The following is a 98927-nucleotide window of genomic DNA, read 5'->3' as shown; positions in this document are numbered from 1 at the left end:
TGCCCATGTGGCACTTACGCCTGCCGGTAATCCATTGGCTCCCGATACTCCAGCATTGGAGATTCCAGTGGCTCCAGTTGTTGCGTGGGTAATAGCCGTCAAGGGGGTATTGATACACAAGGTTGGTGTGCTTGATGCTGCCCCAGCTGTATTTGCTGCTACTATTGTTACAGTTGCAGTATTGTTACTTGCTATGGCACTACTACAATTATCTGGCGCAGTTCCACTTGATAAGTTTGTTATTGTAATTGTTGTGGTACCTGCATTTGTAAGAGAGGAAGTAGTAAATGTTCCGGTGCCAGGAGCTCCTGCTGTAAAGACCATAGTGGCCGTGTTTCCTACTACAAGGTTTGGTGCTGATAGATTGTAAGTGACGGTATAAGTCCCCGAAGCCATTGATGCGGATGTTAGCGTAACTACAGAGGTTGACGCTCCACAAAAAGGACCTGTTGCAGTGGCTGCGGTTAGGGCATAAGCAGCTGGACACGTCCAAGTAATGATGACTTGGCCATTTCCTCCTGATTGTGATGTTCCTCCATTGTTCCCACGACCCCCGCCACCAGCTCCTACACCTGTTCCGGCTGTAGCGTTTGGAGTTCCATCGGACGCAGATCCGTCACCTCCAGTAGCATAACCCGTTCCTCCAGCGGTGTTTGTGTTTTGGGAAGTACCTCCATTGGCACCATTGGTTATTCCAACTCCGGTGGAAGTAGCGGATCCACCACCACCACCACCAGCACGATTACCAGTAGCATTATGACCAGTTCCTCCATTGCCACCAGCAAAAGATGAAGTGACAAAACCGCCTAATACTGATGCAGCTCCTGCGTTTCCACCAGTTCTGCTATTTGTGCTTGATCCTCCGTTTGCCGTAACGCTTCCACCGCTTGAGGCACTTGAAGGTCCTCCTGAATTACCTACCGTCCCACCAGTACCAACAGTTACTGTGACTGTTGACCCTCCCGAAAGACCCGTGATATTTCCCCCAGTGAAAGCACCACCACCACCACCACCAGCACCATTAGTACCACCACCAAGTGATGATCCTCCACCACCAGCGCCCCAAGCTTGAACTTGTACGCTAGTTACCCCAGCCGGGACCGTAAATGATCCAGAGGAGGAATAGGTTTTTGGTGATTGTGAGTAACCTAAAATGGTGAACAAAAGTAGTCCAAGGATTAGGTTTATTTTATTGCTGGTTGAAGTAGTTTTTTTCATGTTTTTTTCCCCAAAAAAAGATGCATTAGTAAATAGTTTCCCCTTGTCGTTTCAAATATATACAAGAATGTTTAATTAACAAATTTTTTCAACGACAAGATACCTAAAAAAGGGGTGAATTGTGCGAATATTTTTTTTTTGTAAGTAAATTAATATGGATAATAATTTGTTAATATTTTTTTTGTCAAATAGTTGGTTGGAATTATCAATCTATTTTTTTTAAGGATAGTATTGGTAAAAGTAACTCAGGTTCAGTTTGTTGTAGCTATTTTTTTTGGTATTATAAATGGGGGGAATTGTTTTTTTGTGGTTTATTTTAATATTGTGTTTTTAGAGAATTAATATTGGTTTTTATCCTTAAAAAAGAGCTCTTGAAATTGCGAGCAAATGGCGTTTTTTTTTGTGCTTTTTGCCAATATTATTAGTCATATTTTTTTTGATTTTAAGGATATTTATTGTGCGTTTTTGAAGAGTATATTTTAGGAAATCGAAGCTAAAAAAAACGAGTTATTGCTTTAATTTTCATTGTTTTCATATAATTTTTAAAGCAATTTATTAGAGCTGTTTATTACCTTTTTTTGGTTTAAAAAAGGAGTGTTTTTTTTAATTAAATGTAGAGGATTCAAGGACGTTTTTTTTAGTTAATTTTTTCAAAAAAAAACAGATGTTTTTAATTAATATTATTTGAAGATTTTTTTGATTTTAGTCTAAATTTTTATAGGTTTTTTAATATGATTTACGGTGTTCGGATATTTTGTAAATTAATAATTTTTTTCTTGTTAAATTTAATAGTTTTGTAAAAATAAATGTCTTTTATCGAGAAATCAAAATATATTATAACCCGTTGGGTGAAATTGATGAAAATTTCAATTATAGAATAAATAAAAAATTGAACCACATAGAATCATAAAAAAAAAGAGTTGGATAGCCCAATACTTGGGTTCACATGGCTATGTTTTACTCAAATAAAGTGAAACGCCTTTCAAAATTCATAAAATCTATGTTTCTATGTGGCTAAAAATTAAACAATTTAGAATTACACCCAACGGGTTTTTCATATAATTTTAAAGCAATTTATTAGAGCTGTTTATTACCTTTTTTTGGTTTAAAAAAGGAATGTTTTTTTAATTAAATGAAGAGGATTCAAGGACGTTTTTTTTAGTTAATTTTTTCAAAAAAAACAGATGTTTTTAATTAATATTATTTGAAGATTTTTTTGATTTTAGTCTAAGTTTTTATAGGTTTTTTAATACGATTTATGGTGTTCGTATATTTTATAAATTAATAATTTTTTTCTTGTTAAATTTAATAGTTTTGTAAAAATAAATGTCTTTTATCGAGAAATCAAAATATATTATAACCCGTTGGGTGAAATTGATGAAAATTTCAATTATAGAATAAATAAAAAATTGAACCACATAGAAACATAGAAAAAAAGAGTTGGATAGCCCAATACTTGGGTTCACATGGCTATGTTTTTCTCAAATAAAGTGAAACGCCTTTCAAAATTCATAAAATCTATGTTTCTATGTGGCTAAAAATTAAACAATTTTGAATTACACCCAACGGGTTATTATAGGTAAAAAAAGTGGATTTACACACAAGTAAAAAAACTACTCATTTGCCGAAAAAATAATAATGAATATACACTGAAATTAATTATGAGTCAGTTTTTCATATACAAATTGAAACGTATTAGGGATTTTAATTATTAATAGAACATGAATGACAGAAGGAAATTTTAGGTTTATGCAAAATCAAAATTGCTAACCCCGGATGTCATGTCTTTAATAACTCAATTGAACGAATTTCTCTTTGAAAAATCGATCATAAATTTTTCGAATCTTTTTCATATGCTGATATTATTTGTTTTTTATTGAAATATGGTATTGCTATTCTTTATCAGTGTTTATGAATGGGAATCATGGTGATTTATATATGTAAATTCTATTTGTTAGGGGTCACATATTTTATGCTACTCCAGTTCTCAAGCTCGGGTCACCTTTTTACTTATTGGTGTTTGTTTGCAACAAACTAGTTGTTAATGGCGATTTCATAAATTAAAATTTTTATTCTTAACTTTTATTATGGGTAAAGTTAGCAAATCCAATAATTGCAGTTAAAGTATAAATGCATATATAATAAGAATGCTGCCCATTGGACAGCATCTTTTTAAATTTAATGTAAAGGGGGAATCTTTATTTTATAATTATTCTTTTGCTGATGTATCCTTTTGTGGTTTGTACTTTTACAATATAGGTCCCAGAGCTTACATTGGTAACGGGAATTTGAATTTTGATAGGAGATTCATTTTTAAAGTCCCATGTACTTAAGGATTGGCCAAGAATATTAAATAGGCTAACTGATTTTATTGTTGTATCTAATAAATTGTTTGTTATATTAATAGTATTGTCATTGTTGGTGAATGCTATTGTTACATTGTCTTTCAAATCAAAATCGGTATGGGCTAAAGCTGCATTTTCGAATCTTAAAGAAAAACGATCAGATACAGTTCCTATAGGCAGGTTAATTTCAAATGCTTCGTTGCGAATATCATGATACAAATTGGTGATATTGTCATATATATAGATCTTTTGGTTTGCATCGAATTTTTCTATGGCATCCAAAGTAAATTTTACAATCCCAACCGTAGCTGTTTTAATTTCAAGAGGATAAATGTTAGATGGATTATAATAGCCCTCGCCTTGAATCACTAATTTTGAACCGCTGTTAATAAAATACATGTCGTTAGGTTGGTTGTCAATTTGGACGGCATCATATCCTGCATCAATGCGACTGGTTGCAAGGTCGTTCATGAAACCCAGAAGGATTTGTCTGTGAAAATTACTGGCAGAATTAAACCCCAATCGAATCATTGCGAATCCATTATCTTCGGGAAGAATGTCTTCACTATTATTGAATTGACTATTGATTATTGGGCTTGCATTTGAATTTTGTCTAAACATGAAGTTAGAGAGTGTATTATCTTCTTTTACAAATGCTCTTTGACTATTATTAAAAATAATTGTTCCTCCTGTTGCGCTTCCACTTACAAAAAATCCTTGCCCTACGGGAATGTATCTTCCAGGGATTCTTGTGCTAGAGCCCAAACCACTAATTCCCGCAGGAGCCACTGGAGGAGTACCGCCAACAAGTGTTCTTGTAGCATAACCTCCTTGGTAATCACTTAAAACGTGTGTTGCGTTGGTGCAAAAATGCTCCCAGAAATATAATGCTCCCGTTGTAGAAATAGTGTTGTCAGTAATAAACGCATTGGCATCTAAAGCGGAAGGATAGGGGTTGCCGCTTAAATTAGAATTATTGGCAGCAATGGGACTTGAAATGGCTCCATTGTTTGGTTTTCCTACAAAAGTGTAGTTTTGGGTTGCGGTTATTGCATCGCTTCCTTTTAGGGTAAATCCTTGGCTCGCAAGAAAAGTTCCAGTTTGTGACACTCTTGCCCAATTGGCATAAATAGGGCTTACGTTTTGGAATTTATAAATCCAATATGAACTTAACGTAATAGGACACGTAGCGATACCGTTGTATCCTGAAGTCCAAGCGATATTTTGGATGTTTTCCGGATCGGTTCCGTCCTTCATCACACCGTCCACCGTAAAGGGATTGTTGTTGGTTGTTGTGCTTAACGCACCCACTGGTGACGACCAATAATTGTAATTGAATTTGTTGGATTGTCCTTGTTGATCCCTTTCTATAGAACCAGCACTGGTTACGTCCAAATCGCTGTTTGTGGTTTGTACTAATTGTGATTTTCCTTGCAAGTCTATTTTTCCGTCTAGTTTTAGATACCAATCGTTCTGTATTTTATTGTCATTGTTCATTATGATATTGATTCCGGGGTCAACAAACATTCCAAGATCGACATTGTTAGAACTTTCGGTGATGTCGTGCATCACCTGAACAATTGACCAGTCCTGATCCAAGATGTCCAGTCCTCTAATTTCTTTTGTAGGACTATTTACTGCCGTGGCAAAATCTCCGGTTCGTTCCGTTAGAAAAGGCATGGGTGCTTGTTGCACATAAATGTTTTTATTGTTGTAGATTTTCATTCCAGTTCCAACGTCAATACCTGCTGTTGTTAAATCATCGATGATGTCGTCTTTGTAAGCGTCCATTCTATAGTATCGCAATACGTTTGCAAAGGGCAATGCGCCAATATCTTTAGGAACAATCGCACCTCTTACTTGGGAGCTTGTGTTTTGAATTTCTTGGTACACCATTCTTTGAAATTGAGAGTCGGTTAAAGCAACGTTGAACACACGAACTTCATCAATTTTACCTTTAAAATATTTTGTGTTGGTGCTTGGGTCTTTACCTATGGTTAGTAATGAGGGATCGGCAGGAATATTTCCAGACAAAGCCATACTGTTAACCAATGCCCCGTTTAAATATAGTTTCAGAAATCCTCCTCCATAAACTGCACCAACGTGAGTCCATTGTGAGGTATTTAATGCAACAGTATTATACGTTAATGTGGTTCCGTTTACAACGGCTTCCAGTTTTTTGGCACTGGTAATTCGCAATTGGAATTTATTCTGACCAACAACAATTCCATCGGTAGAGAATGCGTTGTTTAAATCAATCCAAGCCATTAAGGACGCATTGGCTAAACCTCCCAATACACTGGTGCCTTGACCGTAATCATTTCTGCCGTCAAATTCTAATTGTAATTTTCGGTTCAAATCTCTAGGAGAACCAAGAGCGGCGGTATTAGTGTCAAAAGCATCAGTTATACCATCTTTGTCAACATCCGTAGCACCATCAATTACTCCATCATCATTTGCATCAAGGGCACTGTATAAAGTTTCTGCAATATCTTTTATTCCATCATTATTAGAATCCACTTGCATATAATCGGGGTTTCCTATTCCATCGGTATTTTGTGTATAGGGTTTAGTAAGCGTGCCAAAACTAACGGAGCTATCATAAATGTCCAATATACCATCACCATCAGTATCAACCCCATCTCCTTTTCCGTCTCCGTTAATATCCCCATCTCCCATATTAGAGATTGCTTCATCCACATCAAAAAGACTGTCATTATCACTGTCTAAATCCAATACATTACTTTGACCGTCTCCATCTGTATCGGGAATAGAATTATTTACGGCTGTATAAATTGGATCTATGACATCGTTCATTCCGTTTGAATTGGCGTCTGTCCAAGTTGTTGTGCTACTGGTGTCCATTTTAGATAAACCGCTACTATACTGTTTAAATCCTCCTTCCTCAATATCCGGGATTCCATCATTGTCAGAATCCAAATCAAATAAATTGGCTACGCCATCACTATCCCAATCACAATAGGTTTGTGCAATTACAATATCATCCATTGCAAAATCATTTCCACCACCACCCGGAGCATTATTTTTAATTTTCACCATAAAATCAGTGACATTTCCCAGATTTACAGTTGTAGAATATTGCAACCAATTGGATAGTGATGGACCACAAGTATTGTCTAAAGGGTTTGCTGCTGAACATCTACCAATATTTCCCGTGTTGTAACTGGCAAATAATGTAACACCGGTTACATCTCTAAATTCTACCGTAATATTTGGTAATATACTAGCGCCGAGATTACCTTGTCTCATAATATTCATTACCCAGAAACCAAAGGAAACTGGGGCATTTGGAATAACGCCATTAATAATTGCTTGATAAAAATAAGTTCCAGCGGTATTGTCGGCATTAAATATAGCCATTCTTCCATAGGTATCAATAGTATGATCCAGTTGATCTGTCCAAGCTAAGTCATGATGAATGTTTTCTAGATCAGCCGCGTTTGTTGCATGTGAGATTTTATAATTTACGCAATATTCGCCGTCGTCCAGAACCCCTGAAGCATTTGTACCACAATTGTTTGGGTTCGTGGTGATGTTATCCTCATAACAAGAGGTGGTTGTTGCGCCTGGAATATTAATGTTGATTAAACCTTTAGTTGTTCCTGTCCCGAAAGTTTCATTTAGAAAAGTGTGCACTACAGAACTTGCGAATGGAGAGGTAAGACAACTCGATTGTTCTAAAGTATCAACAATACCATCATTATCATCATCAAGGTCAAGATTGTCGGTTACACCATCACCATCAGTATCTACATAAGTTCTAACTCCTAAACCAGTTATGCAGAAATTATAAGGATTCTCATTAATGTCATTATTAGCAATGGAGATTGTTGCATTTTTCACTCCTAAAATAGTAGGATTAAAAGACAGTTGAAAGGTTGTGGAGGCTCCAGATGCAACTGAAGCGCTGGGAGCCGTGGAGATAGAAAAATCACTAGCATCAATGCCTCCTATTGTAATTGCGCCAATTACCAAAGAACCTGTGCCAGAATTCTTAATGGTGTAATTAACCAATACAGAACCATTTTCAATTGAAACGGATCCGAAATCTGTTTGGTCTGTTCCTGAAGGAGTGCAGTCGCCATCAACGATAGATACATTAAGTCCAACGACGTCCATTTCGCTTGACGATGTTGCGCTAATTGTAAATGTATACGGATTTTCACCGCCAGTGGCATCATTATTTGAGATTGAGATGGTTGCAGTTCTTGTACCAGCAGCACTAGGCGTAAATGTTACCACAAAAGAGGTGCTTGTTGTGCCCGCAACTGTAGAGTCAGGCAAAGTGGTTACACTAAAATCGCTGGGATTTGCTCCTCCAATAGTAATGGCGCCAATCGTTAAATCTACTGTTCCATTGTTTTGTATGGTAAAGATACGGGTTACGGCCACGGAACTAAAATCTGTCCAGTCTGTAGTTGATGGTGTCATGTCTCCACTAACAATGGGTATAGCATTTCCCAGTACGTCTATTTCTTGAACTATTCCTGTTCCTTGAATTGAAAAACTATAAGCGTTTTCATTACTGTCATTATTCATGATTTGAATAGTCGCTGTTCTGGTTCCAATGGCACTGGGTAAGAATCTAACACTAAGAGTAGTGCTTCCGAAACCAGGTATTGTAGTGCTTGGAGCAGTAATTACAGTGAAATCGGAAGCGTTAGCCCCAGTGAAATCGATAGTTCCTAATGTCAATGGCATGCTCCCCGTATTTAGAATAGTAAAAGTTCGGGTAGTTGCTACAGTACTAAAATCAGTCCAATCGGTAGTTGTTGGAGAACTATCCCCATCAACAATTGAAGTTGCGTTTCCCTGAATGTCTATTTCTTGGTTAGCCCCATTTCCCTGAATAGTAAAATCATAAGGACTTTCACTACTGTCATTATTTGCGATTGAAATGGAGGCAGTCCTTATTCCAGTTCCACTTGGATTAAAGGTGACCGTGAAAGTAGTGCTAGTCCCTGCAATAACGATGCTGCTTGGAGCGTTGGTTACAGAAAAATCACTTGCATTAGTTCCGAAAAATGTTATTGCACCAACGTTTAGTGGTGATGTTCCCGTATTTAGTATGGTAAAAGTTCGTGTCGTTGTTAGGTTACTAAAATCAGTCCAATCGGTAGTTGATGGAGTACTATCTCCATCAACAATAGAAGTTGCATTTCCCTGAATGTCTATTTCTTGGTTGGTTCCCATTCCTTGAAGAGAAAAGTTATAGGGATTTTCGTTACTGTCATCGTTAACTATAGAAATTGTTGCAGTTCTTATTCCGGGAGCACTAGGAATGAAGGTAACGCTAAAGATTGTCCCAGCTCCAAAAACGGTGGGAGGTGTACTAAGCGAAAAATCACTCGCGTTGGCACCGCTGAAAGTTATGGCACCCAAAGTTAATGAAGAAGTTCCAGTATTTTGAATGGTGAAAGTTTTAATAATAGATCCTGTATTGACATCTGTTGAACCAAAATCAGTCCAATCCGTAACTGACGGAGTAGTGTCGCCATCAATAATAGTGGTTCCATTTCCTAATATGTCAATTTCGGGCTCAGTACCTATACCTTTAATGGTAAAATCATAGGGATTTTCGTTACCGTCATTATTAACTATTGATAGGATAGCTGTTCTTGTTCCCGAAACACTCGGATTAAAAGTGATTACAAAAGTGGTACTTCCTAAACCGGAAACTGTGGCATTGGGTAAAGTAGTAACTGAAAAGTCACTTGCATTTGCCCCCGAAAATGTTATTGCTCCAACGGTCAGATTCACAGAGCCTAAGTTTTGAATGGTAAACGTTCTTGTAATGATGCCAGAATTAATATTGGTTGACCCAAAATCAGTCCAATCCGTTATAGATGGTGTGTTATCACCATCAACAATAGAAGCGCCATTTCCTTGAATATTAATTTCTTGGGCAACCCCCATCCCCATAATGGTAAAATCATAAGGATTTTCATTACTGTCATTGTTAACTATATACATTGTAGCGGTTCTTATTCCGGGAGTACTTGGTGTAAACGTAACAGTAAATGTAGTGCTAGATCCTGCTGATACAGGAGAACTTGGATTAGTCGTCACTGAAAAATCACCTGCATTAGTTCCAGAAAATGTTATTGCTCCAATTGTTAGAGGAGAAGTTCCCGTATTTTGAATTGTATAAGTTCTTGTAGTTGCAATTGTGCTAAAATCAGTCCAATCGGTAGTTGTTGACGTTATGTCGCCATCAACAATAGACGTTGCATTTCCTTGAATATTAATTTCTTGTTCCGTAGCGGTTCCTTGAATTGAAAAATTATAGGGATTTTCATTGCTGTCATTGTTAACCATCGACATCGTGGCGGTTCTTGTTCCAACAGCACCCGGATTGAATGTTATTACAAAAGTGGTGCTTCCCAAACCAACAACTGTGGCACTAGGTAAAGCGGTTGCGCTAAAATCTCCGGCATTTACCCCTGAGAATGTAATTGCCCCAATGGTCAAGTTCATGGAGCCCGAATTTTGAATGGTAAATGTTTTGGTAATAGTTCCTGTATTGATATCGGTTGAACCAAAATCAGTCCAGTCGGTGACAGATGGAGTTACATCTCCGTCAACAATAGACGTTGCATTTCCTTGAACATTAATTTCTTGGGTAACACCCGTTCCTTGAATATTAAAATTATAAGGATTTTCATTGTTGTCATTGTTAGCTATATTTATTGTTGCAGTTCTTGCCCCAGTGGCACTTGGAGTAAATGTAACGACAAAAGAAGTGCTAGAGCCTGATGCAACAGGAGAACTTGGATTGGTAGTAACCGAAAAATCGGCAGCATTAGTTCCAGAGAATGTTATTGCCCCAATGGTTAAAGAGGTTGTTCCCGTATTGAAAATGGTGAATGTTCTTGTCATTGTTAGGGTACTAAAATCAGTCCAATCTGCTGTTGCTGGGGTGATGTCTCCGTCAACAATGGAGGTTGTATTACCTTGAATGTCTATTTCTTGTTCGGTACCTGTTCCCTGTATAGAAAAATCATAAGGATTTTCGTTACTGTCATTGTTCACTATCGATATGGTAGCGGTTCTTATTCCGGCAGCACTAGGATTGAAAGTAACAACAAAAGTGGTACTTCCTAAACCGGCAACTATCGCACTAGGGGCTGTAGTAACCGAAAAATCTCCGGCATTTGTTCCAGAGAATGTGATGGCACCAACAGTCAAATTCATGGAACCTGTATTTTGAATGGTAAAAGTTCTGGTAACGGTTCCCGTATTAATATCGGTTGAACCAAAATCGGTCCAATCGGTTACAGATGGAGTTACATCTCCGTCAACAATGGAAGTCGCATTTCCCTGTGCATTAATTTCTTGGGCAACGCCAGTTCCTTTAATAGAAAAATCATAAGGATTTTCATTGCTGTCATTGTTAACTATATTCATCGTTGCTGTTCTTATTGCAGCAGCGCCTGGAGTAAATTTAATAACAAAAGTGGTACTAGAGCCAGCTGCAACAGGAGAACTTGGATTAGTTGTAACTGAAAAATCAGCTGCATTAGCTCCAGAAAATGTTATTGCACCAATGGTTAAAGGAGAAGTTCCTGTGTTAAAAATAGTAAAAGTTCTTGTAGTGGTTACGGTACTAAAATCAGTCCAGTCTGCCGTTGTTGGCGTTATGTCTCCGTCAACGATGGAAGTTGCATTCCCTTGAACGTCTATTTCCTGTTCGGTACCCGTTCCCTGAATGGAGAAATTATAAGGATTTTCGTTGCTGTCGTTGTTCACTATTGACATGGAGGCGGTTCTTAAACCCGAGGCACTCGGATTGAAGGTCACTACAAATGTGGTGCTGGAACCCGCAACAACGGATGCGGCGGGAGTCGTAGTAACCGAAAAATCACCTGCGTTAGCTCCGCCAAAAGTGATGGCTCCAACAGTCAACGAAGAAGTTCCGGTATTTTGAATGGTAAATGTTTTGGTAATAGTCCCAGAATTAATATCACTTGAGCCAAAATCAGTCCAGTCTGTTACAGATGGAGTTACATCTCCATCAACGATTGAAGTTGAATTCCCTTGAACGTCTATTTCCTGTTCGGTACCCGTTCCTTGAATAGAAAAATTATATGGGTTTTCATTACCGTCGTTGTTTACCATCGACATGGAGGCGGTTCTTAAACCTGCGGCACTTGGATTAAAGGTTACCACAAATGTGGTGCTGGACCCCGCAACAACGGATGCGGCGGGAGTCGTAGTAACCGAAAAATCACCTGCGTTAGCTCCGCCAAAAGTGATGGCTCCAACAGTCAACGAAGAAGTTCCGGTATTTTGAATGGTAAATGTTTTGGTAATAGTCCCAGAATTAATATCACTTGAGCCAAAATCAGTCCAGTCTGTTACAGATGGAGTTACATCTCCATCAACGATTGAAGTTGAATTCCCTTGAACGTCTATTTCCTGTTCGGTACCCGTTCCTTGAATAGAAAAATTATATGGGTTTTCATTACCGTCGTTGTTTACCATCGACATGGAGGCGGTTCTTAAACCCGCGGCACTCGGATTAAAGGTTACCACAAATGTGGTGCTTGAACCAGCAGCAACGGAAGTAGCTGGAGCCGTAGTAACCGAAAAATCACCAGCGTTGGCTCCGCTAAAAGTGATGGCTCCAACAGTCAACAAAGCAGTCCCTGTGTTCTTAATGGTGAAAGTTCTTGTTATAGTCCCAGAGTTAATGTCGGTTGAACCAAAATCAGTCCAGTCAGTAACAGACGGAGTTACATCACCATCAACAATAGAAGTTGCATTTCCCTGAACGTCTATTTCGGGTTGCGGTGCCAATTTTTCAAATGCTGGCGCAATTGTATTGAATCGGCTGTTTGAAATTTTTCTTCTCGGTAATTCGTTTTTATCAGTTGAGATGAGGACATGATTTCTACCTGTAGAAAAAGTTAGAGAATGGGAGTAACTTAAAACAGCACTCAATAGAATTCCTATTATAAAGATTATTTTTTTGTCTAATGAAGTAATTTTTTTCATGATTTTTCTGTCTTTAAAGTATACTGTAATTGAGTGAATCCGAATTTATTAACTCAAAAATATAACGGTATATCTTACGGAAAAAAATATTTCGTCAACTCACCTAAAATGACGATACACTACACAAAAACATGATTTGTAAACAGTTTAGCAGATTAAATCACGACAGAATTCTATTTTTTTTGATGTTTTTAATATCCGTAAAGCAGAAATATTTTGGATGCATTTCTTCATTTTGTGTGATAATAACAAAACAAATTAAGGCAAGATGTTGATTTCCTTTTTGAAACTTGGATATGCAAACATTAATTCCAGTTTAAGTAAAGTGACATTAATTTAACCCGTTGGGTGTAATTGATGAAAATTTAAATTATAGAATAAATAAAAAATTGAACCACATAGAAACATAGAAAAAAAGAGTTGGATAGCCCAATATTTGGGTTCACATGGCTATGTTTTTCTCAAATAAAGTGAAACGCCTTTCAAAATTCATAAAATCTATGTTTCTATGTGGCTAAAAATTAAACAATTTTGAATTACACCCAACGGGTTAATTTAATATTCTGCATTCTGTTTTTTGATGAATAATATTGAGATATAATTTAAATTTTTTTATTTAAGTTTTTTTATTCTGATTTGTTGTTTTTCATCGTTTATTATAGCTGTTCAACAGAAATATTTTTTTGACAAACTATTCTGGATTTTCTTTATAACAGATTCCCTAAAAAACCACACGGATTTAAGCTTTGTATTTTCATGACAATCAGTTGCATAGTGCAGCTGATTTTATTTTAATAGTAACCCAAATCAATGTTTATGAAAACAATTTTAACCCAAAAAAGATTGAATATTAGGTTTGTCTTTTTTAATTTAAATGCCTTTCTGGCGGATCAAATTAGACTTAAAGTTTTTAATATTTTAGAGAGACACTCTATTTTGTTAAAGCCTATTAAAGAGAGTTCCGGTGGTAATTCTAATAAGTCAAAATTCATAGTACACTACTCAAAAACAACAGCAATTTTTGCTTTTATTGGTCTTTTATCTATTAATATGGGGTATTCTCAAATTACCAAAACTGCAAAGAGTGGTTTTTGGGGAACTGCTTCCACATGGAGTCCCAGCGGAGTTCCAGCTAGTGGTGATATAGTTGTTATTCCTAATGGTGTGACACTTACGGGCGATATTTCTACAACATGTTCCTCAATGACTTTTAATGGGGCTGCTGCTACACTTACGGTAAATGCAGGTAATACGGTTATGGTTACTGGTGCTGTAACATTAAATAACGCAGCAAATTCAGCTTCTGCCGCCGCACTATCAGGTTTAGGGACATTGTCTTGCGGGTCTTTTTTTGTGGGGGGGTCGTCAATTATTACCGGATCTGGAACAGTAACATTGACATCGTCAATTTCAAACCTTAACATTTCAGGGAATCTAACTCTTACCGGCCAGGACATTGGTGGTGGGAAAAAAAGCACTCCTAATTTTAGTTTAAGTACAGGCACGGTTTCAGTAGGAGGTATTATAAAATCTGTTGGCCAAAAAAATTCTGCGTCAACTTTTACAATGGCAACAGGACTTAATAACGGAACACTCAATTTAGGAGGAACCACATTTTTTGACCTTGCCAATGTCGATAATTCTGGCACTATAACATTTTCTGTAACTTTAACCACGGTTAATTTTAATGGTTCAGCAAATGCTCAAACCATCCCTTTTGTTTACCCTTCAAGTAAAGATAAAGTGTTAGGACTTTCCACTTCACCCCTTCTTTATAAAAATTTAAATGTAAATAACACTAACGCTGGTGGGGCAACATTAGGCGCAGCCGTTACGGCTACTAATGTTACAGGAAGTATAGCTGTAGGGAATGTAAATACGGGTAGTTTATTGAATACCAATAATAATGCCATTACTTTGGGCAATTCAGATAGGCTAACTGTTGGTGTCAACTCTACTATGAATGCAGGAACAAGTGTAATTTCTTTTGGTACTTCCGGTACCGTTACAATTGATGGTTTGTTTCAAACAGCGAATACAGCCGGGTTTTCCGGAAGTTCAACCACGGCTATAAAAAACACTAATAATCCAACAATAACTTTAGGTGGAAGTTCTATAATTGAGTATAATTCAGTCGGTAATCAGCTGGTTACAAATGGAAAGACCTATAACGATCTTACTCTTAGCGGTTCTGGAACTAAGACTTTTGCAGGCGTGATGACCATCAGTTCGACTCTTTCAATTGGAGGATCAGCAATTGCAAGCTTAGTGGCCGGGACTACTTCAACGGCAAATTCATTAACATTAGGTGGAGTAAATAAAATTGGTGGGTCATGGGGGTCAAGTTCATCAGGGGCAACTAATAAAAATAACACCTTTTTTGCTGCTACTACTGGTGTGGTGAATGTAGCAAGTGACAGTAGATTAACTGCTGTTTTTTCGAATTTAACTGCTAGTCAGACAGTTATTTATGGAGTTGCTTCAATTGCCCTTAGCGGAACGGTTGGTGCAGGTATTGTGCACCCGGCAGATGCGGAAATAGTTAGTATTACAATAAATGGAGTTAGTAAAAACGCTACAATATTGGGTGGGGCAGGAGGATTTACACTTAATTTTCCAACAGCTACAATCCCTTATTCATCTGGTGGATATACTATAACTTATAGTTACGTTGGTAATGTTGATTTAATTGCTGTCAGTGATTCAGCTACAACATTAATGGTGAATAAAAAGGGATTAAGTATTATAGCAAATGGTCAAGCTAAGATTTATGGGGTTTCATTTACTTTTTCCGGGAGCGAGTTTACAACGTCAGGTTTGATAAATAGCGATACGCTGAGTTCGATAACACTAACTAGTGGAGGAACTCTGACTACTGCAACAGTCGGTTATTACGCCATTGTACCAAGTGCAGCAACAGGAACAGGTTTGTCAAATTACACGATTACCTATACTAATGCAACTTTAACAGTAAATGCAAAAGCGCTGACCATAACCGCAAATAACGCGAATAAGATTTATGGTACTTTATTTACGTTTTCCGGTAGTGAGTTTGTAGCATCTGGATTGGAAAATAGTGATGTAGTAAGCACCGTAACGCTAACAAGTGCTGGTGCTTCAGTTGTGTCAGCTGTCAATTTGTATGCAATTATTCCTATTGCCGCAATAGGAACGGGTTTGTCAAATTATACGATTACCTATGCTTCTGGGACGTTAACAGTAAATGCAAAAGCATTAACCATTACCGCAAACAATCAAGCTAAATGTGCAGGAACTAACTTTAGTTTTGCAGGAACAGAGTTTACATTCGGAATATTAATGAACGGTGATAGTATTAGCGGAGTTAGCTTGTCAAGCATAGGAGCTGCCCCATCAGCATTATCAGGTTCTTATGATATTGTAATTTCAAATGCTACGGGTACGGGTCTTACTAATTATAATATAACCTATGTTAAAGGATTCTTATTAGTTAATCAGACTCCAACGGTAGCAACCAATGGTTCAACCCAAACGATATGTGCTTTGGGAACTGCAACCCTTGTAGGGAATATACCCGCAGTAGGAATTGGAGCCTGGAGCGTAGCAAGTGGCCCAAGTACCTTGTCAAGCCAGTTTAGTAATACAACTTTAGCCGGATCTATATTTACTCCAATTGGTGGAGCAGGAGATTATGTGGTAAGATGGAGTATTAGTAATGGATCGTGTTTGGTTTCTTATGCTGATGCTACAATCACGGTTGGCTCTATTACAATATGGAATGGAACTGCCTGGAGTAAGGATATACCAACCAGTACAAGCGCAGCTGTGATATCTGGAAATTATAATTCACTTACAAACGGAGGAAGTATCATGGCTTGTACTTTAACTATAAATTCAAATGCTATTGTTGTTATTTCATCGGGATATAAAGTTACTTTAAATGGTGCTTTGTCCGTCGACAATGGAAGTAGCATAACTTTTGAAAATAATTCGGGTTTAATTCAAGGAGGTACAACAAATACTAATTCAGGAAATATTATCATAAAACGCAACAGTTCGTCATTGTACTTGCTGGATTACACGTTGTGGTCCTCTCCAGTTGAAGGTCAAAATTTATATAATTTCTCTCCAAATACCGTGGCCAATCGTTTTTACTATTATGATAGCACAACGGATTTCTATACTCCTATTTCAGTGGCAAATAATTTCAATGTCGGGCAAGGTTACTTAATCAGGGTGCCCAGAACATTCTCTGCAACTGTACCTGCCATTTTTAATGGTGTATTTACAGGAAAACCAAATAGCGGGAACATTAACTATGCCATGAATTTGGGGTACAATGCAGTTGGGAATCCTTATCCTTCACAAATCAATTTTTCAGAATTTGTAGCCGCAAATGAAACAATTACGGGGACTCTTTATTTTTGGAGAAAAACAAATTCCCCAAATGCCTCGAGCTATGCTACCTTAACAACATTGGGTTTTACAGCGAACGGGGCTGCTGGAGGAGATACCGGAAGTTCTTATTATGATACTGAAACGTGTCCAGTGGGAAATTGGGTAATAAACGTAGGGCAAGGATTTATAGTTAAGGCTACAAGCGCATCGAATTTGGTTTTTAATAATGCCATGAGAAGAGAACTTGATAATGGGAACCAGTTCTTCAGGAATTCTCAAGTATCTCTCTCGGATGTTAGCCTTTATTGGTTGAATTTGACAAATGCCAGCGGAATTTTCAACCAAATGGCAGTTGGGTACACGGCAGACGCTACATTAGGCGTTGATAGGGGGATTGATGGTTTAAACATTAATAGTGCCAATTATTTATGTAGTATCATTGAAAGTGCTCCTTATGCTATTCAAGGCCGTCCAGAATATTCTGCTGATGACATTGTACCCTTAGAGTTTAATATAACAACAGCAGGGGAGTATTCAATTGGTATCGACCACCTAAATGGGTTGTTTCAAAATCAAGATGTTTTCTTGAAAGACAAGTTGGTCAATACTATTTATGATTTGAAAGTAGGCTCTTATACTTTTGCAACAGAAGCGGGAAAGTTTAACAGTCGTTTTGAAATTGTGTATAAAAATACCCTAGCTGCAAATCAATCTACATTCAATGAAAATAATGTGGTAGCTTACAAACAAAATCAGGAAATCATCATTAATACAGGGCACATGACGATGACTAATGTGAAAGTCTATGACATAAGGGGTAGGCTGTTAAAGGAGAAATACAACTTAAATGCTGCCCAAGCTAAATTCTATACAGGAAATACAAATGAAATCCTTATTGTAAAAATCACTTTAGACAATCTCGAAACGATCACCAAGAAGGTTGTAAATTAAAAAATAATGATAGTTGGTGTAATAAAAAACCCTAACTACTTCAGTAATTAGGGTTTGATTTTGTAGCGAAGACGGGAGTTGAACCCGTGACCTCAGGGTTATGAATCCTGCGCTCTAACCGACTGAGCTACCTCGCCATTTCTGGAGTCGTTCATATCCTGAACGCGGGTGCAAATATAAAATTTTAATCATACGGAACAAATATAAAACGAAAAAAAATATTTTTTAAAAAAGCATTTTTTCGATATAATATTTATATATTTCACAAAAATTACAGACAGACAATGGACTTAAAATCACGATACGAATTAGAATTCCCTATTAACTCTTCCCCACAATTGTTATATCAGTATATATCAACACCTTCGGGTTTGTCGGAGTGGTTTGCAGACAATGTGAATTCAAGAGGGGAATACTTTACTTTTATCTGGAATGATTCAGAAGAAAATGCAAGGCTTTCATCAAAAAAGACCGGAGAGAAAATTAAATTTAGATGGATTGATGAAAATAAAAAGGATACTGACTATTTTTTTGAATTGCGTATACTTGAAGATGAGATAACAAAAGACGTCTCGCTAATGATTATCGATTTTGCGGAAGACAGTGAACTAGATGAAGCCAAACTTCTATGGGGAAATCAGATTTCAGATCTTAAACATGTAATTGGGTCTGTATAAAATTTGCTTTTAAGGCTTATATTTGCCTCAAATTTAATTCAGGGCTTTTCTTATGATAAATTTTAACGGTGAAATTCTTCCGGTTGCAACTAATTTATTGCAAAACAACCGCGCTTTCCTTTATGGAGATGGTGTTTTTGAAACGGTAAAAATCCGGGACAATAAAATTCTTTTTTTAGAAGATCATTATTTTAGATTGATGTCGGCGATGCGGATTCTCAGGATGGAGATTCCCATGAATTTTACCATGGAATTCCTTGAACAACAGATTTTGTCTATAGCTAATGCCAATCGGTGTTCCGTTTCTGCCAGAGCAAGAATAACCGTTTATAGAAACTCAGGTGGCAACTATTTGCCAGAGACAAATACAGTATCCTATTTGATTCATTCTTTTGCATTGGACGATAAGGTTTATTATATTGATAAAAAGCCTTATGAGATCGATTTATATAAAGATTATTATGTCACAAAACAATTGTTGTCCACTATAAAAACAACAAATAAGGCCATAAATATTGTAGGGAGTATTTTTGCAAAAGAGAATGATTTGGATAATTGCTTGCTGCTCAATGAAAGTAAAAATATAGTTGAAGCGCTTCAGGGAAATATTTTTATGCTGGTGGCAAATAAATTAATCACGCCACCCATTTCTGAAGGTTGTCTGAATGGTATTATGCGAAAGCAAATTTTAGCATTGGCAAAAAAAATGGGAAACATGGAAGTTGTCGAAGAGCCAATTTCTCCATTTGATCTTCAAAAAGCAGATGAATTATTTATTACTAATGTAATCAAAGGGATACAGCCTATAACTAAGTATAGAAAAAAGGAATATAAAACGGATTTAGCAAATCAATTACTGGCGCAATTGAACGCTTTGGTGCAGTTGTGTTAATTCAGTAACGGATTTTCGGGTGCATTAGACCATATGATGTAATCGCCACCTAATTCCAATATTTTTTCTCTCCAAAAATCCGTAGCCGATTTTCCAATAATTTTGTTCTGATATAGGTTTTCAGCAATTATCCAGGAATTCGACTGCATTTCATTTTCTAGTTGCTGTGCTTCCCAACCTGTGTATCCTAAAAAGAAGCGAATGTTATCTTTCTTTATTTTTCCTTCGTTGATGAGATTTTTTGTCAACTCAAAATCACCTCCCCAAAAGATTCCACTAGAAATTTCAATACTATCCGTAATTAATTCGGGTACATTGTGTATGAAGTACAGATTATCCTGCTCTACGGGACCTCCATTGTAAATTTTAAAATTTGCTTCAATATCAGGAACTAAATCATTGATAGTATATTTCAACGGTTTGTTAACGATGAAGCCTACAGAACCATCTTCATTATGCTCAGCTAATAGAATAACCGAACGGTTAAATGATAAATCACCAATTATAGAAGGTTCTGCTATGAGTAGTTGTCCTTTTTTTAATTTTTCTGAGGTCATTTTATTGTAATTTTTATTAAATTTAACACTATTTTTTTTAATTACACAAATAATTAGAAAAAAAATCAAAAAAAAAGTCCTCCGTTTGGAAGACTTTATTTATGGGAGATAAACTTAAACTAGTTTACTGAACCTTCTAATTCAGCACCTGCTTTAAATTTTACTACATTTTTTGCAGCAATTTGGATTGTATTTCCTGTTTGAGGATTTCTTCCGTCTCTGGCAGCTCTGTTAGAAACTGACCAAGAACCGAAACCTACTAAAGATACTCTACCACCTTTTTTCAAAGTACCACTTACATTACCTAAAAATGATTCTAAAGCTAATTTTGCAGCAGCTTTTGTAATTCCAGCGTCAGCAGCGATAGCATCGATTAATTCTGATTTATTCATAATAATAGTTATTAATTGTTGATTAAATATTATTTTACTCATAACAAATTTAATAGGAATTCCTTACTACACAACTGTTTTCGGGTGTTTTTAATCATTTTGTTAATAACTCCAATTATTTGTTAATAAAACGACTTGTTTTCATTGGAGATTTGTTCGTTTCAGTGTTTTAGCAACCTAACAAACATTCGCGTTTTCTGAAAAAAACATTCCATTTAGTAATTCTTGCGTTGTCATTTTCTTTTTTCCAGGGAATTGAAGACTCATTATTTGGAGTATTCCTCCTCTCACCCAAACTTTTAATTCCTTTTTATTTGAAACTACTTTGCCAATATTTTCTTGATGTTCCTCTTTATTGTATTGTGCTTCATAAATTTTCACATTCCATTCCTGATTGTTGTCTCTAAAAATACACCAAGCGGTTGGATAAGGAGAAAGTCCTCTAATAAGGTTGTGGATTTCATCCCCCGATTTCGACCAGTCAATTTTACAATTGTCCTTATCTAATTTATATGCGGTCTTAATTTCATGATCTTCTTTCTGAATAGTTGTAGTTACATTTCCGCTTTCAATTAAAGATAGCGTTTCAATGACTGTTTTGCTACCCAGATCCATTAATCTATCATGTAAATGTCCTGCATTTTCATTTTCAGAAATAGGAATTTCTGAACTCAAGATCATAGCTCCCGTATCAATTTTATCGTCAATAAAAAAAGTGGTGACACCAGTTTTGGTTTCTCCGTTTATGATAGCCCAATTTATGGGTGCTGCACCACGATAATTGGGCAGTAGCGAGGCATGAAGGTTGAATGTTCCTAATTTGGGCATTTCCCATACCACTTTTGGTAACATTCTAAAGGCAACCACAACTTGTAAATTCGCATTTAAGGTCTTTAATTCCTGTATGAAATTCTCGTCTTTTAAATTTGTGGGTTGCAATAAATGCAAGTTATTTGCTAATGCAAATTCTTTTACCGCTGAGTATTTTATTTTTTGTCCACGTCCCGCAGGTTTGTCAGCTGCAGTAATTACTCCAACGACTTCATAGTTATTTTTGATTATAGTGTCAAGAATGCCTACCGCAAATTCAGGAGTTCCCATAAATACAATTCGTAATTTCCTCATTATGATTTTATCGTATATTTATTATTTGTCATGACCATTATGGTATCGTTTTCCAATAATTTTTGCAATGTAAAGAGAATATCTGTGGGGTCATTTTTTGTTTTCGTTTGAATTTCTCTGGAGTTTAAATCAGTTATTTTTAAATGTTCCAGAATTTTTTCAGAAAGTGTTTTGGGATTGGTTTTTTTGTCTTTTTTGCCAATACAATTGGAGCAAATGCCACAATCAGTCTTAGTTACTTCTCCAAAATAATTCAAAATCAATTTGCTTCTGCAAACTTTTTTCTCCTGGATGTAATGTAAAACGGTCTTGAGTTGTTCTTTTTTTAAATTGTTTTGGTTTTCTAAATATTTAGAAACCCTATTTATGGTTCGCTCATCCTCACGAACTTCATTAAAAATCAATGTGGCATCATTGTTTTTAGACTGGTATTCAATAATTCCTTTTTCTTTTAATTTTTGTAAAATAGTCTGTATTTCAGTTACTTCATGATTTGATTTTTTTGCAATCAGTTGTAAATTGAAAGCCGTTTGTGTTTCATAAACCCCAGGATACGTTCTTAAAATGGCTAGAAGGATTTCTTCGTCATTGGGATTTAAACTGATGTAGCGAATGACCTCTTTGGACGGAATAAGGAATTGTATCGCTATTTTTTCTGAAAATTCCGGAGATAAATTCAGGATTCCCTGCCGATCCAGAAATTGCATGGCATTGTATGTTTTTAGTGTGGGAAAACCGTATTTCAAGCAAAAATGATTCAAATTAAAAGTGAATTGTTCATTGATTCCTTCTCCATAGGCAATTTGAAAATAATTACAAAGTTTGATATACATTTCATTCAAAAACTTCTTGTCTGGAAGAACGTTGATAAACTGATTTTCGGCTTGAATGCTGTCTGATGGACTGGTTAATACTACCGAAAATGCTTTTTCTCCATTTCGACCGCATCGACCGGCTTCTTGGTAGTAATTTTCAAGATTTTCGGGAAGTTGAATGTGAATTACCGTTTTTACATTGGCCTTGTCTATTCCCATCCCGAAAGCATTTGTTGCAATAATCACCTGAGCTTGTTCTGACATCCACAACTGCATGTTTTTATCTTTCTCTTTTGGCGTAAGTCCACCATGATAATAAGTTGCATTAAAGCCTAAGGACTTAAGTTGCTCGGCAACATCCAGGCATGATTTCCTATTGCGGACGTAAATGATAGACGGTTGCGGATTTTTTTTCAGGATTTGTTCGATTCGAAAGAGTTTGTCTTCGACCTCAAATACCATATAGGCAATATTGTCTCGAGCAAATGATTTCTGGAAAAAATCCGGATGATGCAAACCTAATTCAGCAATGATGTCGTCCTTAACTTTTGGAGTTGCGGTTGCTGTCAAAGCCAAAAAAGGTACTTTAGGAAAGTGATTTTTTAAACTTGAAATTTTTAAATAGGCAGGACGAAAATCATGTCCCCATTGGGATACACAATGTGCCTCATCAATGGCAATTAGGTTTAGGGGAAGGTTTTTTATTCGTTCTAAAATCCAATCAGATTGAAGGCGTTCTGGAGATAAATACAGAAATTTATAATTTCCGAACTCACAATTGTCTAAAAGATCAATCATTTCCTCCGATTTTATCCCTCCAGTTAAGGCAATGGCCTTAATGTCTCGTTTTTGTAAGTTGGCAACCTGATCTTTCATCAACGCTACTAAAGGAGAAATGACTAGGCAAATGCCATCCTTCATCATTGCAGGAACTTGAAAGCAAATTGATTTTCCACCGCCAGTTGGCATCAAAGCAAATGTATCTTTACCGTTCAAAACGGAATCAATAATTTCATTTTGCATCGACCTAAAGACGTCGTGTTTCCAGTATTTTTGAAGAATTTGTAACGCTGTCTGCATTATTTTTGTTTAAAGTTTGAGGATTATCAACTTTGATCCTTAAACTAAATTTGCTCTAAGATAAAAAGAATTCTCTTATCTACACTATCTTTTGGAACTTCAATGAGTTCGTAACCATAATTTTGATACGTTTCGGTAAGATGATAATAAATGAGTTTGGCTTGCTCATAATTTTCATATCGGGCGTCGTCACTTACATAAATTTCTTCCCAAGGCGGAAGAATAAAGATTTTTGAATAAATATGCTCTTTGCAAGCAGCATCAAAAAAAGCAGGGTAACTGTCTCCAATATAATGCATGTAGGCTAAAATATCGGGAATCCCTCTGTCGAGAAATACAATTTCGTGAGGTTCGTTTTGTGCGTTTTTAAACTGTTTTTTTCGACCTTCTAAAAGCAATTCGCTAAACAATAAAGGGTTTTCGAGAAAAAGCTGTTCAATACCTTGCTTTTTAGCCTCTAGAGTGACTTCACGAGAAATTTCAGGATAGCAACAATAGCCACTAGCTATCAATGTATCTATGATGGTTGTCTTACCTGTTCCTGGACCGCCAATAATAACAATAATTTCTTTCCGCACTTTTTACAAATAAGGAGCAAACTTACTCAAACTAATTGGGATTTGAAAAGATGTTTGAAGTTAAAAATTTAGAATTTGCCAAAAATTCATAATTCATAATTCATAATTCACATTTGAAACTGTATATTTGCTTTTATTTTAATTTAAGCATGGATAACAATAAAGAAAAAGAAACAGCTGAATTTTACGAAAGATTAAAAGTTGAGTTGGATATGAGCAATACTTGGCCAGCGGAATATCTGTTTAAGTTTATCGTGCCATCAGTTGATGATAACGTAATGCGAGTTGAAGAAGCCTTTGATTGCATGGGCGCAGTCATCAAAACAACCAAGTCTAAAACAGGAAAATTTACAAGCATATCCGTTGATGTGACCGTAAAAGATGCTCAAGAAATAATTGATAAGTATCAAGAAGTGTCCGTAATAAAAGGTATAGTTTCCCTATAAATATGAATTCAAAATATATAAAAGAAAATTCAAATGATGTTGTTTTTAATTTAGAATACAATTCTGAAAGACAACACCTAATCATTCCGGAATATGGTCGTCATTTGCAAAAATTGATAGACCAGGCTACCGCAATAGAAGATGACGTAGAGCGCAATAAAGTAGCTAAATATATCATTCAGGTTATGGGAAGTTTAAATCCCCATCTTCGTGACGTGCCTGATTTTCAGCATAAATTATGGGATCAACTCTTTATCATGTCTGATTTTAGATTGGTAGCCAATTCGCCTTATCCCATTCCATCACGGGAAGTTTTACAACTGAAACCCGATATTTTAAAATATCCGCAAAATTTTCCTAAATACAGGTATTATGGCAATAATATCAAATATATGATCGATGTTGCCAACAAGTGGGAAGAAGGCGAAATGAAAAATGCGCTGGTTAAAGTTATTGCCAATCACATGAAAAAATCATATCTAAGTTGGAACAAAGACACCGTAAAAGATGATGTCATTTTCGAACATTTACTGGAATTATCAGATGGCAAAATTAATTTGACCCAAAGTTCCGAAGAGCTTTTGAATACCACTGATTTGATGCGAACCAACAAACGCGTGTCTAATAAAATCATGCCAGCGGGACAACCAAAGATTGCTCCAAACAAACCGCTGAAAAAGAAGCCTTTTATAAAAAATAACAATCAGAAATAAAGTTCAATAGGTTCTTGCGATACGGTTTAAATAATTTTAAATCGTAAGTCGTATATCATAAATCGTATATTAAATAATGGGAACATTCAAAATCGAAGGCGGGATACGTCTAAAAGGTGAGATTACACCACAAGGCGCAAAAAATGAAGCATTACAAATCCTATGTGCCGTTCTTTTGACTTCAGAAAAAGTGACAATCAATAACATTCCTGACATTATTGATGTCAATAAATTGATTACCTTGTTAGGGAATTTAGGAGTAAAAATCCAAAAAAACGGGGAAAGCTCCATTACTTTTCAGGCAGATGACGTTAACGTTGGCTACCTCGAAACCGAAGCCTTTAAAAAAGAAGGCGGTTCTTTAAGAGGCTCCATTATGATTGTTGGACCGCTTTTGGCACGTTTCGGAAAAGGATATATTCCAAAACCAGGAGGGGATAAAATAGGAAGAAGAAGATTAGATACCCATTTTGAAGGATTCATAAATCTTGGAGCCAAATTTAGATACAATCGAGAAGATCATTTTTACGGAGTGGAAGCGCCAAAAGGCCTTACAGGAACTGACATGTTGCTAGACGAAGCTTCAGTAACCGGGACGGCAAACATTGTCATGGCAGCCGTTTTGGCAAAAGGAAAAACGACAGTCTATAATGCCGCTTGCGAACCCTATTTACAACAATTATGCAAGATGTTAAACTCCATGGGAGCAAAAATATCGGGAGTGGGTTCTAATTTATTGACCATTGAAGGAGTCGAAAAACTGGGAAGTTGTCAACATACAATTCTTCCGGATATGGTTGAAATAGGTTCTTGGATTGGATTGGCAGCCATGACAAAATCTGAAATAACCATTAAAAACGTAAGCTGGGAAAATCTCGGCCTTATCCCCAATACATTCAGAAAATTAGGGATAACGCTCGAAAAAAGAGGTGACGATATTTACATTCCGGCTCACGAAAATGGCTATGAAATTAAAACCGACATTGATGGTTCTATCCTTACCATTGCCGATGCGCCTTGGCCAGGATTTACCCCTGATTTATTGAGTATTGTTTTGGTAGTAGCTACCCAAGCAAAGGGTGACGTTTTGATACATCAAAAAATGTTTGAAAGCCGTTTGTTCTTTGTTGATAAGCTAATTGATATGGGTGCAAAAATTATGTTATGTGACCCGCACCGAGCGGTAGTTATGGGGCATGATTTTAAATCACAATTAAAAGCAACAACCATGTCATCACCAGATATCCGTGCGGGAATCTCGCTGCTTATTGCAGCACTTTCCGCAAAAGGAACAAGCACAATCCAAAATATAGAACAAATTGACAGAGGATATGAGCGAATTGATGAACGATTGAGAGCCATTGGAGCAAACATTGTCCGGGTATAATTAAGTCCTAATTTCACTATATTTACGCCCTAATGACGAACGAAGAAACTGCCGTAAAAGCAACCTATTTCAGTATTGTTGGCAATACAAGTCTTGCTATTATAAAGGGACTGGCAGGTATTTTTGGAAATTCGTATGCACTGATAGCCGATGCAATCGAGTCCACTACGGATATTTTTGCTTCTTTTTTAGTCTTGTTTGGAATTAAATATTCGAATAGGCCAGCAGATCAAAACCACCCCTACGGACACGGTCGAGCCGAGCCATTAATCACTTTTTTGGTAGTGGGTTTTTTAATTACTTCAGCCACGATTATTGGATATGAAAGTATTACTAACATTGGTACGTCTCATGAACTGCCAAAATCCTGGACACTTTATGTCCTTGGAGCTATAATCATCTGGAAAGAATATTCTTTTCGTTTGGTTATGAAGCGAAGTGTTGAAAGCAACAGTTCGTCTCTTAAAGCCGACGCTTGGCACCATAGAAGTGATGCTATAACCTCCGTTGCGGCATTTATAGGGATTTCAATTGCTTTAATTTTAGGAAAAGGGTACGAATCGGCGGATGATTGGGCAGCACTTTTTGCTGCGGGATTCATACTTTATAACAGTTATTTGATTTTTAGACCTGCCCTTGGGGAAATAATGGACGAACATTTATATGATGATTTGGTTATTGAAATCAGAAAGATATCCCATCAGGTTGAAGGCATAGTAGATACCGAAAAATGTTTTATCCGAAAAGCAGGAATGAAATATCATGTAGATCTTCATGCCATTGTTGACGGTAAAATTTCAGTAAAAGAAGGTCACGATTTGTCTCATAAACTCAAGGATACGTTGAGAGACGAAATTCCCGAATTGGGACATGTATTAATTCACATTGAACCCAGTAGATCTTAATCATAAATTTCATGATTGATTTTTTCTATACTTACCCTAATACATTCAAGAATTTCAATTCAAAAATTATTCTGTCACTTTGAAATCCATTTTGATTGTAACGAATATAATCCACTCGGAAGAATTTGAATTTTTCAAATTCCAGATTGTTTAAGCCAATAGTAGATTCATAATAGATTTTTGCATTTGGAATGCACAAATTATGGAATCTCAGGACTAAGTTGCTTTTAAGAAGGTTTAACATTTAATTCATATTGTCTTTTCTCATTAGTTGAGTTTCCTGTTAGAGGTATTTTCACAAGGATAGAAACTCCGGGAATTGGCATTCCTTAATTTCGTCAGTTACAATTCCTTTAATTTGTGTGAAGCTGGAAAATGAAATGAAAAGATATAAGAGCAAATAGAAATTATTCGTAGCCATTTTTTTGCACAAATATACATGGCTCAAAAAAGAAATCACAAATTTTTGTTATTTTACCTAATCAATCAAATAAGATATAATAGTTGATAAACTATAAAAAGGACAATAATGCCAATTCATAACTTTTTAATCCAAAGCCGAGTATAACGCCCTTGGCATTGCCGGAAATATAGGACTGATGTCTAAAGGATTCCCGAGAAAAGGTATTGGATATATGTACTTCGATTACTGGAGTTGTAATGGCCTTAATGACATCGCCAATCCCAACAGATGTGTGGGTATAAGCTCCGGCATTTAAAATAATTCCATCAAATGAAAAACCCACATCTTGTATTTTTGTAATTAATTCTCCTTCGATGTTACTTTGAAAATAAAGCAATTCCATTTGAGGGAATTTAATTTTTAAGGTTTCAAAATAGTCTTCAAAAGTTTGGCTGCCATAAACTTCCGGTTCGCGTTTTCCTAATAAGTTGAGGTTGGGGCCATTAATGATGATAATTTTCATTGCGTGTGTTTTTGTAAAAATAATAAAAAACAATATAGATTGATCAATAAATTTTTTAATTTTCTTACAAAATAAAATTGCCAAGTAAGAAATCGAGGCGGCTAGTGACGAAAAAGTATTCATTATTTAAATGAATACTCTAAGGACAATTGGATTACTCTGTTTGTTATATCGGAATCTTTTATCATATCGCTCAATCCTAAAACATAACGTCCTTGTATGAATACTGATTGGAAAAACGGATTCCTATAACCTCCAGTTGTACCAAAGTCAAATGATGATTGGGACATTTGATGAAACATTGTCATTTAGTAAAAAGACAAATTGCGAACCAACTCCATATGCATAATACTTTCGGAATCACATAAAATTTCATCAGAACAGGTGCCATAAAAAAATTATTATCGATGTATAAAACAGTGGAAATATCTGATTTTTCCATGATCAGAATACAAGAATTGGGGTTGAATGGACAAATTTGGGAATGCTTTAATTTCAACCAACATGACAAAGGACAAAGAGGCAACTGGTTTTTGTCATAATGTTTAGAGCTCCATCTAGGTCTGAGAAATTGATATTTGCCTTAAAATCGAATTTTACAACTTTAGGGAAAGTTCTATAAAAGCTCATTAAAAACTGAGTTGCGAAAATGATTGTTTTTTTCATAATAAATAATATATTTTATTACAGTTGCTGATTTGCTAATTTTAGTATTAAAATTCTTTTTTTTCGTAATTATTGTAAATTTAATCGCGATTCTTTTTGTTGATAAATGTGTTAATAAGTCTATTTTTTCGCATAAAAGAAAGTGTTAAAATTAATATATTTGACCATAACATTTAACAAAAAAACTTATGAAAAAAATTATTTTAACAGTAGCAGCAATATTCGCTTTCGGATTTGCAAATGCTCAAGACAAAGGGGGTTCTGACAAGAGTATGTCATTTGGAGCCAAAGCAGGTTTAAACATCGCCTCAATTACAAATTCTGATGGATCAAGTTCTTTAGTAGGATTTCATGTAGGTGGTTTTGCCGAATTTAAAGTAAGCGACAAATTTGCAGTACAGCCAGAATTATTGTATTCTGCCCAAGGTGCTAAATTTGATGGAGGGAAAATGAATTTAAGCTATATCAATATCCCAGTTATGGCTAAATATTATGTTGCCGATGCTTTTAGTTTAGAAGCAGGTCCTCAAATTGGTTTTTTAATGTCTGCTAAAGTAAAAGCAGATGGTGGTGGTAGTGCAGATGTTAAAGAATTTTTTAAATCAACTGATTTCGGAGTAAATTTCGGAGCGGGTTATGAATTTACAGAAAATCTTTCTGCAGGACTTAGATACAATTTAGGTTTAGCTCAAGTTCAAAAAGAGTTGGCTACAGGAGAATCTGCGTCTCACAATTCAGTTATCCAAATATCTTTAGGTTACAAATTCTAATCTAAAATTTATTTTGCAACATTCAAAACCTTCCCTTGCGGGAAGGTTTTTTTTTGATAGTTATGGTTTTGTTGGATGAAATGTTTTTTAGGCTTATTCTTTTTAGGTTTATTTTTATTGAATTAAATTTTTTATTCGCTTTTAATCTTGGAATATTTTAATAGTTCAAACTTATTTTGTAGGTTATTAATTGTTAAAAATAGGTTCACTAAAAAAAGAAAATACATCACTAAATTTAGTGATAAAAAAAATAGTAGTCAATTGTAAGTCAGGTGTTTGTTGTTTGTTCTGTTGTTTTTTGTCAAAAATGACTTTTTATTTTTGTGTTGATTTTTTTGATTTTTAATTAATATATATTTAGGTTTGAAATATAAATTTTAACAAAATAGAATTAATTATGAAACAAATTATTTTATCCGTAGTAGCATTATTGGCTTTTGGAATGGCAAATGCTCAGGACAAAAAAGAAACAAGAGAAGGTTTCGGTAAAGGAGACTTATTTATTTCAGGAGGGGTATCGTATGGTTCCTCGAATGACAAAAGTGCAGAAGTCAAAACATCTGGATTCGAAATCGCTCCCAAAGTTGGTTTCTTCGTAACAGAAAAGATTGCTATTGGTGCTAGACTTGGTTTTACTACAAATAAAGTAGAAGATCATAATGTTACCACAGTTGATGGGAATACATTTGCTATGGGCGTTTTTGGTAGATACTATTGTACTCCGGCAGATAAATTTTCCGTGTTTACTAATTTAGGATTTGATTACAGTTCTTCAAAAAACAAATTAGCCCCTAGTAGTAGTGATAAACTAAATGGTTTTGAAATTGGTTTACAACCTGGGGTTAGTTATTTTCTTTCTAAATGTTTTGCAATGGAAGCAACTTATGGTAATTTAGGATATCAAACTGAAAAATCGAATGCAAGTGGAGCTAAGTCTACGGGCACTTTCGGTATAGATTTAGACTTAAGAAGCATTAGTTTCGGTTTGGTTTACAAATTGTAATACTATAAAATAATTATTATAAACCTTCCCGTTTCGGAAGGTTTTTTTATGCCCAAAAATGTCTTTACTTTGTAAAATGAACTGGAAAACTTACATCAAGAGTTATCAATCCTATTTGAAGATTGAACGCGGTTTGTCTAAAAATACTATCGAGAATTATTCTTTCGATGTGGAGCGATTGTGCTTTTTTTTAGAGGAAAACCAAATAGTGATTTCTCCAATTAAAATTTCGGAAGAAACGCTGCAACAATTCATTTATAGTGTTTCTAAAGAAGTGAATGCCCGTTCCCAATCAAGAATTATTTCTGGGTTGAAAAGTTTTTTTTCCTATATGATTTTTGAAGATTACAGGGCCGATAATCCTTTAGAATTAATTGAAGCACCAAGGATTGGTAGAAAACTTCCAGACACATTATCGGTTCAGGAAATAGACCAACTCATAGCCGCCATTGATTTGAGTTCTCCTGAAGGGGAGCGCAATCGTGCCATTCTGGAAACACTTTACGGTTGTGGGCTTCGGGTTTCAGAACTGGTTTCCTTAAAAATATCGGATTTGTATTTTAAGGAAGGCTTTATCAAGATTACGGGAAAAGGAAACAAACAGCGTTTTGTTCCAATAGGTAAAGTAACCCAAAAGTATATCGAAATATATAAAGATTCCATTCGTTTAAATCTTCATATTCAAAAAGGGCATGAAGATACGGTGTTCTTGAATAGGAGAGGAAGGCAGTTGACAAGAGCAATGATTTTTACGATTATCAAGGAGCTGGCTTTTAAAATAAATTTGAATAAAGCCATTAGCCCTCATACCTTTAGGCATTCCTTTGCAACTCATCTTCTGGAGAACGGTGCCGACCTACGATCCATACAATTGATGCTCGGGCATGAATCCATTACTACTACAGAAATCTATGTGCATTTAGACAGGCGACATTTAACTCAAATAATGAATACCTTTCATCCGAGAAAATAGAATTATTGAAGGAGAGGTCAAAAAAAAATGATTAGCTAAGGGGCTAATCATTTTTTTTAACAAATATAAGATTTCTTCCTCTTTTGGAAGACAAGAATGGATTACTTGGCTATATTTACCGCCCTAGTTTCTCTTATTACAGTTACTTTCACTTGTCCGGGATACGTCATTTCGGTTTGAATTTTTTGTGAAATTTCAAATGATAGACTGGCGGCATTATCATCAGATACTTTTTCGCTTTCTACAATGACACGTAATTCTCTACCGGCCTGAATAGCGTAAGCATTTTTAACGCCTGTAAAACCATAAGCGACTTCTTCTAAGTCTTTTAAACGTTGAATATACGAATCTAACACTTGACGTCTCGCGCCCGGTCTCGCGCCAGATATGGCATCACAAACCTGAACTATTGGAGATAATAACGATTTCATTTCAATTTCGTCGTGGTGGGCTCCAATGGCATTGCAAACCTCTTCTTTCTCGCCATATTTTTCTGCCCATTGCATTCCTAACAATGCGTGTGGTAAGTCGCTTTCGGTATCTGGGACTTTACCAATATCGTGAAGTAAACCAGCTCTTTTTGCCAGTTTAACGTTCAATCCCAATTCAGCAGCCATAATCCCACACAATTTAGAAACTTCACGCGAGTGTTGCAATAAGTTTTGACCGTATGAAGAACGGTATTTCATTCTTCCTACTACTTTTATCAATTCGGGATGTAAAGCGTGAATTCCTAAATCGATAACGGTACGTTTACCCACTTCAATAATTTCATCGTCAATTTGTTTGGCAGTTTTGGCAACCACTTCTTCAATTCGCGCAGGGTGAATTCTTCCGTCAGTAACCAATTTGTGTAAAGATAATCGAGCAATTTCTCTACGAACTGGATCAAAACAAGAAAGGATAATGGCTTCAGGAGTGTCGTCAACAATAATCTCTACACCAGTCGCTGCTTCAAGCGCACGAATGTTTCGTCCTTCACGTCCTATGATTCGTCCTTTTACATCGTCTGATTCAATGTTAAATACCGAAACGCAGTTTTCAACCGCTTCCTCGGTTCCAATTCTTTGAATGGTATTGATAATGATTTTCTTAGCTTCTTGTTGGGCCGTAAGTTTGGCTTCCTCAATAGTATCTTGAATATGAGCCATTGCCTTTGTTTTGGCTTCAGCTTTTAAACCTTCCATGAGTTGTTCTTTGGCATCCTCGGCAGATAAACCAGAGAGCACTTCCAACTGATTTAATTGGCTTTTGTGCATTTTCTCTACCTCGTGTTGTTTCTTTTCTAAAAGTTCTATTTTAGAATTGTATTCCTTAGTTTTTGCTTCAAAATCATCGTTGACCTTTTTTGCTTTTGCCAATTCATTGGAAACCAAAGATTCTTTGTCTCTAGTCCTTTTTTCAACTTCGGCCACTTTTTTGTCTCGGGAAAGAATAACTTGTTCGTGCTCCGCTTTTAGTTCAATAAATTTTTCTTTTGCTTGAAGAATTTTATCTTTTTTAGTGTTTTCGGCCTGGAAATTGGCTTCTTTTAAAATTGATACCGCTTCTTTTTTAGCGTTTTTAATCAAATTGGAAACGTTGCGTTTTTCAATGAATTTCGAGATGGCAAAACCACCTGCAACGCCAACGATTCCTGTAATAAATATTAATAATGTACTGTCCATTGTTTGTTAAAATTTGTGTATAAAAAAACCTACATTAGTGGATTGAATAAACTCGATAGGACAAGTTTTGAGCTAACTCACTGTTCAAGTTTCCTCGCCGGAGCGTGGCATGCTTTAGTAGTGATGATTTGCTCATTCTAAATTGTTAGTGTTGAGTTTACCAAATATGAACTAATGTAGGCAGTATTTTAGTTTATGTATAAGAACGTAATTACTTGTCGAGATAACGACTCAATAAATCATTAATTTTTTTAATTCTCTCAATGGTTTCTTTTCCGTCGATTGAATTGTCAATTTGTTTTTGTTCCAATTGTGAAGCAAATTGCAAAGCACACATGGCCAATACATCTTGTTTGTCACGAACAGCATAATTTTCTTCAAATTGCTTAATCATCACATCAATTTTTTTGGAAGCGCTTCGCAGTCCTTCCTCCTGAGACAATTCTACCGTTAACGGATAAACTCTGTCTGCAATTGATAATTTAATTTTAAGCTTTTCGTCCATATGTTTTACTAATCAGATAGCTGTGCTATACAGTAATCAATTTCACGAATTAATGAATTTATTTTAAGCTTGGTATCTCTTTTATTTTCTTCACTGCCGAGTAATGAATTGGCTATTTTGAGTGTTTCATAATCCTTTTTAAGAGCATCAATTTCGTTGGATTGATTTTGTATGACGGTAGTAGATTTTTGTAATTCTTGACTTAACTCTAAATTTTTTTGCTCTAAATCATCTATTTTATTCAATAGTTTTTTAAGCTTACTTTCTAGAGTATCAATAATTTCTACAATTTCACTCATTATAATCTAAGTTCATTACTTAATTGCAACAAAGTTAGCATTCCTATTCAATTAAACCAATACTTTAACTATAATTTTCTTTTTAACAAAATTTTTATTTCCAATTATTTGATAAATAGTATGTTATAAGTCCTAAAATTTTATAGAAATAGGAATGTTTTTTTTATATTAGCCAAAAGCTTTTAGATGAAATTGACATGTCTTTTTTTATTTTTCTATGTGGGAATTGTGGCACAAACGGACTATCCAAAAGGGTATTTTAGGTCTCCATTAGACATTTCGATGCAATTATCGGGTAATTTTGGGGAGTTGAGACCAAATCATTTTCATGCCGGGTTCGATTTCAGAACTATGCAAAAGGAAGGTTTAAATGTTTATGCTGTAGCCGATGGGTATGTTTCCCGAATAAAAATTTCTACTTTCGGCAACGGGAAAGCCATTTATATTACCCATCCCAATGGATACACTTCGGTTTACGGCCATCTTCAAAAAGGAGTGGATAAAATTGAAGCGTATATCAAAAAACAGCATTACAAAGATCAGGCGTATGAAATTGAAATGTTTCCTAATCCTAACGAACTCCTCGTAAAAAAAGGAGAAATTATTGCACTTTCGGGTAATACGGGCGGTTCTGAGGGGCCCCATTTGCACTTCGAATTTCGGGACAGTCAAACAGAAAAAGTGATTAATCCCTATTTCTTCGGTTTTGATAGCTTAATGAAAGATACTAAAAAACCCCAAATTGCATCGGTTTTGGTTTATCCCATGGATGACAGCAGTGTGGTAAATCAATCTAGGCGGCCTATGACCGTTAATTTATCATTACAAAATGATGGAAGTTACCTTTCTCAAACGGTTTTGGCCAAAGGAAAAATTGGCTTCGGGATTCAGGCGTATGACCTATTCGATTATTCCTATGATAAATATGGAATTTTCAAAGTTCAAACTTTTTTAAACGGAAGTCCGTCTTTTGGTTATCAGTTTGATACCTTTTCATTTGACGAAACAAAATATATTAATGCCTTTATAGATTATTATAAATACAAAAAAACAAAGCAAAGAATTCAGAAATTGTTTATGAAGAATCCTTTCCCGTTAAGCATTATCCATACCAATAACGATAATGGGATTGTGACTGTTTCCTCTAATTTCACAGATCTCTATCGCATTGAAATTGCGGATTATTATGGTAATTCAACCGTCGTTTCTATACCCATTCAATTTTCTGCAAATGAACCAATAATAGAGGAGGAAATAATTAAAACGAAATATTTTGTTAGGGCAAAAACCGATTCTAATTTTGAAAAAGAAAATTGCTCCGTTTTTTTTCCGGCAGGAACTTTTTACGATGATTTCTACATGAATTTTGAAGTGAAAGACAAAGTCATGACCGTTCATAATAATCTGGTTCCCGTAAACAATTCATTTTTAGTTACAATCATTGACAGTACGGCAACAAATGACGAAAAGACTTTTATTGCATCTGTTAATGAAAAAAAAATGTCTTACAACGCCACTAAAAAGAAAGAAAACACGTTTACAGCATATACTAAAAATCTAGGACAATTTACTTTAGCAAAAGATACCGTTGCTCCAAAAATAACGATGGACAAACCAATTGAAGGGAAATGGATTACAAACCAAAAAACGATTCAGTTGACTATCAGTGATTTTTTATCCGGAATAAAATCCTATAACGGCTATCTTAACGGAAAGTGGATTTTATTCGAATATGAAAATAAAACAAAAACGATCACTCATTATTTTGATGATGGCATCGTTGCTGAAGGCGAAAATGATTTAAAGGTTGTGGTTACAGATAATGTAGGAAATTCTACTATCTTTGAAACGCATTTTTTTAGAAGTCAAAAAAAATAAAAATAGACCACTTGAAAACAAAATTCAATTTTATTACGCTCCTTTTTTTCTTCATAGTAATGTCTAATTATGCCCAAACGGCTAGAGTAAAAGGGATTATTCTAGATGAGAATAGTGTACCTGTAGATAATGTAAATATCAGTTATCAAAATAAATTGACCCATACAAATGCGAATGGTTTTTATGAATTGACGGTTCCGGCCAATCAGAAAATAACAATTATATTTAGTCATGTTTCTCTTAAAAAAACCACGGCAACATTGCAATTAAAGCCCAATGAAGATTATGAATTCAATGTGGTAATGAATAATAAAGCCGAGCAAATGGGGGAGGTAGTCATTGTAAATAACCGAAAAAGGGTTCAGGGAATTACAAATTTAGAACCCGAGGTAATCCGAAAAATTCCAGGAGCAAATCCAGGAATCGAAAATATTCTGAAGACCCTTCCTGGTGTGTATTCCAATAACGAATTGAGTACCCAATACGCTGTTCGAGGCGGGAATTATGACGAGAATTTGGTTTATGTGAATGAAATTGAAGTCTATCGCCCTTTTTTAGTGCGCTCCGGACAACAGGAAGGTTTGAGTTTTACGAATACGGATTTGGTTCAAAATGTTGATTTTTCCGGAGGTGGATTTCAGGCTAAATTTGGAGATAAATTGTCATCGGTTTTGGATATTACTTACAGGCGACCAACTAAATTTGGCGCTGCAGCCGATGTCAATTTTCTAGGCGCCAGTTTTGCCGTTGATGCGGTTTCTAAAAATCAAAAATGGACAGCTCTAACGGGTTTTCGCTATAGGAATAATAGTTTTTTAGTTAAAAGTCAACAAACGGAAACCAATTACAAACCTTCATTTGCAGATGTCCAAACCAATATTAGCTACACCGCATCAACCAAATGGCAATGGAGTTTTTTAGGTAATATTTCGCAAAACAAGTACAATTACCAGCCCCTTTCCAGTCAAACCAATTTCGGAACCATAAGCGAACCTATTGCTTTGCAAGTATTTTATCAAGGACAAGAAAAAGACAAATATGACACTTATTTTGGAGCCCTGAAATCAACATTTGATGTCAATGAAAATTTCATTTTGAAATTTATTGGTTCCGCTTACCATACCCTAGAACAGGAATATTTTGATATTGATGCCGCTTATTCCTTAGGGGAAGTAGACAGCAATATTGGTTCGGAAACATTTGGTAATGTCACTTTTAGTCGAGCCATAGGAAGCCAGTTGAATCACGCCAGAAACGATTTGGATGCATTGATTGTAAATGCGGAAGTGAAAGGATTTCATAATTTGAAAAAACATCAAATAGAATGGGGGCTTAAATATACGCGGGAAGACATTCGTGACAGAATTATAGAATGGGAAGTGATTGATTCTGCTGGATTTTCTTTGAATAACCCTAAAATTTTGCCCATTAAAGATCAACCGTATGACCCTGTTTATGTTGGTCCATTAGTACCTTATCAAAACGTTAGAGCAACAAATTTTGTAACCATAAATCGTTTTTCGGGCTATGCACAATGGAGTTTGAAAGACAAAATAGGAACCAGCGATGTTTGGTATAATGCGGGTGTTAGAATGCACCAATGGCAAGTTTCAGGTGATGGTTTAGATGGCAATAATCAGACGGTCATTAGCCCAAGAGCCCAATTTGCCATAAAACCCGATTGGGATAAAGATATGGTTTTCCGTATTTCGGGTGGCTTTTACCATCAACCGCCATTTTATAGGGAATTGAGGGATTCTTCGGGAAATGTCAATCCCAATGTTAAAGCGCAACAATCAGTACATTTTGTTTTAAGCAATGACTTTAGTTTCAAAATGTGGAACCGTCCTTTCAAGATGGTGACAGAAGCGTACTATAAAACATTAACAGATGTAAATCCCTATACGCTTGAAAATGTCCGAATCCGATATGCCGCAACTAATAATGCTACAGCTTTTGCCCAAGGATTTGATATGAGATTAAATGGAGAATTTGTTCCCGGAACAGAATCTTGGTTCAGTTTTGGGTACTTAAAAACCAAAGAAAATATCGACAACAGAGGAGATATTGCCAGACCAACAGATCAACGGTTAAAATTTGGAATCCTATTTCAGGATTATATGCCCAATATTCCGAGTGTTAAAGTATATTTGAATTTGGTTTACAACACCGGATTGCCAGGAGGCTCTCCTTCCTATGCCGATCCGTATTTGTATCAAAACCGTTTGCGGGATTATCGAAGAGCCGATGTTGGTTTTTCGTATGTTTTAACAGAAAAAAATGCGTCACGGCCAGAAGGGCATTGGTTAAAAAATTTCAAAGAATTGTCCGCCGGATTTGAAATTTTTAATATGTTCAACAACCAGAATGCCATAACCAATACTTGGGTTCGGGATGCTTATACTAAAAGTCAATATGCAATTCCCAATTATTTGACTTCCCGTGTTTTCAATATTAAATTATCCATGAGATTGTAATTAATTGTTGTTTAAATTATTTAATTTTTTCAAAATGAAAAATATAGCAAAATATTCCGTTGTTTTCTTTCTTGCGCTTTTAGTTAGTTGTAAAGAAGAGATAGAAAATCCAAAAGTGATTTATGAAAATTCGTCTAAACCCAAAGAGCAACCTAAATTAGATACTGACCAAGTGGAAATTGCGGATTTGCCTATACAAATGCAAGGAACCAATTATTTGATCCATCCAGTTGGAGGTTTAAATATTTACGGAGGAAATGCTAAGTTGAAATATGATTCTTCATCCAATGTAAATGATATTAGTTTTAAGATATCCAATTACAGCGAATATGAAATTACCGGATATTTGCAAAATTTAAAATTCCAGGAAATAGGTTCTGATTCCATAAAAGCGTTGACCGACAAGCCCATCTTGATTCAAACCGCTACTTATTTAAAGTCGGTTTCCGATAAAACAAAACAGCAGGTTCTGGTTTATGCCTTGGCCGATATGGACACCAATAAAGATGATAAATTGGATGTAAATGATATCAAAACACTCTACATCAGCGAAATTTCAGGGAAAAGATTTACGAAAATTTCTGCCGATTTGCAAGAATTGATTGATTGGAATTTGATGGAATCTAAAAGCCGCTTGTATTTTAGAACCATCGAAGACACCAACAAAAACGGACAATTTGACAAGGACGATGTCGTGCATTACCATTATCTGGATTTGTCTAACAAGGATTGGAAAGTTATGGATTATAACCCTATTTAGGGATTAAATTTCTAGAATTTTATTTTATTCTGGATGTTTTCAAGTAGAAATTTAGGCGAAAAATCAGTGCCATTTCCCGTCTAATGAATGCCCAAGAATTGAGTTTGAATTTCTTAAATTTATCATCGAGAACTTCGGGGAGCTTTTAAATTATTTATTAAACTTCGTTAATATTTTTGTTTTACCTATTTTGGGCATGATGGTGCACTTTGTCAGTTTGGTTGTTAGTTAAAGTTACTAAAAAACTTCTTTGCAAATCTAAAGGTGGACACGGAATGCAATTCAGGCTATCTGGTTTGTAAATCCGATAGCAACGTGGCGACATATCCGCGCGGTCGGACTTATTTAATTTATATCTTCCCAATTATCCAAATCTTTTTTTTCTTTTTTTTCAATTATTTCAATTTCCTGATTAAGTTTTACTGAAAATAATTTTTCAATTCTTTTAAGAATCATGAATAAAACAATAAATGTGTTTATCAATGAGAAATATAATAGAACATAGAGTAAAGATTGAATTATTTTATCAATGTCAATTTCAAATAGTAAGATTAAAAAATCATTAAATGAAGTTGAAAACTTAAACACATCAATTAAAAATAAAAAGATTAGAGAGAACACACTTATTACTACTGAGAATGATACATTGTAAAATGTTTCGTTTAATAGTAAGACTCTTTTTTTAAATCACTATTGTTATGGTTAATAAATTTTTCAGTGTCAATATTTGTTATTACCAAGATTAATAAATTAAATAAAAGACCTATTAAAATTGATAAACAAACAGAAATAATATTTTTTAAATTATCACTAAAATGACAAATAATTCCCAAGAAAGCACTAGTTATTAATGGTAAATAGATATAACTAATTTTATCTTTCAAAATCAATTTTCCATTTTTCCCGTGAAATGATTTGAAGTGTTCAAGAATAATTTTTTTTATATTTAATTCCTTATACATTTTATATTATGTCTAAATCAAAACTTTTAACAAGTTCGATTGCTTTTTTATTAATATGGTCAAAATCTGAAAATCCGGTATCATCAATATTGACTTCAACTTGATAATATGGTCTTATTTGCATTGTGTCTCCCAAATCAATGGTTTTTTTATTACCATCTAATTCAGATACAATTTTAAGTTTTGCATTTTCATCAAAGCCTAATTTTTTAAATTCGTCACCAGTAAAAAAACCTTTATATGTTTCTAAATTTCTTAAAATTTTATCTTTCGTAACTTTAGTAAAATCAGCTCCTTTTTTAGTTAAAATACCCGTTGGGTGTAATTCAAAATTGTTTAATTTTTAGCCACATAGAAACATAGATTTTATGAATTTTGAAAGGCGTTTCACTTTATTTGAGAAAAACATAGCCATGTGAACCCAAATATTGGGCTATCCAACTCTTTTTTTCTATGTTTCTATGTGGTTCAATTTTTTATTTATTCTATAATTTAAATTTTCATCAATTACACCCAACGGGTTTAAAATATTTAATTCTATTTGATATTCTCCATCTTCTTCATAGTCTCCCAAATATAAATCACACAAATCTTTGGGTAATTTGCTTCTTGTTAAACTTATTTTATCGTAGTTGCCATTAGAAATATAGTTTTTTATAATATCGTCTTCAATAAATTTTTCTTCTCTTAACAAAAGAGAAGATAATTTTTGTTTAACAAAAATTTGCAAAGCTTTTATAAATGTTTTTTTACATGAATGAACACCTTCTTTTTCTAAAATAATAAAACCAACTTTTTTGTTTTTCGGTGCAATAATCATAAAGTAAAAAGGACGTCTAGCATAGGTTCCTTTTTTCTTAGTGTAAACTACTTCTTTCATTTTTCCTCCATTTGTAAAATCTTGTTCTTTGCCATCATCATCACCAACTTTGATTTTTCCGGATATAATTCTTAAAGTATTATTTGACTTTAAAACTGATTTTCCTTCAACACTATCAATGTTTATGGTTTTTCCAAATACTTGATTTGGACCTAAATCATCTAAAAATTTAATTAAATCTGATTTTAATATGTCATAAATATCTTTTCCGTAAATATTTGAATAATCTACTTTTGTTTTTAAGTCATCGGTCGAATAAAGACTAAAATGATATACTTCTAAATTTCTATTTTCCATTTTTTAATTTTTTTTTATTTCTTTAAACGGTTTCTAAGAGTTTGGACATGCTAACTTAGCAATCACAGAAAGTTAAGAAATAATTTTAATTTATAAGGTGAATTTTTTTATTTATCGAAGATTAATTTACCTAGTTCAATGACAAAAAGACCTACTTCTGAAAGGCTTCCTGCCATATGAGATAATGCGGTAAAAGAATATTTTGGCTTTTTTCCAGCATCAATATTTGTTTCTATTTCATCTACACATTCTAACATTTCTTGTTTTTTATCTAAATCAATTTCTTCATGATTAGAAATTGAATTTCTTAAATTTTCAATTGTTCTTTTAATCTCTCCATAATTTGTGATTTTTATTGTTACATTGGAGGACTTAGAAACAATATTTGCATTTGGGCTATTTGTAATATTCATATGATAATTATTAGTTATTAATGACTTACCGATATATGTATATGAATTACCTTCACAGTAGTCAATACCAATAGATGTCAAGGTTGCGGAGGCATCATTTCTAGAGAAAATGGTTTTTATTAATCCGTCATCTTCTAGTCTTTTAGCCAACATTCGTAATTCAATAAATGGATCAAATTCAATGTTTAAATTCTCTAATATTGCTCCAATAGAATAATATCTCCCATCAAATCTGGATCCATATAATGCTTTTAAGATAATATCTAATTTTTCTGATTGTTTCATTTTGTAGTTTTAGTCAATTTACCTACTCTTCACTCCAGTTTTCGGCTTCCTGTTTTTTATAAAACACCCTGATGGGGCTAAATCCCTAATTTACCCACCAAACACCATTTCTATAATGTCGCTGGCTTGCCCTATTTCGGCATCGTCTATCACGCCATAGGCGCGGTATTCCCAATGTTCGGGTTGGCCTGCGGTTTCAAGCGTTATGTGGTCGTCATATGGACTTTTAGTGTCGCGGGCTAAAAACTGCCATGCCACTTCGCCTTTTTTGCGGTGGTATAGGTTAATGCCGTCGGTACCGTTTTTTGTAAACTTAATGCGAATGTATCCTGCAAACCGTTCTGCCGTGATAGTGGCTTTGTAGTTTAGCGCATCAAAGAGGACAACACCGCCCACTATGCCTAGGCTTTTCCCAATAGCCTCTGTATAACCCGAATTGGTTTTAATTTTTGCCACCGTGTCACGCAGGGTTTTAAGCTCATTTTTTTTCACCGTTTCCTTTTGGGTAGTAGCCTGATTATAAGCCACCCGTTTGGTCTCGACATCGTTTAGCGCAACAATAATATTGTTGGCTGATGTGGTTGTGGTGGTAATTTGAGCTGCAACAAGTCCCACGGCGGCGCCTTGTGTAGCCAAGTTGGTTTTAAAACTGGTAAGCCAAATCGCTTGTTCGGCTTCTGAATGCGGAAGATAATCCTGTGATTTCATAAATGTGCTTGTTTATAATTGGTTACTAATTAAGTGTGAATCCCCTTGTTTACGGGGGTAATCTAAATTTTAGTGTTTACGCACTGGTTTGTAGCCTCGCTAGTCAAATCCCCAATCCGTCCAGTCAAACCCACAGACGCTCCAGTCAAACCCCCAGAGTGTCTGGTCAAGCCCACAGTCGTTTCAGTCAAGTTCACAGTCCGGCTGGTCAAACCTCCAGAGCATCGGGTCAAGCCCACAGACCGTCCAGTCAAGTCCCTAGAGTGTCTGGTCAAACCCACAGCACTTCTGTAAAATAAAATCAGCCCAATTTTCTCTTTAGTTGGTCGCGCTAAGGTTCGTTAATTCATTTTGAATTATATTACGGTTTTTCGGCAAATTTTTTACGGTGTTTTTTAATTTATAGAGACTTGTTTTTGTTATAGTAAATAGTTTATAAAACAAAAAACTACACCATTACTGATGTAGTTTTTTGATAATTACTCTATTTCTAGAAATTGATTTTTCTAAACTATATAAAACCAAATGTTTTCAAAATTTCTAACATTTTTAGGTCAGTACCAGTGCCAAAAACGAGTTGTTTTTTGATATTGGCTTTTCTTTTTTCGATGGCACTCAAAGAAAGAGGAATATATTTGGGCAGGTTTATGGTTTTTATACCTTGGGAAATTAACAGCACAATTTTACTGTCGTGTTCGTCCCACTTGAAGTCTTTTTGAATAAAATGTTTTTGTGATTTAATGATTGAAGGACTAAAATAAAAATCATTGTCCATTATCTTTTTGTAAACTTCCGGAAAAAATCGATAATTAACATCCCCTTTAGAAATAAATCCTTCTGGTTTTATGCTTTTAAAAATTTTGTTGACCAAAATGGGTTCCTCGTGATAAGATAAAATAACTATTTTGGAGGCGGGAGACGTTTTTCTTAGTAAGACCGCTAAATCAGTGCCGGACATTATCTTTTTTTCGTCATAAGGAGGCATGTTTATATCAAAAAAGGCGATGTCTATTGCCGTGTTATTGGTTTCCAATTCTTTTAATAGATTGTAGGCTTCCTTGCAATTATATGCCAAATGATATTTCGCATTTTTGTTTATTTCTATTGAAGACAACAGCATTACGTAACCATCAACGGACATTGGATGATCATCAACAATTAAAATATTTTTTTTTGCAGGCATTTGTGTCATCGGTCAAAATTTACATTAGTACATTAACGACGCTATTCAAATTATAGTATAGTAGAAATATAGTTTTGCCGTAAAATTAGCAGTATTGGGACTGTTAAATTGCAAATAAAAATGCTGTTTTCTTTTATTATTATTGATACTACATCCTTAAAAAAGATATAGTACTTTTATATTCAGTCCTTTGTAGATATAGTTTGTGTTGCCATTCACAAAAACACATACTCTAATACACTAAAACCAAAAAACCGTAATATTTTCATCAAAAAACCGTAAAATGAAATAAAAAAGAGCAATTAATTTAGCTAAAAATTATCTTAATTCGTTTTTAAATTAAACCAAGTGCACATGGTGGATTGATAAAATGATAATTAGGAAATTTTTTTAGAAAAATGTTTAACAAAAAAATTTTAAAATTATGAAAAAAATTAGTTTAAAAGACGTTAAAAACGGTCTTAAAAGAGACGAAATGAGAATGATTTCAGGTGGTTGTGATTACTCTTCTGGTACTAAATGGTGTACAATGGATTCTGAATGTGGACATTGTGAAGTGTGCTCTCCCACTATCGGAGGAGCAAAATCTTGCCATCATATAACAGGTTGCATCTAATAAATCTAATCTAAATTAGGCAACTGATAAGTACGAATTCTAAAATGAAATATACAAAGAGACTATCAGTTGTCTAATTTATTAAACAAAATATATAATGAAACTTTTAAACAATATCCAGAAAATTATTTTGATTTTATCAATGTTTTCGTTTTTAATTTTTCTGACCGGTTTCGATAAAAATAATAATGAAGGTTTTATTCTTAATGGAAACATTAAAGGTGAATATACAGGTTATATTTATTTATTTTATAACAATATAAAAGATAGCTGTCTTGTTAAGGAGAATAAATTTCATTTTAAAGGAAAAGTGCCTTTTCCTTGTGCAGCAACGTTGGGAACAATCACAGGTCCTTTAGATGATGCTGTTTATATAGAAAACGTATCGATTACAATAAATATTACTATTAGAAAAAATACAATTAATGGCGTTACAGAGTACGATTCAGTTTTGAATTCAGTATTGGGAACAAAAACCGCTTTAATTCAGAAAGATTTTGAAAAGTATAAATTGACATATGAAAAAAAAATTGATTGGAATGAAAAATTGTATAAGAAATTGATTAATATATTGACAAAAAATCCAAAGAACAGTTATACTGGAATTCTATTAGATCAAATGTCGTCGGATTCAATATTAAATAAAGAACAACTAAAACAGATTTATAAAAAATTGAATTTAGATTATCAAAATAAATATGCGATTGTAAATCTTAGAAAGAAGATTTTTGATGAGGGAAACATAAATACAGGTGGTAAAATAACTAATTTTAAATTATATGACACTAAAGGGGTGTTAATAGATACTAGAAATTATAGAGGAGCCTATTTATTAATTGATTTTTGGGCTAGTTGGTGTGGGCCTTGTAGAAGGGAGTTTCCTGAACTAATTAGAGTTTATAACAAATTTAAAAATAAAAAGTTTGTAATAGAAACTAAAGGGTTCCAAATTCTTGGGGTTTCAATAGATGACAGTAAAGATAAATGGCTAAAAGCCGTTCAAAAAGATAATTTAATGTGGGATAATGTAAATGATAAGGGTGGTTTTTTGTCTAAAACGGCAATAAAATACGGAATTATGGCAGTGCCAAATAATTTTTTAGTTGACGGATTCGGTAACGTCATTGCTAAAAATGTTAGTCCTCAAGAATTAGAAAAAATACTTGAAGGTAATCTAAAAAAATAATCCCAAACACTATGAACGAAAATTTTAATTACCTTTTCTATTATTTGGAAAAGGAAAACATCGCTATTGACAAATTTGAATTTTTATTCCAGATACAATCACATCCGGATTATCCGTCTATATTATCAATATCGGATTCATTGAACTTTTTTAATATTGAAAACGGAGCCATTCATATTTCAGTTTCTGAAATAGAGTTATTACCCGACCGTTTTGTAGCACTTCTAAAAGAAGATAATGATAAACCTCGACTTTATTTTGTTGATAGAAAGTCAGATAAATACTTTTTTACTAAAGATAAGAAAACTTCAGAAATATCAAAAGTGTCATTAGAATCAAGATGGCAGGGTATAGTGCTTTTAGTAGAAAAATCGGTACTTGAGGAAGCTAAATCGAAGATAAATAAATTGTCTTGGGTTTTGCCTTTGTTGTGCTTGGGAATTTTTTTAGTAATGCTATTTCAATTTGAAACGAGTTTACTAACGAAATTATTTTTTGTGTTTCCAGTTGTTGGCTTTTTATTCTCGTTCGCTGCCCTAAAGGATTTGTTTGGAGCCAAAAGCGAGTTGATAAACAACTTTTGTAATATAACGGCTTCTACAAGTTGTACTACTATAGTTGACTCGGACAAATGGAAAATTTTTAAGTTTGTCAATTTTAGTGATTTAAGTATTGTTTTTTTTGCTTCCCAATTTTTTACATTATTACTATTTATTGTTTCGGGAGATTCAGCCATGTTTTTTTGTATTCAAGAAATATTAATTTTTTGTGCCCTTCCTATTATATTCCTTTCATTGTATTTTCAGAAATTTGTAGAAAAAAAATGGTGTCCAATTTGTTTGGTAATCATTACTGTTCTACTGTTAGAGATAGTCTATTTGGTTTTATCAATAAATTTAAATTTTGATATTTCGTTTAAACCAGTGGTCTTATATGGATTTGTATTTTTGTTTACAGCGTTAGTTTGGTCATTACTGAAAAATACTCTTACCGAACAAAAAGATTTGAAAGAATTTCAATTGAAAGCCAATAGATTTGTTCGAAATTATGAAATTTTTAAAAATACTTTGCTGTCAAAAGAAAAAATAGAATTACCAATTGTCTCAATTGTTTTAGGAAATCCCGAAAGCAAAACAGTATTGACTTTAATAACAAATCCATTTTGTGGACATTGCAAAAATATTGATGAAATAATTGAGAAAATCTTAGAAAAATACAATCAAGATATACAAGTAAAAATAGTAATAAAGGCGGATTTAGATTTTGAAAATGAAGAAAGAAAAGCTTTTTTTAGAAACTTAATGAGTATCTATTTTGAAAAAGGGGAATCTGTTTTTAAAGAAGCTTTAAAAGATTGGTTTAATAATAAAGATGTTGCAAATTGGTTGCAAAAATATCAAACTACTAACTTAAACAATATGAAAATTGATGCCGTATACAGCAATCATAATAATTGGTGTACAACTAATGATTTTAATTATACTCCCGCTGTTTTTATAAATGGTTATGAATATCCAAAAAATTATGAAAGGGAAAATTTGGAATTTTTTGTAAATGAACTGATTGAGGATAATAATTTTTAGAATGAAAATAATACAAAGCTTTTGGTCGGGCAATCAAAAAGAATTTACTAACAGTTATGGATGGTATTCCTATAAACACAATTGGATAAGCTGGATATTGAGTTGCCATCAATTGGTAAAATACCATGATGAAGTAGAGTTATATACGGATAGTTTTGGTTATGAAATACTTATAGAAAAGTTAAAATTGCCTTATACAAAAGTTCACGTTGTTTTAGATGAATTAAATCATCATAACAAAAACCTTTGGGCTATAGCTAAAGTAAGAACATTTCAATTACAGACAGCCCCTTTTATTCATGTGGATGGTGATGTTTTTGTTTGGGAATCATTAACAGATAAATTTATTAATTCTAATCTAGTTACACAAAATTTGGAAATTGCTACAGATTATTATCGTAAACGATGGGATGTTATTTATCCTCAACTTACTTTTTTACCTGATGAAATGGGTGATTATCATGATGGCAGGAGTAATTTTGCTTGTAATATGGGAATTATAGGCGGTACAAATCTTGATTTCTTTAAAGATTACACAAGGAAGAGTATTGAATTTGTGGAAAAAAATAAATTTAATTCTGACGGTATTGATGCTTTAAACTTCAATATTTTCTTTGAGCAAGTACTTTTTAAAGAATTCGCTAATGTAACAAACCAAAACATAGATTATCTGTTTTCAGAAGTTTCCTTAGATAATGATTATAAAGGATTCGGGGATTTTGATAAAGTGCCACTTAAAACCTATCTGCATTTATTGGGAGTTTATAAAAGAAGCCCGACCGTTTGTAAAGCAATGGAAGTTTATGTCATGAAATATTATCCTGAGCAGTATTCAATGTTAGCCAAAGTTATAAATGAAGAGAATAAAGACTTTCAGGAAATAGATTTTTTAGATACCAAAAAAGTTGCGGAATTAGTCACGAAATTTGAATTAGAACTAAAATCATTAAATTTTAAACCCAAACATTTTTTATTGAAACGTGATTTGTACAATGAAAATCTTCCAAATAAATTGGACACTTTTTTATCTAAAAATCAGGATTTTTGGATTGCAAAATTGACTGGTTTTGAAAAAAAGGATATTAATATAGATAATGAATCTTTTGAAAGTTTAGAGATTTCAGAAATAAATCATATTCCGAGAATGTACGATTTAGACGAGATTGATGAAATAATAGTATCTGAGCTATCAAAACCAATTCGATATTTTAATTTCATTGAAAAAATCGCAACCTATTTTGACGATGAAGAGGACGAAGAATCAAAATCAGAGTTTTTATCATTGATAAACAATAGGTTGAGAAATTATCTTATTATAAAAATAATCAGTATTTATTCCATATAATTGAAAAAGTTTCCCCATTATAAACAAGCTGACAATAAAGACTGTGGTGCAACCTGCTTAAAAATTATAAGTAAGCATTACGGCAAAATAATAAATATCCAAGAGTTACGTGATTACAGCGAAACCAATCGTGATGGGAGTAATTTATTGTTGTTAAGCGATGCGGCCGAAAAAATTGGATTTAGAACGTTAGGCGTAAAAATTAATGTTGAAAAGTTACAAGAAGTGCCATTGCCTTGTGTTTTGCATTGGAATAAACAACATTTTGTGGTGCTTTATAAAATAAAGAAAGGCATTTATTTTATTTCTGATCCTGCCATTGGATTAATTGAATACCATCAACAGGAATTCATTAAGTTTTGGATAGGCAATAATGCCACTGAAACTACAGAAGAAGGCATCGCTCTTTTAGTGGAGCCTACACCAAAGTTTTATCAGACTGAATTTGACCACGAGGATAAAAACAAGTTTGGGTTTTCGCTTTTGGCAAAATATATTATCCCTTATAAATCGTTCGTAATCCAGTTAATCATTGGTTTATTGGCTGGGAGTTTGTTGCAACTTATTTTTCCTTTCCTGACGCAAAGTATTGTAGATGTCGGAATACAAAACCAGAATATTCATTTCATTTATTTGATTCTGTTTGCGCAGTTGTTTTTGTTTTTTGGAAAAACAGCATTGGAACTGATACGAAGCTGGATATTATTGCATCTGTCCACTCGAATTAATATTTCACTTATTTCGGATTTCTTCATAAAATTGATGAATTTGCCTATCTCATTTTTTGATGTCAGGATGACGGGCGATATTATGCAACGCATTAATGATCATCATAGAATTGAAAGAATTCTTACCACTTCATCACTTGACGTATTGTTTTCGCTGATAAATATGGTAATTATGGGAGGCATTTTAGCCTATTATAATTTAAAAATATTTGCAGTTTTCTTTACAGGTAGTTTACTTTATTTTGTCTGGGTTGTTCTTTTTCTGAAACGCAGGGAACTATTGGATTACAAACGATTTTCCGAAATGAGTCAGGAACAAAGTAAGGTAATAGAACTTATTAGCGGGATGCAGGAAATTAAGCTGTATAATGCCGAGAAGCAAAAACGTTGGGGTTGGGAATACGTTCAGGCGAGATTGTTTAAAGTCTCCATGAAAGGGTTGGTTTTGGAGCAAACGCAAAACATAGGTTCTAATTTCATTAATGAATTAAAGAATATTATCATTATTTTTCTTTCGGCAAAACTGGTCATTGACGGACAAATCACCTTAGGTATGATGATGGCGATAAGCAGTATTGTAGGGAGTTTGAATGGCCCGATTGTGCAATTGATAAATTTTATTAGAGAGGTACAAGATGCCAAAATTTCCCTTGCTCGATTATCAGAAATTCATGATAAAGAGGATGAATCCCAACAAGAAGAACATCAAATTCATGATTTCCCCAAAGATTGCAGTATTGAAATCAAGGATTTGTCTTTTAGGTATATTGGTTCGGATAGCAACGTGTTAGAAAATCTAAACCTTACCATTCCAGCACATAAAATAACGGCTATCGTAGGCACTAGCGGAAGCGGAAAAACCACTTTGATGAAGTTGTTGTTGAAGTTTTATGAGCCTAATAGTGGTAATATTAGGCTCGCAACAAAAAAAGATGAGATTGCTTTGCTTCGTGCCTCGCAACCCCTCGCAATGACTGACTTGAAAAATTTAGCGCAACGAACATGGCGTGCCAATATTGGAGCGGTTATGCAGGAAGGCTATATTTTTAATGATACGATTGCCAATAATATCGCTATTGGAGTTGATAGTATTGATAAGAAACGGTTGGTTTATGCTTCGGATGTGGCAAATATTAAAGAATATATTTCGGGTTTGCCGTTGGGTTATAATACCAAAATAGGGATGGAGGGCGTGGGGATGAGTACTGGGCAAAAACAACGATTACTCATCGCCAGAGCGGTGTATAAAAATCCGGAAATGCTGTTTTTTGATGAAGCTACATCAGCACTCGATGCTAATAACGAAAAAGAAATTATGCGAAAATTGGATATTTTCTTTAAAAACAAAACGGTTGTGGTTATTGCCCATAGGTTGAGTACAGTTATGAATGCTGACCAAATTGTGGTTTTAGAAAAAGGAAAGATAATTGAAATGGGAAATCATGAATCATTGGTTAAATTGAAAGGCAGTTATTTTGAATTGGTACGGAATCAATTGCAATTGGGAACCTAAGATTTTAGAATGATGAGTAACGATTTTTGATTTCAGATATAAAAAGAGAAATAATGACCGAGAATACAGCCTTAGATTTACGAAGCGAAGAAGTACAAGAAATCCTTACACGAGTACCACATTGGATGATTCGTTGGGGAACGATTGTTGTTTTTTGTATTATCTTGATGTTGCTTTTTACATCATGGTTTATTGAATACCCCGATGTTGTCACAACTGAAATTACAATTACCACCAATATTCCTCCCGGAAAATTAATTGCAAAAACATCAGGTAGGATTGAAGCTGTTTTAGTAACCGATAAAAAAATAATCAAAAAAAATACGCCTCTTGCCGTTATTGAAAATGCGGCCAATTATCAGGATGTGTTTTTATTAAAAAACATTGTAGATACTATAAATATTGATAAAAGTAAATTCCCTTTTGACTTATTAAAATCGACTCAACTTGGCGAAGTGGAAAGTGCTTTTGCGGTATTTCAAAAAGAAAGTATTGCAGACGAATTGAATGCAAAATTGCAACCCTATCAAGTAGAAGGTACAGCGCAAAACTATGAAGCTATGCAACTTAAAGAACGATTGAGTTTATTAGAATCCCAAAAAAGCATTAATCAAAATGAATTGGTTTTAGAAAAAAGTGACTTAAATAGATATGATGGATTATTCAACAAAGGAATAATAGCTACACAGGAACTCGAAAAACACAAACTTACTTATCTTCAAGTTGATAGAAATTATAAGAGTTTGTTAAGTACTATTTCGCAATTGAAATCGTCATTGAACGAACTTAATAAAAATAGTAAAACCACTCAGATTAATGAAAGTAAGGAGAATGTGAACTTGGAACGCAATGTAATTCAAGCCTTTTACCAATTAAAAAAAACTATTAAAGATTGGGAATTAAATTATGTTTTGCGTTCCTCAATTGATGGGAAAGTTACTTTTTTGCAAATTTGGACAGCAAACCAAACCGTAAATGCTGGTGACAATGTATTTGCCATTATTCCAACAAATGAAAATGGATATATTGGAAAAGTAAAAGCTCCTGCACAGAATTCGGGTAAAATAAAAGTGGGTCAAACGGTTAATATTCGATTGGCAAATTATCCGGATAGCCAATTTGGAATACTGAAAGGAAAAGTGAAAGCAATCTCACTAACTCCTGATAAAGACGGTAATTTGTTATTGAATGTTTCATTGCCAAAAGGATTGGAAACTTCATATAAAAAACAGATCACTTTTCAGCAAGAAATGTCTGGTACTGCCGATATTGTTACCGAAGATTTACGATTGATAGAGCGATTGTTATATCAGTTTCGGGATATTTTTACAAGATAGAACCTAAATCAAAATATCGCTTTCCAAATCTGATTTTTCAATCTCGAAATCAAAACCCAATCGTTTTACCAATTCTATCACCAAATTTTTATACCAGTTTTCTGATTTGGGATGAATGTAAATTTTTTCAATGATTTGGTTGATGTCCACGTCAATTTTCAATCCATTGTCAATGGTTAGGTTATGGGAAGTCACATCGGAGATGATCCGAATCTCTCGTTCGTACTGGAAACTTTTCCGCTTGAACAAAAACGGAAAAAAAGTATTATCAAACGGAATGTATTCCTTTTTGTAATCAATATAATTGACTTCCCCAATGTATTGTTCGTAGTGAATTTCAGGAACCAAAGCTTTCTGCAATCTTCCCAAAGTCGATTGGATGGCCAAACCTTCGCTTTTCTGGGTAAAAATTTGCCACATCGCGAAGGATTCATATTCATTAATGTGCCAACTGCTAATAACCACATTTTTACGGTGGGTTTTGTAATAATCTAAAAAGTCAGGATTGTTGGTGGAAAGTTTCTTGATTTCCTCATACGTGGGCTCACTAAAAGTACCTTCATATTGATCCTCAAACTTGTCCGATCTGGACATAAACAATTTTCTGTACAACAACAAATCGACAAATTTGGACAAGTCTAGATATTTCCAAACGATAGTGTTTGGGTCTTCTGGTTGATTGATGTTGTTGTCGTTAATATACATTTAGCCTATTCTTTAGGATATTTATTCGAGTATTGTCCCAAATAAAAGCCCGTTAAAATCCAGATAATCAATAATCTTGCTGACCAATAAGATACTTTTTCTTCACCAATAAAATAATTTAAGCTTAATATTATTCCTCCAGATAGTATAATAAATAGGATTGCAAAATAACGTTGTGTCATAAATTATTTATTTTTTATTCAAATGACTGCATCGAAACCAATTTGTTATACGTTCCATTTAAAGCAATTAATGTTTCATGATTGCCTTGTTCCACGATTTTGCCTTTTTGCATGACTACAATCACATCTGCTTTTTGAATAGTCGAAAGTCGGTGGGCGATAACAATCGAGGTTCTGTTCTGCATCATGTTTTCAAGCGCAATTTGAACCAGTTTTTCGCTTTCAGTATCCAAGGCCGACGTGGCTTCGTCCAAAATCATGATGGGTGGATTTTTTAAAACCGCACGCGCTATACTTAAGCGTTGTTTTTGTCCGCCAGATAATTTGTTTCCGCTGTCGCCAATGTTGGTGTAAATCCCGTCTGGTAAATCTTGGACAAATTCATAAGCATTGGCAATTTTCAAGGCCTCAATAATTTCTGCATCGGAGGCGTCTAGTTTTCCTAAGGAAATGTTGGCTTTTATGGTGTCATTAAACAAGATGCTGTCTTGTGTTACCAATCCCATCAATCCACGCAGCGATTTTAAGTTTAAATCTTTAATACCGATTCCGTCAATAGAAATTTCTCCGTCATTAACATCATAAAAGCGAGTGAGCAAATTGGCAATGGTACTTTTTCCACTACCGGATTGGCCAACAAGAGCAACGGTTTGTCCTTTCTTAACATCCAAAGAGAAATCCTTTAAAACCGTTTCTTTTTCATATTTGAAATTGATGTTCCGAATGGTGATTTTGTCGTTGAAAACATCTTTCTTTATCGCATTAACTTTACTGGTAATAGGGTTTTCTTGTTCTAAAATTTCCAAAACCCGTTCTGCAGCAGCATTCCCTCTTTTGATGCTGTATGATGCTTTTGAAATTGATTTTGCAGGTGTCAAAATGTTATAAGCTAATCCCATGTAGGCAATAAAAGAGGCGCCATTGAGTGACTTTTCAATCAAAACCATATGTCCGCCATACCAAAGTAAAATGGCAATAACCATAATCCCCATAAATTCACTTACGGGAGAAGCCAAATTTTGACGGTTTCCAATGTTATTGGATAAATCGAAAAAGCGCTGAGTAGATTCTTGAAAAATTCTGTTGAAATAATTTTCAGAATTGTATCCTTTTACCACCTTCAAGCCACCTAAAGTTTCTTCAATAGTGGATAAAAAGGTACCTTGTTCCTGTTGTGCTCGGGTAGATTGTTTTTTTAATTGTTTCCCAATCAGGGAAATCACATAGCCCGAAAGCGGAATGAAAATGAATACAAAAATCGTAAGTTTTGTGCTGATGGCAAACATCATAATGATGGTGAAAACAATCGTCAAGGGCTCTTTAACCACCATTTCGAGAATGGATAAGAAAGAAGATTGAACTTCGCTGACATCGCCTGCAATTCTGGAAATGGTGTCGCCTTTTCTTTTTTCAGAGAAAAAGGACAGTGGCAAATCGATGGTTTTTTTGTACATCGCATTTCGCATATCCCTCAAAATCCCGTTCCGCAAAAAAGTGATAAAAAACAAGGCAAAATAGTCGCATAAATTCTTGAGCAAAAAAATGGAAATAATAACAAAAACCATGATGGACAATGTGTATCCAACCCCATAATTGTCCGTTGAAGTGGTGATGAAATAGCTTAAATAATTTTCAAAAAAACCTTTCACATGAACAATTCCATGCCAAACAGGCATGGAGGTGTTTCTTTTAGTTTGGTCAAATAGCACTTGCATCATGGGGATTAACGCCATGAAGGAAAGTGTGCTGAACAAAGCATATAAAATATTAAAAAAAATATTTAGATAAGCATACTTTTTATAAGGTAATATAAAAGGAAATATTTTTTTGAAATTGTTCATTAAATGATTTTTAAATCCAGCAAAATGTTTTTGATTTTCGCGTCTAAATTTGCTTCCACTTCGGGTGCATTTTCAACTGAATCCAATTTGGCATTTACGCTAACATAAAACTTGATTTTTGGTTCTGTTCCGCTTGGTCGTGCCGCAATTTTAGCGCCATCTTCCGTATAATAAATCAACACATCCGATTTTGGCACATTCATTGTCTCTTCTTCTCCTGTTAATAAATTTTTAGCAACAGAAATTTTGTAATCTTCTAACATAATTACTCTTTGATCATTGATTTCTTTTACGGGATTGGTACGCATTTCAACCATCATTTTATTGATTTCGGACAGTCCTTCAATTCCTTTTTTTGTTAATGAAACTAAATGTTCCTTGTAAAAACCGAAATCGACATATAATTTTAGTAATTCTTTGTATACGGAACTTCCTTTGGCTTTTGCCTGAGCTGCAATTTCGCACATTAGTAAAGTAGCTGCAACAGCGTCTTTATCACGAACGGCATCGCCTACCATGAATCCAAAACTTTCTTCGCCACCACCAATGAATTTTAGCTCCGGAAAATCCTTAATCATTTTGGCAATCCATTTAAAACCAGTTAACCCAATTTTGCATTCCACGTTATAAGCGGTTGCTAGTTCCATCATCATTGGTGTGGAAACGATGGTGGAGCCAATAAATTGTTTTCCGTCTATTTTTCCTGCTTTTTTCCATTGTTCCAATAAAAAGGCAGTCATCATCACCATAGTTTGATTTCCGTTCAGTAATATCATTTTGTCGTCATTATTTCTAACGGCAACGCCTAATCTGTCACAATCAGGATCGGTTCCTACAACAATGTCGGCACCTAATTTTTCTGCTAGGGATAAAGCCATAGTCAATGCCTCCGGCTCTTCCGGATTTGGAGATTTCACTGTAGGGAAATCACCGTTTGGTTCCGCTTGTTCAGGGACAATATTTACATTAGTGTACCCTGCTTTCGCTAAAGTTTGTGGCACTGCTTTTATGGAAGTCCCGTGCAATGAAGTAAATACAATTTTTAGATTTTCTTTTGCGGTAGCAGCAGTGTCAAAACTGGCGTTTGCTATCGAAGATTTTATAAAAGCGTCATCGATTTCGGTGTCAATAAATTGTATTAAATCTTCATTTGCCTGAAATTTAATTTCGTCGTATTTTAAATTTTCAATAACATTAATAATTTCAGCATCTTGAGGCGGAACAAGTTGTCCACCATCTTCCCAATATACTTTATATCCATTATATTCGGGTGGATTGTGTGAAGCAGTAAGCACAATTCCGGCTTGACAACCTAAATATTTCAAAGCAAAACTCAATTCAGGAGTTGGACGCATATCAGAGAATAAGTACACTTTTATACCATTCGCCGAAAAAACATCAGCAACCACTTTTGCTAATGATTGACTATTATGGCGACAGTCAAATGCAATTGCGACTTTTAATTCTCTACCGGGAAAAACCTGGTGCATGTAATTTGAAAGACCCTGCGTGTTTTTTCCTAAGGTATATTTGTTAATTCGATTGGTTCCAGGTCCCATCACACCGCGCATTCCCCCAGTACCGAATTCCAGATTTTTATAAAAACTTTCTTCTAATTCCTTTGGGGAAGAAGTCATCATTTTTTTAATGGACTCTTGCGTTTCAGTATCAAATACTGGAGTTAGCCATTCATTTACTGCAGTTAAAATGTTTTGTTCTATCTTCATGTTTTTTCTTTTTTTGTAGCTTTTCCAGCTGTTCGCTGTATCTTTTCCTTTTTAAAGAAAAAAGAAAAAGGATGCCGCTTCCATCAGGGCTAGTTGCTACGATGTTATTATTTTAATTGTTTAAATTTACTTCATTAGAAATTTTGTACCGTTCCTCATTATTTTTTGTTCTTAAAATGATTTCACCTAGAAATCCGGCCAAAAACAATTGCGTTCCAATAACCATAGTGGCAAGCGAAATGTAAAACCAAGGATTGTTGGTCACTAAATCATAGGGTAAACCGTGGTATAACTTATAGAGTTTCATAAACCCAATAAATCCCGCCGAAAGAAATCCAATGATAAACATTATTGATCCCAAAGCACCAAACAAGTGCATGGGTCTTTTTCCAAATCTGGAAAGGAACCAAATGGTAATTAAATCTAAAAAACCGTTTACAAAACGATCCATTCCAAATTTAGTTTCACCATATTTTCGAGCCTGGTGTTTTACTACTTTTTCGCCAATTTTTCCAAAACCGGAATTTTTCGCTAAAACCGGAATGTAACGGTGCATTTCTCCAGAAACTTCTATGTTTTTTACTACCGCATTCTTATAGGCTTTCAACCCGCAATTGAAATCATTAAGCTGTACTCCCGAAGTTTTTCTTGCTGCCCAATTGAATAATTTGGAAGGTAAGTTTTTTGCAAAAACCGAATCGTATCGTTTCTTTTTCCAACCTGAAACCAAATCGAAATTTTGATTGATAATCATGGTGTACAAATCCGGAATTTCTTCTGGGTTGTCCTGTAAGTCGGCATCCATCGTAATCACGACATCGCCCAGCGCTTTTGCAAAACCAGCGTGCAATGCCTGTGATTTTCCAAAATTTCTCAGAAATCGAATGCCTTTTACATTTAGGTTTTCAGCAGACAGTTGCTCGATTATTGACCAAGAACTATCGGTACTTCCGTCATCAATAAAGATCACTTCGTAGCTGTAGTTATTGGCTTTCATCACGGCAACAATCCATTTATGGAGTTCCTGTAAGGATTCTTCTTCGTTAAGAAGCGGAATTATAATGGATAAATTCATTAATTAAATACTTTGAGGTCGGTCTCTTTTAATGATTAAAGAGATAATTAAACCTATTATGCTATAAACAATCAAATTAAACGCAAAACCTTTTACTTGTCCCATGGTTCCAAAAGGGTCTGATTTTTGCATTTCTTCAATCATTTTGTTGATGTCGGCAGCTTTAGTTCCAAATTTTTCCATCATAGTAACCGAATATTTGATGATGTTTTCCGTGATAATAGTCTTGGCTTCGGGATCGATAAGATTAAAAAGTAGAATGCTAAATGCGGTAGAAATAAAAAAGCCCAGCGCTACCGTTATAAAATAACTTGAAAAGGTTTCTTTATAAGTAATAAATCCTCCGATACTTTTTTTGTATTTCATTGCTGCAAATGCACCGAACCCTGTAATGATGATTACGTTTACAATACCTATCCATGAACTTGTAAATAAACTGATGTCTATAGCATAAATCAGCGTGGTCATAACTACCAAAAACACTCCCAAAAACAAACCGAAATTCAATGAATTTTTTCTCAAGGCTACCATAAAACAGATGTTGTTTAAAATTAATCTACAAATATAACAATTCCCATTATTATGCGGTCAAAAAACCTTTTAGATATTCACGAAAAAAAAACAAGTAAAGATTTGATTATTGAAAAATAATTGTAAATTTGCACACTCAAAATAATAAAGTAAAAACAAAAAATTATAATGTGTTTATACCTTTTCTGTTAAAAGAAAAGCTTCAAAACAAGTTATAATCAATCAAATAAAAAGATTCACAAGATGAAAAAAGGAGTTCACCCAGAAAATTACAGATTAGTTGCTTTTAAAGACATGTCAAATGAAGATGTTTTTATCACTAAATCTACTGCAGATACTAGAGAAACAATTACAGTTGACGGTGTTGAATACCCAGTTGTAAAAATGGAAATTTCCAGAACTTCTCATCCTTTTTATACTGGTAAATCTAAACTTATTGATACAGCAGGTCGTATTGATAAATTTAAAACCAAATACGCTAAACACGCTAAATAATATTTATCGATTTTTAAATAGCATTAAGCCTCGCAATTTGCGAGGCTTTTTTATTTTATATTGATTATTTTATTCTTTAACTTCGTAACTTTGATACCTGTATAAAGTACTGGCGATGCAATGCATCGTCTCTAACAATAAATATTATGAACTATATCCTTTTTGACGGAACGGTTAGAACTGCATTACTCCCTTTTACTTTCACGCGTCCAGTAGCAGACATTCGCATCGGGATTTTAACTATTCGTGAAAAATGGGAAAGACATTTAGGGTCTACTACCACAACATTAACGGAAGAATATTTGTCCGAAAAATATCCAATGGTCGAAATGGAAGAAAACGTAATGATTAATGCTTCCTTTTTACCCAATGAGATTTTGTCAGAAATGGTTTCTAATCTTGAGCCCAATCAAGCTATTTTCAAAGGGGATGAGGTCATTGCTTTTTTTACGCAAGAATCTCAGGAAGAAGTCGATTTTAACGAGTATGAAATTATTGAATACAATGAGGACTGTCTTTTTGTTGCCAATCCTTGGGATATATTTGCCAAAAATGATGCTGCAATCCGAGAAGATTTTGAACTTTTAACGGAAGACCGGAAATCACAACCCATTCCTAAAAGTGTCAACGTGATTTCTCCTGAAAATATTTTTATTGAAGAAGGGGCAAAACTGGAATTTGTTACTTTAAATGCATCCACTGGGCCTATCTATATTGGAAAAAACTCCGAAATCATGGAAGGTTCCGTAATTCGTGGGCCATTTGCCTTATGTGAAGAAGCCCAAGTAAAACTAGCTACCAAAGTATATGGCGCCACTACGGTTGGGCCGCATTGCCGCATTGGAGGAGAAGTAAATAATTCAGTCCTTTTTGGATATTCGAACAAAGGGCATGACGGATTTTTAGGAAATTCGGTTTTGGGGGAATGGTGCAATATTGGAGCAGACAGCAACAATTCAAACCTAAAGAACAATTATGAAGAAGTGAAGTTGTGGAGTTATGAAACCGAAGGTTTCAAGAAAACAGGACTTCAGTTTTGCGGATTAATGATGGGGGACCATAGTAAATGCGGTATAAATACGATGTTCAACACAGGAACCGTAGTGGGAGTGAGTACCAATATTTTTGGTAGCGGATTCCCTCGTAATTTCATCCCGAGTTTCTCTTGGGGTGGCGCATCTGGTTTTACCACTTATATTACCAAAAAAGCGTTTGAAACCGCAAGAATTGTAATGTCACGCCGTCACGTCGATTTTGACGAAAAAGAAGCTCGGATTTTAGAATACGTTTTTGAGGAAACTAAAAAGTGGAGAAAAGAGTAAATAATTAGAAAATTAATTTTCACAGCTTTTCCTTCAAATATTTACCAGTAATTGAGTCTTGGTTTTTGATGATTTCTTCAGGAGTTCCAATAGCAAGAATTTGACCGCCGTTTTCTCCGCCTTCTGGGCCAATATCAATAATCCAATCGGCGCATTTTATCAAATCCAGGTTGTGTTCTATCACGATAATGGAATGTCCTTTATCAATTAAGGCATCAAAAGAAGTCAATAGTTTTTTGATGTCGTGAAAATGCAATCCCGTTGTGGGTTCGTCAAATACAAATAACGCTTTTTCTTTCGTGCTTCCTTTTACCAGAAACGAAGCCAATTTGATACGTTGGGCTTCACCGCCGGAAAGCGTAGAAGACGATTGCCCCAATTGTACATAACCCAAGCCAACATCTTGTAAAGGTTGCAGTTTTTGTGAGATTTTGGTTTGCTTTGTTTCTGTAAAAAAAGTAACCGCATCATCAATAGTCATGGTCAAAATATCGTCAATATTCTTGCCTTCAAAATAGATTTCGAGCACTTCCTTTTTAAAACGTTTTCCGTTGCAGGTATCGCAAGGCAAGGAGACATCGGCCATAAAAACCATTTCTACATTGATGGAACCTTCGCCTTTGCAGGTTTCACAACGCCCGCCATCGACATTAAAAGAGAAATGTTTGGGCTGATAGCCTCTAATTTTAGCTAGCTTTTCCTTGGCATACAAATCCCGAATGTCATCATAAGCTTTAATATAAGTTACAGGATTAGAACGGGAACTTCTTCCAATTGGGTTTTGATCAACGTATTCGATATGTTGGATTTTGTGGTAATAGCCACGCATCTCCGTGAATTGTCCTGCTTTTTCACCAACTCCATCTAATTTTTTTTGCATGGCCGGAAACAGGATTTTCTTGACCAAGGTGCTTTTTCCGCTTCCCGAAACTCCTGTAATTACGGTCAGCACTTCCAAAGGAAATTTGACATCCACATTTTGCAAATTGTTCTCTCGAGCACCAATAATTTCGATGTACGTTCCCCATTTTCGTCTGATTCGAGGCACTTCAATTTTTAAATCGCCATTCAAATATTTTGAAGTTAAAGAAGTCGATTTCAAGATTTCAGCAAATGTTCCTTGCGCAACCAATTCGCCACCATGAGTTCCCGCTTCAGGACCAATATCTATAATCATGTCGGCGGCTTTCATGATATCCTCATCGTGTTCTACCACAATTACGGTATTGCCCAAATCGCGAAGTGAAAGCAAGACTTTTATCAAGCGTTCGGTATCTTTTGGGTGTAAGCCTATGCTGGGTTCATCCAGAATGTACATGGATCCTACCAAACTGCTTCCTAACGAAGTTGCCAAATTGATGCGTTGGGATTCTCCACCGGAAAGCGTCGCTGAATTTCTGTTTAAGGTCAAATAATCCAACCCGACTTCCACTAAAAAGCGTAAACGGTTGTTGATTTCTATGAGAAGACGTTTGGCTACTTTTTGGTCAAAATCATTCAGTTGCAATCCGTCAAAAAATGAAACCAGTTTTTTGATGGGTAAATCCACCAAATCAGAAACGGTTTTTCCGTCAATTTTTACATAAGAAGCCTCAATTCGTAAGCGCTTGCCTTTGCAGGAATAGCATTTGGTTTTTCCCCGATAACGCGAAAGCATAACCCGATTTTGAATTTTGTAATTTTTCTCTTCCAGTTCCTTGAAGAAATCATTCAGTCCCATAAAATAGCTGTTTCCATTCCAGAGAATTTCTTTTTGCTCTTCCGTAAATTGATAGTAGGGCTTATGGATAGGAAAATCAAATTTGTAGGCGTTGTTTATCAATTCGTCGCGATACCAACTCATGCTATCTCCGCGCCACGCATAAATGGCATTTTCATATATGGACAATGCGGTGTTTGGAATCACTAATTCTTCATCAATCCCAATGATATTGCCATAACCCTCGCAAACGGGACAAGCTCCATACGGATTATTGAAACTGAAAAGGTGCACATTCGGTTCCAAAAATGTAATGCTATCGAGTTCAAAATTATTGCTGAATGTAAATCGTTTGTCCGAATTTAATTCTTGCAAGTAGCAAATTCCCTTTCCTTCAAAAAATGCGGTCTGTACGGCATCAGACAATCGATTGTAAAATTCATCCTCTTCTTTTACTACGATTCTGTCAATGATGAGTACTATGTCTTTGTTGTCTAATGAATGTTGGTCTATTTCATCTAAACGCACCATCTCATTATTTACTAGTATACGAGCAAATCCTTGCTGGAGTAACACTTTTAGTTTGTCTTCCAGTTTTCTGCCCTCTTCCAGATGAATAGGGGACAGGAGCAACCATTTGCTTTCCAATTCAAATGATTTTACGGCATTGATGACGTCGGTAACGGTATTTTTCTTGACTTCATGGCCAGAAATTGGCGAATAGGTTTTGCCGATTCTCGCAAAAAGTAATTTTAAATAATCGTAGATTTCTGTGGATGTTCCAACGGTGGAACGGGCATTGGTCGTATTTACTTTTTGTTCAATGGCAATAGCAGGTGCAATCCCTTTGATGTATTCTACTTTTGGTTTGTCTAATCGTCCAAGAAATTGTCGGGCATAAGAAGACAAACTCTCTACATATCTTCGTTGTCCTTCAGCATATAAAGTGTCAAAAGCCAAACTCGATTTTCCGGAACCTGAAAGTCCGGTAATAACCACTAATTTGTTTCTAGGAATAGCTACATCGAGATTTTTCAAGTTGTGAACTTGAGCGCCTTTAATGATAATGTTTTTTTTGGGGTCGAGTGTTGTAATGTCCTTTGTAAGCATAGGTAAAAAGAGAATATTCGCAAAGATAATTAATTATAAAGTGATAAAGTAATACTGTAAAACTAATTATTTGGTACAACAGAAAAAGGAGATATTCTGCTTTGAATTCTGCAACTATTGAAGGATTTAACAATCAAAATTAATTACAAAAATGTTGCTTAACTTAATATGCAGTTTTTATTTGCATATCCTACGTAAGGTCAGTAAATGTAAGCTTTTTTATTTTTTTATTGTGTATCAACTGTTAATTTTAAAGTTAATGTTTGCTTAATGAAATTTTTTTATGCTATATTTGGTTATTATTTAATTCAACTTTAACATTCGCCTATAATAAAAACTACTTTTTAGAGAGACTTCTCGAAATTTTTTTAATGAAAAATTAAAAGGTAATTTTATGGTTAACGTACAAATTCCAGATGCATTATTAGTTAAAAATTATATGGCTGGCGACGAAAGCGCTTTGTCAACATTAATTAATAGGCACCAATCAAAAATTTTCGGCTTCATCTATTCTAAAATTTCGGATCGGGATATTTCGGACGATATTTTTCAGGATACTTTTATAAAAGTCATTAAAACCTTAAAATCTAATTCCTATAACGAAGAAGGTAAGTTTTTACCTTGGGTGATGCGAATTGCCCATAATTTGATCATTGACCATTTTAGGAGAAATAAAAAGATGCCTCTATTTAGAGAAACGGAGGAGTTTTCTATCTTTTCTATCATGACCGATCATTCCATGACCATTGAGAACCAAATGATTTCCGATCAAGTCGAAAAAGATTTAAGGAAAATTATTGAAGAGTTACCAGACGATCAAAAAGAAGTATTAGTGATGCGCATTTATCAAGACTTAAGTTTTAAAGAAATATCAGAATTGACGGGAGTCAGTATCAATACAGCTTTAGGTAGAATGCGTTATGCTTTAATGAATTTGAGAAAAGTAATTGATAAACATCAAATTATTTTAACGAATTAACAATATTTGATACAATGTCACGTTGTAGTAGTAACAAATTTATAAACTACAATATGGCAAAAATTTACTCTAAAAAAACATTAGTTACAAAAACTATGAAACCTAAAAAAGAAACTATTTCTTTTTTACTAAATTATTCAAAAGCATTGCGCTTTATTAAAGTGGGTAAGATGAATATAGAAACGATAGCTAATTAAAAAAAACATCCCGGTAATTACCGGGATATTTTTTTATTATAGGTTTCCAGAACTGTTTTTCTTCCTATCGTTTTGGTAATAATGTCTTTTTCTAAATCCCAACCTCTTGCGGGCGAATATTCCCGTCCGTACCAAATAATTTGCAAATGCAGTTCATTCCAAAGGGCTTCTGGAAATATCCTTTTCGCATCTTTTTCAGTTTGAATTACATTTTTTCCATTTGTCAAATTCCATCGATACATCAATCGGTGAATGTGGGTATCAACAGGAAACGCGGGAACGCCAAATGCCTGAGACATGACAACACTTGCTGTTTTATGGCCTACGGCAGGCAATTCCTCTAAACCTTCATAACTTTGGGGTACTTTTCCGTCGTATTTTTCAATGATAATTTTCGATAAACCGTGAATGCCTTTAGACTTCATTGGTGATAAACCACAAGGGCGAATGATTTCCTTAATTTCCTCAACGCTCATTTTAACCATATCAAACGGGTTGTCTGCTTTTGCAAAAAGCAGGGGAGTAATTTTATTCACCCGAACATCCGTACATTGTGCTGACAACAAAACCGCAATCAACAACGTATAGGGATCTTTATGATCCAGAGGAATAGGAATGGTGGGGTACAATTCTTTTAACGTATTTATAACAAATGTTACACGTTCTCGTTTGGTCATTTTAGTTTAATTTTGAACTGTAAAATAAGGTAATTTTAGTGGCAATTGCAAAAAATCAATAGTAAAGACAAATATGATAAATTTAAAAATCTAAATAATGACAACACTAAAAAAAGGAGACAAAGCACCTGATTTTTCAGGACTGGATCAAGACGGAAATTCACATTCGTTATCAGACTATAAAGGGAAAAAACTAGTGGTTTTCTTTTATCCAAAAGCCAATACGCCTGGTTGTACGGCTGAAGCTTGTGATTTACGCGATAATTATGAACGCTTCCAAGCAAATAATTATGCGCTTCTCGGCGTAAGTGCCGACAATGCAAAATCACAATCCAATTTCAAAAACAAATACGAATTCCCTTTCCCATTATTAGCTGATGAAGATAAATCGGTCATTCAATCCTTTGGAGTTTGGGGGCCAAAAAAATTCATGGGTAAAGAATACGACGGCATTCACCGAACAACTTTTGTAATTGATGAAAACGGAATTATTGAAAATGTAATTTCAGACGTAAAAACTAAAGCGCACGCAGCACAGATATTGGACTAAAATTTCAGATAAAAATAAGAGCTAAGAGGAAAGACTATTCGTGACATCTTTCCTCTTAGCTCTTTTTTCTCTTTTTCTACAATCTTCCTTACTTCATATTCTCTAAAACCTTATTTGGATCGTACCCAAAAAGGCGATCTTTTTTTATCAATTCGGCTATTCCTTCAGGCAACATCTTTTCCCATCCCGGCTTTCCATGACTAATCATTTTGAGTACTTCGCGTGAGAATACTTCCAGATTGTCTGGGTTATAGTCAACTATATCAACCACTTTTCCGTTAAATTTAAAGAATTTAAATAACTCTTTCATTCGTGGATGCACTTTTAGGTTTTCAGAAGTAATAATATTGCCGTTTTCGTCAATCATTGGATACAAGAAAACTTTCAAATCCCGGTAGAATAATTTTCCAAATGCTTCAAGGATTCCACCACTCAAATGGCGGTAATATTTTTCGTCAAAAATATCGACTAAATTACTTACACCCATCGCCAATCCCATTCGAGCTTTGGTATAATTAGAGAAGTATTCTACCACTTTATAGTATTCCTGAAAATTAGAAATCATAACCGTTTGGCCTAATGCACAAAGCAATTCTGCCCGATCCATAAAATCTCTTTCATCAATTTCACCTTCAGAACGAAGATTAGATAACGTGATTTCAAAAACTACCAAAGTGTTGTCTTTTTGTACTTTGCTTTCTGCTAAAAACATTTTTAGGGAGCGTTCATACATGTCCATATTTACACTGGTAACCGGACGAAAACTTCCTCTTAAAGCCAAAATGTTTTTTTTGTAAAGAATGGTTGCTGGAAGAATATTTTTTCCTTCGGGATTAAACATTACCGCATCGGTCATGCCATTTTTCACCAATTGTAAACTCATTAAACGATTGTCTACATGGGCAAAACGTGGACCCGAGAAATTAATGGTGTCTATCTCTAATTGGTCTTTGTCGAGATGGTCGTATAGATAACGCAACAATTTTTTTGGATCTTCATATTTATAATAAGCCCCATAAATTAAATTCACTCCTAATATCCCTAAAGTTTCCTGCTGTAATTTAGCATCGGTTTCCTTAAATCGAATATGAATAATGATGTCGTTAAAATCCTCATCGGGTTCAATTTGATACCGAATCCCAACCCAGCCATGGCCTTTAAATTGTTTTGCAAAATCGATAGTGGCAACGGTATTGGCATAGCAAAAAAACATTTTGTTGGGATGCTTGTCCCTGCTCAAACGTTTTTCAATCAAGGTGCTTTCAAGGGAAAGCATTTTTTTTAGACGACTTTCGGTTACATAACGACCATCTTCTTCAATCCCATATATTGCGTCACTGAAATCTTTATCGTAAGCCGACATCGCTTTTGCAATGGTTCCAGAAGAACCTCCAGATCTAAAAAAATGTCTTACCGTTTCTTGTCCTGCACCAATTTCAGCAAAAGTCCCATAGATATTATCGTTCAAGTTAATTCGAAGCGCTTTATCTTTTATAGAAGGAACCTGTTCGATGACCTTGTCGCCTTTTAGTTTTATTTCTTTATCCATTTCTTTGCTTTTCCTAAAAAATACATTACAAAGTTAATTAAATAAGGGCTTTAAGAAATGAGAATTAATGCTATTTTTGTAAAAAAAATAACATAGTTGAAAGTATATTTTTTAGGGACAGGAACATCTCAAGGAATTCCAGTTATTGGGAGTCACCATTCTGTTTGCAAAAGCCAAGACCTAAGAGATAAAAGACTAAGGGTTTCTGTTTGGGTTTCTTGGGGAAATCATTCTTTTGTGATTGATTGCGGACCGGATTTTAGACAGCAAATGTTAGCATCGAATTGTCAAAAAGTGGACGGAATTCTCTATACACACGAGCATTCCGATCATACGGCTGGATTGGACGATATCCGACCTTTTTATTTCAAACAAGGCGAAATTCCAATTTATGCCCACCAAAGAGTGATTGATAATCTTAGAAGGCGGTTTGATTATATTTTTGAAACCGTAAATAAATATCCGGGTGCACCAAGTGTAGTGCCTATTGAAGTAGTCAATGATTTGCCTTTTGCAATTGGAAATAAAAAGGCAATTCCAATCAATGCTTATCACGGAAGTCTTCAAATTTTTGGTTACAGGATTGATGATTTTGCTTATTTGACAGATGTCAAAACGATTGATCAAACCGAAATCGATAAGTTGCGAGGATTGAAAGTCTTGGTGGTAAATGCACTTCGGGAAGAACATCATAATACTCATTTTAATTTGGTAGAAGCGTTAGATTTTATTGCTTTAATCCAACCAGAAAAAGCATATTTAACCCATATTAGCCATATTTTTGGATTCCATGAGGACATTCAAAAAAAATTACCCAAAAATGTTTTTGTAGCCTACGATAATTTAGAAATTAATATTTAAAAAATGAAAAAGTCATTATTCCTTTACCTCTTAATTTTAGCTGTTTTAATGAACGTTTTTACATACATGTATTACAGTAAACGTGCGACTTTTGAGGAAACACAATTCAAGAAAACGAATACGAAGTTTAAAGATAGCATCAACTCCATAACAGCAAAATTGGCTGATGCTAACTATTTTTCGTTAGAAAATAATGAGAATGCTCAAAATTACTTTGATTCTGAAAATTCAAAAAAAACAATTGCCTACGAAAAATTGATTCCGTATGTGAAAGAGAAATTGATGGATTTAAATGACAATCTAAAAGGAAATCCCTACACAGGACAAGATCAAATAGGGGAGCAAAAATTCATCATCAACAAAATTAAAATCCTGAATCACCGATGGATTATTGCTGATTACAGCGATGGCGTTTATTGGGGAGAGGTTTTAATTAAGTATTTTATAAACGATGACGAAACGGTTTCCTTTGAAACTTTTCAGTCGTTATTATACCAGAAATAATAAATAAGGGTTCTGAAATTTCAGAACCCTTACTTTTATTTTTCTAACCAATTCTTAAAATCATAGAAGTTTTGTGGTGAAATGCCGTGTCCAATAGGGTATTCTTTATATACAGTTTCAATACCCAATTTATCTAAAATAGGTTTTGATTTTCTAGCCCATTCTACCGGAATTACTTGGTCTACGGTGCCGTGAGAAGCAAATATTTTCAGGTTCGATAGATTGTTTTTTAGGTAATCGTCAGTCAAAATATCTAAATTCAAATATCCGCTCATGGCAACCAATCGTTGAGCTTTTTCAGGGTATGATAAGGCTACGGCATAACTCAAAATGGCTCCTTGGCTGAAACCAATTAATGAAATTTTGTTGGTGTCAATTGGGTAATTGGCCACCAATTCGTCAATAAAAGTGGCAATAAAATCTCGGGAAGTTCTTGCCTGATTATTATCGGAAAATTTGTTTTCATCGGCATCAAAATTGATCGCATACCAAGCATAACTGCCGTATTGTAAAGTATAAGGTGCTCTTACTGAAATCACGTAATATTCGCTCGGCAATTCATTGGCAAACGAAAATAAGTCTTCTTCATTACTTCCGTAACCATGGAGTAAAAGCAATAACGGATTTTTATCTAGTTTTATTTTCGGTTCTCTAACGAGGTGATGTAGGGATAAATTCATGCTAAATTTAGGATATACTTTTAAATGCTTTTTGGAATAATTCGCCCAATAAAGGCAATGGTTTTGTCTCTCCTTTTATGGCGCTAAAAATACCGTAAGTCCACAAAACGGAAACAAAAATCCACATCGTGATGGAAATCATCGCACTGTCAAAATTGCTGATAATAAGTCCAAGTGAGATGAATGTAATTGACAATCCCAAGGCTTGACGAATATGAAATGAAGCAAAAGGACTTTTGTTTTCTGAATTCATAGACATCGCAATCAATACGCCAACTATTAAGATATAACTGGTTATGGCTGCCGTTTTTCCTTCTTCAATTGAATTGTTCATTTTTGTTTATGCTAAAATTAATTTTCCTTTGTTAAAAATTCCATAGGCTTTCCCTTTTACTTTTCTTCCTAGGAAAGCAGCATTTTTAGATTTTGACAGGATATTTTCTTTTTCAAAAGTCCAATTTGCATCGGGATTAAATAGCGTTAGATTGGCGATTTCCCCTTCATCTATAATAAAATACTCGATGTTAAATCTCGATTTTCCTTTTGTCAGTTTTTCAATAATGGTACCTAATGGTAAAACAGTATTCAAGGCTCCAAAGGCACTTTCTAAACCAATTGTTCCGTTTTTAGCCAAATCAAATTCCATTTTTTTATGTTCAATATCAATGGGATTATGGTCGGAAGTAATCATATCAATAGTTCCATCAATTACACCTTCAATTAATGCTATTCTATCATTTTCTGTTCTCAACGGCGGAGCTACTTTGAAACGGGTGTCAAATTCCTCTAAGGTTTCATCCGTAAGCACCAAATGGTGAACCGATACGCTACAGGTAACATCCAATCCTTTAGCTTTAGCTTCTTTTATAAGTTGTACCGATTTTGCTGAAGAAATCGTAGGGATATGCAATTTTCCTCCTGTATATTCTAATAAAAACAAGTTTCTTGCTACTTGCAATTCTTCTGCTAGAGCAGGAATTCCTTTCAATCCCAATCGGGTAGAAACAATGCCTTCATTGGCAACTCCATTTCCTTTTATGGCAGTATCTTCAGAAAAAGCAACTACTAAACCATCAAAATCTTGGGTATATTGTAAGGCAATTTTAAGCAAATTCGGATTGTCTAAATTTTTGTTATAGTCACCAAAAGCAACTGCTCCGGCATTTTTCATGTCAAACAATTCGGCCATATCGGTGCCTGAACTTTCTTTAGTTAAAGCGCCGATAGGAAATAATTGTGTCGCAAAATCTTTCGCCTTCGATTTTACAAAATTAATTTGCGACTGATTATCGATAATCGGGTAGGAGTTGGGTTGTAAGGCAATGGCTGTAAACCCGCTTTTTGAAGCTACATTCAAACCATTGGCTATCGTTTCTCGGTCTTCAAAACCAGGCTCTCCAAGAGAAACGCTTGAGTCAAACCATCCTTGAGAAACATGTAGATTTTCTAGTTTTACTTCTTCAAAATTGGCTGTATTTGAAAGTGAAGAACCAATTTTGGTAATGATTCCACTTTCAATCTGCAAATCGACAATTTGATTGTGAAATGGACTTTTTGGGTCAATAATTTTAGCAGCTCTAATAATTAGCTTCATTTTACAAATTTTTGAATGAATAGTTCCGTGACTAAAAATAATAAGGTCAAAATAACGAACCATTTCCATATTTCAGTATTGGAACGGTCGGTTTGTAAGGTGTCGAAAGTGGTCTCTACAGAATTCATAATTTTATAATCAGATAATAAATTTTCATTCGCTGCAGCCAAATCACTTTCGGTTCTGTTATAATTAAAACTGATATTTTTTAGTAATTCGTCTTTTTTGTATACCCCATAATTCCCGGCTTGTTGCGGATAATCATTACAGGTAATTTTGACTTTATTATTCAGAATTTGTTGTATCGGAATAAATTTTTCGTCTTTGTTTTTTACGTTTACAATTTCGTCTTTAGCCAATAAAGCATCAATCAAAAGCGGATTTTTTTCTCCAATGACTAAAGCTGAAACGCCAGTTTTTGTTGTGCTTTGAGCCATATTGTAAAAGGTTGGTACAATTAGCGGAGAATTCTGAAAATTGGAATTTGTTTTATTGATGGCTCCTGTAAAAACATAAACCGAAGACAATGGATTGGATAATGCCGTTAGGAAAACGCTTTGATCTTCATAGCTTAAAACAGCAGGATTAGAACTACTAATCGCAAACGAAGATTTGGTTTTTGGATACTGAAAATTAGCCACTTGTTTTTCGAAAACACTGTGATATAAAGGATTGTTAAAGGCTATTTTAGTAACTGATTTTTCTACTTTTTGATTTGATTTAAATTGAATATTTCCAAAATTAGACAAGAAACCATTTATGTTTAAAAGGGTACTTTCTTCTGAAGGAATAACTACCAGATTACCTCCTTTTTCTACAAATGATTTTAAGGTTGTTTGTAAGGCTTGCGGAATTTCTTTCAGTTCATTTAGCACAATGGCGTCTTGTTTTTCCAATAAATTATAGTCTAAAACGCCTAAATTATAATTGCTGTAATTAAATTCGTCTTTGGTATAAATTCGGGTTAAGAAAGTGCTTTTTTCGGTTTCACCAATGCTTAAAACATTGATTTTTTCGGGTTTTGAAATGCTGAAAAATAAAGTATTATCATATTCTAAACCATTATCAGTAATTGAAACATAACCATGAAAATCTTCTTTTGGAATTGTAAAACGAATCGTTTTTTGCTTGGATTCGACTGTGATTAAAGTCTTGGCAATGAGTTTTTCTTTGTTATATAAAGCTATCGGAATGGCCGCGAAATCTTTACCATAACTCGATAAATTGATGCCAATTTCATAAAAATTATCTAAGGTTTGATTGATGAAAACACTATCAACAGCGACATTATTTTTTTGTTCCGCTTTTGGAATGATGAAAAGAGTATTGAAATTTTTATCGATACTTTTTAGTTGTTTCGGTTCTAGACCCACAGCATCAGAAATCACAATTACATCCTTGTTAAAGGCAGATTTATGGGATTTTATTTTTGCCATGGCACTTTCTAACTGAAAAGGCAACGGACTGTATTTTAGGTTTTGTAAAGTAGTCCGAATGGATTTGATATCGGTATTCCAGTAGGTTTCAGAATTAGTAATCAACGAAAAATTCTGACTTTCGGGTGTATGTTCCAGTAAATCTTCGACAGCTCTTTTCAACAATTCGCCTTTTTGTCCTTTGGCTTGCATGCTGAACGAATTGTCTAAAACAATATACATTTCATTCGTGCTATTATTGCTGTCTTTGGCTTTAAAAAAAGGTTGGGCAAAGGCCAATACGATACAGGCTAAAATCAGTAACCGTGTCGCTAACAACAACCATTTTTTGATTTTGGAACTTTTACGGGTTTGAATTGAAAGTTCTTTTAAGAGCTTCACATTAGTGAAATATTCTTTTTTGAAACGACGCAATTGAAATAAATGAACCAGAATTGGAATTATCAACAAAAAAAGGAAGTAGAGAATTTCTGGGTGTTTAAATTGCATTCTGAATCAAGTTTACTTCACGAGACCATATTTAAAGCGGAGTTCAGTGAATTGAATTTGTCAAAAATACTACTTTTTATTATTTTGTTTGTGCAATTTTGAAGAATAAAAATAAAATAAATGACATTCTAGGAATAATTCAAAAGGATGGATTTTAATATGTAATATTTGAATTGCTTAAACTAGGCGGATTGCCTATTAAAAACCTATTTTTGCGATTCATCTAAAAGCTTAAAATGAAAATGTATCCTTTGGTTCTATTGGCCGTTTTGTTCTCTTTTCAATCTCGTGCCCAACAAAATAATTTCAATTTAATTGTTGGGACTTACACCAATTCTTGCGAAAGCAAAGGAATTTATGTCTACGATTTCAACGCTCAAACTGCCGATTTTAAATTGAAATCCACTTCCGAAAAAGTGATTAATCCAAGTTATTTGACGGTTTCTGCAGATAATAAACAGGTTTATAGCGTTAACGAAAATGGCGCCCAAAGTGGTGTGAGTGCTTTCGCTTTTAATTCTAAAAGTGGCTCGTTGCAATTGATAAACCAGCAAAGTTCTAAAGGAGCCGATCCGTGTTATATCATCAATGATTCTAAAAACGTGATTGTTGCGACTTATTCTGGTGGAAGCATTTCGGTTTTTGGCAAAAATAAAAACGGAAGTTTATCCGATTTCAAGCAAGTGATTCGGCATCACGGGAAAAGCGTCAACGCTCAACGGCAAGAAAGTCCTCACGTTCATATGGTGCAATTTACGCCCGACAAAAAGTTTGTTTTGGCTAATGATTTGGGAACCGATAAGATTTATGTGTACCAATACAACCCGAATGCAAAGGCTAAAATCTTAGAAATTAAAGACAGTGTTGCTGTTAAATCGGGAAGTGGACCGAGGCATTTGACTTTTAGTCGCAATGGGAAATTTACCTATTTGTTGCAGGAATTGGATGGGTCTCTAACCGTTTTTAGTTACAAGAACGGAGGGCTAAAAATGGTTCAGGAAACCCAAGTTGTTTCGGTTGATTTTAAAGGAGACATTGGGGCAGCAGATATTCATGTTTCACCAAATGGCAAATTTTTATATGCCACCAATCGTGGCACGGCGAATACCATTTCATGTTTTGAAATTCTAAAAAATGGTCATTTGAAATCAATAGAAACAATAGCCACTTTAGGAAAAGGCCCAAGAAATTTCACGATTGACCCAACAGGTAAATTTCTTTTGGTGGCACATCAATACTCCAATGATGTGGTGGTTTTCCATATCAATGCAGTCACGGGAAAATTGACCGATACGGGCAAGCGAATCGAGTTGTGTGCTCCGGTTTGTTTGGTTTTTGGGAAATAGGGGTCAGAAGGCCATATTCAGTAAATAGGATTGTTGAAGAGCAAGCGATACATTTCAAAACAAGGAGCACCTACTAAAACCATAGGAGCACCTACTAAAATCATAGGAGGACCTACCAAAACTGTAGGAGCTCCTATTAAAAGTAATAGGAACACCTACCAAAATCATAGGAACACCTACTAAAACCATAGGAGCACCTACCAAAACTGTAGGAGCTCCTATTAAAAATATAGGAAGGTCAATGAGTTTATCCTTGTCGAGTTTTTTAAGTTCTTTTTTTAAATCAGTTAATCCCGTATTTTGTTAGTTGTTCCTGAATTATTTAGTATTGCTTCGAGGTCGGGAGACCATCGAAGAGCGAGCTACACACTTCGGATAGCTGCGGTCGGGAGACCATCGAAGAGCAAGCTACATACTTCGGATAACGGGTTAAGGTCAATTATGTTGATATCCGCAGCCTATTGCAAAATTTGAGTTGAAAGACAAGGTTTAAAAAACTATTCTAAAAAAGACACCCCCTGTAATGCGTAGGGAGTGTATGCTCTCTCCGTTAGATAATTACGGACAACCACTTGTTGTGCCGTAATTTATATTGCCATTAGTACCACCATTATTGCCCGAAACTGTCCTTACCGCCTCATTACTAATTGTAGTTATACCACATCCATTTGTGATATTACCATAATTAATGCAGTTTTTTACTGAGCTTTCACGTCCCATTATTCCTCCTGTATAATCGCTATATGCATTCGAACAACCAAAATTGTCGTGTGGTGGCTCATCACCATTTACATTTGCATAATTTTTACAATTTTCTATGTAACCACCCCATCCTACAAATGCCCCAGTCATACTATTATGCCCATATGTTGAAATAGCTGTAATACTACCTGAACGAATTATTAAATTTTTTAATGAACCAACGCTGGCAAAAAGCCCTGTTAAGTACGATCTATTGCTATACGTGTGAGAGCCATTAGCATCTGTATATGTACACTGATTCGTAAAGAAAATAGTCGCCGTGCTTATTTTTAAATTACTGATTTCATGATTTTGTCCGTCAAAATTTAACGCAGTACCTATAGTTCCGATAGGTGTCCATTCTAAATTCATAAAATCAAGGTTTGTTTCTAATTTGTAACTGTTATTCAATGCAGTATTGATAAGTTGAAATTCTGCATAACTACCAATAGGTATTACACCGTTTATCGGAATGCGAAATTGTAGTTGCCTGTTGTGGTAGTTTAGGTTAATGGTCTCGCCTTGTTTACGCCCAAGTAAAATATAATCCTCATTTTCAGGTTGTATGCCTGCAATAATTTTATCACCCTGAAGAGGAAGTTTCATTGTACCACTCTGAAAATTTCCTGTGGCGGTAGAGCCATCGGTAAAAGTTACAAATGCTGTACCTGTGTAGGTGCTGTTTTGTAGATTTATAGTGGTAACACTACTACCCCCACCGTTGTTATTTTCATTTTTTGTAGAATTATCGTCTTTACTACAAGAAGTAATTCCTACAATTAAAGTTAGGGCGAGAGCCACAATTTTTAAATTTTTAATAGTCATAATTTGTTCAGTTTGTTTCCTACTCGTTTGGCTTTTCGGTTACGCCCCGTTTTTGAAATGGGTTCTGGTCTCCATTTTTAGGACAATGTCTGTTAAACTTGCCCATAACTCGTTTATAGTGATGACTGCCATCATAATATACCCAAAATAGGGTGGATAGGTATGTTAAATGTCATCCTTTTCCATTTGCTAATGTATAAAAAAACAACTACAAATCTTCATTGAGTAAATTTGAAACAAACCCAATAAAAAAGCGCTCCTTTTAGGGAACGCTTCGTATTGCTTATGATAATTATTGGGAGGAATCTATTTCTTATCCTTCCGTTTCTTGTCTCTGGTTTTTAGCATATTTCGGTTCACGGAACCATGCGTTTTCTTCTTGGTTTTAGATGGGCCGCCAAGGTTGACTTTTTTGTTCTTTTTGGCTTTGTCATGAAAGAGGAATGAACAACTTACCTAAAAAACTAGACATGAGATTTAGCAAGTGTACTTCTTAATAAGTTTGAATAAGTACGTCCGTTGGAATATTTAATCTGTCATGCAATTGACGAATCATTTCAAGAGACAATTTTCTTTTTTTATTAAGTATTTCGCTTGCTCGACTTTTTAATCCAACAATATTGGCCAAATCAGTTTGATTGTAACCCATTTGTTCCATTCGGAATTTAATTGCTTCAATTGGATCTGGCAATCCGATAGGGAAATGCTCACTCTCATATTGGTCAACCAAAATTCCAAGCACTTCAAGTTCGTCGCCTTCTGGCGAACCTTTTTTTGCATCAAAAATTAGTTCAAGTCTTTCGAGAGCTTGATTATAATCTTTATCGGTTTTTATAGGCTTAATTTCCATAGCTTTTTAAATTTCGTTTGCATTTATCTTGTCATATTCTGCATGCGTTCCAATAAATCGTATCCAAACCATTTGGTAATCATAATTTAACTTTACAATCAATCTGTAATTGTTTCCTTTAATATTAAAAACAATTCTGTTATCACTTAAAATACTTGCGCTTGGATATTCCTTCTTAATTTGATTTGGATTTTTCCATTCAGCATTATTCGCTTCCTGGAACCAAGATTTCAATTGTTGTTCACAACCGGAATGTGTCTCCCAAAAATCCCGTAGTATTTTTTTCGCAATTACTCTCAACCTTTAATTTTTTGACGAAGATAATAAAAAGTTCCCAATACGGGAAATAAAATAGATATTTATTTTTTCAGTGTAGCTTTTGACATAATCGCTAACAGGTAATAGGCCTGATAAATGCCGTCCTTTGTCTGCTAATATATAAAAAAATGACTATAAATCGTGAATATATAATTTGAAATAATCCCATAAAAAAGCGCTCCATTCAGGGAACGCTTTGTATGCTTATGATAATTATTGGGAGGAAATCTATTTCTTATCCTTCCGTTTTTTGTCTCTCGTTTTTAGCATATTCCTGTTTACGGAACCGTGCGTTTTCTTCTTGGTTTTAGATGGGCCACCAAGGTTGACTTTTTTGTTCTTTTTGGCTTTGTCATGAAAAGCGCCGTCACCATCCAGCTTCGGTTTTTTCATCAAGAATTTAATGGGCTGCTTGTCTTTTTCCGGGCCAATTAATTTGATGGAAATTTCTACTTCCTCAGGGAAAGGTTCGATGGCCAATTCTCTATTCATTAGCACTTCGGCTTCCATTTTGAACTCTTCTTCCCTTGGCGTAAAGAAACTGATGGCGGTTCCGGTGGCATCGGCACGACCGGTTCTACCAATACGGTGCATGTACAGCTCAGGATATTCCGGAATTTCAAAATTGATGACATGCGTAATGTCTGAAATGTCCAAACCTCTCGCCATAATATCCGTGGTGATAATCCCGCGCAGGTTGCCTTCCTGAAACGAAGCCATAGTGCTCAATCGGTAATTCTGTGATTTATTAGAGTGGATCACGCCAAATTGCCCTTCAAAATCTTCGTCGATACTTTCATGAAGCATGTCGGATATTTTCTTGTTGTTCACAAAAATCAAGACACGACTCATGTCTTCATTTTTGGATAGCAAATGTTTTAACAGGTTTATTTTGGTGTTGAAATTCGGAACTTCGTAAGTGATTTGTTTGATGTTTTCTAGTGGTGTTCCTGATGCCGCCAAACTCACTTCTTCGGGAAAATCGAAAAAGTCATTCAAAACCGCATCTACTTCGTCGGTCATCGTTGCCGAAAACAAGATGTTTTGTCTTTTCGGACGCATCATGGCGAGAATAGCCGTTAGTTGTACTCGGAAACCTAAATTTAGCATTTCGTCAAATTCGTCGATGACTAATTTTGAGGTTTCATCAAAGCGAATCACATTGTCCAGAGCCAAATCCATGGTTCTTCCAGGAGTTCCCACCAGAATATCGATGCCTTGATAAACCGCCGTTTTTTGGGTATTGATGTTTACTCCACCATAAATCCCTAAAGTTCGAACCGACATGTGTTTCGTCAATTTCTCGACTTCTTCCACCACCTGAACGACCAGTTCACGAGTCGGAACTAGAATCACAATTTTAGGCGTATGCGTGGGTGAAAATTTGTACAACTTCAACAATGGCAAGAGGTAGGCAAATGTTTTCCCTGTTCCGGTTTGTGCAATTCCCATCATATCACGACCCGACATAATCACGGCGAATGATTTTTCCTGAATAGGGGTAGGCGTGGTAAATCCTAAATCGTCTATGGCTTTTTGTACGGATTTGGGAAGATTGAATTGCTCGAAAGTGCTCATTTGCTATAATTTTGTGCAAAGATAGGTTATTTCAAACTAATGAAAGTGAGATGATGAGATTCGAAAGAATGTAGTGTTTAGGACTTCTTAAAAACGTTCTTATTTTTAATAATGTCAGTCTAAAAATCCAAACAATCTAATTGTCTAAATCAAAACCCCTCAAAAACCCCCAATCCAAATAAAGCAAAATCATATTTTACGGGATCATTTGGGTCCAGTTTTCGGAGTTTCAAGTCCAATTCCGTCAAGGCTTTTCCGTCGTTTTGCTTTCGGGTGAGCAAACCCAGTTTCCGGGCCACGTTACCGGAATGCACGTCAAGCGGACAAGATAAACTCGAAGGTGAAATACTTTTCCAAATCCCTAAATCGACTCCTTTATTGTCTTGGCGGCAAAACCAACGGAGCATCATGTTGATTCGTTTCGCCGCCGAATTATTCAAAGGATCGGAAATGTGTTTTTGGGTTCGGTACTGATGCGGAATTTCAAAAAACACCTTCTTGAATTCGGAAATGCTTTTTTGCATCGAACCCGGTTCTTGATGTTTCGAGAAAATGACTTCCAGCCCATCATGGTTTTTATAAATGTGCTGCAACCCTTTGATGAACGTTGCAAAATCACCACCGTTGAAAGTCCGATGCACAAAGGTTTCCAATCGTTCCAAATCGTTTTCACTGTGGGACAGCACAAAATCGTAAGGTGCATTACCCATCAAATCCATCATTTTATGCGAATTCTTGATAATCATCTTGCGGTTTCCCCAAGCAATGGTTGCACTAAGAAATCCTGCAATTTCAATATCTTCTTTCTGCGAAAACAAATGCGGAATTTGCACAGGATCGCTTTCAATAAAATTGGGGTTATTGTACAGTTCCACTTTTTCGTCGAGGAAGGATTTGAGTTCGGAAAAATTCATTTGTTTGGGTTTATTCTACAGAGGCTGTCTAATTTTCAGGATTTACAGCCATGTTTTTAATGCCACGGCATCAATAGCACTATGGGAGACATCATAAACCGATTTCCCGGATTTAATCAACAACAACTGTGGCGATTGATGTACTACTTCAAATCGATGTGCAATTTCATTTGAAATGTCGCGACGTGCAATCAAATCCAGAAAATAAGCATTCACTTCATTTGCCGAATCAAATTCGTTTTCAAACTGTTTCAGCGCCATTCGGCTCACGCTGCAACGCGTGCTGTGCTTGAAAATGATTATTGGTTTTTCATCGGAAAACGTCACGATTTCATTTAGTTGATCCAAATCGGTCAATGGAATCCAAGTGATCTTCCCTGTTGAAATGTTTTGATTTTCCGATTCTCCGAAAATAGTTGAAAATATACCCATTATGTTTTTTTTAAGTCATTTTGTCGTAACTTTAACTGTGGAATAACAATTGATGATTACGTAGCAAAGTTAGCTATTTAACCTTTAATATTAATCTTCAAATCCTAGAATCATGAATCTAAATAAGTTTACCATTAAATCGCAGGAAGCGATCCAAACCTCACAGCAATTGGCTCAGGGCTTCGGGCAACAGCAAATAGAAAACGAACATATTTTCAAGGCTATTTTTGAAGTCGATGAAAATGTGACTCCGTTTTTGCTCAAAAAATTAAATGTCAATGTGACCTTGCTGGAGCAAATATTGGACAGCACCATTCAGAGTTTTCCTAAAGTTTCTGGCGGGGAGATTATGCTTTCCAGAACCGCAAACACCACGCTCAACGAGGCCGAAATCATCGCTAAAAAGATGAATGATGAATTCGTATCCGTGGAGCATCTCATCTTGGCTATTTTTGGTTCCAAAAGCAAAATTGCCCAAATATTAAAAGACCAAGGCGTTACCGAAAAAGGATTAAAGGCTGCCATCGACGAATTGAGAAAAGGAGAAAGAGTGACCTCTGCTTCTGCGGAAGAGACCTATAATGCATTAAATAAATATGCCAAAAACCTAAACGAATTAGCTCGTTCCGGAAAACTGGATCCCGTAATTGGTCGCGATGAAGAAATTCGTAGGGTTTTGCAAATCCTGACCCGTCGAACCAAAAATAACCCTATGCTTGTAGGTGAACCCGGAGTGGGGAAAACGGCCATTGCCGAAGGCTTGGCACACCGAATCGTAGACGGCGACGTGCCCGAAAACCTAAAAGACAAAATCGTTTTTTCGCTCGATATGGGTGCCTTGATTGCTGGAGCAAAATACAAAGGGGAGTTTGAAGAACGCCTAAAATCAGTCGTGAAGGAAGTGACTTCTGCCGAAGGCGATATAGTTCTTTTTATTGACGAAATTCACACTTTAGTTGGTGCTGGAGGTGGTGAAGGAGCCATGGATGCGGCAAATATCTTGAAGCCAGCTTTGGCTCGTGGCGAGTTGCGTGCCATTGGGGCAACCACATTAGATGAATATCAAAAATACTTCGAGAAAGACAAAGCGCTCGAACGTCGTTTCCAAAAAATCATGGTGGAAGAACCGGATACGGAAAGCGCGATTTCTATTTTGCGCGGAATCAAAGAAAAATATGAAACCCATCATAAAGTTCAAATCAAGGACGATGCCATTATTGCCGCCGTAGAATTGTCACAACGCTACATCACCAACCGTTTTCTTCCGGATAAAGCCATCGATTTAATGGACGAAGCGGCATCGAAATTGCGCATGGAAATCAATTCCAAACCCGAAGAATTGGATGTTTTGGATCGGAAAATCATGCAATTGGAAATCGAAATCGAAGCCATAAAAAGAGAAAAAGACGAAAGCAAACTCAAAGTCTTAGGATTGGATTTGGCAAACCTCAAAGAAGACCGAAATGAGATTTATGCCAAATGGAAATCCGAGAAAGACGTAGTCGATAACATTCAAACGGTGAAAACCGAAATCGAGGATTTTAAATATGAAGCCGAACGCGCCGAACGGGAAGGCGATTACGGAAAAGTAGCCGAAATCCGTTACGGAAAAATCAAGGAAGCCCAAGAACGATTGGACGTTCTGCTGAAACAATTGCAGGAAAACCAACTAGGAACTTCTTTGATAAAAGAAGAAGTCACTCGTGAAGATATTGCCGAAGTGGTTGCCAAATGGACTGGAATTCCGGTCATGAAAATGCTTCAGGGCGAAAGAGAAAAACTCCTGAAACTGGAAGACGAGTTGCACAAACGGGTTGTGGGGCAGGAAGAAGCCATAGAGGCCGTGAGCGATGCCGTTCGCAGAAGCCGTGCCGGATTGCAGGACATGAAAAAACCGGTAGGAACCTTCCTTTTTCTTGGAACCACAGGAGTCGGTAAAACAGAGTTGGCGAAAGCATTGGCCGAATACCTTTTCGACGATGAAAATGCCATGACACGTATCGATATGAGCGAATACCAAGAACGCCACAGCGTAAGCCGATTAGTTGGTGCGCCTCCAGGATATGTAGGATATGATGAAGGAGGACAATTGACCGAAGCGGTGCGCAGAAAACCCTATTCTGTCATATTATTGGATGAGATCGAAAAAGCGCATCCCGACACATTTAACATCCTGTTACAAGTCTTGGACGAAGGACGATTGACAGATAACAAGGGACGTTTGGCCGATTTCAAAAACACCATTATCATCATGACTTCCAACATGGGAAGCCAGATTATTCAGGAGAAATTCGAAAATTTAAAAGGAAGTGTTGAAGCCGCAACCGAATTGGCCAAAGTGGAGGTTCTTGGATTATTGAAACAAACCGTGCGTCCGGAATTCATCAATCGTATTGACGAAATCGTGATGTTTGCGCCATTGACCAATGCCAATATCGCCCAAATCGTGGGCTTACAGCTGAAAAGTGTCACTAAAATGCTTGCCCAACAAGGCATTACCATGGATGCAACACCGGAAGCCATTGCCTATTTATCCGAAAAAGGATACGACCCGCAATTTGGCGCCAGACCCGTGAAAAGAGTGATTCAAAGGGATGTTCTCAATGAATTGTCTAAAGAAATTCTATCCGGAAAAATAGCTATTGATAGCATTGTTTTAATTGATGCATTTGACGGAAAATTAGTTTTTAGAAATCAAAGCGAATTGGTGCATTAATCTAAACTTGTCAATTCGAGTGTTTTTTGTGTATCGCTATTTCAGGACAAGACATTCTAATTTTATAAAATCACTAGTCGAAAGATTGGTGATTTTTTGTTTTGGGAGCACAACTCTCCGGTTTTTCATCAGCAGTTGTCCCGCTGTCATTCCAATCTTTTTGTCTCGTTAAAGAAACGAGACAAAAAGGATTTCCCTTCCATCGGGGCTAGTCCAGAAATTTTAGTTTTCATGACAAATGATGCATTATGTAATGGAATCAAATTTACTGCATTAAAAGAAATCACCGGCATCGCATTGTGTTTCTAATCTTTGTACCTTTGCGCCTTAGAATCTCAGAACCATATCGAAAATGATTGAAATAGGAAAATATAATACACTCACCATATTACGCGATACTAAAGTAGGTTTGTTTTTAGGAAATCCAGCAAGTGACCCCGAAGGAATACACGATATCCTTTTGCCTAACAAATACGTTCCCAATGAATTTGAAATAGGCGAGGAGCTTATTGTTTTTGTGTATTTAGATCACGAAGAACGCCCCGTTGCCACCACCTTGGAACCGTATATTTTGTTGAATGAATTTTCGCTTTTGCGCGTGAATTACGTCAACCAAATAGGTGCTTTCATGGATTGGGGAATGGAGAAAGACATTCTCGTTCCCTTTAAAGAGCAGGCGAGGCCAATGGAAAAAGGCAAACGCTATTTGGTGTATTTGTACATGGATGAAAAAACCAATCGGTTAGTGGCATCCAGCAAAACCAATCAGTTCCTGAATAACGATAACCTCACCGTAGAAAAAGGGGAAGAAGTAGATTTGATTGTTTCTCATATTACAGAAATCGGAATCAACGTTATCATTAACGAAAAACACAAAGGCTTACTGTATAAAGATGAGGTTTATGATGATGGAATTCGCACAGGCGATCGCATGCGTGGCTATATCAAAACGATTCGTCCCGACAATAAAATAGATGTTTCCCTGCAAATTCAGGGGTATTTGAATATCGAGCCCAATGCTCAAATAATCTTGGACGAACTTAGAGCCAGCCGTGGTTTCCTGCGTCTAAACGACAACAGCCATCCCGAAGACATCAAAACGGTCTTGAAAATGAGCAAGAAAACCTTCAAAAAGGCAATCGGTTCCCTTTACAAAGACCAATTGATTGAGATTAAAGACGACGGTATTTACTTGGTAAAAGAATAAAAATGAGAATTTTAAAACCTTTTTTAAGAAATTAAAAAAGGGGAAATAATATATCCGATAATTCATGTAGTGCGCTATATAAATTATTGGATATATTTATTTGTACCATGTGTGAAATATTAGTTTTTGTAGATTTCCCCTAAAAAAATCGATGTTATTTTGGGATTTTCCGAAAAAATGGATTTTGGAGAATGGAATTATTAACTTCATAGAGAAGCTATTTTTAGGGCTTCTTTTTTTTAACTCTTTTTACGAGGCAATAATGATTAAAAAATAGATATTCTAAAATTTTAGCTTTATTTTCGTGAATAAATAAAAAAATTACATATTTTTTTAGAATAATAATAATTATGTTAATTAATTTGGCTATGTTTAGCATCTAAACAAAAACATAAAACTATGAAAACAAACAAATTTCTATTGATTTAAATGATCGGAGTATCAATCATGGTAACTTCATGTAGCAAGGATGAAGCCACACCTGCGGTAACACCAGCTGCAACAACTAATTTGTCATATAAAATAGACGGTGTAGCCATTAGTTGTAAAGACGGCAAAGCCACTGAGACCAGTGGGTTATTTTCAATTTCTGCACATGATGCAACTCAACCAACTATGACAGGGATTATTATCAGTCTTCAAGTTGCAGGCTTAAAAGTGGGTACATTTAAAGTTGCTAAAAATGCTTTTACAGACCCTGGGTATTCTAATGCCTATTATTTAGACAACTTTATTACTGATGGTGAATTTAAAACGAATAATGATCGATTAGTTACTGCTGATGAAGTTGTCATTACAAAATATGACAATGTTGCGAAAACAATTTCTGGCACTTTTAAATTTACTGCCATTGGTAAAGTCGCTTCTACTCAAAAGGTATTCACTGAGGGCGTTTTTACAGACATTAAATGGTAGTAAATAAATCAATTAATTTGTAAAAATTAAGAGGTTGTTTCAGGATTAAAATGAAAGAAGAGAGAATCTCTTAAACGAAAATTTCCCTCGAAAGAACACGAAAAATAGGCTGTCTCAACTTTTGAGACAGCCTATTTTTTTGATTTTTTGAACTAGAAAACAGGGATTTCAATTTTCGGAAACAAGCATATTATGTATGTCATGGTATAATGGATATTTTTAAAGGTATTTGTTTTGAGTATTTTATAGATTTTTGTTTGTAAATTTGCAACCGCGAAAGGGATAGTAGTGAAAATCCCACGTTTTTGGGCGTGGATTGTAGCGTATAGCCCGACCCGAAGTTGCGAGGCACGAAGCAATTTGAAGGGATTCGCCCAAAAAAATGAATTATGACTGATAGAAAAAAAGTTGCTTTTTACACCCTCGGTTGCAAACTGAATTTTTCGGAAACCTCGACTATTGCCAGAAGTTTTCAGGACGAAGGTTTCGATCGTGTCGATTTTGAGGAAGTGGCCGATATGTATGTGATTAACACCTGCTCAGTAACGGAAAATGCGGACAAGCAATTCAAGCAAGTGGTGCGTAAAGCAATGAAGTTGAACGACAAGGCTTTTATTGCGGCAGTGGGCTGTTATGCCCAATTGAAACCGGAAGAATTGGCCAATGTGGATGGCGTGGATTTGGTTTTAGGTGCTACCGAAAAATTCAAAATTACCGATTACATCAATGATTTGTCGAAAAATGATTTTGGCGAAGTGCATTCCTGCGAAATTTCGGAAGCCGATTTTTATGTGGGAAGTTATTCTATTGGAGACCGAACCCGAGCTTTTTTGAAAGTGCAGGACGGTTGCGATTACAAATGTACCTATTGCACCATTCCGCTGGCTCGTGGAATTTCCAGAAGCGATGCTCTGGAAAACGTGTTGAAAAACGCCTATGAAATTTCAAAACAAGACATCAAAGAGATTGTTTTGACTGGCGTAAACATTGGCGATTACGGAAAAGGGGAATTCGGAAACAAGAAACACGAACATACTTTTCTGGAATTGGTTCAGGAGTTGGATAAGGTAGAAGGCATCGAAAGATTGCGAATTTCATCCATCGAACCCAATCTATTGAAAAACGAAACCATAGAATTTGTTTCTCAAAGCAGGACTTTTGTGCCGCATTTTCATATCCCGTTGCAATCCGGAAGTAATGACATTTTGAAATTGATGAAACGCCGTTACCAAAGAGAGGTCTATACCGAAAGGGTAAACAAAATACGGGAAGTGATGCCTCACGCCTGTATTGGCGTGGACGTGATTGTTGGATTCCCTGGAGAAACGGATGAACATTTCTTAGAGACTTATCATTTTCTGAATGAAATGGATATTTCGTATCTGCATGTTTTTACCTATTCCGAACGGGATAATACGGAGGCGGCTGACATGGAAGGGATTGTTCCTTCTAATGTTCGTGCTAAAAGAAGTAAAATGTTACGCGGATTGTCCGTTAAAAAACGTCGCGCTTTTTATGAAAGTCAGTTGGGGAGCAACAGGACGGTGCTGTTTGAAAGCGAAAATAAAGAAGGGTATATTCACGGTTTTACCGAAAATTATGTAAAAGTGAAAACCCCTTGGAATCCGGAATTGGTAAATACTTTACACGAAATCAATCTTACTAAAATGGATGACGACGGAAGTGTGAGAATGGATTTTTTGAATGTTGAGGTTTAAGCATAAAAAAAACGACTTGAAACACAAGTCGTTTTTTTTTTGGGTATAGATGTTATATTTTTATTCCCGGAGGTAATAAATCTCTATAAGTAGTGTTTTTTCTGAAGAACAGCGCAATTTTAGGAAGAATGGGAACTACTTTTAACTTGCGTTCGTAGGCAATCGCCATAATGTTTTTTAGTAACTCATTGATGAATTCTTCATCAGCAAAAGTATCGGGAACGTTTATTTTTGTCAGGAAAATTTTCTTCTCTTGAAAAGAATATTCTACAGAAATCAATCCTTCATCTATTGTAGTTTCAAATTGTCTTGCAAAAGTATTGTCTTTAATTTCCATCGTAATTGCTGCATCCATAATTAATTGGGTTTCATTGGCACTTCTACCAAAAGTATTTTATATTTTTGTTTTACGAAATGTAAGTTTTTTAAAATCAATGGTTTACATTGTGTATCATTTTTTTAAGTTTGATTATTAACCTCAATTTCGCTCTCAATCAAGAAAAAGATAAACCTCATTTTTTGGAATGTTTATTTGGTAAGTGATTGATTTCCCGATTTCGAAAATCCCTAAATTAAAAAATGTTTGTTTGTACGCCCAGAGCGCGTTTCCTTCATTTTTATCTGCAGGGGAAACAACGTGTACAAAGGTATTGATTTGGCTTTCAATATCAAATGATTTTTGGTCATATCTTGGAATAACATTTTCTTTTTGGGAAAAACCCGCAGTTGGAGTGTTTTCGCAACCTCGGTCATGCTTGGGTTCATTTCAGAATGTTGAATTCCGATTCCAGCACTCATAGCCTAGATTTATTTAAATGAGCTACTGTCTTCATTTTTCATGCTGTTTTAAACCGCCTTCAAGAATGGTTATGATTTCCAAATTTTCTTGCTGATGGAATAAAAGCCCATTTCTGCTGAGATGGTGTCATCGTTTAAAACTGGAAGCATCCCAAATTGTACTTTTTGTGGATTGAAATAAATCCTGAGGGAGAAAGAAAATTAGACTTTAGCCAGTCAAAATCAACTTTGCCTCTTTCTTGAGTCGGGTATATTTTGAGTAGTCACAATTTATTTATAATTTAAAATGAAAATGGAAACTTTTCAAATCTAAAAAAGTAATTTTATACAAATTTCGTGATAAATCGCTTGCGTTGCTTCTATTATGTGGTAAAACAAAAAAGATGAGTAAAATTCCAGTTTATTTTATGCCGGGGTTGGCGGCCAGTACCAGTATTTTTGAGAGAATTTCATTGCCGCAGGAAACCTTTGAAGTTCATCTTTTAGAATGGGAGATCCCTTTAGGTAGTGAGACTTTAACAGCATATGCCAAACGGATTGCAGAAAAAATAACACATAAAAATCCGGTTTTAATAGGAGTTTCCTTTGGCGGAATCTTAGTGCAGGAGATGGCTAAGAACATTGATGTGAAAATAGTAATCATTATTTCGAGTGTCAAAAGCAATTTAGAGTTTCCGTTAAGAATGAAAATTGCAAAAAAAACCAAGGCATATAAATTAATACCATTGGATTTGCTTTTGAATATAGAAAGTCTGGCTAAGTTTTCTTTTGGAGACAAAGTCAATCAAAGACTCAAATTATATGAAAAGTTTCTTTCGGTAAGAGATAAAAGGTATTTGGATTGGGCAATTGAGCAAGTAATTTTGTGGGACAGAACTGTAATTGATGAGCGTGTGATTCACATTCATGGTGATGTCGACGATGTTTTTCCTATTAAAAATATTAAAAAGTGCATAGTAGTAAAAGGAGGGACGCACATTATGATTCTGAATAAATTTAAATGGTTGAATGAAAATTTGCCTAAAATAATTTTAGAGGAATACCAATAGAATGGTTTGGTTTTTGTAGGTTTACCATAATAACATAATAGCAAAAGAAAATGAACAGGATAAAAAAAATAAGCACAATTGCTTCGATAGTTTTGGCGAGCGGATTATTAATCTATGCAACGTCGACGGAGACCAAAAATAAAATCACACACGAAGGCTCAGCACAATATTTTCCGACAAGTATAGATTTTGCTGGTGAACAGACACCATTGCAGATTTCAGATGTTAGGGAACGTCTGGATAAAGAATTGTTAATTAATGCAAACTTGGATGCGACCACGTTGTTGATTATGAAAAGAGCCAACCGTGCCTTCCCTGTCATCGAACCCATATTGAAAAAGTACAATATTCCTGACGATTTTAAATATTTGGCAGTTATAGAAAGTAATTTGACAAACGCAGTTTCACCTGCTGGTGCCAGAGGGGTTTGGCAGTTTATGCCTGATACTGCCCGACAAATAGGCATGGAAGTCAATGATGTGGTTGATGAACGTTACAGTTTAGAAAAATCGACCGAGGCAGCATGTAAATATTTATTGGATGCAAAGGCTAAATTTGGTTCTTGGACCTTGGCAGCAGCATCTTATAATGCAGGGATGAATGGCGTAAACAAGCAAATTGAAATGCAAAAAGTATCCACGTATTATGATTTGATGCTTAATGAAGAAACATCAAGATACGTTTTCAGGATCTTGGCACTCAAAGAAATAATGAAAAGTCCTGATAAATATGGTTTTACGGTAAATGCAGATGAATTGTATGTCAATTTGCCGACAAGAAAATTGGACATTGACAGTTCCATTACCGACTTAGCCACTTTTGCGAAAAGCCAAGGGATTAATTATAAGATTTTGAAGATTCACAATCCTTGGTTGAGAGATAAAAAATTAGTAAATGTTTCAGGTAAAAAATATCAAATTGACATTCCTTTGAACGGATATTAATTTTTGAAATTGCATAAAAAAACCATCACAATTTAATAATTGTGATGGTTTTTATTTTGATAGAAATCATACTACATTTTCTTCATTTGCTCTTTCATCATTGTAATTTGCTCTTTCAGCATGTTCTGTTTGTCTAATTTTCTAGCTTCATTCAGTAAATTAGTGGCTTCAAGTTTTCTTCTTCTGGTCATAGCCACACCAGCTAAATTTAATTTGCAGACTGCCAAATCCATATCCATGGTTAGTCCCAGTTCAATGGCTTTTTTGAAATATTTCTCCGCCTGAATCAAATTCGTTTGCGAAAGCATAATACCGTGCAGATAATTAAAATAACCTTGTTGCTTTCTCACTAAGGCCTTTTCTGGATTTTTGATATGAGCAAGCCATTTTTGAGCACCAGGGAAATCCTGTTTTCTCAATTTAAGGAAGGCCAACAGGATAAATTCGTTTTTATAATACAAAAAAACAGGGATAGCAGACAATAATATCAGGAAAATTCCATTGCCAATATTACCTTCCGTCATTTGCCAAATGCCAGTAACTATAATAAGTCCAGCGAGTATCAATTTAATATTTCTGTGAAACATAGGGTATGTATTTATGAGTGTGCAAATATAGTAAAAGGATTTTAAAATATTTTTATAAAACCGCTTGCCAGAAAAAAAAGACTTTGTATATTTGCACTCGGTTTTAGAAACGCACTATCTAAAACAATTACAGCAAATAAACAAAGATTTTTAAAGATACAAAGCAATGAGCAAAAGAACGTTTCAACCATCGAAAAGAAAAAGAAGAAATAAGCACGGATTTATGGACAGAATGGCTTCTGCTAATGGAAGAAAAGTCCTAGCTCGTCGTAGAGCTAAAGGAAGACACAAATTGACTGTTTCTTGCGAACCAAGACACAAAAAATAATGTTTTTATAAACATAAATAAAGGCGTTACTGTTATGAGTATCGCCTTTTTTTATATCTTAACGTGAACGGAATGGTAGCGTTAAAAAAAGTTACACAACTGACTTTAAGCCTTGAAAATAAAACAAACAAACTAACTACATAATGCCAAAAGACAATTCCATAAAATCGGTTTTAATAATAGGATCAGGACCAATCGTAATCGGGCAAGCCTGCGAATTTGATTATGCGGGTTCACAATCGGCACGTTCCATTCGTGAAGAAGGAATTGAAGTCATCTTAATCAACTCCAATCCAGCAACCATCATGACCGATCCTTCAATGGCAGATCATGTTTATTTATTGCCACTGACCACAAAATCGATCATTCAAATCCTTAAAGAACATCCACAAATTGATGCTGTTTTGCCTACTATGGGAGGACAAACCGCTTTGAATCTTTGCTTGGAAGCCGATGAAAAAGGAATTTGGGAAGATTTTGGAGTAAAATTAATTGGGGTTGATGTCAACGCCATTAATATTACCGAAGACAGAGAGCAGTTTAAAAACCTTCTTAAAAAAATAGGAGTTCCATCTGCTCCTGCAGAAATATGTACCTCTTATCTAAGAGGAAAAGAAATCGCTCAGGAATTTGGTTTCCCCTTAGTAATCCGTCCTTCCTTTACTTTAGGTGGGACCGGAGCGGCAATTGTCTATAAAAAAGAAGATTTTGATGAACTTTTGACCAGAGGTTTAGAAGCATCACCCATTCACGAAGTCTTAATTGATAAGGCTTTAATGGGTTGGAAAGAATACGAATTGGAATTGTTGAGAGATAAAAATGACAATGTTGTGATTATCTGTTCGATTGAAAATATGGATCCAATGGGAATTCATACCGGAGATTCCATTACGGTTGCTCCAGCAATGACCTTGTCTGACACCACCTTCCAAAAAATGCGGGATATGGCGATTTTGATGATGCGTAGCATCGGAAACTTTGCAGGAGGGTGTAACGTGCAATTTGCCGTTTCACCCGACGAAAAAGAAGATATTGTAGCGATTGAGATTAACCCTCGTGTGTCTCGTTCATCAGCTTTGGCATCAAAAGCAACGGGGTATCCTATTGCGAAAATTGCTTCTAAACTGGCTTTGGGGTACAACTTAGACGAATTGCAAAATCAAATTACCAAATCGACTTCGGCATTATTCGAACCGACTTTGGATTACGTAATTGTAAAAATACCACGTTGGAACTTTGATAAATTCGAAGGAGCTGATAGAACGCTAGGACTTCAAATGAAATCGGTTGGTGAAGTAATGGGAATTGGACGTTCGTTCCAAGAAGCCTTGCACAAAGCGACTCAATCTTTAGAAATTAAAAGAAATGGACTGGGAGCTGACGGAAAAGGATATAAAAATTACGAGCAAATTATCGAAAAGCTGACTTTTGCAAGTTGGGATCGTGTTTTTGTGATTTATGATGCCATCGCAATGGGAATTCCGTTGAGTCGTATTCATGAAATCACTAAAATTGATATGTGGTTCTTGAAACAATACGAAGAGTTATATGTTTTAGAGAAAGAGATCTCTACTCATACAATAGATACTTTGCCTAAAGATTTATTACTTGAGGCCAAGCAAAAAGGGTTTGCCGACCGCCAAATTGCCTACATTATGGGGTGTTTGGAAAGTCAGGTTAATAAATTGCGGGAAGAAAAAAATATCAATCGGGTCTACAAATTGGTGGATACCTGTGCAGCCGAATTCAAGGCGCAAACACCTTATTATTATTCGACTTTTGAAGCTGAAATAGAAACGGCGACGGGTGAAATTTACGTTCACAACGAAAGTATCGTTACTCCCAATAAAGAGAAAGTGGTTGTTTTGGGTTCCGGACCCAACCGTATTGGACAAGGAATTGAGTTTGACTATTCTTGCGTTCACGGGGTTTTGGCAGCCAAGGAATGTGGGTATGAAACCATCATGATTAATTGTAATCCTGAAACGGTTTCTACCGATTTTGATACGGCGGACAAATTGTATTTCGAACCTGTTTTTTGGGAACACATTTATGACATTATCCGTCATGAAAAGCCAATTGGTGTCATCGTGCAATTGGGAGGACAAACAGCCTTGAAACTGGCGGAAAAATTATCAAAATACGGAATAAAAATTCTGGGAACCAGCTTTGATGCTTTGGATTTAGCAGAAGACAGAGGCCGTTTTTCGGAACTGTTGACCGAATTGAAAATTCCTTTCCCACAATTTGGAATTGCCGAAACGGCTGATGAAGCTTCCGCTTTAGCAGATACCTTAGATTTTCCATTATTGATTCGTCCCTCTTATGTGTTGGGTGGTCAGGGAATGAAAATTGTCATCAACAAACAAGAATTAGAAGAACATGTCATTAATTTGTTGAAATCGATTCCGGGAAATAAACTGCTTTTAGATCATTATTTAGATGGTGCCATTGAAGCAGAAGCCGATGCGATTTGTGATGGGAAGAATGTGTATATCATTGGAATTATGGAACACATTGAGCCTTGCGGAATCCATTCTGGTGACAGCAATGCCACCTTGCCACCATTTAATTTGGGTGAATTTGTGATGCAGCAAATTAAGGATCACACAAAAAATATCGCTTTGGCTTTACAAACGGTAGGTTTAATCAATATTCAATTTGCGATAAAAAATGATATTGTTTACATCATCGAAGCTAATCCTAGGGCATCTCGAACAGTGCCTTTTATAGCAAAAGCCTACGGAGAACCGTATGTGAACTACGCCACTAAAGTGATGTTAGGTCATAACAAAGTGACGGATTTCAATTTTAATCCGCAGTTGAAAGGATTTGCCATCAAGCAACCCGTTTTCTCATTCAGCAAGTTCCATAATGTCAATAAAGCATTAGGCCCAGAAATGAAATCAACAGGAGAAAGCATTTTGTTTATAGACGACTTGAAAGACGACCAGTTCTACGAATTGTATTCTAGAAGGAAAATGTATTTGAGTAAATAAACTTGGATTTAGTATATGTAAAAAGCCCCGTTTGGGGCTTTTTATTTAAGGCTTTAGCCGTACTATTTTATCATCTTTCAGAACTACTTTTGTGTTGAATAATTTTGGCATGAAATACGACATTAAATTTTAGCCATTACTTAATTGAAACATAAAAGCGGTTTAAACTTTTTGATTGAATCAAAAAAGTTTAGACCGCTTCTAATGTATTTAAGAAAATATCGAACGCTTATTTTACAATCAATTTTTTATGATCTTTTTTTCCGTTGTTTTCTATTTGAACGATATACATTCCGTTTGCAAAATTTGTGGTATCAACAGAAATTTGTTCGTTTGCTGTTTGGGAGTAAATCACTTTTCCCATGAGGTCAAAAATGGTTATTATTGAGCTACTAGGCAGATTTTTTAAATACACCACATTTTCAGCAGGATTAGGATACATGCTTGTTTCTGGTAAAATAATTTGTGATTGTATACTTAATGATTGATCTGAAGTAGTACCACAAATGGTTACATTGCGATGTGTTGGATAAAAAGGATTCGATACTTCATCTTGTGTTGCCCACAAATAAATTCTTAAAACAAAATATTGACCGTCAGGAACAACTCCAACTCCGCTTGGTATTTGGGCTGTAAAGGTTTGTGCACCCGAAGTTGAATAATCAATATTTCCTAAAAAGTAGTTTGTCCAGTTATTACCCGAACCGATTAGATATTCAACGTACCCGTGAATAGCGTTGTTGGTAGCACCGAGCTCCGTATAATCAAATGATACATTTGTAACCGTTAATGTATTGTTTGGTAGCGGTTTTGCATTAAAAGCAATGTATCGACCCGAATCGTAAACTCCTGACATCCAGCTATTAACCGTTAATTTTTGTCCAAAAACAGCATCGTAACCACTTACATACATAACGGGATCATAACCCATACTTGTTGAACATCCGTCGTTAATCATATTGTCAGGCGTATAACCACCACACGGACCTTCAGTTAAATAATTGATTAAACATTTTTCTTCAGGCGTTGGATTTTTACTCGCTTGTTTGTTACCAAAATTAGCATTTGAATAAGTACTTCCTGCTGTTGCTTGTAATAAATGATAGGTAGTGGCAGATGGATAGGTTTGTGTCCATTCTGGTTGCTGGGTTTCAGTTACGTAAAAATTGCCCCCCGATACATTTTCAAAGCAATAATTTCCGTTTTTGTCTGTTAATATCGTTTGGTATTGATTTCCTGAAATTGAGGCTAAATTGATTTGCCAATTAGGAATACCTATCTCATTATTATCCCAAATACCATTATTGTTTTCATCATTAAATTTTGAACCACATACCGTTCCTGAATATGAAGTAGATGCCTTTTGTGTTTTTCCACAAATATTTACGTTGTTATGAACAGCAAACGATGGTGTTGCTGCAATACTTCCGTTTGGTGAATACGGAAAAATTCGAAAAGAAAAAGTACTGCCGTTTGCCACCAAAACACTAAGGGGAGCACTAAATGTTTGTACTGAGGTGCCTTGATAAACAACACCTGTGCCCAAAGAGACGGAAGTTGACCAGTTATCAAGCGAATAGGCTACATCAAAATATAGAATATTGAAATTCATTCCTGAGGCAAGGTTATCACTGTAGTCAAACGATACATTTGTGACTGTTAAATCATTTCCTGCTACTGGTGAAGTGTTAAATTCTACGTATTCAGAAGGGTTTACTCCACCTGCTGTCCAGCCCCAACCACCCATAGGATGCGGTTTTGTAAGCCTTTGCCCTCCATTATAGTCAAATGTTTGCAAAGGTGGTTGTATAATTTCGGATAAGCCGTTTACATTTCCAGTAACAGAAGTAACGGATTGATTATTCGGTAAACTCCAGTTAACACAAGCGGTTTGATCTTGTCCAGGTAACAATTTTACTACCCAATAATCATTATCTCCGTGAGCTCCCGTATAATCTAAATCATTAGAATTTGAAGACAATAGTAAAATATAACCATTATCACTTGTTTTTTGAGCCGAGTAATTTTCATCTACATTTGAGCCATTAAAAATTTTCTCCCATTCGGTATTACCGCTTCCATCTAATTTCATTGTCCGAGATTCAGAAGCCGCAGAATTGGCGTTTTTTGCACAGGCTACAATGTACCCCCCATCGTTCGTTTGTCTTATTTCATTCACTTCATCTGCATTTGCACCGCCAAAACATTGACCCCATGTAACATTACCTAAATTATCTAATTTCATAACCCAAGCGTCGCTACCTCCATGATTACCACTTACATCTCCATTATTAGATGTAGTGCTACCTCCTACAATAAAACCTCCGTCAATAGTTTGCTGAAGAGAATAAATAATATCATCACCTGTTCCTCCATACGTTTTTTGCCACTGTATAGTAGTGCCTGTGGGATCTAATTTAACCAACCAACCATCGGTACTGCCATGATTACTGCTTACATCTCCGTTATTGGAGGTAGTGCTACCACCCACAATATAGCCACCGTCTGCTGTCTGCTGAATGGTGCTGGTATTTTCATCACCTGAACCACCTACAACTTTATTCCACTGTACAGTACCCGAGGCATCTAATTTTACAATATAATAATCATAACCGCCTTGTGTCGCTAAATTTCCAGACGTATAACCAGCTATAATATAGCCGTTATCGGTAGTTTGCCAAACAGAAGTTGCTATATCATACGCATTGCCTCCTAAACTATTATTTGACCATTGAACATTACCAGTACTATCTATTTTCATTACTAAATAATTGGAAAATTGCCCCCAAGTTTCAGCAGTTCCCACCACAATATAACCACCATCGTTAGTTTGCTTGATAGAAGCACTGATTGATTGATAGTCATTATCTCTAATACCATAAGTGTTTTTCCATACAATACTACCTGCACCATCCAATTTCACTATCCAAAGGTTATGGACAGCACTAGTGCCATAATGAATACTACCTGTCAGGTCGCCATCCTGAGAATTACTGTATCCGGATACGATATAACCTCCATCGGCAGTTTGCTGAATAGTGGATGGCAAATCATAACTCTTACCGCCCAAGGCTACTTGCCATTGCACTGGCGGAGGAGTTTGTGCCATTCCTAATACCGTACTTAGTAAGACCAATAAGATTGTAATTTGTTTTTTCATAGTTAGTTTTATTTAAAGGTAAGAAAAAAATATCAACAGTTAATTTTTTGCTAAAAAAGCCAAACACCCAATACGTATTAAAACAAAACAATTATGCTTACGCCTTTATTTTAGAAAATTATGATGCTGTCAGTGACCGTTTTTTGATAAAACTTCTTTTCAGCAATGGCAAGTTAGTGATAATTTTAGTTTTTATCATATTTTTGCCAATTACTTTATACATAAGTGTTAATTTTAACACATTTCTTTTGTAAAAAGTGTATTTATTACTCTATAGCCTGTAGAATTTTCAGCGTTCATAAACATATAAATTCCACCAATGACAAAAATTAGTGAAGCAATTAGTAATAAAAATGATTTTTTTTGCTTGAATAAATTTCTATTTTTTCCATTTTCTAAATTTTTATTTTTCAAGTAGGTGTTTTTCTATTTTTCGTTCTGAGAATATAACGTCTGACGGTAGGACGCTTACAAATAATTATAATCGTTTGTAATTATTTGTAATCCAATTCGTAATCTCAAATATAACCAAATTTCCTTTTGTTTAAGTTTATAAAGTATTTTCTTTAACAACTATTTTCTCGAAAAAGTTGTCGGGACTAATTAGTTCAGTTTTGGCATTAGGGTAACTGTTCGTGAAAGCTTTGGTTATTTTGCCTTTGTTTCCCCATTTCATTTCAAAGGCTGTGATTTGTTGTTCGTCCTGAACGATAAAATCTACTTCTTGCTGTTGTAAAGTCCTCCAAAAATAGTAATTGAAATCCTTTTGTGCATATTCATTGGCTTTAATGATTTCCATAACCACAAAGTTTTCCCATAGCGCACCCACATCATTTCGTAATTCTATGGGCGAAAAATTATCGATAATGGCATTCCGAATTCCTAAATCATAAAAATAGATTTTTCGCATTTTGGTAACCTCTTTTCTTTCATTGGTGGCATAACTTTTTAAACGAAATAACACAAAGGATTTTTCCAATAAATCGATGTAATTATCCACCGTTTCCGACTTCACTTTTAGTTGCATCGCCAGTTCGTTTAGGGAAACTTCGCAACCTATTTGATGCGCCAAGAGTTGTAATAATTTATTCAGCAAATCGGGTTTTCGAATGTCTTTCCAAGCCAAAACATCTTTATAGAGATATTGATTGGCAATGCTTTTTAGATATTTTTTGGCGTGATTTCGGTTGTTCAAAACATCGGGATACATGCCGTAAACCAAATGCCAATTCAGGTTTTCCGTAAATTTCAAAAAACCATTTTTCGTGTATATTTCTTCAACACTCAACGGATATAAATGAAATACAAAATGCCTCCCGGTCAATGGTTCAAAAATTTCGTCTGCAATTTCCAAAGCCGAAGAGCCACTCGCAATAAATTGAACGTCTTTGAGATTGTCAAAAAGCATTTTCAAACACAATCCGATGTTTTTGATTTGTTGGGCTTCGTCTATAAGTACGATTTTATTATCGCCCACAATCTGGCGCAATTTTTCGACTGTGGGTTCCTCAAACAGTTTTTTTATGTGTGATTCTTCTCCATTTAAACTCAAAAAAGGATAAGGTAATTGTTGCAACATCGCTTTTAGCAAGGTCGATTTTCCTACTTGTCTTGCTCCAATAAGTACAAGGACTTTATCTTTAAAAAGCCATTGTGTGAGCGTTTGTATTTGTAATCTTTGATACATAATGAAGCAAAGATAAGAAACATTTGAATATTTAATGGAAATATTAATATTATTTTTTCCAGTATAACAGAAATATTTATACTTATATTTCCATTATATTGTAAAAAATAATAGTTTTAAACGTGATTATTGCGGATTGTCATTATTGCAATTTATAGGCATACACAACTCCTAATTACAACTATTTATTATTTTGTAGGATTCAAATCAGCATCAAAAAAAGTCCCAATAAGAGACTTTATGTTTATTCCGCAGCATAATTTATTTTAAAGTAAAGCATTTATTTTACCAAAAATTCTGTTTTTATGTTGACCGTTTTAGCTACTTTCCAGCTTACCACCGATGGAATTACGATGGCAAATTCGTCTGAATTTACATTAAAATCAGAAATAATTTCGATGCCTCCATCTGTTTTTCGGAGTGTGGCATTGGTGTCGATTTCTTTCTTTTTCCCATGAATTTCCAATTTGCCTTTCATTTTAAATTGTTTTGGGGTAGTTCCAATTATGTTGCTATTGAATCCCTGAATAATGCCTTTAAAAGTGGCTTTTGGATAATCATTACTTTCAATGTAATTTTCATTGAAATGTTCTTCCATCAAGGCCAGTTTGAATCGGAAACCTTTAACCAAAACTAAACACGCAATTTCGCCTGTTTTTGAATTTAATAAACAAGATCCTATATGATTGATTGCCGTCACTTCTTCAAAGCTGGGAACAGAAGCTTCGAAAGTGATTTTGCCGGTTTTGGCAATCATTTTGTCCTGGGCGAACATAACGGTTGTCAAGATTAATGCGCTAATGAGGATTGTTGTTTTCATTTGGAGGTACTATTTTAATATAGCTGCATAGCACACATTCGTATCCGTGGCGATTGATTTTTGGGAATTAGATTAGTTCTTTTTTTACTTTGACACCCTCATAAAGTTAAGGAAAAAATATCAAAAATATTAAAATTATTAGGATTAGTTTTTAATTTTTTTAGAAGAAAATAGACAATATTATCATGTTAGGAATTGGTCTTTTGTAGCGGTTTAGTTTTTTAAATGAGTAGCTTTTGTTGTCAAAGTATTTGAACATTATATTTTTCAAGTTCCTTTAAAACTTCTCTGGAGGAATAATCAAAAGTTTCTTCGTGTTGGTCTCTTTCTTTTTTAATCGCTATCTTTTTTAGACA

General features: G+C 35.2%; 79 protein-coding genes and 1 tRNA gene (1 of these 80 cut by a window edge). 36 read left to right on the top strand and 44 right to left on the bottom strand.

Annotation, left to right across the window (positions count from 1 at the left end; all coding sequences use genetic code 11):
* Positions 1-1218 (bottom strand): glycine-rich domain-containing protein (locus DB895_RS14200; RefSeq protein ID WP_449404189.1); only part of this gene is annotated, 1218 nt, incomplete at its 3' end.
* Between the two features lie 2198 nt (positions 1219-3416).
* Positions 3417-12581 (bottom strand): choice-of-anchor D domain-containing protein, encoded by a 9165-nt coding sequence (locus tag DB895_RS07560; protein ID WP_116724753.1) that lies wholly within the window; start codon positions 12579-12581, stop codon positions 3417-3419.
* A gap of 816 nt (positions 12582-13397) precedes the next feature.
* Between DB895_RS07560 and DB895_RS07555 the strand changes: the two genes are divergently transcribed.
* Positions 13398-17909 carry an MBG domain-containing protein gene (locus DB895_RS07555; protein ID WP_116724752.1) on the top strand — a complete coding sequence of 1504 codons (4512 nt, stop codon included), beginning with the start codon at positions 13398-13400 and terminating at the stop codon, positions 17907-17909.
* A gap of 63 nt (positions 17910-17972) precedes the next feature.
* Here the strand turns inward: DB895_RS07555 and DB895_RS07550 are convergent.
* Positions 17973-18046: transfer RNA gene (locus tag DB895_RS07550), tRNA-Met, on the bottom strand.
* Between the two features lie 147 nt (positions 18047-18193).
* On the opposite strand from DB895_RS07550, the gene DB895_RS07545 reads away from it, so the two are divergent.
* The gene (locus tag DB895_RS07545; protein ID WP_116724751.1) at positions 18194-18586 is read left to right on the top strand and encodes an START-like domain-containing protein; all 393 of its coding nucleotides are present in this window, start codon (positions 18194-18196) and stop codon (positions 18584-18586) included.
* Positions 18587-18638: 52 nt separating this feature from the next.
* Positions 18639-19478: an aminotransferase class IV gene (locus DB895_RS07540; RefSeq protein WP_116724750.1), complete on the top strand. Its 840-nt coding sequence runs from the start codon at positions 18639-18641 to the stop codon at positions 19476-19478.
* Here the strand turns inward: DB895_RS07540 and DB895_RS07535 are convergent.
* From DB895_RS07535 to DB895_RS07515, 5 genes are all read right to left on the bottom strand, one after another.
* Positions 19475-20035 carry a YqgE/AlgH family protein gene (locus DB895_RS07535; protein ID WP_116724764.1) on the bottom strand — a complete coding sequence of 187 codons (561 nt, stop codon included), beginning with the start codon at positions 20033-20035 and terminating at the stop codon, positions 19475-19477. The genes DB895_RS07540 and DB895_RS07535 overlap by 4 nt on opposite strands.
* A gap of 119 nt (positions 20036-20154) precedes the next feature.
* Positions 20155-20427, bottom strand: coding sequence for an HU family DNA-binding protein (locus DB895_RS07530; protein ID WP_116724749.1), 273 nt, complete (start codon positions 20425-20427; stop codon positions 20155-20157).
* Positions 20428-20604: 177 nt separating this feature from the next.
* The gene (fmt, locus tag DB895_RS07525; RefSeq protein ID WP_116724748.1) at positions 20605-21552 is read right to left on the bottom strand and encodes a methionyl-tRNA formyltransferase; all 948 of its coding nucleotides are present in this window, start codon (positions 21550-21552) and stop codon (positions 20605-20607) included.
* On the bottom strand, positions 21552-23447 hold the full coding sequence (locus DB895_RS07520) for a RecQ family ATP-dependent DNA helicase (RefSeq protein WP_116724747.1): 1896 nt from the start codon (positions 23445-23447) through the stop codon (positions 21552-21554). The genes fmt and DB895_RS07520 overlap by 1 nt, the downstream gene beginning before the upstream one ends.
* A 44-nt stretch (positions 23448-23491) precedes the next feature.
* Positions 23492-24025, bottom strand: a complete 534-nt coding sequence (locus tag DB895_RS07515) for an AAA family ATPase (RefSeq protein WP_116724746.1) — start codon at positions 24023-24025, stop codon at positions 23492-23494.
* 149 nt (positions 24026-24174) lie between these two features.
* Between DB895_RS07515 and DB895_RS07510 the strand changes: the two genes are divergently transcribed.
* From DB895_RS07510 to DB895_RS07495, 4 genes are all read left to right on the top strand, one after another.
* Positions 24175-24471 (top strand): DUF493 family protein, encoded by a 297-nt coding sequence (locus tag DB895_RS07510; RefSeq protein ID WP_116724745.1) that lies wholly within the window; start codon positions 24175-24177, stop codon positions 24469-24471.
* 2 nt (positions 24472-24473) lie between these two features.
* The gene (locus DB895_RS07505) at positions 24474-25184 is read left to right on the top strand and encodes a DUF4290 domain-containing protein (RefSeq protein ID WP_116724744.1); all 711 of its coding nucleotides are present in this window, start codon (positions 24474-24476) and stop codon (positions 25182-25184) included.
* A gap of 76 nt (positions 25185-25260) precedes the next feature.
* A complete protein-coding gene (murA, locus tag DB895_RS07500) occupies positions 25261-26571 on the top strand; it encodes a UDP-N-acetylglucosamine 1-carboxyvinyltransferase (RefSeq protein WP_116724743.1) in 1311 nt (436 codons plus the stop codon).
* A 32-nt stretch (positions 26572-26603) separates the two neighbouring features.
* Positions 26604-27476, top strand: coding sequence for a cation diffusion facilitator family transporter (locus DB895_RS07495; protein ID WP_116724742.1), 873 nt, complete (start codon positions 26604-26606; stop codon positions 27474-27476).
* Between the two features lie 31 nt (positions 27477-27507).
* Here DB895_RS07495 and DB895_RS14195 read toward each other — a convergent pair whose 3' ends face one another.
* The 3 genes from DB895_RS14195 to DB895_RS14270 form a co-directional block, all read right to left on the bottom strand.
* Entirely contained in the window at positions 27508-27720 is a 213-nt protein-coding gene (locus DB895_RS14195) for a hypothetical protein (RefSeq protein ID WP_133242657.1), read from the bottom strand.
* Between the two features lie 268 nt (positions 27721-27988).
* Positions 27989-28402, bottom strand: coding sequence for a type II 3-dehydroquinate dehydratase (gene aroQ, locus DB895_RS07490; protein ID WP_116724763.1), 414 nt, complete (start codon positions 28400-28402; stop codon positions 27989-27991).
* A 122-nt stretch (positions 28403-28524) separates the two neighbouring features.
* Complete coding sequence (locus tag DB895_RS14270; protein WP_166426947.1) at positions 28525-28692, bottom strand: hypothetical protein; 168 nt, start codon at positions 28690-28692, stop codon at positions 28525-28527.
* A gap of 564 nt (positions 28693-29256) precedes the next feature.
* Here DB895_RS14270 and DB895_RS07480 point away from each other — a divergent pair.
* The 3 genes from DB895_RS07480 to xerD all read left to right on the top strand — a co-directional run bounded on the left by DB895_RS07480 (position 29257) and on the right by xerD (position 31814).
* Positions 29257-29838 (top strand): porin family protein, encoded by a 582-nt coding sequence (locus DB895_RS07480; protein ID WP_116724740.1) that lies wholly within the window; start codon positions 29257-29259, stop codon positions 29836-29838.
* Between the two features lie 397 nt (positions 29839-30235).
* Positions 30236-30841, top strand: coding sequence for an outer membrane beta-barrel protein (locus DB895_RS07475; RefSeq protein ID WP_116724739.1), 606 nt, complete (start codon positions 30236-30238; stop codon positions 30839-30841).
* A gap of 76 nt (positions 30842-30917) precedes the next feature.
* Complete coding sequence (xerD, locus tag DB895_RS07470; protein WP_116724738.1) at positions 30918-31814, top strand: site-specific tyrosine recombinase XerD; 897 nt, start codon at positions 30918-30920, stop codon at positions 31812-31814.
* A gap of 101 nt (positions 31815-31915) precedes the next feature.
* Here the strand turns inward: xerD and rny are convergent, their stop codons facing one another.
* The 3 genes from rny to DB895_RS07455 all read right to left on the bottom strand — a co-directional run bounded on the left by rny (position 31916) and on the right by DB895_RS07455 (position 34285).
* A complete protein-coding gene (gene rny / locus DB895_RS07465; protein WP_116724737.1) occupies positions 31916-33481 on the bottom strand; it encodes a ribonuclease Y in 1566 nt (521 codons plus the stop codon).
* Between the two features lie 211 nt (positions 33482-33692).
* Complete coding sequence (locus DB895_RS07460; RefSeq protein ID WP_116724736.1) at positions 33693-33986, bottom strand: cell division protein ZapA; 294 nt, start codon at positions 33984-33986, stop codon at positions 33693-33695.
* An 8-nt stretch (positions 33987-33994) separates the two neighbouring features.
* The gene (locus DB895_RS07455; protein ID WP_116724735.1) at positions 33995-34285 is read right to left on the bottom strand and encodes a hypothetical protein; all 291 of its coding nucleotides are present in this window, start codon (positions 34283-34285) and stop codon (positions 33995-33997) included.
* A gap of 186 nt (positions 34286-34471) precedes the next feature.
* Between DB895_RS07455 and DB895_RS07450 the strand changes: the two genes are divergently transcribed.
* Genes DB895_RS07450 through DB895_RS07440 form a run of 3 tightly spaced genes read left to right on the top strand, consistent with a single transcriptional unit; the run spans position 34472 to position 39400 of the window.
* Positions 34472-36163, top strand: a complete 1692-nt coding sequence (locus DB895_RS07450) for a M23 family metallopeptidase (RefSeq protein ID WP_116724734.1) — start codon at positions 34472-34474, stop codon at positions 36161-36163.
* 59 nt (positions 36164-36222) lie between these two features.
* Positions 36223-38640: a TonB-dependent receptor gene (locus DB895_RS07445; protein ID WP_116724733.1), complete on the top strand. Its 2418-nt coding sequence runs from the start codon at positions 36223-36225 to the stop codon at positions 38638-38640.
* A 34-nt stretch (positions 38641-38674) separates the two neighbouring features.
* Positions 38675-39400, top strand: coding sequence for a hypothetical protein (locus DB895_RS07440; protein WP_116724732.1), 726 nt, complete (start codon positions 38675-38677; stop codon positions 39398-39400).
* A 662-nt stretch (positions 39401-40062) separates the two neighbouring features.
* Here DB895_RS07440 and DB895_RS07430 read toward each other — a convergent pair.
* The 4 genes from DB895_RS07430 to DB895_RS07410 form a co-directional block, all read right to left on the bottom strand.
* The gene (locus DB895_RS07430; protein WP_116724730.1) at positions 40063-40362 is read right to left on the bottom strand and encodes a hypothetical protein; all 300 of its coding nucleotides are present in this window, start codon (positions 40360-40362) and stop codon (positions 40063-40065) included.
* A 451-nt stretch (positions 40363-40813) separates the two neighbouring features.
* On the bottom strand, positions 40814-41539 hold the full coding sequence (locus DB895_RS07420; RefSeq protein ID WP_116724728.1) for a hypothetical protein: 726 nt from the start codon (positions 41537-41539) through the stop codon (positions 40814-40816).
* Positions 41540-41646: 107 nt separating this feature from the next.
* Entirely contained in the window at positions 41647-42237 is a 591-nt protein-coding gene (locus DB895_RS07415; protein WP_116724727.1) for a hypothetical protein, read from the bottom strand.
* Between the two features lie 90 nt (positions 42238-42327).
* Entirely contained in the window at positions 42328-42945 is a 618-nt protein-coding gene (locus DB895_RS07410; protein ID WP_116724726.1) for a hypothetical protein, read from the bottom strand.
* A 158-nt stretch (positions 42946-43103) separates the two neighbouring features.
* On the opposite strand from DB895_RS07410, the gene DB895_RS14265 reads away from it, so the two are divergent.
* On the top strand, positions 43104-43244 hold the full coding sequence (locus DB895_RS14265) for a hypothetical protein (protein ID WP_166426946.1): 141 nt from the start codon (positions 43104-43106) through the stop codon (positions 43242-43244).
* Positions 43245-43456: 212 nt separating this feature from the next.
* Here DB895_RS14265 and DB895_RS07405 read toward each other — a convergent pair whose 3' ends face one another.
* Positions 43457-44128, bottom strand: a complete 672-nt coding sequence (locus DB895_RS07405) for a response regulator (protein WP_166426945.1) — start codon at positions 44126-44128, stop codon at positions 43457-43459.
* A gap of 424 nt (positions 44129-44552) precedes the next feature.
* Here DB895_RS07405 and DB895_RS07400 point away from each other — a divergent pair, with 424 nt between their 5' ends.
* From DB895_RS07400 to DB895_RS07375, 6 genes are all read left to right on the top strand, one after another.
* Positions 44553-44744: a hypothetical protein gene (locus DB895_RS07400; protein WP_116724724.1), complete on the top strand. Its 192-nt coding sequence runs from the start codon at positions 44553-44555 to the stop codon at positions 44742-44744.
* A gap of 97 nt (positions 44745-44841) precedes the next feature.
* A complete protein-coding gene (locus DB895_RS07395) occupies positions 44842-45930 on the top strand; it encodes a TlpA disulfide reductase family protein (protein ID WP_116724723.1) in 1089 nt (362 codons plus the stop codon).
* A gap of 11 nt (positions 45931-45941) precedes the next feature.
* Positions 45942-47513 carry a thioredoxin domain-containing protein gene (locus tag DB895_RS07390; RefSeq protein WP_116724722.1) on the top strand — a complete coding sequence of 524 codons (1572 nt, stop codon included), beginning with the start codon at positions 45942-45944 and terminating at the stop codon, positions 47511-47513.
* Position 47514: 1 nt separating this feature from the next.
* Positions 47515-48858, top strand: coding sequence for a DUF6734 family protein (locus DB895_RS07385; RefSeq protein WP_116724721.1), 1344 nt, complete (start codon positions 47515-47517; stop codon positions 48856-48858).
* Entirely contained in the window at positions 48859-51099 is a 2241-nt protein-coding gene (locus tag DB895_RS07380; protein ID WP_116724720.1) for a peptidase domain-containing ABC transporter, read from the top strand.
* A gap of 53 nt (positions 51100-51152) precedes the next feature.
* The gene (locus DB895_RS07375; protein ID WP_116724719.1) at positions 51153-52436 is read left to right on the top strand and encodes an HlyD family secretion protein; all 1284 of its coding nucleotides are present in this window, start codon (positions 51153-51155) and stop codon (positions 52434-52436) included.
* Positions 52437-52439: 3 nt separating this feature from the next.
* On the opposite strand, the gene DB895_RS07370 is transcribed toward DB895_RS07375, so the two are convergent.
* The 5 genes from DB895_RS07370 to DB895_RS07350 form a co-directional block, all read right to left on the bottom strand.
* The gene (locus DB895_RS07370) at positions 52440-53141 is read right to left on the bottom strand and encodes a hypothetical protein (RefSeq protein ID WP_116724718.1); all 702 of its coding nucleotides are present in this window, start codon (positions 53139-53141) and stop codon (positions 52440-52442) included.
* Between the two features lie 196 nt (positions 53142-53337).
* Entirely contained in the window at positions 53338-55164 is a 1827-nt protein-coding gene (locus tag DB895_RS07365; RefSeq protein WP_116724717.1) for an ABC transporter ATP-binding protein, read from the bottom strand.
* Positions 55164-56891 (bottom strand): phospho-sugar mutase, encoded by a 1728-nt coding sequence (locus DB895_RS07360; protein WP_116724716.1) that lies wholly within the window; start codon positions 56889-56891, stop codon positions 55164-55166. Before DB895_RS07360 ends, DB895_RS07365 begins: the two co-directional genes overlap by 1 nt.
* A gap of 112 nt (positions 56892-57003) precedes the next feature.
* Positions 57004-57966, bottom strand: a complete 963-nt coding sequence (locus tag DB895_RS07355; RefSeq protein WP_116724715.1) for a glycosyltransferase family 2 protein — start codon at positions 57964-57966, stop codon at positions 57004-57006.
* A gap of 3 nt (positions 57967-57969) precedes the next feature.
* The gene (locus DB895_RS07350) at positions 57970-58497 is read right to left on the bottom strand and encodes a DUF4199 domain-containing protein (protein WP_116724714.1); all 528 of its coding nucleotides are present in this window, start codon (positions 58495-58497) and stop codon (positions 57970-57972) included.
* A 243-nt stretch (positions 58498-58740) separates the two neighbouring features.
* Between DB895_RS07350 and DB895_RS07345 the strand changes: the two genes are divergently transcribed.
* The gene (locus DB895_RS07345) at positions 58741-58992 is read left to right on the top strand and encodes a type B 50S ribosomal protein L31 (protein ID WP_116724713.1); all 252 of its coding nucleotides are present in this window, start codon (positions 58741-58743) and stop codon (positions 58990-58992) included.
* Between the two features lie 146 nt (positions 58993-59138).
* Positions 59139-60314 (top strand): GlmU family protein, encoded by a 1176-nt coding sequence (locus DB895_RS07340; protein ID WP_116724712.1) that lies wholly within the window; start codon positions 59139-59141, stop codon positions 60312-60314.
* A gap of 19 nt (positions 60315-60333) precedes the next feature.
* Here DB895_RS07340 and uvrA read toward each other — a convergent pair whose 3' ends face one another.
* Positions 60334-63123, bottom strand: a complete 2790-nt coding sequence (uvrA, locus tag DB895_RS07335; protein ID WP_116724711.1) for an excinuclease ABC subunit UvrA — start codon at positions 63121-63123, stop codon at positions 60334-60336.
* Between the two features lie 394 nt (positions 63124-63517).
* Here uvrA and DB895_RS07330 point away from each other — a divergent pair, with 394 nt between their 5' ends.
* On the top strand, positions 63518-64102 hold the full coding sequence (locus DB895_RS07330; protein ID WP_116724710.1) for an RNA polymerase sigma factor: 585 nt from the start codon (positions 63518-63520) through the stop codon (positions 64100-64102).
* Between the two features lie 53 nt (positions 64103-64155).
* Positions 64156-64299, top strand: a complete 144-nt coding sequence (locus DB895_RS14260; protein WP_166426944.1) for a hypothetical protein — start codon at positions 64156-64158, stop codon at positions 64297-64299.
* A gap of 17 nt (positions 64300-64316) precedes the next feature.
* Here DB895_RS14260 and DB895_RS07325 read toward each other — a convergent pair whose 3' ends face one another.
* Positions 64317-64976: an endonuclease III domain-containing protein gene (locus DB895_RS07325; RefSeq protein ID WP_116724709.1), complete on the bottom strand. Its 660-nt coding sequence runs from the start codon at positions 64974-64976 to the stop codon at positions 64317-64319.
* Between the two features lie 97 nt (positions 64977-65073).
* Here DB895_RS07325 and bcp point away from each other — a divergent pair, with 97 nt between their 5' ends.
* On the top strand, positions 65074-65526 hold the full coding sequence (bcp, locus tag DB895_RS07320) for a thioredoxin-dependent thiol peroxidase (protein ID WP_116724708.1): 453 nt from the start codon (positions 65074-65076) through the stop codon (positions 65524-65526).
* An 88-nt stretch (positions 65527-65614) separates the two neighbouring features.
* Here bcp and DB895_RS07315 read toward each other — a convergent pair whose 3' ends face one another.
* Positions 65615-67075 carry a TonB-dependent receptor gene (locus DB895_RS07315; protein ID WP_116724707.1) on the bottom strand — a complete coding sequence of 487 codons (1461 nt, stop codon included), beginning with the start codon at positions 67073-67075 and terminating at the stop codon, positions 65615-65617.
* Between the two features lie 96 nt (positions 67076-67171).
* On the opposite strand from DB895_RS07315, the gene DB895_RS07310 reads away from it, so the two are divergent.
* Both DB895_RS07310 and DB895_RS07305 read left to right on the top strand, forming a co-directional pair.
* Entirely contained in the window at positions 67172-67936 is a 765-nt protein-coding gene (locus DB895_RS07310) for an MBL fold metallo-hydrolase (RefSeq protein WP_116724706.1), read from the top strand.
* 3 nt (positions 67937-67939) lie between these two features.
* On the top strand, positions 67940-68440 hold the full coding sequence (locus DB895_RS07305) for a hypothetical protein (protein WP_116724705.1): 501 nt from the start codon (positions 67940-67942) through the stop codon (positions 68438-68440).
* Between the two features lie 35 nt (positions 68441-68475).
* Here the strand turns inward: DB895_RS07305 and DB895_RS07300 are convergent, their stop codons facing one another.
* Genes DB895_RS07300 through DB895_RS07285 form a run of 4 tightly spaced genes read right to left on the bottom strand, consistent with a single transcriptional unit; the run spans position 68476 to position 72639 of the window.
* Positions 68476-69120, bottom strand: coding sequence for an alpha/beta hydrolase (locus tag DB895_RS07300; protein WP_116724704.1), 645 nt, complete (start codon positions 69118-69120; stop codon positions 68476-68478).
* Between the two features lie 7 nt (positions 69121-69127).
* Positions 69128-69454, bottom strand: coding sequence for a hypothetical protein (locus DB895_RS07295; protein ID WP_116724703.1), 327 nt, complete (start codon positions 69452-69454; stop codon positions 69128-69130).
* 6 nt (positions 69455-69460) lie between these two features.
* On the bottom strand, positions 69461-70714 hold the full coding sequence (locus DB895_RS07290) for a dihydroorotase (protein WP_116724762.1): 1254 nt from the start codon (positions 70712-70714) through the stop codon (positions 69461-69463).
* On the bottom strand, positions 70711-72639 hold the full coding sequence (locus DB895_RS07285; RefSeq protein ID WP_116724702.1) for a vWA domain-containing protein: 1929 nt from the start codon (positions 72637-72639) through the stop codon (positions 70711-70713). Before DB895_RS07285 ends, DB895_RS07290 begins: the two co-directional genes overlap by 4 nt.
* Before the next feature lie 236 nt (positions 72640-72875).
* On the opposite strand from DB895_RS07285, the gene DB895_RS07280 reads away from it, so the two are divergent.
* Complete coding sequence (locus DB895_RS07280) at positions 72876-73985, top strand: lactonase family protein (RefSeq protein ID WP_116724701.1); 1110 nt, start codon at positions 72876-72878, stop codon at positions 73983-73985.
* 558 nt (positions 73986-74543) lie between these two features.
* Here DB895_RS07280 and DB895_RS07275 read toward each other — a convergent pair.
* The 6 genes from DB895_RS07275 to ytxJ all read right to left on the bottom strand — a co-directional run bounded on the left by DB895_RS07275 (position 74544) and on the right by ytxJ (position 79643).
* Positions 74544-75527, bottom strand: coding sequence for a hypothetical protein (locus tag DB895_RS07275; RefSeq protein ID WP_133242656.1), 984 nt, complete (start codon positions 75525-75527; stop codon positions 74544-74546).
* A gap of 517 nt (positions 75528-76044) precedes the next feature.
* Positions 76045-76401 (bottom strand): helix-turn-helix domain-containing protein, encoded by a 357-nt coding sequence (locus DB895_RS07270; RefSeq protein ID WP_116724699.1) that lies wholly within the window; start codon positions 76399-76401, stop codon positions 76045-76047.
* A gap of 6 nt (positions 76402-76407) precedes the next feature.
* Complete coding sequence (locus DB895_RS07265; RefSeq protein ID WP_116724698.1) at positions 76408-76701, bottom strand: type II toxin-antitoxin system HigB family toxin; 294 nt, start codon at positions 76699-76701, stop codon at positions 76408-76410.
* 246 nt (positions 76702-76947) lie between these two features.
* A complete protein-coding gene (locus tag DB895_RS07260; RefSeq protein ID WP_116724697.1) occupies positions 76948-78297 on the bottom strand; it encodes a DEAD/DEAH box helicase in 1350 nt (449 codons plus the stop codon).
* 149 nt (positions 78298-78446) lie between these two features.
* Positions 78447-79211, bottom strand: coding sequence for a TIGR02757 family protein (locus tag DB895_RS07255; RefSeq protein ID WP_116724696.1), 765 nt, complete (start codon positions 79209-79211; stop codon positions 78447-78449).
* Between the two features lie 42 nt (positions 79212-79253).
* Positions 79254-79643: a bacillithiol system redox-active protein YtxJ gene (gene ytxJ, locus DB895_RS07250; protein ID WP_116724695.1), complete on the bottom strand. Its 390-nt coding sequence runs from the start codon at positions 79641-79643 to the stop codon at positions 79254-79256.
* Between the two features lie 112 nt (positions 79644-79755).
* Between ytxJ and clpB the strand changes: the two genes are divergently transcribed.
* From clpB to mtaB, 4 genes are all read left to right on the top strand, one after another.
* Positions 79756-82359, top strand: coding sequence for an ATP-dependent chaperone ClpB (clpB, locus tag DB895_RS07245; RefSeq protein ID WP_116724694.1), 2604 nt, complete (start codon positions 79756-79758; stop codon positions 82357-82359).
* 352 nt (positions 82360-82711) lie between these two features.
* Positions 82712-83566: a CvfB family protein gene (locus DB895_RS07240; protein WP_116724693.1), complete on the top strand. Its 855-nt coding sequence runs from the start codon at positions 82712-82714 to the stop codon at positions 83564-83566.
* A 429-nt stretch (positions 83567-83995) separates the two neighbouring features.
* The gene (locus DB895_RS07235) at positions 83996-84481 is read left to right on the top strand and encodes a DUF6252 family protein (protein ID WP_133242655.1); all 486 of its coding nucleotides are present in this window, start codon (positions 83996-83998) and stop codon (positions 84479-84481) included.
* Between the two features lie 389 nt (positions 84482-84870).
* A complete protein-coding gene (mtaB, locus tag DB895_RS07230; RefSeq protein WP_116724691.1) occupies positions 84871-86199 on the top strand; it encodes a tRNA (N(6)-L-threonylcarbamoyladenosine(37)-C(2))-methylthiotransferase MtaB in 1329 nt (442 codons plus the stop codon).
* Between the two features lie 52 nt (positions 86200-86251).
* Here the strand turns inward: mtaB and DB895_RS07225 are convergent, their stop codons facing one another.
* Positions 86252-86536 carry a GNAT family N-acetyltransferase gene (locus DB895_RS07225; protein ID WP_116724761.1) on the bottom strand — a complete coding sequence of 95 codons (285 nt, stop codon included), beginning with the start codon at positions 86534-86536 and terminating at the stop codon, positions 86252-86254.
* Between the two features lie 844 nt (positions 86537-87380).
* Between DB895_RS07225 and DB895_RS07215 the strand changes: the two genes are divergently transcribed.
* Both DB895_RS07215 and DB895_RS07210 read left to right on the top strand, forming a co-directional pair.
* On the top strand, positions 87381-88046 hold the full coding sequence (locus tag DB895_RS07215; protein WP_116724689.1) for an alpha/beta hydrolase: 666 nt from the start codon (positions 87381-87383) through the stop codon (positions 88044-88046).
* 50 nt (positions 88047-88096) lie between these two features.
* Positions 88097-88990: a lytic transglycosylase domain-containing protein gene (locus DB895_RS07210; RefSeq protein WP_116724688.1), complete on the top strand. Its 894-nt coding sequence runs from the start codon at positions 88097-88099 to the stop codon at positions 88988-88990.
* Positions 88991-89061: 71 nt separating this feature from the next.
* Here DB895_RS07210 and DB895_RS07205 read toward each other — a convergent pair whose 3' ends face one another.
* Positions 89062-89577 carry a DUF2892 domain-containing protein gene (locus tag DB895_RS07205; RefSeq protein ID WP_116724687.1) on the bottom strand — a complete coding sequence of 172 codons (516 nt, stop codon included), beginning with the start codon at positions 89575-89577 and terminating at the stop codon, positions 89062-89064.
* Positions 89578-89743: 166 nt separating this feature from the next.
* Between DB895_RS07205 and rpmH the strand changes: the two genes are divergently transcribed.
* Both rpmH and carB read left to right on the top strand, forming a co-directional pair.
* Positions 89744-89905 carry a 50S ribosomal protein L34 gene (gene rpmH, locus DB895_RS07200; RefSeq protein ID WP_007136275.1) on the top strand — a complete coding sequence of 54 codons (162 nt, stop codon included), beginning with the start codon at positions 89744-89746 and terminating at the stop codon, positions 89903-89905.
* A gap of 143 nt (positions 89906-90048) precedes the next feature.
* A complete protein-coding gene (gene carB / locus DB895_RS07195) occupies positions 90049-92904 on the top strand; it encodes a carbamoyl-phosphate synthase large subunit (RefSeq protein WP_116724686.1) in 2856 nt (951 codons plus the stop codon).
* A gap of 229 nt (positions 92905-93133) precedes the next feature.
* Here carB and DB895_RS07190 read toward each other — a convergent pair whose 3' ends face one another.
* The 5 genes from DB895_RS07190 to DB895_RS07170 form a co-directional block, all read right to left on the bottom strand.
* On the bottom strand, positions 93134-96064 hold the full coding sequence (locus DB895_RS07190) for a T9SS type A sorting domain-containing protein (RefSeq protein WP_116724685.1): 2931 nt from the start codon (positions 96062-96064) through the stop codon (positions 93134-93136).
* 234 nt (positions 96065-96298) lie between these two features.
* The gene (locus DB895_RS14255) at positions 96299-96478 is read right to left on the bottom strand and encodes a hypothetical protein (protein ID WP_166426943.1); all 180 of its coding nucleotides are present in this window, start codon (positions 96476-96478) and stop codon (positions 96299-96301) included.
* Positions 96479-96614: 136 nt separating this feature from the next.
* On the bottom strand, positions 96615-97751 hold the full coding sequence (locus tag DB895_RS07180; RefSeq protein ID WP_116724683.1) for an ATP-binding protein: 1137 nt from the start codon (positions 97749-97751) through the stop codon (positions 96615-96617).
* 280 nt (positions 97752-98031) lie between these two features.
* Complete coding sequence (locus DB895_RS07175) at positions 98032-98571, bottom strand: YceI family protein (protein ID WP_243694639.1); 540 nt, start codon at positions 98569-98571, stop codon at positions 98032-98034.
* Positions 98572-98813: 242 nt separating this feature from the next.
* A protein-coding gene (locus DB895_RS07170) for an acyl-CoA thioesterase (RefSeq protein WP_116724760.1) crosses the window boundary here: on the bottom strand, positions 98814-98927 show its end. 429 nt of this gene lie beyond the right edge of the window; the window shows 114 of its 543 coding nt (coding positions 430-543); the start codon falls outside the window, past its right edge; the stop codon is at positions 98814-98816.

The sequence above is a fragment of the Flavobacterium psychrotolerans genome (assembly GCF_003097635.1).
Taxonomy (GTDB): domain Bacteria; phylum Bacteroidota; class Bacteroidia; order Flavobacteriales; family Flavobacteriaceae; genus Flavobacterium; species Flavobacterium psychrotolerans.
Note: the sequence above shows the minus strand (reverse complement) of the source record. Positions and strands in the feature narration are given on the sequence as shown.

Coding starts and splice junctions, on each gene's coding strand:
- DB895_RS07400 (WP_116724724.1), top strand. CDS start 44,553: ATGAAAAAAATTAGTTTAAAAGACGTTAAAAACGGTCTTAAAAGAGAC.
- rny (WP_116724737.1), bottom strand. CDS start 33,481: ATGGACAGTACATTATTAATATTTATTACAGGAATCGTTGGCGTTGCA.
- xerD (WP_116724738.1), top strand. CDS start 30,918: ATGAACTGGAAAACTTACATCAAGAGTTATCAATCCTATTTGAAGATT.
- DB895_RS07215 (WP_116724689.1), top strand. CDS start 87,381: ATGAGTAAAATTCCAGTTTATTTTATGCCGGGGTTGGCGGCCAGTACC.
- DB895_RS07540 (WP_116724750.1), top strand. CDS start 18,639: ATGATAAATTTTAACGGTGAAATTCTTCCGGTTGCAACTAATTTATTG.
- DB895_RS14270 (WP_166426947.1), bottom strand. CDS start 28,692: ATGTCCCAATCATCATTTGACTTTGGTACAACTGGAGGTTATAGGAAT.
- DB895_RS07270 (WP_116724699.1), bottom strand. CDS start 76,401: ATGGAAATTAAGCCTATAAAAACCGATAAAGATTATAATCAAGCTCTC.
- DB895_RS07555 (WP_116724752.1), top strand. CDS start 13,398: ATGAAAACAATTTTAACCCAAAAAAGATTGAATATTAGGTTTGTCTTT.
- DB895_RS07460 (WP_116724736.1), bottom strand. CDS start 33,986: ATGGACGAAAAGCTTAAAATTAAATTATCAATTGCAGACAGAGTTTAT.
- DB895_RS07345 (WP_116724713.1), top strand. CDS start 58,741: ATGAAAAAAGGAGTTCACCCAGAAAATTACAGATTAGTTGCTTTTAAA.
- DB895_RS07420 (WP_116724728.1), bottom strand. CDS start 41,539: ATGGAAAATAGAAATTTAGAAGTATATCATTTTAGTCTTTATTCGACC.
- fmt (WP_116724748.1), bottom strand. CDS start 21,552: ATGAGGAAATTACGAATTGTATTTATGGGAACTCCTGAATTTGCGGTA.
- DB895_RS07315 (WP_116724707.1), bottom strand. CDS start 67,075: ATGGATAAAGAAATAAAACTAAAAGGCGACAAGGTCATCGAACAGGTT.
- DB895_RS07235 (WP_133242655.1), top strand. CDS start 83,996: ATGATCGGAGTATCAATCATGGTAACTTCATGTAGCAAGGATGAAGCC.
- DB895_RS07445 (WP_116724733.1), top strand. CDS start 36,223: ATGTCTAATTATGCCCAAACGGCTAGAGTAAAAGGGATTATTCTAGAT.
- DB895_RS07390 (WP_116724722.1), top strand. CDS start 45,942: ATGAACGAAAATTTTAATTACCTTTTCTATTATTTGGAAAAGGAAAAC.
- DB895_RS07505 (WP_116724744.1), top strand. CDS start 24,474: ATGAATTCAAAATATATAAAAGAAAATTCAAATGATGTTGTTTTTAAT.
- DB895_RS07440 (WP_116724732.1), top strand. CDS start 38,675: ATGAAAAATATAGCAAAATATTCCGTTGTTTTCTTTCTTGCGCTTTTA.
- DB895_RS07455 (WP_116724735.1), bottom strand. CDS start 34,285: ATGAGTGAAATTGTAGAAATTATTGATACTCTAGAAAGTAAGCTTAAA.
- DB895_RS07280 (WP_116724701.1), top strand. CDS start 72,876: ATGAAAATGTATCCTTTGGTTCTATTGGCCGTTTTGTTCTCTTTTCAA.
- ytxJ (WP_116724695.1), bottom strand. CDS start 79,643: ATGGGTATATTTTCAACTATTTTCGGAGAATCGGAAAATCAAAACATT.
- DB895_RS07495 (WP_116724742.1), top strand. CDS start 26,604: ATGACGAACGAAGAAACTGCCGTAAAAGCAACCTATTTCAGTATTGTT.
- DB895_RS07545 (WP_116724751.1), top strand. CDS start 18,194: ATGGACTTAAAATCACGATACGAATTAGAATTCCCTATTAACTCTTCC.
- DB895_RS07180 (WP_116724683.1), bottom strand. CDS start 97,751: ATGTATCAAAGATTACAAATACAAACGCTCACACAATGGCTTTTTAAA.
- DB895_RS07375 (WP_116724719.1), top strand. CDS start 51,153: ATGACCGAGAATACAGCCTTAGATTTACGAAGCGAAGAAGTACAAGAA.
- DB895_RS07535 (WP_116724764.1), bottom strand. CDS start 20,035: ATGACCTCAGAAAAATTAAAAAAAGGACAACTACTCATAGCAGAACCT.
- DB895_RS07430 (WP_116724730.1), bottom strand. CDS start 40,362: ATGTATAAGGAATTAAATATAAAAAAAATTATTCTTGAACACTTCAAA.
- DB895_RS07240 (WP_116724693.1), top strand. CDS start 82,712: ATGATTGAAATAGGAAAATATAATACACTCACCATATTACGCGATACT.
- DB895_RS07330 (WP_116724710.1), top strand. CDS start 63,518: ATGGTTAACGTACAAATTCCAGATGCATTATTAGTTAAAAATTATATG.
- DB895_RS07210 (WP_116724688.1), top strand. CDS start 88,097: ATGAACAGGATAAAAAAAATAAGCACAATTGCTTCGATAGTTTTGGCG.
- DB895_RS07360 (WP_116724716.1), bottom strand. CDS start 56,891: ATGAAGATAGAACAAAACATTTTAACTGCAGTAAATGAATGGCTAACT.
- DB895_RS07395 (WP_116724723.1), top strand. CDS start 44,842: ATGAAACTTTTAAACAATATCCAGAAAATTATTTTGATTTTATCAATG.
- rpmH (WP_007136275.1), top strand. CDS start 89,744: ATGAGCAAAAGAACGTTTCAACCATCGAAAAGAAAAAGAAGAAATAAG.
- aroQ (WP_116724763.1), bottom strand. CDS start 28,402: ATGAAAATTATCATCATTAATGGCCCCAACCTCAACTTATTAGGAAAA.
- DB895_RS07370 (WP_116724718.1), bottom strand. CDS start 53,141: ATGTATATTAACGACAACAACATCAATCAACCAGAAGACCCAAACACT.
- DB895_RS07325 (WP_116724709.1), bottom strand. CDS start 64,976: ATGACCAAACGAGAACGTGTAACATTTGTTATAAATACGTTAAAAGAA.
- DB895_RS07255 (WP_116724696.1), bottom strand. CDS start 79,211: ATGAATTTTTCCGAACTCAAATCCTTCCTCGACGAAAAAGTGGAACTG.
- DB895_RS07385 (WP_116724721.1), top strand. CDS start 47,515: ATGAAAATAATACAAAGCTTTTGGTCGGGCAATCAAAAAGAATTTACT.
- uvrA (WP_116724711.1), bottom strand. CDS start 63,123: ATGCTTACAAAGGACATTACAACACTCGACCCCAAAAAAAACATTATC.
- DB895_RS07350 (WP_116724714.1), bottom strand. CDS start 58,497: ATGGTAGCCTTGAGAAAAAATTCATTGAATTTCGGTTTGTTTTTGGGA.
- DB895_RS07260 (WP_116724697.1), bottom strand. CDS start 78,297: ATGAGCACTTTCGAGCAATTCAATCTTCCCAAATCCGTACAAAAAGCC.
- DB895_RS07410 (WP_116724726.1), bottom strand. CDS start 42,945: ATGAAATCACAGGATTATCTTCCGCATTCAGAAGCCGAACAAGCGATT.
- DB895_RS07300 (WP_116724704.1), bottom strand. CDS start 69,120: ATGAATTTATCCCTACATCACCTCGTTAGAGAACCGAAAATAAAACTA.
- DB895_RS07520 (WP_116724747.1), bottom strand. CDS start 23,447: ATGCAGACAGCGTTACAAATTCTTCAAAAATACTGGAAACACGACGTC.
- DB895_RS07205 (WP_116724687.1), bottom strand. CDS start 89,577: ATGTTTCACAGAAATATTAAATTGATACTCGCTGGACTTATTATAGTT.
- DB895_RS07560 (WP_116724753.1), bottom strand. CDS start 12,581: ATGAAAAAAATTACTTCATTAGACAAAAAAATAATCTTTATAATAGGA.
- DB895_RS07530 (WP_116724749.1), bottom strand. CDS start 20,427: ATGAATAAATCAGAATTAATCGATGCTATCGCTGCTGACGCTGGAATT.
- DB895_RS07340 (WP_116724712.1), top strand. CDS start 59,139: ATGAACTATATCCTTTTTGACGGAACGGTTAGAACTGCATTACTCCCT.
- DB895_RS14195 (WP_133242657.1), bottom strand. CDS start 27,720: ATGTTAAACCTTCTTAAAAGCAACTTAGTCCTGAGATTCCATAATTTG.
- DB895_RS07225 (WP_116724761.1), bottom strand. CDS start 86,536: ATGGAAATTAAAGACAATACTTTTGCAAGACAATTTGAAACTACAATA.
- murA (WP_116724743.1), top strand. CDS start 25,261: ATGGGAACATTCAAAATCGAAGGCGGGATACGTCTAAAAGGTGAGATT.
- DB895_RS07450 (WP_116724734.1), top strand. CDS start 34,472: ATGAAATTGACATGTCTTTTTTTATTTTTCTATGTGGGAATTGTGGCA.
- DB895_RS14260 (WP_166426944.1), top strand. CDS start 64,156: ATGGCAAAAATTTACTCTAAAAAAACATTAGTTACAAAAACTATGAAA.
- bcp (WP_116724708.1), top strand. CDS start 65,074: ATGACAACACTAAAAAAAGGAGACAAAGCACCTGATTTTTCAGGACTG.
- DB895_RS07405 (WP_166426945.1), bottom strand. CDS start 44,128: ATGCCTGCAAAAAAAAATATTTTAATTGTTGATGATCATCCAATGTCC.
- DB895_RS07305 (WP_116724705.1), top strand. CDS start 67,940: ATGAAAAAGTCATTATTCCTTTACCTCTTAATTTTAGCTGTTTTAATG.
- DB895_RS07295 (WP_116724703.1), bottom strand. CDS start 69,454: ATGAACAATTCAATTGAAGAAGGAAAAACGGCAGCCATAACCAGTTAT.
- mtaB (WP_116724691.1), top strand. CDS start 84,871: ATGACTGATAGAAAAAAAGTTGCTTTTTACACCCTCGGTTGCAAACTG.
- DB895_RS07355 (WP_116724715.1), bottom strand. CDS start 57,966: ATGAATTTATCCATTATAATTCCGCTTCTTAACGAAGAAGAATCCTTA.
- clpB (WP_116724694.1), top strand. CDS start 79,756: ATGAATCTAAATAAGTTTACCATTAAATCGCAGGAAGCGATCCAAACC.
- DB895_RS07475 (WP_116724739.1), top strand. CDS start 30,236: ATGAAACAAATTATTTTATCCGTAGTAGCATTATTGGCTTTTGGAATG.
- DB895_RS07290 (WP_116724762.1), bottom strand. CDS start 70,714: ATGAAGCTAATTATTAGAGCTGCTAAAATTATTGACCCAAAAAGTCCA.
- DB895_RS07285 (WP_116724702.1), bottom strand. CDS start 72,639: ATGCAATTTAAACACCCAGAAATTCTCTACTTCCTTTTTTTGTTGATA.
- DB895_RS07175 (WP_243694639.1), bottom strand. CDS start 98,571: ATGAAAACAACAATCCTCATTAGCGCATTAATCTTGACAACCGTTATG.
- DB895_RS07510 (WP_116724745.1), top strand. CDS start 24,175: ATGGATAACAATAAAGAAAAAGAAACAGCTGAATTTTACGAAAGATTA.
- DB895_RS07365 (WP_116724717.1), bottom strand. CDS start 55,164: ATGAACAATTTCAAAAAAATATTTCCTTTTATATTACCTTATAAAAAG.
- DB895_RS07190 (WP_116724685.1), bottom strand. CDS start 96,064: ATGAAAAAACAAATTACAATCTTATTGGTCTTACTAAGTACGGTATTA.
- carB (WP_116724686.1), top strand. CDS start 90,049: ATGCCAAAAGACAATTCCATAAAATCGGTTTTAATAATAGGATCAGGA.
- DB895_RS07480 (WP_116724740.1), top strand. CDS start 29,257: ATGAAAAAAATTATTTTAACAGTAGCAGCAATATTCGCTTTCGGATTT.
- DB895_RS07415 (WP_116724727.1), bottom strand. CDS start 42,237: ATGAAACAATCAGAAAAATTAGATATTATCTTAAAAGCATTATATGGA.